Annotated in this window: 109 protein-coding genes (1 of these 109 running past the window's edge); 36 read left to right on the top strand and 73 right to left on the bottom strand. The window is 31.9% G+C overall.

Translation table 11 applies throughout. The annotated features are described in order from the left end of the window. The 3 genes in view from ACTT83_RS00730 to folE are tightly spaced (at most 2 nt apart) and all read right to left on the bottom strand, a layout consistent with a single transcriptional unit that may run on beyond the window. Positions 1-798 carry the 5' portion of a LysR family transcriptional regulator gene (locus ACTT83_RS00730; protein WP_440918336.1) on the bottom strand. Its footprint begins 96 nt before the window's first position, so the window shows 798 of its 894 coding nt (coding positions 1-798); it begins with the start codon at positions 796-798; the stop codon falls past the left edge of the window. Then, complete coding sequence (locus ACTT83_RS00725; RefSeq protein WP_440918335.1) at positions 798-1,799, bottom strand: MDR family oxidoreductase; 1,002 nt, start codon at positions 1,797-1,799, stop codon at positions 798-800. Before ACTT83_RS00725 ends, ACTT83_RS00730 begins: the two co-directional genes overlap by 1 nt. A gap of 2 nt (positions 1,800-1,801) precedes the next feature. Further along, complete coding sequence (gene folE, locus ACTT83_RS00720; RefSeq protein ID WP_440918334.1) at positions 1,802-2,416, bottom strand: GTP cyclohydrolase I FolE; 615 nt, start codon at positions 2,414-2,416, stop codon at positions 1,802-1,804. Positions 2,417-2,492: 76 nt separating this feature from the next. Here folE and hisI point away from each other — a divergent pair, with 76 nt between their 5' ends. Genes hisI through ACTT83_RS00705 form a run of 3 tightly spaced genes read left to right on the top strand, consistent with a single transcriptional unit; the run spans position 2,493 to position 3,972 of the window. Further along, positions 2,493-2,960, top strand: a complete 468-nt coding sequence (gene hisI / locus ACTT83_RS00715) for a phosphoribosyl-AMP cyclohydrolase (protein WP_440918333.1) — start codon at positions 2,493-2,495, stop codon at positions 2,958-2,960. Positions 2,961-2,963: 3 nt separating this feature from the next. Next, complete coding sequence (locus tag ACTT83_RS00710) at positions 2,964-3,605, top strand: putative 2OG-Fe(II) oxygenase (RefSeq protein WP_440918332.1); 642 nt, start codon at positions 2,964-2,966, stop codon at positions 3,603-3,605. Beyond that, complete coding sequence (locus ACTT83_RS00705) at positions 3,592-3,972, top strand: DUF2237 family protein (protein WP_440918331.1); 381 nt, start codon at positions 3,592-3,594, stop codon at positions 3,970-3,972. The genes ACTT83_RS00710 and ACTT83_RS00705 overlap by 14 nt, the downstream gene beginning before the upstream one ends. Here ACTT83_RS00705 and ACTT83_RS00700 read toward each other — a convergent pair whose 3' ends face one another. From ACTT83_RS00700 to ACTT83_RS00650, 11 genes are read right to left on the bottom strand one after another with little or no spacing between them, the layout of a single operon-like run. Further along, positions 3,973-5,610, bottom strand: a complete 1,638-nt coding sequence (locus ACTT83_RS00700; RefSeq protein ID WP_440918353.1) for an electron transfer flavoprotein-ubiquinone oxidoreductase — start codon at positions 5,608-5,610, stop codon at positions 3,973-3,975. 4 nt (positions 5,611-5,614) lie between these two features. Continuing rightward, complete coding sequence (locus tag ACTT83_RS00695) at positions 5,615-6,568, bottom strand: electron transfer flavoprotein subunit alpha/FixB family protein (protein WP_440918330.1); 954 nt, start codon at positions 6,566-6,568, stop codon at positions 5,615-5,617. Then, positions 6,568-7,317 carry an electron transfer flavoprotein subunit beta/FixA family protein gene (locus ACTT83_RS00690; RefSeq protein ID WP_440917234.1) on the bottom strand — a complete coding sequence of 250 codons (750 nt, stop codon included), beginning with the start codon at positions 7,315-7,317 and terminating at the stop codon, positions 6,568-6,570. Before ACTT83_RS00690 ends, ACTT83_RS00695 begins: the two co-directional genes overlap by 1 nt. After that, positions 7,317-9,749 (bottom strand): GcvT family protein, encoded by a 2,433-nt coding sequence (locus ACTT83_RS00685; protein ID WP_440918329.1) that lies wholly within the window; start codon positions 9,747-9,749, stop codon positions 7,317-7,319. Before ACTT83_RS00685 ends, ACTT83_RS00690 begins: the two co-directional genes overlap by 1 nt. Before the next feature lie 54 nt (positions 9,750-9,803). After that, complete coding sequence (locus tag ACTT83_RS00680; protein ID WP_440917232.1) at positions 9,804-10,277, bottom strand: hypothetical protein; 474 nt, start codon at positions 10,275-10,277, stop codon at positions 9,804-9,806. Beyond that, on the bottom strand, positions 10,249-10,818 hold the full coding sequence (locus ACTT83_RS00675; protein ID WP_440917231.1) for an NAD(P)H-dependent oxidoreductase: 570 nt from the start codon (positions 10,816-10,818) through the stop codon (positions 10,249-10,251). Before ACTT83_RS00675 ends, ACTT83_RS00680 begins: the two co-directional genes overlap by 29 nt. Next, entirely contained in the window at positions 10,819-11,253 is a 435-nt protein-coding gene (locus ACTT83_RS00670; RefSeq protein ID WP_440918328.1) for a CoA-binding protein, read from the bottom strand. Further along, positions 11,250-11,435, bottom strand: a complete 186-nt coding sequence (locus ACTT83_RS00665) for a hypothetical protein (RefSeq protein WP_440918327.1) — start codon at positions 11,433-11,435, stop codon at positions 11,250-11,252. Before ACTT83_RS00665 ends, ACTT83_RS00670 begins: the two co-directional genes overlap by 4 nt. Further along, on the bottom strand, positions 11,435-12,208 hold the full coding sequence (locus ACTT83_RS00660; RefSeq protein WP_440918326.1) for an enoyl-CoA hydratase: 774 nt from the start codon (positions 12,206-12,208) through the stop codon (positions 11,435-11,437). The genes ACTT83_RS00665 and ACTT83_RS00660 overlap by 1 nt, the downstream gene beginning before the upstream one ends. A gap of 8 nt (positions 12,209-12,216) precedes the next feature. Further along, positions 12,217-12,591, bottom strand: a complete 375-nt coding sequence (locus ACTT83_RS00655; protein ID WP_440916182.1) for a cytidyltransferase — start codon at positions 12,589-12,591, stop codon at positions 12,217-12,219. Further along, complete coding sequence (locus ACTT83_RS00650) at positions 12,572-12,997, bottom strand: AAA family ATPase (protein ID WP_440918325.1); 426 nt, start codon at positions 12,995-12,997, stop codon at positions 12,572-12,574. The genes ACTT83_RS00655 and ACTT83_RS00650 overlap by 20 nt, the downstream gene beginning before the upstream one ends. Before the next feature lie 99 nt (positions 12,998-13,096). Here ACTT83_RS00650 and ACTT83_RS00645 point away from each other — a divergent pair, with 99 nt between their 5' ends. The 3 genes from ACTT83_RS00645 to ACTT83_RS00635 all read left to right on the top strand — a co-directional run bounded on the left by ACTT83_RS00645 (position 13,097) and on the right by ACTT83_RS00635 (position 15,862). Next, the gene (locus tag ACTT83_RS00645; RefSeq protein WP_440918324.1) at positions 13,097-13,825 is read left to right on the top strand and encodes a methylenetetrahydrofolate reductase; all 729 of its coding nucleotides are present in this window, start codon (positions 13,097-13,099) and stop codon (positions 13,823-13,825) included. Next, on the top strand, positions 13,818-15,176 hold the full coding sequence (locus ACTT83_RS00640; RefSeq protein ID WP_440918323.1) for an aminomethyl transferase family protein: 1,359 nt from the start codon (positions 13,818-13,820) through the stop codon (positions 15,174-15,176). The genes ACTT83_RS00645 and ACTT83_RS00640 overlap by 8 nt, the downstream gene beginning before the upstream one ends. 143 nt (positions 15,177-15,319) lie before the next feature. Then, positions 15,320-15,862, top strand: coding sequence for a hypothetical protein (locus ACTT83_RS00635; protein WP_440916178.1), 543 nt, complete (start codon positions 15,320-15,322; stop codon positions 15,860-15,862). Here the strand turns inward: ACTT83_RS00635 and ACTT83_RS00630 are convergent. From ACTT83_RS00630 to ACTT83_RS00615, 4 genes are read right to left on the bottom strand one after another with little or no spacing between them, the layout of a single operon-like run. Beyond that, complete coding sequence (locus ACTT83_RS00630; RefSeq protein ID WP_440917222.1) at positions 15,859-16,017, bottom strand: hypothetical protein; 159 nt, start codon at positions 16,015-16,017, stop codon at positions 15,859-15,861. The two genes, ACTT83_RS00635 and ACTT83_RS00630, sit on opposite strands and share 4 nt — an antisense overlap. Continuing rightward, positions 16,010-16,621, bottom strand: a complete 612-nt coding sequence (locus ACTT83_RS00625) for a DUF3726 domain-containing protein (protein WP_440918322.1) — start codon at positions 16,619-16,621, stop codon at positions 16,010-16,012. Before ACTT83_RS00625 ends, ACTT83_RS00630 begins: the two co-directional genes overlap by 8 nt. 3 nt (positions 16,622-16,624) lie before the next feature. Next, positions 16,625-18,286 carry a hypothetical protein gene (locus ACTT83_RS00620; RefSeq protein ID WP_440918321.1) on the bottom strand — a complete coding sequence of 554 codons (1,662 nt, stop codon included), beginning with the start codon at positions 18,284-18,286 and terminating at the stop codon, positions 16,625-16,627. Positions 18,287-18,288: 2 nt separating this feature from the next. Next, positions 18,289-19,254 carry a membrane dipeptidase gene (locus ACTT83_RS00615; protein WP_440918320.1) on the bottom strand — a complete coding sequence of 322 codons (966 nt, stop codon included), beginning with the start codon at positions 19,252-19,254 and terminating at the stop codon, positions 18,289-18,291. Between the two features lie 101 nt (positions 19,255-19,355). Between ACTT83_RS00615 and purE the strand changes: the two genes are divergently transcribed. The 7 genes from purE to ACTT83_RS00580 all read left to right on the top strand — a co-directional run bounded on the left by purE (position 19,356) and on the right by ACTT83_RS00580 (position 23,823). After that, positions 19,356-19,847 (top strand): 5-(carboxyamino)imidazole ribonucleotide mutase, encoded by a 492-nt coding sequence (gene purE, locus ACTT83_RS00610; RefSeq protein WP_440918319.1) that lies wholly within the window; start codon positions 19,356-19,358, stop codon positions 19,845-19,847. Between the two features lie 3 nt (positions 19,848-19,850). Continuing rightward, positions 19,851-20,897, top strand: a complete 1,047-nt coding sequence (locus ACTT83_RS00605) for a 5-(carboxyamino)imidazole ribonucleotide synthase (RefSeq protein WP_440918318.1) — start codon at positions 19,851-19,853, stop codon at positions 20,895-20,897. Then, positions 20,898-21,365: a GNAT family N-acetyltransferase gene (locus tag ACTT83_RS00600; RefSeq protein ID WP_440918317.1), complete on the top strand. Its 468-nt coding sequence runs from the start codon at positions 20,898-20,900 to the stop codon at positions 21,363-21,365. Positions 21,366-21,482: 117 nt separating this feature from the next. Beyond that, positions 21,483-21,689 (top strand): cold-shock protein, encoded by a 207-nt coding sequence (locus tag ACTT83_RS00595; RefSeq protein ID WP_075519460.1) that lies wholly within the window; start codon positions 21,483-21,485, stop codon positions 21,687-21,689. Between the two features lie 106 nt (positions 21,690-21,795). Then, entirely contained in the window at positions 21,796-22,545 is a 750-nt protein-coding gene (locus ACTT83_RS00590; protein WP_440918316.1) for an aspartate/glutamate racemase family protein, read from the top strand. Further along, positions 22,545-22,955, top strand: coding sequence for a hypothetical protein (locus tag ACTT83_RS00585; RefSeq protein ID WP_440918315.1), 411 nt, complete (start codon positions 22,545-22,547; stop codon positions 22,953-22,955). Before ACTT83_RS00590 ends, ACTT83_RS00585 begins: the two co-directional genes overlap by 1 nt. Positions 22,956-22,974: 19 nt before the next feature. Then, positions 22,975-23,823, top strand: a complete 849-nt coding sequence (locus ACTT83_RS00580; RefSeq protein ID WP_440918314.1) for a DMT family transporter — start codon at positions 22,975-22,977, stop codon at positions 23,821-23,823. 3 nt (positions 23,824-23,826) lie between these two features. Here ACTT83_RS00580 and ACTT83_RS00575 read toward each other — a convergent pair whose 3' ends face one another. From ACTT83_RS00575 to ACTT83_RS00560, 4 genes are read right to left on the bottom strand one after another with little or no spacing between them, the layout of a single operon-like run. Continuing rightward, entirely contained in the window at positions 23,827-24,411 is a 585-nt protein-coding gene (locus tag ACTT83_RS00575; protein WP_440918313.1) for a sarcosine oxidase subunit gamma, read from the bottom strand. Then, positions 24,408-27,404 carry a sarcosine oxidase subunit alpha family protein gene (locus tag ACTT83_RS00570; protein WP_440918312.1) on the bottom strand — a complete coding sequence of 999 codons (2,997 nt, stop codon included), beginning with the start codon at positions 27,402-27,404 and terminating at the stop codon, positions 24,408-24,410. Before ACTT83_RS00570 ends, ACTT83_RS00575 begins: the two co-directional genes overlap by 4 nt. Beyond that, positions 27,404-27,670: a sarcosine oxidase subunit delta gene (locus ACTT83_RS00565; protein ID WP_440918311.1), complete on the bottom strand. Its 267-nt coding sequence runs from the start codon at positions 27,668-27,670 to the stop codon at positions 27,404-27,406. Before ACTT83_RS00565 ends, ACTT83_RS00570 begins: the two co-directional genes overlap by 1 nt. Then, entirely contained in the window at positions 27,671-28,927 is a 1,257-nt protein-coding gene (locus tag ACTT83_RS00560) for a sarcosine oxidase subunit beta family protein (RefSeq protein WP_440918310.1), read from the bottom strand. It abuts the gene before it with no gap. A 123-nt stretch (positions 28,928-29,050) separates the two neighbouring features. Between ACTT83_RS00560 and ACTT83_RS00555 the strand changes: the two genes are divergently transcribed. Then, positions 29,051-30,736 carry a formate--tetrahydrofolate ligase gene (locus tag ACTT83_RS00555; RefSeq protein ID WP_440918309.1) on the top strand — a complete coding sequence of 562 codons (1,686 nt, stop codon included), beginning with the start codon at positions 29,051-29,053 and terminating at the stop codon, positions 30,734-30,736. Here the strand turns inward: ACTT83_RS00555 and ACTT83_RS00550 are convergent. From ACTT83_RS00550 to ACTT83_RS00540, 3 genes are read right to left on the bottom strand one after another with little or no spacing between them, the layout of a single operon-like run. Next, positions 30,733-31,515: a glutamine amidotransferase-related protein gene (locus ACTT83_RS00550; protein ID WP_440918308.1), complete on the bottom strand. Its 783-nt coding sequence runs from the start codon at positions 31,513-31,515 to the stop codon at positions 30,733-30,735. The genes ACTT83_RS00555 and ACTT83_RS00550 overlap by 4 nt on opposite strands. Beyond that, positions 31,512-32,672, bottom strand: a complete 1,161-nt coding sequence (locus ACTT83_RS00545; protein ID WP_440918307.1) for an iron-containing alcohol dehydrogenase — start codon at positions 32,670-32,672, stop codon at positions 31,512-31,514. Before ACTT83_RS00545 ends, ACTT83_RS00550 begins: the two co-directional genes overlap by 4 nt. A gap of 6 nt (positions 32,673-32,678) precedes the next feature. Further along, positions 32,679-33,638 carry a glycerol-3-phosphate dehydrogenase gene (locus ACTT83_RS00540; protein WP_440918306.1) on the bottom strand — a complete coding sequence of 320 codons (960 nt, stop codon included), beginning with the start codon at positions 33,636-33,638 and terminating at the stop codon, positions 32,679-32,681. A gap of 152 nt (positions 33,639-33,790) precedes the next feature. Here ACTT83_RS00540 and ACTT83_RS00535 point away from each other — a divergent pair, with 152 nt between their 5' ends. Beyond that, positions 33,791-35,122 (top strand): NAD(P)-binding domain-containing protein, encoded by a 1,332-nt coding sequence (locus ACTT83_RS00535; RefSeq protein ID WP_440918305.1) that lies wholly within the window; start codon positions 33,791-33,793, stop codon positions 35,120-35,122. 7 nt (positions 35,123-35,129) lie between these two features. On the opposite strand, the gene ACTT83_RS00530 is transcribed toward ACTT83_RS00535, so the two are convergent. The 6 genes from ACTT83_RS00530 to ACTT83_RS00505 all read right to left on the bottom strand — a co-directional run bounded on the left by ACTT83_RS00530 (position 35,130) and on the right by ACTT83_RS00505 (position 40,820). After that, positions 35,130-37,283 (bottom strand): ABC transporter permease, encoded by a 2,154-nt coding sequence (locus tag ACTT83_RS00530; RefSeq protein WP_440918304.1) that lies wholly within the window; start codon positions 37,281-37,283, stop codon positions 35,130-35,132. A 2-nt stretch (positions 37,284-37,285) separates the two neighbouring features. Further along, a complete protein-coding gene (locus ACTT83_RS00525; protein ID WP_440918303.1) occupies positions 37,286-38,314 on the bottom strand; it encodes a quaternary amine ABC transporter ATP-binding protein in 1,029 nt (342 codons plus the stop codon). Between the two features lie 65 nt (positions 38,315-38,379). After that, entirely contained in the window at positions 38,380-38,931 is a 552-nt protein-coding gene (locus ACTT83_RS00520) for a hypothetical protein (RefSeq protein WP_440918302.1), read from the bottom strand. Next, positions 38,932-39,309 carry an MORN repeat-containing protein gene (locus ACTT83_RS00515; protein ID WP_440918301.1) on the bottom strand — a complete coding sequence of 126 codons (378 nt, stop codon included), beginning with the start codon at positions 39,307-39,309 and terminating at the stop codon, positions 38,932-38,934. 34 nt (positions 39,310-39,343) lie between these two features. Then, positions 39,344-39,805: a hypothetical protein gene (locus tag ACTT83_RS00510; RefSeq protein ID WP_440918300.1), complete on the bottom strand. Its 462-nt coding sequence runs from the start codon at positions 39,803-39,805 to the stop codon at positions 39,344-39,346. Positions 39,806-39,875: 70 nt separating this feature from the next. Further along, positions 39,876-40,820: an ABC transporter substrate-binding protein gene (locus ACTT83_RS00505; RefSeq protein WP_440918299.1), complete on the bottom strand. Its 945-nt coding sequence runs from the start codon at positions 40,818-40,820 to the stop codon at positions 39,876-39,878. 99 nt (positions 40,821-40,919) lie between these two features. Here ACTT83_RS00505 and ACTT83_RS00500 point away from each other — a divergent pair, with 99 nt between their 5' ends. The 13 genes from ACTT83_RS00500 to ACTT83_RS00440 all read left to right on the top strand — a co-directional run bounded on the left by ACTT83_RS00500 (position 40,920) and on the right by ACTT83_RS00440 (position 56,055). After that, positions 40,920-43,259: a DUF1989 domain-containing protein gene (locus ACTT83_RS00500; RefSeq protein WP_440918298.1), complete on the top strand. Its 2,340-nt coding sequence runs from the start codon at positions 40,920-40,922 to the stop codon at positions 43,257-43,259. Next, positions 43,259-43,609: a hypothetical protein gene (locus ACTT83_RS00495; RefSeq protein WP_440916151.1), complete on the top strand. Its 351-nt coding sequence runs from the start codon at positions 43,259-43,261 to the stop codon at positions 43,607-43,609. The genes ACTT83_RS00500 and ACTT83_RS00495 overlap by 1 nt, the downstream gene beginning before the upstream one ends. Positions 43,610-43,689: 80 nt before the next feature. Next, positions 43,690-45,015: an NAD(P)/FAD-dependent oxidoreductase gene (locus ACTT83_RS00490; RefSeq protein WP_440918352.1), complete on the top strand. Its 1,326-nt coding sequence runs from the start codon at positions 43,690-43,692 to the stop codon at positions 45,013-45,015. 69 nt (positions 45,016-45,084) lie between these two features. After that, positions 45,085-46,554: a glutamine synthetase family protein gene (locus tag ACTT83_RS00485; RefSeq protein ID WP_440916149.1), complete on the top strand. Its 1,470-nt coding sequence runs from the start codon at positions 45,085-45,087 to the stop codon at positions 46,552-46,554. Positions 46,555-46,576: 22 nt separating this feature from the next. Then, positions 46,577-47,521, top strand: coding sequence for a glutamine amidotransferase (locus tag ACTT83_RS00480; protein WP_440916148.1), 945 nt, complete (start codon positions 46,577-46,579; stop codon positions 47,519-47,521). Beyond that, positions 47,509-48,363: a GXGXG motif-containing protein gene (locus tag ACTT83_RS00475; RefSeq protein ID WP_440918297.1), complete on the top strand. Its 855-nt coding sequence runs from the start codon at positions 47,509-47,511 to the stop codon at positions 48,361-48,363. The genes ACTT83_RS00480 and ACTT83_RS00475 overlap by 13 nt, the downstream gene beginning before the upstream one ends. Then, complete coding sequence (locus tag ACTT83_RS00470; RefSeq protein ID WP_440917195.1) at positions 48,363-49,775, top strand: FMN-binding glutamate synthase family protein; 1,413 nt, start codon at positions 48,363-48,365, stop codon at positions 49,773-49,775. The genes ACTT83_RS00475 and ACTT83_RS00470 overlap by 1 nt, the downstream gene beginning before the upstream one ends. An 8-nt stretch (positions 49,776-49,783) precedes the next feature. Further along, positions 49,784-50,182 (top strand): hypothetical protein, encoded by a 399-nt coding sequence (locus ACTT83_RS00465; RefSeq protein WP_440918296.1) that lies wholly within the window; start codon positions 49,784-49,786, stop codon positions 50,180-50,182. A gap of 126 nt (positions 50,183-50,308) precedes the next feature. Continuing rightward, the gene (locus ACTT83_RS00460) at positions 50,309-51,709 is read left to right on the top strand and encodes an ammonium transporter (protein ID WP_440918295.1); all 1,401 of its coding nucleotides are present in this window, start codon (positions 50,309-50,311) and stop codon (positions 51,707-51,709) included. Between the two features lie 11 nt (positions 51,710-51,720). After that, a complete protein-coding gene (locus ACTT83_RS00455; protein WP_440918294.1) occupies positions 51,721-51,951 on the top strand; it encodes a hypothetical protein in 231 nt (76 codons plus the stop codon). Between the two features lie 235 nt (positions 51,952-52,186). Then, entirely contained in the window at positions 52,187-53,512 is a 1,326-nt protein-coding gene (gene glnT, locus ACTT83_RS00450; protein WP_440918293.1) for a type III glutamate--ammonia ligase, read from the top strand. 85 nt (positions 53,513-53,597) lie between these two features. Further along, a complete protein-coding gene (locus ACTT83_RS00445; protein ID WP_440918292.1) occupies positions 53,598-54,626 on the top strand; it encodes a diaminopropionate ammonia-lyase in 1,029 nt (342 codons plus the stop codon). Between the two features lie 7 nt (positions 54,627-54,633). Further along, positions 54,634-56,055 carry a cryptochrome/photolyase family protein gene (locus ACTT83_RS00440; protein WP_440918291.1) on the top strand — a complete coding sequence of 474 codons (1,422 nt, stop codon included), beginning with the start codon at positions 54,634-54,636 and terminating at the stop codon, positions 56,053-56,055. Here ACTT83_RS00440 and ACTT83_RS00435 read toward each other — a convergent pair. From ACTT83_RS00435 to ACTT83_RS00420, 4 genes are read right to left on the bottom strand one after another with little or no spacing between them, the layout of a single operon-like run. Further along, entirely contained in the window at positions 56,052-58,157 is a 2,106-nt protein-coding gene (locus ACTT83_RS00435) for a site-2 protease family protein (RefSeq protein ID WP_440918290.1), read from the bottom strand. The two genes, ACTT83_RS00440 and ACTT83_RS00435, sit on opposite strands and share 4 nt — an antisense overlap. Then, complete coding sequence (locus tag ACTT83_RS00430) at positions 58,154-59,491, bottom strand: efflux RND transporter periplasmic adaptor subunit (RefSeq protein ID WP_440918289.1); 1,338 nt, start codon at positions 59,489-59,491, stop codon at positions 58,154-58,156. Before ACTT83_RS00430 ends, ACTT83_RS00435 begins: the two co-directional genes overlap by 4 nt. Further along, positions 59,488-60,225 (bottom strand): efflux RND transporter periplasmic adaptor subunit, encoded by a 738-nt coding sequence (locus tag ACTT83_RS00425; RefSeq protein ID WP_440918288.1) that lies wholly within the window; start codon positions 60,223-60,225, stop codon positions 59,488-59,490. Before ACTT83_RS00425 ends, ACTT83_RS00430 begins: the two co-directional genes overlap by 4 nt. Before the next feature lie 21 nt (positions 60,226-60,246). Continuing rightward, complete coding sequence (locus tag ACTT83_RS00420; protein WP_440918287.1) at positions 60,247-68,460, bottom strand: VCBS domain-containing protein; 8,214 nt, start codon at positions 68,458-68,460, stop codon at positions 60,247-60,249. A 164-nt stretch (positions 68,461-68,624) separates the two neighbouring features. On the opposite strand from ACTT83_RS00420, the gene ACTT83_RS00415 reads away from it, so the two are divergent. Then, positions 68,625-71,156, top strand: coding sequence for a TolC family protein (locus ACTT83_RS00415; RefSeq protein ID WP_440918286.1), 2,532 nt, complete (start codon positions 68,625-68,627; stop codon positions 71,154-71,156). Between the two features lies 1 nt (position 71,157). Continuing rightward, positions 71,158-71,343 carry a hypothetical protein gene (locus ACTT83_RS00410; RefSeq protein WP_440916133.1) on the top strand — a complete coding sequence of 62 codons (186 nt, stop codon included), beginning with the start codon at positions 71,158-71,160 and terminating at the stop codon, positions 71,341-71,343. Between the two features lies 1 nt (position 71,344). Here ACTT83_RS00410 and ACTT83_RS00405 read toward each other — a convergent pair whose 3' ends face one another. From ACTT83_RS00405 to ACTT83_RS00370, 8 genes are read right to left on the bottom strand one after another with little or no spacing between them, the layout of a single operon-like run. Beyond that, positions 71,345-71,767 (bottom strand): secondary thiamine-phosphate synthase enzyme YjbQ, encoded by a 423-nt coding sequence (locus tag ACTT83_RS00405; RefSeq protein WP_440918285.1) that lies wholly within the window; start codon positions 71,765-71,767, stop codon positions 71,345-71,347. Between the two features lies 1 nt (position 71,768). Next, positions 71,769-72,821: a cell division protein ZapE gene (gene zapE / locus ACTT83_RS00400; protein WP_440918284.1), complete on the bottom strand. Its 1,053-nt coding sequence runs from the start codon at positions 72,819-72,821 to the stop codon at positions 71,769-71,771. Beyond that, complete coding sequence (locus ACTT83_RS00395; protein WP_440918283.1) at positions 72,821-73,252, bottom strand: hypothetical protein; 432 nt, start codon at positions 73,250-73,252, stop codon at positions 72,821-72,823. Before ACTT83_RS00395 ends, zapE begins: the two co-directional genes overlap by 1 nt. Positions 73,253-73,254: 2 nt before the next feature. Continuing rightward, positions 73,255-74,553, bottom strand: a complete 1,299-nt coding sequence (locus ACTT83_RS00390) for an outer membrane protein assembly factor BamB family protein (RefSeq protein WP_440918282.1) — start codon at positions 74,551-74,553, stop codon at positions 73,255-73,257. After that, the gene (locus tag ACTT83_RS00385; RefSeq protein WP_440918281.1) at positions 74,546-75,190 is read right to left on the bottom strand and encodes a hypothetical protein; all 645 of its coding nucleotides are present in this window, start codon (positions 75,188-75,190) and stop codon (positions 74,546-74,548) included. Before ACTT83_RS00385 ends, ACTT83_RS00390 begins: the two co-directional genes overlap by 8 nt. A gap of 2 nt (positions 75,191-75,192) precedes the next feature. Beyond that, on the bottom strand, positions 75,193-77,862 hold the full coding sequence (acnA, locus tag ACTT83_RS00380; RefSeq protein ID WP_440918280.1) for an aconitate hydratase AcnA: 2,670 nt from the start codon (positions 77,860-77,862) through the stop codon (positions 75,193-75,195). 4 nt (positions 77,863-77,866) lie between these two features. Further along, positions 77,867-78,457 (bottom strand): LysE family translocator, encoded by a 591-nt coding sequence (locus ACTT83_RS00375; RefSeq protein WP_440916126.1) that lies wholly within the window; start codon positions 78,455-78,457, stop codon positions 77,867-77,869. Between the two features lie 2 nt (positions 78,458-78,459). Then, positions 78,460-78,801 (bottom strand): tRNA-binding protein, encoded by a 342-nt coding sequence (locus ACTT83_RS00370; protein WP_440917182.1) that lies wholly within the window; start codon positions 78,799-78,801, stop codon positions 78,460-78,462. A gap of 29 nt (positions 78,802-78,830) precedes the next feature. Between ACTT83_RS00370 and argE the strand changes: the two genes are divergently transcribed. After that, positions 78,831-80,021, top strand: a complete 1,191-nt coding sequence (gene argE / locus ACTT83_RS00365) for an acetylornithine deacetylase (protein WP_440918279.1) — start codon at positions 78,831-78,833, stop codon at positions 80,019-80,021. Here argE and ACTT83_RS00360 read toward each other — a convergent pair. Together ACTT83_RS00360 and speB are read right to left on the bottom strand one after the other, a co-directional pair. Further along, positions 80,018-81,451 (bottom strand): aldehyde dehydrogenase family protein, encoded by a 1,434-nt coding sequence (locus ACTT83_RS00360; RefSeq protein ID WP_440917180.1) that lies wholly within the window; start codon positions 81,449-81,451, stop codon positions 80,018-80,020. The genes argE and ACTT83_RS00360 overlap by 4 nt on opposite strands. 20 nt (positions 81,452-81,471) lie before the next feature. After that, a complete protein-coding gene (gene speB, locus ACTT83_RS00355) occupies positions 81,472-82,431 on the bottom strand; it encodes an agmatinase (RefSeq protein WP_440918278.1) in 960 nt (319 codons plus the stop codon). A 53-nt stretch (positions 82,432-82,484) separates the two neighbouring features. Here speB and ACTT83_RS00350 point away from each other — a divergent pair, with 53 nt between their 5' ends. Both ACTT83_RS00350 and ACTT83_RS00345 read left to right on the top strand, forming a co-directional pair. Beyond that, a complete protein-coding gene (locus ACTT83_RS00350; protein WP_440918277.1) occupies positions 82,485-83,207 on the top strand; it encodes a putative zinc-binding metallopeptidase in 723 nt (240 codons plus the stop codon). Continuing rightward, on the top strand, positions 83,204-83,851 hold the full coding sequence (locus ACTT83_RS00345; RefSeq protein WP_440918276.1) for a peptidylprolyl isomerase: 648 nt from the start codon (positions 83,204-83,206) through the stop codon (positions 83,849-83,851). Before ACTT83_RS00350 ends, ACTT83_RS00345 begins: the two co-directional genes overlap by 4 nt. Here the strand turns inward: ACTT83_RS00345 and ACTT83_RS00340 are convergent. From ACTT83_RS00340 to ACTT83_RS00310, 7 genes are all read right to left on the bottom strand, one after another. Beyond that, positions 83,840-86,062 (bottom strand): 3-hydroxyacyl-CoA dehydrogenase NAD-binding domain-containing protein, encoded by a 2,223-nt coding sequence (locus ACTT83_RS00340; RefSeq protein WP_440918275.1) that lies wholly within the window; start codon positions 86,060-86,062, stop codon positions 83,840-83,842. The genes ACTT83_RS00345 and ACTT83_RS00340 overlap by 12 nt on opposite strands. A gap of 12 nt (positions 86,063-86,074) precedes the next feature. Next, entirely contained in the window at positions 86,075-86,929 is an 855-nt protein-coding gene (locus ACTT83_RS00335) for an ABC transporter permease (RefSeq protein ID WP_440916118.1), read from the bottom strand. Positions 86,930-86,933: 4 nt separating this feature from the next. Further along, positions 86,934-88,187, bottom strand: a complete 1,254-nt coding sequence (locus tag ACTT83_RS00330; RefSeq protein WP_440917176.1) for an ABC transporter permease subunit — start codon at positions 88,185-88,187, stop codon at positions 86,934-86,936. A gap of 70 nt (positions 88,188-88,257) precedes the next feature. Then, positions 88,258-89,385 carry an extracellular solute-binding protein gene (locus ACTT83_RS00325; protein ID WP_440918274.1) on the bottom strand — a complete coding sequence of 376 codons (1,128 nt, stop codon included), beginning with the start codon at positions 89,383-89,385 and terminating at the stop codon, positions 88,258-88,260. 100 nt (positions 89,386-89,485) lie between these two features. Next, positions 89,486-90,571, bottom strand: a complete 1,086-nt coding sequence (locus ACTT83_RS00320; protein ID WP_440918273.1) for an ABC transporter ATP-binding protein — start codon at positions 90,569-90,571, stop codon at positions 89,486-89,488. Positions 90,572-90,623: 52 nt separating this feature from the next. Then, positions 90,624-91,796 carry a M24 family metallopeptidase gene (locus ACTT83_RS00315; RefSeq protein ID WP_440918272.1) on the bottom strand — a complete coding sequence of 391 codons (1,173 nt, stop codon included), beginning with the start codon at positions 91,794-91,796 and terminating at the stop codon, positions 90,624-90,626. Further along, positions 91,793-92,542, bottom strand: a complete 750-nt coding sequence (locus ACTT83_RS00310; protein WP_440918271.1) for a maleate cis-trans isomerase family protein — start codon at positions 92,540-92,542, stop codon at positions 91,793-91,795. The genes ACTT83_RS00315 and ACTT83_RS00310 overlap by 4 nt, the downstream gene beginning before the upstream one ends. Before the next feature lie 137 nt (positions 92,543-92,679). Between ACTT83_RS00310 and ACTT83_RS00305 the strand changes: the two genes are divergently transcribed. Further along, positions 92,680-93,861: an ABC transporter substrate-binding protein gene (locus ACTT83_RS00305; RefSeq protein ID WP_440918270.1), complete on the top strand. Its 1,182-nt coding sequence runs from the start codon at positions 92,680-92,682 to the stop codon at positions 93,859-93,861. A gap of 124 nt (positions 93,862-93,985) precedes the next feature. Here ACTT83_RS00305 and ACTT83_RS00300 read toward each other — a convergent pair whose 3' ends face one another. The 14 genes from ACTT83_RS00300 to ACTT83_RS00235 form a co-directional block, all read right to left on the bottom strand. After that, entirely contained in the window at positions 93,986-95,317 is a 1,332-nt protein-coding gene (locus tag ACTT83_RS00300; protein WP_440918351.1) for a branched-chain amino acid ABC transporter permease, read from the bottom strand. Between the two features lie 35 nt (positions 95,318-95,352). Continuing rightward, the gene (locus ACTT83_RS00295) at positions 95,353-96,363 is read right to left on the bottom strand and encodes a branched-chain amino acid ABC transporter permease (protein ID WP_440918269.1); all 1,011 of its coding nucleotides are present in this window, start codon (positions 96,361-96,363) and stop codon (positions 95,353-95,355) included. Position 96,364: 1 nt separating this feature from the next. Continuing rightward, the gene (locus tag ACTT83_RS00290) at positions 96,365-97,072 is read right to left on the bottom strand and encodes an ABC transporter ATP-binding protein (protein ID WP_440916110.1); all 708 of its coding nucleotides are present in this window, start codon (positions 97,070-97,072) and stop codon (positions 96,365-96,367) included. 2 nt (positions 97,073-97,074) lie between these two features. After that, positions 97,075-97,860, bottom strand: coding sequence for an ABC transporter ATP-binding protein (locus ACTT83_RS00285; protein WP_440918268.1), 786 nt, complete (start codon positions 97,858-97,860; stop codon positions 97,075-97,077). Positions 97,861-97,863: 3 nt separating this feature from the next. After that, positions 97,864-98,631: a pyrroline-5-carboxylate reductase gene (locus ACTT83_RS00280; RefSeq protein WP_440918267.1), complete on the bottom strand. Its 768-nt coding sequence runs from the start codon at positions 98,629-98,631 to the stop codon at positions 97,864-97,866. A 26-nt stretch (positions 98,632-98,657) separates the two neighbouring features. Beyond that, positions 98,658-99,569: a glutarate dioxygenase GlaH gene (glaH, locus tag ACTT83_RS00275; RefSeq protein ID WP_440918350.1), complete on the bottom strand. Its 912-nt coding sequence runs from the start codon at positions 99,567-99,569 to the stop codon at positions 98,658-98,660. After that, a complete protein-coding gene (locus tag ACTT83_RS00270) occupies positions 99,569-99,892 on the bottom strand; it encodes an AzlD domain-containing protein (RefSeq protein ID WP_440918266.1) in 324 nt (107 codons plus the stop codon). The genes glaH and ACTT83_RS00270 overlap by 1 nt, the downstream gene beginning before the upstream one ends. Continuing rightward, positions 99,882-100,586, bottom strand: coding sequence for an AzlC family ABC transporter permease (locus tag ACTT83_RS00265; RefSeq protein WP_440918265.1), 705 nt, complete (start codon positions 100,584-100,586; stop codon positions 99,882-99,884). Before ACTT83_RS00265 ends, ACTT83_RS00270 begins: the two co-directional genes overlap by 11 nt. Next, a complete protein-coding gene (locus ACTT83_RS00260; protein WP_440918264.1) occupies positions 100,586-101,371 on the bottom strand; it encodes an ABC transporter ATP-binding protein in 786 nt (261 codons plus the stop codon). The genes ACTT83_RS00265 and ACTT83_RS00260 overlap by 1 nt, the downstream gene beginning before the upstream one ends. Then, on the bottom strand, positions 101,371-102,111 hold the full coding sequence (locus ACTT83_RS00255; RefSeq protein WP_440918263.1) for an ABC transporter ATP-binding protein: 741 nt from the start codon (positions 102,109-102,111) through the stop codon (positions 101,371-101,373). Before ACTT83_RS00255 ends, ACTT83_RS00260 begins: the two co-directional genes overlap by 1 nt. Further along, entirely contained in the window at positions 102,108-103,157 is a 1,050-nt protein-coding gene (locus ACTT83_RS00250) for a branched-chain amino acid ABC transporter permease (RefSeq protein ID WP_440918262.1), read from the bottom strand. Before ACTT83_RS00250 ends, ACTT83_RS00255 begins: the two co-directional genes overlap by 4 nt. Then, entirely contained in the window at positions 103,157-104,050 is an 894-nt protein-coding gene (locus ACTT83_RS00245) for a branched-chain amino acid ABC transporter permease (protein WP_440918261.1), read from the bottom strand. Before ACTT83_RS00245 ends, ACTT83_RS00250 begins: the two co-directional genes overlap by 1 nt. Before the next feature lie 57 nt (positions 104,051-104,107). Then, complete coding sequence (locus ACTT83_RS00240) at positions 104,108-105,346, bottom strand: amino acid ABC transporter substrate-binding protein (RefSeq protein ID WP_440917160.1); 1,239 nt, start codon at positions 105,344-105,346, stop codon at positions 104,108-104,110. 90 nt (positions 105,347-105,436) lie between these two features. Beyond that, positions 105,437-106,051, bottom strand: coding sequence for a LysE family translocator (locus tag ACTT83_RS00235; RefSeq protein WP_440918260.1), 615 nt, complete (start codon positions 106,049-106,051; stop codon positions 105,437-105,439). 119 nt (positions 106,052-106,170) lie between these two features. Here ACTT83_RS00235 and ACTT83_RS00230 point away from each other — a divergent pair, with 119 nt between their 5' ends. After that, entirely contained in the window at positions 106,171-106,467 is a 297-nt protein-coding gene (locus tag ACTT83_RS00230; RefSeq protein ID WP_440918259.1) for a TIGR03643 family protein, read from the top strand. Between the two features lie 3 nt (positions 106,468-106,470). Next, positions 106,471-106,725, top strand: a complete 255-nt coding sequence (gene grxC / locus ACTT83_RS00225; protein ID WP_440918258.1) for a glutaredoxin 3 — start codon at positions 106,471-106,473, stop codon at positions 106,723-106,725. Between the two features lie 19 nt (positions 106,726-106,744). Here the strand turns inward: grxC and ACTT83_RS00220 are convergent, their stop codons facing one another. From ACTT83_RS00220 to ACTT83_RS00190, 7 genes are all read right to left on the bottom strand, one after another. Beyond that, positions 106,745-108,979, bottom strand: coding sequence for an autotransporter domain-containing protein (locus ACTT83_RS00220; RefSeq protein WP_440918257.1), 2,235 nt, complete (start codon positions 108,977-108,979; stop codon positions 106,745-106,747). Between the two features lie 51 nt (positions 108,980-109,030). Beyond that, positions 109,031-109,255 carry a hypothetical protein gene (locus ACTT83_RS00215; RefSeq protein WP_440918256.1) on the bottom strand — a complete coding sequence of 75 codons (225 nt, stop codon included), beginning with the start codon at positions 109,253-109,255 and terminating at the stop codon, positions 109,031-109,033. Between the two features lie 129 nt (positions 109,256-109,384). Continuing rightward, a complete protein-coding gene (locus tag ACTT83_RS00210) occupies positions 109,385-111,379 on the bottom strand; it encodes a CHASE2 domain-containing protein (protein ID WP_440918255.1) in 1,995 nt (664 codons plus the stop codon). Positions 111,380-111,494: 115 nt separating this feature from the next. After that, on the bottom strand, positions 111,495-112,748 hold the full coding sequence (locus ACTT83_RS00205) for a FecR family protein (protein ID WP_440918254.1): 1,254 nt from the start codon (positions 112,746-112,748) through the stop codon (positions 111,495-111,497). A 97-nt stretch (positions 112,749-112,845) separates the two neighbouring features. Further along, positions 112,846-114,150 carry a hypothetical protein gene (locus tag ACTT83_RS00200; RefSeq protein WP_440918253.1) on the bottom strand — a complete coding sequence of 435 codons (1,305 nt, stop codon included), beginning with the start codon at positions 114,148-114,150 and terminating at the stop codon, positions 112,846-112,848. A 145-nt stretch (positions 114,151-114,295) separates the two neighbouring features. Further along, positions 114,296-114,736, bottom strand: a complete 441-nt coding sequence (locus tag ACTT83_RS00195) for a type IV pilin protein (protein ID WP_440918252.1) — start codon at positions 114,734-114,736, stop codon at positions 114,296-114,298. Positions 114,737-114,753: 17 nt separating this feature from the next. Continuing rightward, positions 114,754-115,284 carry a pilin gene (locus ACTT83_RS00190; protein ID WP_440918251.1) on the bottom strand — a complete coding sequence of 177 codons (531 nt, stop codon included), beginning with the start codon at positions 115,282-115,284 and terminating at the stop codon, positions 114,754-114,756. Positions 115,285-115,343 lie beyond the last annotated feature (59 nt).

Below are 115,343 nucleotides of genomic sequence, written 5' to 3'. Positions count from 1 at the left end.
AGCTTCAGTAATTGGTCCTTCTGATTTTGGAAGGACTTTAATTATATTTCTTGAATTACTGACAAGATATTCTGGTAATGCAGCTAAACCAACACCAGCTTCTACTGCTAAAAGCAGTCCCATTACGCTATTAACCTTCATAATCGGCTTTCGCTTTTTACCATCATGCATTCCTAATTTTAGCGCCCAATCTGGATTATAAACTGGTGATGGTGCCCCTTTTCCAAAAGATATAAATTTATGTTTATTTAAATCACCCAGGGTCTTAGGCATACCATTTTTCTCCAAGTACTTATTTGAACCATATATAAAGTACTTAAGATCAATCAATTTTTTTTGAATATAATTTAGTTGTTTTGGTCTTCTCATAAAAATACCAATATCAGCTTGTCTGGTACTCAAATCTAACTCTTTGTCCTCAAAGATAAGCTCTATTTCTACTTCAGGGTTTAGACGCATAAATTCTTCAATTCTTGGTGTTAACCAATGTGTACCGAAACTTCTAACTGTTGTAATTGTTAATTTACCAGTAGGTTTATTTTTTTGATCACCTAGAGAGGTTTCAACTTCTTTTAATTTACTAATAACTTCATGAGCAGTCTTAAATACATATTCTCCATTTTCTGTAAGTGTGAGCCCTCTTGCATGTCTTTCAAATAACTGAACTTTTAGATCCTGTTCTAAAGATTGAATTTGTCTACTAATTGCAGATTGACTAAGATTTAAATTTACAGTGGCATTAGTAAAACTTCCTGCCTCCGCTACTGCATGAAAAATCTTAAGTTTGTCCCAATCCATTATTTATTTAAATCAACCAAAACTCTCCCGGAAATTTCACCCTTTAATATTTTAGGATAAGTTTCAATTAACTCCTCTAAGCTAACTGTTTGAACTGATTTTTCTATTAAATTAAAGTCAATTAATTTTGCTGCTTCACCCCAAATAAATTCTCTTCTTTTGATACTGCAATTAGCAGAGTCCATTCCCCAAAGTTTTATTCCTCGTAACATAAATGGAATAACATTAGTGTTAAGCTCATTGGTACTAGCATTACCACAAACTGCTATAATCCCATTTGAATTTGTTTGAACTATTGCATTTGCTAAAATTTTTCCACCGACAGTATCAACTACCCCATCCCATAAACCCTTATCTATAAGCTTAGGATCTTTATCAAATTCACTACGATTTATAACATTTTTAGCACCTAACGATTTAAGATAATCTGCTTTTGAGTCTTTGCCTGATACAGCTGTTACATTGTATCCCATTTTATTTAATATCATTACCGCAATACTTCCTACTCCTCCTGATGCTCCAGTAACTAAAACATCATTTACTTTTGCACCAAGTAATATTTCTTCTCTTGCTTTAATTGCAAATGCAGCCATCAAAGAAGTAAAGCCCGCAGTTCCTAAAATCATTGCTTGCTTACTTGTTAGGTCATCCGGTTTCTTTACTAAAAAATCACCATTGACTTTAGCCATTTGTGAATAACCACCATAAAAGATTTCTCCAACTCTAAACCCAGTTAAAATTACTTGATCACCTGACTTAAACTTTGAATTTTCACTTTCAACGACAGTTCCTGAAAAATCAATTCCAGGTATGTGAGGAAATTCTTTTACTAATCTTCCGCCATTTTTTAAAATCATTCCGTCTTTAAAATTTAGATCTGAATAATCTACTTTGATGGTTACATCACCATGTTTTAAAAAACTTTTATCTACTGATTTTACTTCTCTAATAAAGTTGTCACCTTCTTGATTTAAAACTAATGCTTTAAATTGATCAGACACTTTTAATCTTTTGAATTGCTAATTAACCTTAAATATCTATTTTGATAACTTAGATCTTCTTTGAATTGACCTAAATAATAATTTGTAACTGTTGTTGCTTGTTCTTTTTTAATTCCTCTCATAGTCATACACTGATGAGTTGAGTCTATTGTCACTGCTACTCCTTTGGCATCCAGTGCCCCCATTAGTGTATTCGCAATTTGCATGGTTAATCTTTCCTGAGTTTGCAATCTTTTTGAGAAAACCTCAACAACTCTTGCCAATTTACTTAATCCAACAACTCTTTCATTAGGGATATAAGCTACGTGCGCTTTACCTATAATAGGTGCCATGTGATGCTCACAATGACTTTGAACAGAAATATTCTTTTGAATAACCATGTCATCATACCCATCGACATCACCAAATGTTTTATCTAAAACCTGGATAGGATCTTCTTTATAACCCTTGAAATACTCTTTGAATGCTTTAACCACTCTTTTCGGTGTTTCCAATAATCCTTCTCGATTTGGATCTTCACCCATCCAAGCTAAAATAGTTTTAAAAGCTTCTTCAGCTTCCTTATCAGAAATCTTTTTAGAATTTTGATTATTATCTATATCTTTAACTAATTTCATGGTGGGTTTTATACCTATAAATGCGTATTTTTAAAATATTTAATATATCTAGATATGTGCTACATAATCACCGAATATGTTCAAAAAAAGAGAAAATGTGCTGGAAATTGAAGAGGGGAATCTACTTTCTCCTAAATTTGATAATGATGGATTAATCCCTGTTATTACAATGTGTTCTCAAACAAAAGAAATTTTAATGCATGGGTATATGAATGTTGAAGCATTAAAAAAAACTATCGAAACAAAAGAAGCTCATTATTACAGCAGATCAAGAAAAGCTATCTGGCATAAAGGTAAAACAAGTGGTTTTGTTCAAAAAGTAACTGAGATCAAAATTGACGATGACCAAGATTCAATTTGGTTAACTGTTGACATCGGTGATGGTGCTAGCTGTCATGTAGGTTATCGATCTTGTTTTTATAGATCTATTCCGCTTGGACCTATTGAAAATGGACGAGAAGTAGAAATGAAATTTACTGAAAAAGAAAAAAAATTTGACCCTGAAAAAGTTTATAAGGGTCAACCGAACCCGACTAAGATTTAGATAATGGAAAAAAATGAAATTAAAATTTTAAAATTATTTGGTCCATCAGTGATGGTTGCCAAAATACCTAATAGTACACTTGATGCATTAAACAACTATATAGATGTAGTTGTCGAAGATAAAAAAAAATCATCTGATCTTGATTATGGTAATCAATTAGTTGGTGATGTTACTCAAGAATTCAAATTAGATCGGGAAATAATTGAAAAAAGTGGATGGGGGAAATTTCTTGCTGGATGTGTTAACAAATGGGTAGAAGTAGAATTAAAAAAGAAAATCACTAAATTTGAGCTGATGACCACTTGGATAGTAAGACAATTTGAAAATGAATATAATCCAACTCATTGGCATAGTGGTCATATATCTGGTGCAGGTTTTTTAAAAGTTCCTTCAACTTTTGGTAAACACTATCAAGAAAAAACCAAAACTTATCAAGGTGGTCAGCTTCAACTCATTAATGGAACAAGGCATTTTTTATCTCCATCAACTTTTTCTATAACCCCTAAAGTAGGAGATTTTTATTTTTTTCCAAACTATTTAATGCACACAGTCTTTCCATTTAAGAATACTAAAGAGGAAAGAAGATCAATATCATTCAATGCAAAAATTGATGATAATATCTATAATATTTATGGTGGAAGATAAAGTTCAAAAAAATGTTCTTGGCGAAACTTTGGAAGAATGTTCTTTAGATCCTTTAACGGGTTGGTATCGAGATGGCTGTTGTAATACTGATGAAAATGATCATGGTTTACACACAGTTTGTGCAAAAGTTACAACGGAATTTTTAGAGTGGTGTAAAGAAGCTGGAAATGATTTAATTACCCCACACCCTGAATTTGGATTTCCCGGCTTAAAAGATGGTGATGGATGGTGTGTTTGTGCCACTTGGTATGCTCGTGCAGTAGAAGCTGGTAAAGGTTGTCCAATATTTTTAAAGAGCACTCATGAAAACACACTTAAAATTTTACCAATCGAAACTTTAAAGAAATTTGCAATAGATCTATCTTAATTACATATTACCATACTTAGGTCCACCACCACCTTCTGGGGTAACCCAAGTAATATTTTGTGATGGCTCTTTAATATCACAAGTTTTACAATGAATACAATTTTGAGAATTAATCACAAACTTTTGGACATTGTTTTCATTTTGAACCTCATAAACTCCAACTGGACAATATCTTTGAGCAGGTTCATCAAATTTTTCTAACGTATAACTAATTGGCAAATTTGGATCTTTCAATTTCAAATGCACCGGTTGATTATCAGCGTGATTTGTACCCGTTAAATATACCGAGCTTGTTTTATCAAAAGTTATGATATTATCAGGTTTTGGGTATTCAATTTTAGGCATTTCATTTGCTGGCTTAAGTGTTTCGTGATCAGCATGTTTATGTTTTAAGGTAAAAGGCATTCTGCCTCTGAATAAAATTTGATCTATTCCTGTAAAAATAATACCCAAAATAAGTCCCCAGCTAAAACTTGGTTTGACATTTCTAGCCTTATAAAGCTCGTCATAAACCCAGCTATTTTTAAACTTTTCCTCAAAGATCGACAAATCTTTTTTCAATTTAAAATGTTCATCAATAGTTTCAGCAGCTATCATTCCACTTTTCATAGCTGTATGCGAACCTTTTATTTTAGGCATATTTAGCGTACCCGCATCACATCCAACAAGTAATGCTCCAGGCATAAACATTTTCGGTAAACTTTGAAAACCACCTTCAATTAAAGCTCGCGCTCCATAAGAAATTCTTTTTCCACCTTCAATAATTTTTTTAATTGCTGGATGAGTTTTAAATCTTTGAAATTCATCAAAAGGAGATAAGTGAGGATTTTTATAATCTAATCCAATGACATAACCCAAAAAAACTTGTTTGTTCTCAGCGTGATAAATAAAACTTCCACCATAAGTGTTTTTATCTAATGGCCAACCAGCCGTGTGCATGACCATCCCTTCTTCATGATTTTTTTCATCTATTTCCCAAATTTCTTTAAAACCAATTCCATATTGTTGAGGATCTTTTCCTTTATCTAATTCAAACTTGTTAATTAATTGTTTACCCAAATGACCCCTACAACCTTCTGCAAAAACAGTTACTTTACCAATAAGATCAATACCAGGCTCATAACTATCTTTTTTGTTTCCATCTTTATCTAAACCCATATCTTGAGTTGCAACTCCTTTAACAGAACCATCATTATCATATAATATTTCACTTGCTGGAAATCCTGGAAAAATTTCAACACCAAGTGACTCAGCTTGTTCTGCAAGCCATCTGCATAAGTTTGCAAGGCTTATAATATAATTTTTATGATTTTTTTGAACCTCTGGAAGCAACCAAGTTGGCCAGCTCAATGATTTATTTTTTCCTAAAAATAAAAATTTTTCTTTAGTGACTTTGGTTTTGATGGGTGGGTCTAATTCTTTCCAACCAGGAATTAATTCATCTAAAGCTCTTGTTTCAAAAACATTTCCACTCAAAATATGTGCACCTATTTCAGATGCTTTCTCTAACAAACAAATATTTAGTTCTGAATTTAATTGTTTTAATCTAATAGCTGTGGCCAGTCCTGATGGACCCCCACCTACAATAACTACATCATATTCCATTGTCTCTCTGGACATACTCAATTTTTTACAGATTATATTATTTTTGTATAGTGTTTAATTTGTTCAATTCCTCTAAGAACTGGGGAACTGCTTCAAAAAGATCAGCTTCAAGTCCATAATCTGCGACACTAAAAATTGGCGCTTCACCATCTTTATTGATCGCCACAATCACTTTACTTTCCTTCATGCCAGCTAAATGTTGAATAGCACCTGAGATACCAACAGCGATATATAAATCAGGGACAACAACCTTTCCGGTTTGACCAACTTGATGATCATTACTTATATATCCTGCATCAACTGCGGCTCTTGAGGCTCCGATAGCTGCATTTAATTTATCAGCTAAAGAGGTAATTAATTTAAAGTTATCACCACTCTGCATTCCTCTTCCACCAGAAACAACAACTCTTGCTGTACCAAGTTCAGGTCTATCAGATTTGACTTCTTCTCTTTTAATAAATTTTGTTTTTGCAAATTCTTCACCAGGATCTGCTTTTTCTATAGGAGCTGATCCACCTGAGCTTTCACATGGATCAAAAGATGTGGGTCTAATAGTTACACATTTTTTTGCATCCTTACTTTTAACTGTTGCAAAAGCGTTTCCTGCATAAATTGGTCTTAAGAAGGTATCAGGCGCTATTACTTTAATAATATCACTTATTTGAGATGTATCTAAAGCAGCAGCAATTCTTGGCATTAAATTTTTGCCAAAAGTATTCGCTGAACTGATTATATGTGAATAATTTTCAGCTAATTTTACAATTACTGGCGCAAAATTTTCAGCAACAAAATTTTCATAGTGAGCAGCTTCAACTTGGATGACTTTTTTGATTAATGGTAATTCTGAAAGCGCTTTTGCAGCTTCATCACAATTATGTCCAATAATAACTGCATGTACATCATTATCAATTTGAGAAGCAGCTGTACTTGCATTAAGTGTAAATGGCTTTAACTCTTTGTTATTATGTTCTGCAATTAATAAAACCGACATTATATTACTTTAGCTTCATTTTTTAATTTTTGAACCAACTCAGCAACACTTGAAACTTTTATTCCAGCTTTTCTCTTTGGTGGCTCTTCAACTTTAACTTGCTCGATTCTAGGAGTTATATCTACTCCTAAATCTGACGCATTTAATTGCTCAATAGGTTTTTTCTTTGCTTTCATTATATTTGGTAATGAGGCATACCTTGGTTCGTTTAATCTTAAATCACAAGTTACTATTGCTGGAACATTAATTTCAATCGTTTCTAAACCTTCATCTATTTCTCTAGTAACTTCTAATTTACCATCTTTGATTTCAATTTTAGATGCAAAAGTTGCTTGAGGCCAATTTAAAAGTGCACTTAACATTTGACCTGTTTGATTACAATCATCATCAATTGCTTGTTTGCCCATAAAAACTAAATCTGGTTTTTCTTTTTCAACAATTTTTTGTAACAATTTTGAAACTGCAAGTGGTTCAATTATACCCTCAGTCTTAACAAGTATTCCTCTATCTGCCCCAACTGCTAAAGCTTTACGAACAGTTTCTTGAGCTTTCTCTTCACCAATACTTACTGCAACGACTTCTGTTGCTTTACCAGCTTCTTTAATTTTTACGGCTTCTTCGATTGCGTTATCATCAGGTGGATTAGTAGACATTTTAACATTGTCAGTTACAACACCTGTGTTGTCTTCTTTAACTCTGATTTGAACGTTGTAATCAATAACTCTTTTTACTGCGACTAAAATTTTCATTAAGCTCTCAATAATTTATTTTCAGCGTCATAAGGACTTTCATCTAATATTGTAGCTTCATACATCTTGCCTAAAATATCAACCTTAAGTTTCTCCCCTACATTAGCCAAGTCTGGTTTTACCATTGCTAATGCAATCGACTTATCTAATCTAAATCCATATTCACCACCTGTAGCTCTTCCAACAACTTTGTCATCTTTATAAATTGGATTATTTCCTAATACATCTGAGTCAGTTGTATTATGAACTTCGAGAGTAACTAATTTATTATCAAAACCTTTTTCTCTCCACTTGTTTAATGCTTCGAGACCTATAAAGTTTCCTTTGTTGGGATGTACAAACCTATCTAAACCAGACTCATATGGTGAATATTCTATTGATAATTCTGTTCCAACTAATTTATAAGATTTCTCAATTCTCAAACTATTCATTGCTCTTATTCCAAAAGGCTTCAATCCTAAATCTTTTCCAGCTTCCATTAATTTATCAAAAATATGATTTTGATACTCAATTGGATGATGTAATTCCCAACCCAGTTCTCCAACAAAGTTTACTCGCATTGCATTTACTGGAGCATAACCAACATTAACATTTTTAGCTGTTAACCATTTAAAGTTTTCATTGGAAAAATCATCTGTAGAAACTTTTTGCATTAATTGTCTTGCTTTTGGTCCAGCTACAACAAGTACCCCTGTACTATTAGTTAAATCTTCAAATATCACTGATCCATCAGTTGGCATCCATTTTTGAATCCAATCGTGATCTAATCTTAAATTTGCACCTGCTGAAACAAGGTAATAGCTGTTTTCGGCCTCTTTCATGATTGTAAATTCTGAATGAACTCCACCTTTTGTATTAAGTGCATGACATAAATTTATTCTGCCAATTTTTTTTGGAAGTTTATTTGCAACTAAATAATCTAAAAATTCCTCAGCTTTATGACCTTTAATTCGACATTTTGCAAATGCCGTCATATCTAATAGACCAACATTTTCTTTTACATTCTGACACTCTTTTTTAATTGCATCAAACCATTTTGATCTTCTAAATGACCAATCATCTTTTTGTTCCATACCATCCGTTGCAAAAAAATTGGGTCTCTCCCAACCAAACTTTTGACCAAACACAGCACCTAAATCTTTCATTCTTTCATAACATGGGGACGTTCTTAATGGTCTTGCAGCTGGTCTTTCCTCATCAGGATAATGAACAATAAAAACATGGCTATAAGCTTCTTCGTTTTTTGCTTTTAAATAAGATTTGGTTGCGTAATTTCCGTAACGTCTAGGTTCAACACCAAGCATATCAATTGTTGGTTCTCCATCAACAATCCACTCTGCTAGTTGCCAACCTGCACCACCAGCAGCTGTAATACCAAAACTATGCCCCTCATTAATCCAAAAATTTTTCAATCCCCAAGCTGGACCAACTATTGGATTGCCGTCAGGCGTATAACAAATTGCTCCATTATAAACTTTTTTAACTCCAACTTCGCCAAAAGCAGGAACTCTATGAATAGCGCCTTCAATATGAGGTGCTAATCTATCTAAATCTTCTTGGAACAATTCGTATTCAGAATCTTTTGAGGGTCCTTCAACATAACAAGCTGGAGCACCATCTTCATAAGGACCTAAAATTAATCCTCCTGCTTCTTCTCTCATATACCATCTGCTATCACTATCTCTTAAGACACCCATCTCAGGTAATCCTGCTTTTTTTCTTTTTTGAATTTCTGGATGAGGTTCTGTCACGATATATTGATGTTCAACAGGTATTACTGGAATATCTAATCCAACCATTTCACCTGTTTGACGTGCAAAATTTCCTGAGCAAGAAATAACATGCTCACATTCAATTGAACCTTTATCAGTTTCAACTACCCAACCACTTTTTGTTTGTCGGATTGCTGTAACAGCAGTATTTCTATAAATCTCCGCTCCTCTATTTCTAGCACCTGCGGCTAAAGCTTGAGTTAAATCAGCTGGCTGAATGTATCCATCCTCAGGATGTTGAATAGCCCCGATTAAATCATCGGTATGACATAAAGGCCAAATTTCTTTTACTTGTTGTGGTGTTAAAAATTTTACATCAACACCAATTGTTTTAGCAACACCAGCATACTGATGATATTCATCCATTCTATCTTTTGTACTTGCTAAACGAATATTTGAAACTACACTAAAGCCAACATTTTTTCCTGTCTCTTCTTCCAATGTTTTATAAAGATTTACTGCATACTTATGTAATTGACCAACTGAGTAACTCATATTAAAAAGTGGAAGTAATCCTGCTGCATGCCAAGTTGATCCAGATGTAAGTTCTTTTCTCTCAACTAAAACAACATCAGACCAGCCTTTTTTTGCTAAATGATAAAGAGCACTTACTCCAACGACACCACCACCAACTACAACAACTTTAGTTTTTGATTTCATTAAGCGATTCCTACTAAATTTTTATTCATAACGAAACAAAATTGTCATTTTTAATCATATGGAGCTCCCTAATGGTATCGGGCTGGAGACCATGGTTGTGAGCCAACAGTCTTTTAGTGGACCATCTGTTTCATACTTTTCAACTTGCCAGTTAAACTTATGATAAATTTTATCTTTATCTAAAAGGATCACCTCAAATTGAGCCCAATTTTCACCACTTCCAAGCTTTGTTATGGTGTGACTTAAGTGATTGATCATCATTTGATAAGAGTCTCCTTTAATCATTCTTTTAAATTTATCTAAAGGTCCAGTAACTTTTTTATTGTTAGGATGGGCAAAGTTCCAAGTCTGCTCTATGCCACTATCCTTATAGATAAGGTCATTATTTTGAAGTCCTGATAATTGAATTTCTATAACTCTGTCAGGTTTAATATCACTATTAGGTTTTAGTAAATCTGCTTTTGAAATTGATACTGAAATTAAAAAAATTAAAAAAGTACTAGATATTGTTTGCAGTTTTTTTAACATCTTCTAAGAATTTTTTTCTTTTTTTATCGCCAACGAAAGGTACAGCAAAGTATCTTCGATATATAACATCCGTTATGCCGCATATATTAAATACTCCCCGTCTCAGTCTTTTTGTTGGCATATTAAGAAAAAAAGTTCGAACAGCAAACTGTGGAGATCCGTAAGTGCAAAATACAACTGCTTTTTTTCCTTTTAAATTTCCTAAAGGATATCCGTAATTTCCAAACAATTTTTTAAATCTAAATGCCCATGGTGGTGCAAGAACTTTATCTATCCATCCTTCAACAATAGCTGGCATTCTAAAATTCCATATTGGAGCGATTAAGACTATTACATCAGAATTTTCTATTCTTTTTCTGTGATTTAATACATCCTCATTAGGTTCCTCTCCTGAGAAAACTGGATCAAATTTCTCCTTATATAAATCAACAACATCTGTAGAGTGACCATTGTTGTTAACTGTTTCTACAAAAGTATCTCTTATAGATGCATTAAAAGATTTGTCATTGTAGTGACCATAAACAATAAAAATTTTTTTCATTTAATCTTGGAGAACAGGGAATGCTTGTCTCACTTTTAAAAAATGTTTCTGATATTCCATTTTAGTGCATCTATTCTCGATATATTCAATTTTTTTTTGTTCAACCAATTTTTTTGCTTCCAGATTTTTGATACCAAGCTGCAACCACAAAACTTTTGCTTTAATATTAATTGTATCTCTAGCGATATCTAAAGCTTCTTTTGAAGGTCTAAATACATTTACTATATCAACTTTATCTTTAATATCGGTAATTTTACCACACACGTCTACTCCTAAAATTTTTTGACCTTCAGCTTTAGGATTTACAGGGTAAACTTTAAAACCATATTTCAGCATATATTTCATGACAATAGTTGATGCTTTTGTAGGATCATTGCTCACTCCAACCATTGCAATCTTTTTATATTTTGAAAGGATTTCTTTTATATCATTCATTGTTTATTTTGGATTTTTTGCTTACAGAACTCTTTGGCTTCTTCAACTGTCATAGGGGTATCTAACTTTTTACTCCCAGCAATACATGCTTCAATTGCTTTATTTTGATTATGGCCTCTAAAGTTATATATAATAATTATTCCAATTATTAAAAAAAAAATAAGTAAAATATTTTTTTTCATTATTTATTTTTCCATTTAGGTTTTCTTTTTTCTAAAAAAGCTGAAATCCCTTCTTTGGCATCCAAAGCCATCATATTTATCGTCATCATTTTGCTTGTATGAGCGTACGCTTTTCTAAGAGGCATCTCTAATTGTTTATAAAATGTTCGTTTACCAATTTTAATTGTTAGATTTGATTTAGATGCAATCTTTTTTGCAATCTTTAAAACCTCATTATTAAATTTAGATTTTGAAAAACAATCATTTATTAAACCAATTTCTTTTGCAAAATTTGCTTTAATTGGCTCGCCTGTAAGTAACATTTTCATCATTGGTTTTTTATTAATCTTTCTACTCACAGCAACCATTGGCGTACTACAAAATAATCCAATATTTACGCCAGGAGTTGCAAATAATGCATCTTTAGTACTATAAGCTAAATCACAACTAGCAACTAACTGACAACCAGCAGCATAGGCTGCTCCATGCACTTTGGCGATAACAGGTTTATTACCCTCTACTATTTGAAGCATTAACTTAGAACAAAGATTAAATAACTTTTGATATTTGTTTCTTACCTTTAAACTTTTTACTTCTTTAAGATTATGACCTGCACTAAAACCTTTTCCAGCACCCTCTATAATGATTACTTTTGTTTTTTTGTCTTGATCAAGTTTTTTTAGGACTTTAATTAGATCATTTAAAGTTTTAAAAGATAATGAATTATATGTTTTAGGATCATTAATTAGAACTATAGATATACCGCTGGATAAGTTCTTCACTAATATATTCATCAAAAATTCTATTTGAGTTTGCCTTCTTCTCTCATTTTGGCTCTTATCTTAGTTGCCGATATTTTTTGTATTTCCTCTGACAATACTATCTCTTCAATTTTGTAACCAACCCCTCTACCATAACAAATATTTGTAATATTAGGGACTAACATAATTTTAAAACGACCTTCAAACTCTGGATTAAGTCTATCTTCTATATTTTTTTTAACAGTATCAAAATCGAAAGGATTATCATCTACTCCTTGTACATCTCTTATTTGAATACAAACTTGTCCAGTTTTTTTGATAATTTCTTTAAATAAGGTGTAATGACCATCGTGAAATGGTTGCCATCTTCCTAACATTTGTGCTGTTGGCTTTTTATTATCCCACTGATATGTCATTTTTTATGTCTTTATATATTTTTGGTGCCCAATTTTTAGCATCTTGTGTGGTAACATGAAAGTTATACTTGTCCGGTTTGACAAACATCTTATTAGTATCATCAAACCTGCCCTCTTTTATAGTATCAACCCAAATAACATAATCTGAAGGAAATAAGCTTCTGGCCTCTGGTGTTGGGCAGATAAAATCTGCAACAACATAGTTATTATCTTTTCGAAGTTTTAAAGCAAAATCAGCCATTCTTTTTGCCTGTCTTTTTCTTCCTTCTTGAGAAAAATCCCAATCATTTGCCTCTTTTCTTACTTCATCTGCGTTAAGCCTTTTTGCATTTAATAATGGTGCAAGCTCATTGGCTAAAGTTGTTTTTCCAGAGCCTGGTAGACCCATTATTAATATAATTTTCATTAATTTATTTTGTTTGATTATAAGGCATTAAATAGATTGAGATTATATTACACGATTAATTTCTTTGACAGCATTTTCAAAAAATATAATCATCATTAGATGAATTTTTCTTTAGAAATTGGGCCGCAGACAGATCTGGATACTGTTCCAGCTGTAAAAGATATTTATATCACTATGCTACCTGGGGGAGATTATAAAGAAACAGCTCACCAAGCAGTTGAGTTAGTAAAGAAAGGTTTTAATCCAGTCCCGCATTTTCCTGCGAGATCTATGCAGGATGAAAAACAGCTAAAAGATTATGTTTCGAGATGTAAAGATGGTGGCGTCAAACAAGTTTTAGTTATAGGAGGAGGGAGAGAGCCGATGGGAAAATTCGATAGCTCTTTTCAACTTTTGGAGACTGGTTATTTTGAGAAGATGACGATAGGAATTGCTGGACACCCTGAGGGGAGTCCTGATATATCCGACTCAGATTTAGAAAAAGCTATGAAAGATAAAAAGCCTTACGCTGATTATATTGTAACTCAATGGTTACTTGACCCTCAGCCAATTATAGACTTTATTTCTAAACAAAGCGTACCAGTGCATGTGGGAATTACTGGGCCTCTAAAAATATCTAGCTTAATAAAGTTTGCTAATATAGTTGGTGCAAAAAATTCCTTAAATTTTCTTAAATCTAATTTTAGTAAGGCGTTAGATTTATTAAAACCTAAAGACCCTAATGATTTAATTGGGAAAATTAAATCGCATACTGATTTTTTCCACATTTATACATTCGGCGGCTTGAAGGAAACTAACAAGTGGTTGAAGGAGAATAGTTATGTCTAAAGAATTTGACTATACTAATTTAAAGCATGTTACTTCTGTAGATCAATCAGATCGAAAAGTACCATATAACTTAAGACAAAGTGGACCAACAAAAGTTGAAATGTTAATTTCAACAAGAGTAAGAAAATCACCTTATTGGCATTTATCTATGCAAGCGGGTTGTTGGAGAGCAACAGTTTATAATCGAATTTATCATCCAAGAGGTTATGTAAAACCAGAAGATGGTGGAGCGATGGTTGAATATGATGCAATTGTTAATCATGTGACTATGTGGAATGTTGCAGTTGAAAGACAAATTCAAGTTAAGGGTCCAGATGCAGAAAAATTTGTTGATTATGTGATTACAAGAGATGCAACAAAAATTTCACCAATGAGAGCAAGGTATGTAATTTTATGTAACGCTTATGGTGGGGTTTTAAATGATCCAATTCTTTTAAGAATTTCAAAGGATGAGTTTTGGTTTTCATTATCAGACTCTGATATTGGTTTGTACTTGCAAGGTGTTAACGCAGATGGAAGATTTAATTGCACTATTGAAGAAATCGACGCTTGTCCTGTTCAAATACAAGGTCCAAAGTCAAAAGCTCTAATGAAAGATTTGTTAGGTGATCAAGTTGATTTAGAAAATATGCCGTTTTATGGTTTAGCTGAAGTTAAAGTTGCTGGGCGAAGTTGTGTGATTTCTCAATCAGGTTTTTCTGGAGAAGCTGGTTATGAGATTTATTTAAGAGATGCAACTTTATATGCTGATGACATGTGGAATGCTGTGCTTGAGGTTGGAAAAAAGCACCAGCTAATGGTTATTGCACCTGCTCACCACAGAAGAATTCAAGCTGGTATTTTATCTTGGGGTCAAGATATGGATCAACAACATAATCCTTATCAATGTAACTTAGGCTACCAGGTTTCTTTATCAGGAAAAGGTGAATGGAACAAAACTTCTGATTACGTTGGTAAAGCTGCTCTAGAAAAAATGGGTAAAGAACTTAGGGATGGTAAGAAACCATACGCACTTCAATTAGTTGGATTAGAGTTAGGTGGAAAACCTATTGATGATTATGCGCCAGATTTTTGGCTAATATCAAATAATAGTGGTGGAGATCCAGTTGGTTTCATTACTTCACCATGGTGGCATCCTGAAAAGAAAACAAACATTGCAATGGGATATGTTCCTTTTGATGGGACATTAAATGCAAATGGATTTCCAAAAGGTAAGGTTGGAACTAAATATAAAGTTCATTTACCAGAAAAATACAGTGATACTCCGGGTAAGCCTGTAGATGCGGTTATAGTCGATATTCCATTTAAAGAATCTTTCAACGCTAATACAAGAGAAGTTTCAAAAGGTTAATCTGATTTATGGGGGAGTTTACTCCCCCTTCATCTAAAATGACAAAAGGTTTCTTAATAGTAATTTGCATTCTTATAGCTATTGCTTTAATAATATTCCCATTAATCGTCTCTTACAAAGAGCAAAAAAATAAAAAAAAATAAATGTTCGGTGAATTTCTAAGTATTATTTTAAAATCTATCAAACTAGATAAAACACTTTATTCCGATAGTAAAAATTTTGGTGAAGCCTCAGTTTATTTTGCGGGTATTATTATGATTTTAGATGGCATAGCTGGTGCCGTTGCTGCAAACACAGTTTTTAAAACAGCTGTCGCAATGTCCGGCGTAACTGCGATATTAACTTGGTTTGTCTGGGCAATATTAATCTTTGTTATTGGGGTTAAACTATTTCCTGATAAAAATAGTAAAATTCCATTTAAAAAAGTATTAACAGCAGTTGGTTTCGCTCACGCACCTGGTCTGTTAAGATTTTTTGCTGTTACACCAGAATTGATGATACCTATAATTTTTCTTACGCAATTTTGGATTTTTGCAGGATTAATTATTTCGACGCGACAAGTTCTTAATCTTAAATCAAATTTAAAATCATTTGGAATTGTCTTTATGTCATTTTTGATTATTGTCTTTTTATCTATTTCTTTCGTGATCAGTCGAATGAACGCCTTACCGATCAATCATATTTAGATTGGAAAAATTGTCTTAGAAACTCTGCAAGACTTGCAAATTTTAAAACCAGTTAAAATTAAGTTTTGAGTAACACTTTCATGCTGTTCTTTACATTCATCACAAATATCATCTAAATCCTTTAAATTTTTTTCTATTTCTTTATCTTCAGTCATTATCAGTTAAACCAGCTCCCGCTGCACCTTCTTTTAAACTATCAGTTTCCTCTACAAATGTATCCTCTGCGAGTTTGTAGAGATTTTTCCAATCTTGATCTGAAAAGTTATCTTCATTGTTTAAAAAACTTATTTCTACTTTTTTTGCTAAAATTGGCATCTCTTTATCCCAAATATTAGATGAGATGCTCAAATTAAAATTCAATAAAAATTTACAATCATCAAATGAAATTAATAATTTTTTTCCAATAATTTCTGAAGCTCTGCTCAAAAAAGATAAAATCAGCAATGGATAAGCAAGATTCTCAACTGAGCACTTTTTTAAAGTCTCGATATTTTTTACTTGATCAATAAAATTAACACCTAACATAATTGGACAAAAAGATGATCCATTTGATTTGTTAATCATACTGATTAGTTTTACCTCTTCAAAATTTTCTTTTTTTTTATTTTGATAGTATTGATTAAGATGTTTGATCGCTGGAAAACCAAATAATTCAGAGAGTCTTATAGATTTCCCAACTTCCTCTGCTATACCCCACGAATAACCGGCAGCTCGACTTGCCCTCTTAGCTGTAGTTTCTATCTCACTTAAGGATTTCATAGTTTAAGAGTGAGTTTTATAAACCCATTGCTCATCATAATCTTTTAACTCATTTGGGAGTGGTGCACCTTGAAACATGCATATCCTCAACCACTTGTCAGATCTTGGATCAAACTTTAAAGCCCCAAAAAAAGATAACTTTAATCGCAACATGTCAATTGGAACTAATTTTTCTCCAATAGTATTATCTTGTATTTCCGAATATGGAAATTTTTCAATAATAAAGGCTCTTCTGACAACATGTCTTAAATCAGAATTATCAATTAAAAATTCATTAATCTTTAAATTATCTTTTAAAGGTAATAATCTTTCATATAGTTTTTTTATATCTCTAGCTATTGCCAAAGGTTGCTCTAAATCTGCACCTTTTTCCTCAAAACGATTAGCTAATCTTGGCTCTTCTTTATTTTTTGAAATGAACCAAAATTTCTGATTGCTCCCTTCTGTATTAAAATTAATCTTTAAAATGTCAGAATATTTATTTTCTAAAATCTTTTTCAAATCTCCGACATTACGTTCAGTTGGAATATTAAAGTATTTTTCTTCTTCAGAGCTCATTTGTGCGACCAATGGCTGAACTATATTACCAAATGGCTCCATCATAATTGAAACAACATATTCTATGCACTCCTCACAAGTTTCTTTCTCTAGCCAGAGATAAATTTCATTAAATGGATAATCTTTTTGAAAATTAAATTTGTTTTCTAAGAAACTGATGAATTTTTTGATATCTTTTAGCAAAAGTTTAATTTTTTTGAGTTGATATTCACTCTCTGTATTCCAGCTAGTAATATTTTTAAGAGATCTTTTCAGACAATCTTTAAATAATTCTCTATCTTGTGTTTTAACAATTTTAATTTCTCTTATTTTTTTTAGTGCAATTTCTCTACTAAGTATCCAATTATTTAATAAGGTTGGATGATTAACGATAAATGGGGCCATTCCTAATCCAGTTGAATTTCCTATACCCAAATTTCTACAAATTTTAGGATCTAATCTAACAGCTAAATTAGGATTTTTATTTTTTGCAACATGATTAACTTGATCAAACGTAAATTGTCTAACTAAATAAACTAACATCATCTCTAATCTGAATGGACCGTTAATTTCCTCTCTATTTTTAATTCTAAATCGATCTGCTAAACCAAACTTACCTGATCCATAAACTGCAGTCGTCCTGTATAAATATCCAACTTTTTCAAGTAGCTCTAAATCAGGTTGGTTTCCGTTACTTAAACTTTCAACAACATGATCAAATACCCTAACAGATTTATTTGCTCTAGATAATGTTAGCTCTTTGTAAGACAACCTACCAACTTCCTGTTTTGGAACTTCATTTCTTAATCTGTCAATGTCTCCTTTTAAAGGTATTCCATCATATAATGTAAAAGCCGCATCCCACTTAGTTGCTATTACTCTATCTGATCTTTCATCATCATTAATTTTGTTCGCATAACAGATTAAAGAATAAACCCTATCTTTTTTTTTAAATGAGTATACAGCTGTGCCATAACCCTCTTGGTCTAAATTAAACAAGTCTCTATTATATTGCCAATCTTTAAATTCGCTTAAAAAACTTCGTAAAAAAGATAATCTTGATTGATGAAAGGAACCAAGTCTTGATAACTTCATTATGATGTTTGGATCTCTTAATTCTATATTCATATTTAGATAGTTTTATAAAAGTTATACCAATTGTTACCTAGTATTCCATTAGTCTCAGTCTCTGAAAAACCAACCTTTTTTAAACCTACTTCTAAGTTTTTAAAACCTCTTGCATCCTCAAACCAATTAGGCTGTTTAGGAAAACCTGGTTTATTTTTAGAGCCTTCTCCATAATTTCTATTTTTAGACCAGGTTCCATTTCTCATCCATTCAACAACCTCATCAGGTTGATTTAAACAAAGATCTGATCCTATACCAATATTATTAATATCCATTATTTCTGCTGTTTTCGCCACCATTTCACAAAAGCTTTCTAGAGAACAATTTGTATTGTCCTTAAGATGATGCGGGTATAAAGATAAACCTAATATTCCTCCGCTCTCACTTAAAGTTTTTAGTAAATCAGAAGACTTATTTCTTTTAGCCGCGTGCCAAAAAGATGGGTTTGCATGAGTAATTGCTATTGGTTTTTCACTAAACTCAATTGCATCGAAAGTACTTTTTTCTGCTGAATGGGACATATCCACTACAATACCCACTCTATTCATTTCCCGGATAACTTCCCTTCCAAAATTAGTTACCCCACTATCGTTTTTCTCATAACAACCTGTCGCTAATAATGATTGATTGTTGTAAGTGAGTTGCATAAATCTACATCCAAGACTATGAACTTTTTCAACTAAATTGATATCATCTTCTATTGGAGAGCAATTTTGAAAACCAAAAAAAATTGCAGTTTTATTCTCATTATTTGCTTTTTCAATATCCTTGAAACTTTGACCTAAAAAAATTAAATCTGAATTTTCTTTTAACAAAGTTTGCCACTTTTTAATTTCATTTTGTAATTCATCGAAGTCTTCATGATAGACTATTGTAACATGAACTGCATCTAGACCAGCCTCACGATTAATCTCAAAAACTTTTCTTGACCATTTACAATATTGTAGGTTATCAATTTTAAATTTCATTTTGGTTAATTTTGAATAACCATATCAAGTTGTTTTTTAAATACTATTTATTTTATTGAAATTTTAATCTAATTTTGAAATAAATATTCTGCAAATAAATCATGAAAAAGAATAAAAATCTCAAAGTTGTAATCGTCATGGGAAGTCAGTCAGACTTCAAAACTATGAAATTATCCGCAAATATACTAAAAAAAATGGGTGTTCGATTTGAAACTAAAATTATATCTGCCCACCGAACTCCAAAAAGAATGTATGAATTTGCAGAGAGCGCATCAAAAAATAATATTGGAGTAATCATTGCTGGTGCTGGTGGATCAGCACATTTACCTGGCATGATTTCAGCCATAACCTCAATTCCAGTTTTAGGCGTTCCGGTTGAAAGTAAAAAACTTAAAGGACTTGATAGTTTATTATCAATAGCACAAATGCCAAAAGGAATACCTGTTGGAACTCTTGCAATCGGAGAAGATGGTGCCATAAATGCTGCTTTATTGGCTGCAGCTATAATTGCAAACAGCAATCCTGCTGTAAAAAAGAAATTAAATAATTGGCGTTCATCACAAACTAGATCAGTAAAAAAAAATCCAAAATAAAAGATGTCAATAAAAAATTTGGGTATTATTGGTGGTGGTCAGCTAGGAAGCTTATTAGCTGTCGCAGCTAAGAAGTTAAATATTAATACCATAATCTATTGTGATGATGTTGATGCTCCGGCACAAAATTTTTGTAACAAATTTATTCATGGCAGATACGATGACAAAGTCAAAATGCAAGAATTCATAAAAGAAATTGATGTAATTACTTATGAATTTGAAAATATACCTTATGAAACTCTTAATGAAATGAACAAGTTAAAACCAGTTTTACCAAAGCCATCTGTAAATAAATTAATTCAACATCGAATTGCTGAAAAAGATTTTGTCAACAAACTCAATATAAGAACCACTAGATACGCATCAATAGAAAATAAATCTGATATGGAGCCATTAGGAGATTTCTTACCTGGGATTTTAAAAACTACTACAATGGGTTATGATGGCAAAGGTCAATACCCAATTCAAAAAATTGAAGACATCAATAACCTGAATATTGATTTTTCAAAAGGTTATATACTGGAAAAATTAGTAAAACTTAAAAAAGAGATATCAGTTATTATTACTAGATTTGGGAACAATAGTTATGAAATATATGAGCCGATAGAAAATACTCATGAAGATCAAATATTGAAACATTCAGTAATACCGGCAGAAATTAGTAAAAAAATATTTGAAGAATCTAAAGATTGGTCAATCCGGATCGCAGAAGAATTAAAATATATAGGAACGCTTTGCGTTGAATTTTTCCTTGATAAAAATGAAAATCTTTATGTTAATGAAATAGCTCCTCGAGTTCACAATTCTGGCCATTTAACAATTAATGCTTTTAATATTAGTCAATTTGAAAATCATGTTAGAGCTGTCTGTTCGTTAGAAAAAATTCCACTCAAAAAAATATCTAATGCAAAAATGGTGAACCTAATAGGAAATCAAATCAGACCATATAGAGAAAACTTTAAATTAAATGAAAATGAATTTTTCTTTGATTATCAAAAAAAAGAGATAAAAGATAAAAGAAAAATGGGCCACATAACAACTTTAATATAAATGCTTAAATCTATTGAGGGAAATTTTGATAACCCAGAGGTCAATAAACTTCTGACAAAACATTTTATAGAACTAAGAGCTGCATCTCCCGAGGGTAGTGCTCATGTTCTAGATATACCGGGGTTAAAAGTTTCATCAATTAAATTCTGGAGCCTTTGGGAAAATGATAAAATATTTGGTTGTGGGGCATTAAAGTTCTTAGACAAAGATCATGGTGAATTTAAATCAATTAGAATACATGATGATTTTAGAAATCAAGGTAATGGTATTAAAGTCATCAAACATCTGATTGATGAAGCTAAGAAATTAAAAATTAAAAGAATTAGTTTAGAGACTGGTGCTGGAAAATTTTTTGATCCAGCGAGAAAATTATTTAAAAAATGTGATTTTATACCTTGCAAACCCTTTGCTCATTATAAAGAAGATGTTAATTCTATCTATTTAACTAAGCTAATTGACCACGAATGATAAAAAAAGGTCTATTTTGTACTAAATTTGTTGACAAAACCCTAATATTTATAAACAAAGCCAACATTACTTAATTATAAGTAATAAATTAATATAACAATAAGTAAGAAGAAAAATATGAGTCTACAAGGAAAAGTAAAATGGTTCAATCCAACTAAAGGTTTTGGTTTTATTGAACGTGACGACAAAGAAAAAGATGTGTTTGTACATGTTTCAGCTGTAAGAGATGCTGGTATGAACGGTTTAGATGAGGGTCAAGCTTTGACTTTCGATGTTGAAGATGGTCCTAAAGGTCCTTCAGCAGTTAACTTAAAAACTGCATAATTTTCACATAAATTAATTGGCTATAAATTTAATTTTTTTTAATTAAGAACTAATTTATTTTTATAGCCAATGAACTATTCTACAAACAAAATTTAGAAAATAATTTATGATTGGCATATTAGGTGGAATGGGTACCCAGGCAGGTTTGGATTTTTGTAATAAGCTGGCAATTTTATATAGAGGTAAGATCGATCAAGATTACCCTTTGTTTATGCTTTATAACAAATCGAATATTCCTGGTAGACCTGAGTCGATTGGTATCCATACTGGTAAACTATCAAATAAAATAAGTAATAAAAAAACTAAACAAAAATATTTATCTGTTTTAAAAAGTTTAATTTATGGTTGTAATCTTTTAAAAAAAAGTAATTGTAAATTTATAGTCATACCCTGTAACACAGCTCATTATTGGTATGATGACTTAAAAAAAAGAATTAACTTACCGATAGTAAATATGCCTAGGGAAGTTTTTTTGCATGCTAAAAAAAAATGTAGAAAAAATTCCTCGATTGGTTTGCTTGCTACAGAAGGAACTTTAAAAACAGGTGTTTATAATAAGTTTTTTGATAAAGATTATAATCTAGTTTTTCCAAATAATTCTATTCAAATTAAATCAGTAAACAAAGCTATCAGGTTTGTGAAAATGGGAAAAGTGAAACTTGCGAGCAAAGCTATTAAGCCAGCAATTAATTATTTAATCAAAAAAAAATGTAAAAAAATTATTCTTGGTTGTACAGAGCTCCCTATCGCTATTTTTGCCTATAAACCATTTAAGACAATTAAATCATCGAAAATATTTTTAGACCCAAATTTGATTTTAGCTAACGCTGCTATGAGGAAATATCAAAATAGATAATGCCATCTAAAGAAAAACCTTATGTGTTACTCGTTGCAGAAGCAATTTATTCAAAAGTTTGTGAGATTAAGAAAAAAAATCCTGAGCTGACAACAATCAACGCAATTGAAAACTTTATTGGAACAACAACCTACAATGATATAAGTAGTGGAAAATTCCATGATGAACTAATTGAAAAGGTATCAAAAAAGAAGGTGCCTGAAGAAACTCTAAGATTACTTCATATTCAAAAAGATTTATCAGTTAAGCAGCTAATTCAATATCCAGAATTATATTATGCAAAGAGCCATTATCCTCTTGAAATTTCTCAAAGAGCTTTCGATCATTTATGGAGAATGTGTGAAAGTTATGAATTATGGTGTAAAGAGACAAAACAAAAGAAATTAATAATACTTAATATTGTAGATTAAATAATTTATAAGACCTGAAATGGTCAGAATATTTCCACTCATATTTGTTTTACTTTGGTCTTCTGCATTTATTACAACAAAACCAATTATTGATAATAGTGATCCTTTCGCAGCTTTAGCCTTCAGATTTTTTTTTGTCGCTGTGGGTTTTTTATTATTTTCCATTTACCTTAAACAATCAATATTGATTAAAAAAAGATATCTGATTGAGTCAATGTTCAGTGGTATCTTGTTTCATGGGTTATATTTAGGAGGAGTTTTTTATTCAATTTCAATTGGGATGCCAACAAGTTTAGCTGCTCTAATCGTAACACTTCAACCAATTTTAACTAATATTTTGAGCGGACCGCTTTTAAATGAAAAAGTTACATTACAGCAATGGGTAGGTGTTTTATTAGGATTTGTTGGCGCCTCTTTAGTACTAGGAATAGATGTTGGCTCAGGTATTCCTCTACTAGGTTTGATTGCAACTTTAATTGCATTGTTATCTATAACTTTTTCTACCATTTGGCAGAAAAAATTGAGTAATAACTTACCATTATCTGTTAGTAATTTTTATCAAGCGTTGGGCGGTTGTTTATTTCATGTATTAATAATTATTTTTTTTGTAGAGCCCTACATCTATTTTACAAAAACATTTATTATAGCAATGAGTCATCAAATTTTTCTTGTTTCCTTTGGTGCATTTACAATACTGATGTTTTTAATAAAAAAAAATTCAGCTAGTAAAACGGTTTCTGTTTTTTTTCTAATACCAGCAACCTCTGCAATTATGGCTTGGCTTTTTTTAAATGAAACTCTTACGAATATAGATGTTGTTGGTTTTTTAATAGCGTCGGTGGGTGTTTATATTGCAACAAGAAATTAATAACTAATTACTTTGATAACCAAATTCTAACGAGCCATCTGTTATAGAATGATGCAAAGACTCTCCAAAGCTTCTTAATCCAAAAATTCTTACTTTTTTTGGATTTTTAGAAATAAAATCAATCGTAATTGATATTCCGTTATAAATCGAATTGGTACAATCACCCTCATTAAATTTATCAATATTTATAGGACATCCCTTTTTTAAAACTTCATTAACAAGATCACCTTGAATTTCAATTATTGTTCTTGAATGCGATAAATCAGTAATTGCAAAATTACTTTCATCAAATTGTTTTCCATCTTTTAAAAGTAAATCTATTTTAGAAGATATAACTATCCAATTCTTTGGTCCCATCCATAAAATTCTAGTATCTGAATTTGAAGAGGATTTTAAAGTCGAAGGTAATTTTAGGTCATCAACTTTTATATTTGAAATATCTGAACTTGAATTTTTATATTGAACTATTTGGAATATTAAAACATTCTTCAATTCTGAAATCTTTAATAAGTCTTTCTCATTTTTATTTTCAAAATCACCAAATTTTCCATTTTGATGCACATTATTTAGAGAAGAAATTTGCTTCACGATCTTACTCTCTTTCCTTCATGGTCTACATAATGTGAGGACATAACCTCAACCTCAATAGAAGTGTTTTTTAGTGGAGAAACCGCGAAAAGCTTTTTTCCTATCATATTTTTTCCATCTTTTAATATTGCAAGAGAAAAAGGATTATTGTTCTCCACACTCCAACAAGATGAAGAAACGTGACCAAGTTTAGGATTTGGTAGTTTTGCATTTTTATTTTCTACTAAATGAGATCCCTCTGGAATACTTGATTTCCTGTCCAATGGGACTAAACCAACAATTTTTTGTCTATCCGTTTTATTAAATGCTTCTTTAGCTAAAGATCTCTTTCCAATAAAATCTTTTTTCTTTGATACTAAACCTTCTAACGAAACATCATAAGGAATGGTTCTTCCATCAAGTTCTGGTCCAGCTACATGACCCATTTCTATTCTTAGTGTCGATAATGCTTCTGTACCATAAGGTTGGATATTAAATTCTTCACCAATATCAATTATTTTTTCCCACATAAACAATCCAAAATCAGACTCAACGTTTATTTCGTAAGCAAGTTCACCTGAAAAGGAAATTCTAAAAATTCTTGCTTTAACGCCAAATAAATCTCCCTCTACATATCCCATAAAAGGAAGTGCCTCATTGCTAACATCTATTTTAGGAAAAAGCTTTGCTAACAAATCTCTTGATTTTGGTCCTGCAATCGCCGCACCAGCCCATTGTTCGGTTGTTGAAACGACATTAACATTTAATTCTGGCCAAACAATTTGCAGGTAATATTCCAAATGCGATAATACGTTTGCAGCCTGTGCAGTAGTGGTTGTCATATGATAGTGATTTTCTGAAATTCTGGTTGTTGTCCCATCATCCATTACAATTCCATCTTCCCTAAGCATTACTCCATATCGTGCTTTACCTACTGGAAGTTTTAACCATGCGTTTGTGTAAACTCTATTTAAAAACTCTGCAGCGTCTGGACCTTTAATATCAATTTTCCCTAAAGTTGTTACATCACAAACACCTACGTGTTCTCGAACATTTTTTGCTTCTCTTTTTGATGCCTCAAATAAATTTTCATTTCCTCTTTTGTAATATCTTGGTCTTTTCCAAGCACCGGCATCTACCCACACTGCATTATTTTTTTCATGCCAATGATGCATTGGTGTTTTTCTTGTAGGCATATATTCTTTTCCTACCTCTCGTCCAACTATTGTACCAATAGTAACTGGTGTAAAAGGGGGTCTAAAGGTAGTATGACCTACTTGAGGAACAATTTTTTTTTCAACATTCGCAACCAATTGTAATCCGTTTAAATTACTCGTTCTTCCTTGATCCGTTGCCATTCCCAGTGTTGTATATCTCTTAACATGTTCGATTGATCTATACCCTTCCCGTAAAGCAACCTCTATATCGGAAACAGCTACATCATTTTGAAAATCTACAAATCTTTTATAATTTTTACCTTTGGGAAGTGGAGAACACCAAAATTTATCATGAGTGCTATATTTTCGTTCATTCGTATTTGGAATTTGTATTTTTTCATCTTTTTTAGTTATGTTTTTAGAAACTTCTGACCCGGTATTAAAACTGTATTTTAAAGTATCTTGTAATGTAAATGTTCCATTAGCAGCACCTAAAGAATGTTCATTTTGTTTTGATTTGTCAGGTACAAAAGCATCTATTGTGTCGTTAAATTTTAGTTTATTGCCTGATTGAGATGCTAAATGAACAGTTGGTGTCCAAAATCCAGATACACAAATAGAGTCGCAATCTATCTGTTCTGTATTTTCAAAATCTATCTTATCTTTATTTAATTTCCCAATTGTTGCTGATTTTACTTTTTTATATCCATGAGCAACTATCACTGCATAAGAAAACTTGATCTTTATATCTAAATCTTTGGCTTCGTTAATTAACTCAGAGTTTTGATCCTCTCTAGTATCTAAAACTATTGGATCGACACCATTCTTTTTAAACTCAATAGCTGTTTCATAACCACTATCGTTATTAGTGAAAATAATTGGTTTTCTACCAATTAGAACACCATAAACTTTCATATATTCTTTTGCAGCAGCCGAGAGAAAAACTCCAGGTGTATCATTATTTCCAAAAACAATAGGTCTTTCAATAGATCCCGTTGATAGCAATACTTCTTTAGCTCTTATATACCAAAGTCTTTGTCTTGGTGTGTACTTAGTTTTTTTTTCTAAATGATCTCCCGTTCTTTCAAACATTACCATCATGTTATGATCATAGTATCCAAAAACTTGAGATCTATTTTTAACAATAACATTAGGCATCTCTTTTAATTCAGATATAATTTTTTCTGACCAATCTTTTCCAGATAAATTATCTATCGTGACGTCATCTGTTAAAAGCGTCCCTCCATATCTAGGTTTATCCTCTGCTAATATTACTTTCGCTCCGTTTTTGGCAGCTGCATAAGCACTTGCTAAACCAGCGGGTCCAGAGCCAGTAACTAATAAATCACAATATTCATATTTATGCTCATATCTCTCTTTATCTTTTTCTAGAGAAGCAATTCCTAATCCTGCTGCTTTTCGAATAAAAGGCTCATACACTCTGTACCAAAAACTTTTAGGCCACATGAAAGTTTTGTAGTAAAAACCAGCAGGGAAAAAACGATTTAAGAAATTATTTATTGCACCAATATCAAAATTTACTGATGGCCAACAATTTTGGCTAGTTGCTGATAAACCGTTTACTAATTCTATTTCAGTTGCGTTAATATTTGGTTCAGAGCAACCGTTAATCTCCACTTGCATTTTTGCATTTGGTTCATCAACTCCTGCACCAAAAAACCCTCTTGGACGATGATATTTAAAGCTTCTTCCAATTAAATGTATGCCATTGGCTAGTAGTGCTGAAGCCAGCGTATCACCCTCATACCCAATATATTTTTTTCCATTAAATTTAAATTCAATAGGTTTGTCTCTATTAATTAAGCCACCAGTGTTTAATCTAAAATTTTGTGACATCAAAATTCTTCCTCTGGTTTAAAAGTTCTAAAAATTTCGTGAGTAGTTGTATCTCTCTCAACTTTAAACCATTGTCTGCAACCAGCAATATGATGCCACAATTCAATATGTTTTCCTCTTGGGCTTTTTCTTAGATATAAAAAATTATCCCATTCTTCATCACTTATTTCTTGATTAAGTTTTGGTCTAGTAATTGTTCCATCACCTCCATAGGCAAATTCTTTTTGAGACCTGTCCCCACAATAAGGACACTTAATATTTAACATTTATGAAATCCAAGTTTTTGTTCCAAGGCCTTTCTCATCTAATAAGTAACCTTTAGAAAATCTATTTAAACTAAATCCCTCATTTAATTCATGAACTCTATCTTGTGCGATTGTATGTGCAAATGTCCAACCAGAAGATGGAACAGATTTAAAGCCTCCATAACACCAACCACAATTTAAATATAATCCATCGATATGAGTTTTATCAATAATTGGTGAACCGTCCATTGACATATCCATAATCCCTCCCCAAGTCCTTAACATTTTCAAACGACTTAAGAATGGAAATAAAGCAACACCTCCGGTTAAGACATGTTGTATTGTTGGAAGATTGCCTTTTTGTGCATAACTATTATATCCATCAAGATCTCCACCCATAACCATCTCACCTTTATCTGATTGACTAATATAAAAATGTCCAGCACCAAAGGTTACCACTCCATCTAAAACTGGTTTCACTGGCTCAGAAACACAAGCTTGTAATAAATGAGTTTCTATAGGGAGTGTCATATTAAGTTTTTCTGCTAAAACATTCGTACTACCAGCTACACACAATCCTATTTTTTTTGATTTAATATCTCCTCTAGATGTTCTCAAACCTGTTATTTTTCCTGCCTCAATATCAAAGCCTGTTACCTCACAATTTTGAATTATATCGACACCCATTGAGTCAGCTTGTCTAGCATAACCCCATGCGACCGCATCATGTCTTGCTGTCCCAGCACTTGGTTGTGCTAAGCCTCCAAAAATTGGATACCTAACATCTTCAGAAAAATCAGCCATAGGTATAATCTTTTTAACTTCTTCCCTATTTAGTAAAACAGCATCTATTCCATTTAATCTCATAGAGTTTCCTCGACGAGCATAAGCATTCATTTGTGCATCTGAATGAGCTAAATTTATTATTCCTCTTGGTGAAAACATGACATTAAAATTTAATTCCTGACTCATGTTTCTCCACAGGTTCATTCCAAATTCATTGAACCTAGCATTATCATCATACATAAAATTTGATCTGATAATTGTGGTGTTTCTTCCAATATTTCCTCCGCCAATCCATCCTTTTTCAATAACTGCCACATTAGTTATTTGATGCTCTTTAGCTAAATAGTAAGCAGTAGCTAACCCGTGGCCACCCCCACCAATAATTACAACATCATATTCTTTTTTAGGGGTAGGATCTTTCCATGCCAAATCCCATTTTTCATGATTAGAAAAAGCATTCTTGATTAGGCTAAATACTGAATATTTTTGCATGATTAAATTTTATAATAATGAATATAAATAGTTCCTATTTTTTTTATATATAATTTTTAGATATTTCCAAAGCTCTTAAAAAGAGATACTAATCGAGCAGTTTTTGTATATTTAAAGAATTTTATGAGTGAAATAAAATCAGACATTCAAATTGCAAGAGAAGCTAAAATGCAACCAATCAAAGACATTTTAGCAAAAATAAATGTTCCTGATGAAAGTTCTGCCTTTAGCCCCATGGGGCGTCACATCGCAAAAATTAATTTAGAATACCTTGATAGTCTCAAGAATAAAAAAGAGGGAAAATTAATTTTAGTGACTGCCATAACTCCTACTCCAGCAGGGGAAGGAAAGACCACAACTTCTGTAGGTCTCAATGATGGTCTTAATAAAATTGGAAAAAAATCTATCGTCTGTTTAAGAGAACCAAGTTTAGGTCCATCTTTTGGTATGAAAGGTGGAGCTGCTGGTGGTGGCTATGCTCAAGTTGTTCCTATGGAACAAATTAATCTTCATTTCACAGGTGACTTTCATGCAATTACATCTGCACATAATCTTTTATCTGCATTGATAGACAATCATATCTATTGGGGGAATAAACTTAATATAGATGTAAGGAGAATTGTTTGGAAAAGAGTTTTAGATATGAATGATAGAGCGTTAAGATCAATTAATATTAATCTTGGTGGTGTCGCTAATGGATTCCCGAGGGAAGATGGTTTTGATATTACAGTTGCTTCAGAAATAATGGCTATCTTTTGCTTGGCTAATAATTTGGAAGATTTAGAAAATAGAATTGGAAACATTACTGTTGCTTACACAAGAGAGAAAAAACCAATATATGCTAAAGATTTAAAAGCACAGGGACCTATGACTGTTTTGTTGAAAGAAGCTATAAGACCAAACATAACTCAAACATTAGAAAATAATCCTGCAATAATTCATGGCGGACCTTTTGCTAATATTGCACATGGTTGTAATTCTGTGATTGCGACTAAAGCTGGACTTAAATTAGCTGACTATGTAGTAACTGAAGCTGGGTTTGGTGCAGATCTTGGTGCTGAAAAATTTTTAGATATTAAATGTAGAAAATCTGATTTAAAACCAAGTTGTGTGGTTATTGTTGCTACAATTAGAGCATTAAAAATGCATGGTGGTGTAGCCAAAGATGATCTTAAAAATGAAAACGTTGAGGCACTAAAAAAAGGTTTAGTCAACCTTGAAAGGCATGTTGAAAATGTAAAAAAATTTGGTCTTCCTGTAGCTATAGCTGTAAATCATTTTGTAAAAGATACTGACGATGAGGTAAAAACTTTAGTTGATTATTGTAATAAATTAGGAATAAAGGCAAGTCTTTGTACCCACTGGTCAAATGGAGGAGAAGGTACAAAAGAATTAGCTTCACATGTTGCTGATTTATGTGAAAAAAATGAAAATAAATTTAAATTTTTATACGAAAGTAAGACACCATTGTTTAAAAAAATTGAAACAATAGCAAAAGAAATTTACAGAGCCAATGAAGTTATTGTGGATACAAAAATTAGAGATCAACTTAAAAGTTTTGAAGAAGCAGGTTATGGAGAATTACCAATTTGTGTAGCTAAAACTCAGTATAGTTTTTCAACTGATCCTAATCTCAAAGGTGCACCTACAGGTCACTCATTACCAATTAGAGAAATAAGGCTTTCCTCAGGAGCTGAATTTATAGTTGTTGTCTGTGGAGCAATAATGACAATGCCTGGATTACCAAGGGTACCAGCAGCAGACTCTATTAAACTTAATAAAAAAGGTGAAATCGAAGGTTTATTTTAATTTAATTCGTTAAGCCAATTTTTAAGCTCTAACATTCTTTTTTCTTTATCTGAAACTGAAATTTCTTTTTTGATATAAGCAATGTGTTTTTGAACTTCACTGTCATCTTTAAATACTTTTCTACTCTCAATTAATCTCTCTTTTCTAAACTCAATAAGATTAATCATTTTTTCATAAGTTATTTCTGGGTGGTATTGTAGCCCCCAAATTTTTGTCTTATTAACCTCAAAATATAAACCTTGAACTTTATTAATCTTATTCGAGGCTAAACAAATTCCTTTATCAGGTATTTTTACCACTTCATCAAAATTGAATGCTGGGGAATTAAATTTTTTATCTTTATTTTTATAAAGAGGATGTTTGACTCCATTTTTGTTTATCTCTATTTCATTTGCTATACCAATATGTGAACTATCAGCCTTTTTGACTTGGCCACCTGCTGCTGTGACTGCAACTTGCATGCCCCAACAAATTGCCAAAATTTTCCCTACTTTATTTTGACAATTTTTCATGAATTCAATTTGCCTTCTAATTTCTGGAGTATCATTATAAATATTTAAACTACTTCCACCCCAAATAAGACCATCATACTGCTCGAGTTGATTTGATATTAATTGAATATTTTGATCTGAAGAGGGGTTAACAACATCAAATGAAAGTTCATCAGTAAAATGGCTTAAGCTGTCCTTTAAGCTTTCTGTATGTGTTTGAATACCATTTTGTGAAAAGCTCTCATTTTCTTCTCTTAAATTTCCCTCTACAATTAATATTTTTTTCATTCAAACAATTCTCCTGAAATGCTATGCTGATACATCAGTTTAAGATCCTCTTGATTGATTTTTTTTGGATTACCACTAGTAGATGGATCTTCTAAAGCCATTAGAGATAATTTATTTAAATCTAGTTTGGAACAATCCATAATGTCAGATAGTTTATGAGGGATCGCTAAATCTTTTCTTAAATTCAAAATCCACGATAAAAAACTTTCAAAATTTTTATCTAAATCTAAATAATCACAAATTGAGATAATTTTTTTTTCTATAATAGATTTATTAAAAGTTAATACATACGGCATAAAAATTGCATTACTCAATCCATGATGAATATTATATTGAGCATTAACAGGATGGCTCAATGAATGAATTGCACCTAATCCTTTTTGAAAAGCTGTTGAACCCATTGACGAAGCTGCCAAAAGATTTTGTCTAGCCTCAATATTTTTTCCATCTTGGTATGCAACAACAAGTGAATTTTTAATTAGTTTCATTCCCTCCAAAGCAATACCATCTGCCATAGGATGAAAGCTTGGTGCACAATATGCCTCAATATTGTGAGCTAAGGCATCCATCCCTGTTGCAGCAGTTAACCTTGGCGAAAGCTCAATAGTCAATTTTGGGTCAAGAATAACAATTGAGGGTAAAATTTTTGGATGAAAAATAATTTTTTTAACACCCGTTTTTTTATTAATGATTGCAGATGCTCGACCAGTTTCAGATCCTGTTCCTGCAGTAGTCGGAATTGCAATTATTGGAAAAATATTTTTATCATTAGCTCTTTTCCAATAATCTCCAACATCCTCAAAATCCCAAATAGGTCTACTTTGACCTGACATAAAAGCTATAGCTTTCCCAACATCAATGGCACTTCCTCCGCCAATCGTAATTACACCATCACAATCATTCTGTTTAAATTGTTTCACACCCTCATCGACATTCTCACCAAATGGATTTCCTGTAAAATTTGAAAATAATATTAATTTTTTTAACTTTTTTTTAATTTCACTAATTACCTCCTTAATAAATGGAAGATTTACTAAATCTTTGTCGGTAACAAATAATGGGTTGTTAACCTTTAAATTATGACAAGCTTCTCCTAAATCTTTAACCCTATCTTTGCCTACCCAAACTGTTGTTGGATAATTCCAATTAGATTTCATATTTTTTTAAGTGACTGTAAGTTTTCTATTATTCAATATTGCTTTAAATAAACTAATCATTAAAGGAATTTTTTTCTTATTAATTTTTCTCATAACATATGGGGCAATTTCTCTAACTAACTGTTCTCCTTCAACAGTGTCATTAGGCATAAATCTTTTTTTTGCATTTTTAAATGTATATCCTTTTCCTAAGTAACTGCCCATTTTACTATTTCTACCACCCGCAGCGCTAACATATAAATCACCCACACCAGCAAGCCCGAGTGTACTAGTTTCTTTTCCTTTAAAATATTTTGTCAAATATTTCATTTCATTGATTGATCTTTGAAATAAACTTGATGACGTATTTAGACTTTGACCAGCACCTATAATCATTGCATATATATTTTTAATTGCTGAACAGACTTCAACACCAATAATATCTTTTGAGAATTCATTTAAATAATATTTTGTAGAAATTCTTTTTCCTATTTTTTTTGCAAAATTTATATTTTTATTTGCAATTATTACACTTGTTTGATGTTTTCTCGCTAATTCTTTTGCTAAGCATGGACCTTTTAAAACAGAAATATTTTTTATCCCAGAAACTTTTTGAAGTTTTTCAGAAATAGTAAAAATTTTCTTACTCCTAGATATATATTTTAACCCTTTAGTGAGAACCAGCAAAGGTGTATTAATATTATTTTTCTTCAACTCCTTACCAATAAAGTCTATTCCAGGTAAACTTAAAGCAATTACAATTAAATCAAATTTTTCTTTTAATAAATCACCAGAATATTTTCGAAATTTAATTTTTTTTGGCAAATTCATTTTTAATGCAGAATGGTATTTTCTTTTTGAGGATAACTCTTTTATGAATTTTTTTGAGTAAGGCTCAGTAATTACAACATCATTCTTATTTTCCAGGCAGGGAATTGTGAAAGCAGATCCCATGGCCCCTCCTCCAATTATTAAAAATTTTTTCATATTGATTTAAATTCAAAAATATTAATTAAACGAAAATTTAAAATGCAACACATACGTGAAAATTTTTTATGTCAATTTTCATATTAAGTCATTATTTTATTTTAAATTTTAATATTTTGTTAGTAAAATAGTCTTAATTTTTATTAAATCTTATGAGTAAAGTAGCTATTATCGGTGCAGGTCCATGTGGCTTATCAATGTTAAGAGCATTTGAGCAAGCAGAAAAAAAAGGTGAAAAAATTCCTGAAGTGATTTGTTTTGAAAAACAAGAAGATTGGGGTGGTCTCTGGAATTATAGTTGGCGAACAGGTTCTGATCAGTATGGAGATCCAGTTCCAAATAGTATGTATAGATATCTTTGGTCTAATGGGCCCAAGGAATGTTTAGAGTTTGCTGACTATTCTTTTGATAAACATTTTGGCAAAGCAATTCCGTCATTTCCTCCAAGGGAAGTACTATACGACTATATAGTTGGAAGAGCTATAAGTGGAAATTTTAAAAATAAAGTTAAATTTAATACAAGGGTCATCAATACAATCTTTAAAAATGAAAAATTTGAAATTAGCTATCAAGACAAAGTAAAAGATAAAATTTTAAAAGAAAATTTCGATTTTGTAATTGTCTCAACTGGTCATTTTTCTGTTCCATTTATTCCTGAATATGATGGAATGAAATCATTCCCAGGAAGAATTATGCACTCCCACGACTTTAGAGACGCAGAAGAGTTTAGAGGTAAAAATATTGTAGTATTAGGCAGTAGTTATTCAGCTGAAGATATTGCTCTTCAATGTAATAAGTACGGAGCAAAAAGTGTAACTATTGGATATAGACATAACCCAATGGGATTCAAATGGCCTAAAGGCATGAAAGAAGTCCATTACCTAGATAGACTAGATGGTAAGAAAGCTATTTTTAAAGATGGCACTGAACAAGAAACTGACGTTATAATTTTATGCACAGGATACTTGCACCATTTTCCATTTTTAGAGGAAAACTTACAATTGAAGACAAGAAATAGACTCTATCCACCTAAATTATACAAAGGTGTAGTCTGGCAAGATAATCATAAACTAATGTATCTTGGCATGCAGGATCAATTTCATACATTTAATATGTTTGATTGCCAAGCTTGGTATGCTCGTGATGTAGTTATGGGTAAAATAAAAATGCCTGATAGTAAAGAAATTGAAAATGACATAAACAAATGGGTTGCAATGGAGGAAAAACTTGAAAATCCTGATCAAATGATTGATTTTCAAACAGAGTACACAAAGGAGCTACATGAAATGTCTGATTATCCTAGAATTGATTTTGAATTAATAAGAAAACATTTTAAAGAATGGGAACATCATAAAGTTGAAGACATATCAACTTATAGAGACAAATCTTTCTCATCACCGGTAACAGGATCTGTTGCACCAGTTCACCACACACCTTGGGCAAAAGCAATGGATGATACTTTAAAAACTTTTTTGAATAAATAACTAAGTTTTAATCAATACCCAGGTGTTTTTTTCTTTTTTCAACCCATGATCTAATCAGGTTATCAAATATAAGAGCTATAAAAGCTACACAAATACCAAGTGTTAACCCAATCCCAGCACCTTTTTTATCTGATAGTGCTTTTAATATATATTGTCCTAAATCTTCAGTACCAATGAAAGCTCCAATAATTACCATGAATAAAGCAAATACAATTGTTTGATTTATACCAAGCATCATGTGAGGAAAAGCTAAAGGAAATTCTATCTTTGTTAATCTTTGAAATTTATTAACACCAGACATGGTTGCAGCATCGTGTAAACCAGCAGGAACACTTCTCAATCCCTCAATGGTGTATCTAGTAGCAGGGATTGTTGCATAAACTATAACAGCTATTAAAACAGATGTATCCGTAATACCAAATAACATCATCACTGGAATTAGATAAACAAATGATGGAAATGTTTGAAAAATATCACATACTCCTAACATGAAATTAGCAGAGCGTTTATTTTGAAAACATAATGTTCCAACTGTAAATCCAATAGTACAAGATACAATTACTCCAAATGTTGCCATATAAGTCGTTACTAAAGCCCTATCCCACCAAGGACTTAAGGCAATAAATAGTGTCAATCCACAAACAACTAAAGCTGAACGAATTCCACCAATTAGATATCCTGCACCAACAACCAAAACTATAGTTGCTACAGCTGGCATCCTTAAATATAAAGCCCTCATTGGTTGAAGCACCTCTTGAATGAGCCATGTATTAAATGCTTTAATATAAACAAAAAAAGTATCAAAAATCCAATCAACCCCTTTATTCCAAAAATCAGCAGTTGATATTCCTTTATTATGTGGAACTTCAAATAGATAATTAAAACTACCTTTAAATAAAAAGGTTCCAATGTAAGCCAGTACTATTCCAACAATTACTGTTGCTGCAAAAAATAAGATATTTTTATTTCTTTGAAAGAATGTCAGATTACCAAAATAATCTGTTTGTTTATTAGCCCAAGCTAATGACATTTTATCTAATAAAATCGCAATTAAGCTAATACACAAGCCTGCTTCTAGTGCTAATCCTATATTTAACTGATTTAGCGCCAATAGCAGATTAAATCCTAAACCTTTTGCACCAATAAAAGCTGAAATTACTGCCATGGAAAAACACACCATAATGACTTGGTTAACACCAATTAAAATGTCTCTTCTTGCAGTTGGAATTAAAACTTTAAACATTAATTGCCAATTATTACATCCACTCATTCTACCAGCTTCAATTACTTCTGGAGGTACTGCTCTTAAGCCTAATATGGTTAGTAATATCATTGGTGGTATAGCTACAACCATGGTGATTATTACTGCAGCATGATCACCAACTCCAAAAAGAACTAAAGCAGGAACCAATACCGCATATTGCGGCATAGTCTGCATCACCAATAATATTGGATAAAGAGCTTTCTCGACACGTTTACTTTTAAATGCTGCTATTCCTAAGCCTAACCCAAAAATAAACGACAAGGGTGCTGCGACTAGTATAAATGAAAGAGTTTGCATAGATGGTTTCCATTGACCAAATATTGAAATATAAATCATCGTTAAACCAGCAAACAATGCTAGACCTTTCCCGCTGACTTTATATGAAAGGATTGCTGCACCTGCTGCTACAATAGTCCATGGTAATCCTGGAAGTTCAGCCCAAGGATTTTTATCGATCCAATCCCAACTACTAAATGCCACTATAGTTTCAAGACCACCTAATAAAACCTCTCTTATTAACTGTATTAAGAAAGTCATAAACGCTGTTAAATTTCTACTTATTTGTAAAACTATAGGACGACTTTTAAACTCTTGTGTATCTTCATTCCAAACCTCAATTGGCATCCATTCATTCATTAAAAAAAATAAAGAGTCGTTTATCCAAATAGGTAGCCAGCCTAGTAATGGAGGTAACCGCCAAAACACATCAAAGGCATAATATCTTACCTCTTTCCCTAAAAACACATAACTACTCTGATTTGGATCTTTTACAAATTCTGCTTGGCCACGGATAAATTTATATGTTTCTGGAACTTCAATAGCAAAACATAAAGCAAAAAAAACGATTAATAAAAATAACCATTGAAATGTTTTGGGGTATCTTTTTAAAAATTCCATAATTAATTATTATTTTTTCTTCCTCCAAAAACTGTATTAATAATTTTAGTTGGGTTTATAGAGCCCACAATTTCATTTTCACCATTAATCACAGCTACCACTTTTTCTTGAGTAAGAATTTTTTCTGCAACATTTTCGATTATTTCATCCTTTGAAACTTTTAAATCACCTAAATCATTTTTAGATGCATCCATTACATCTTCAATTAATAAAACTTTTTCTCTTGGGACCTCTTCTGTAAACTTACGTACGTACTCTGTGGCTGGATTTAAAACAATATTAGCAGGAGTATCTAATTGTTCAATTATACCATCTTTCATAATTGCAATACGATCAGCAAGTTTTAAAGCTTCATCAAAATCATGAGTTATAAACATAATTGTTTTTTGTAATTTTTCTTGAAGTCTTAAAAATTCATCTTGCATTTCTTTTCTTATTAAAGGATCTAAAGCTGAAAATGGTTCATCTAAAAACCAAATATCTGGTTCGACTGCTAGAGATCTAGCGATTCCAACTCGTTGTTGCTGTCCTCCAGATAATTCTCTTGGAAAATAGTTTTCTCTTCCATCAAGTCCAACTAGCTTGACCATATCCATTGCCTTACTAATACTGTCCTCAGTTTTGACACCTTTAATCTGAAGTGGAAAAGCGATGTTCTCCACAACTGTTTTATGAGGCAGTAAAGCAAAGCTTTGGAAGACCATACCCATTTTATTTCTTCTTAGCTCAATAAGCTCTTTATTGTTTAGTTGTAATAGATCTTGTCCTTCAATGAAAATTTTACCACCTGTTGCATCTGTTAATCTAGATATACATCTTAATAATGTTGATTTACCTGAACCAGATAAACCCATAACAACTAACATCTCACCTTTTGAGACTTCAAATGATGCATTGTTTACACCTACGATACATCCATTTTTTTGAAAAGTTTTGGCATCAACATTTCCATTTGACTCTTGAAGCATTTTTTTGGCATTTGATCCAAAAATTTTGTAGACATTTTCACATTTGATTACTGTCTCAGCCATAAATCTCAATTAAGTTATATGAAAATAAGGTAAAATTAAATCCATAATATTGTAACCATTTCCCCTTAAAAATTTTTAATAAAATAAACTCTAGTATCAATTCCAGTACTTAAGAAACTTAGGGCTTCACCACTAACAGTTATCGACTCATTTACTCCTACATTGTTTCCACTTACTGTAAAACCTGCAAAACACTTATTTTTTGTGCCATCCCATTTTACAAACGTCTCATCAATTTTATTTCCGTTAATTGTATAAATTTCATGAGCTCTAAAATTTAAAAAATTTGCACCCATTATCGCACGTTGTGGGATCAACTTTGTTGCCTTACAAACCTGTTCATATACTTCATCACTTAGTTTAAAATGATCAGTGCCATCAAATGTAACTAATATGCCAGAAGGAAGTTTTGAAATAAGTTCACTTAGTTTTTTCTCTTGAGCAATTCTTTCCTCCTCAAGTTTCATTTTTCTAACCAATTCATCACCTCCACCAAACATAATATTTAAAACGAAAAAAGACGATATGACTATTAGGATAATAATTACTAACCCACCAAATTGTTTAGTGAATTCAGGTAAATTTTTAATCTTATCTAAGTTACTTTCTTTTGACATTTAATCTTGTAATTTACCATTTTTCCAAATTCCAGATTTCACTGATCCATCAGTCCAAGTAAAAGTTCCTTTACCATTCATAAATCCTTTAGCCCATTCACCTTCATAGGTTGACCCATCGGGAAAAGTCAAAATACCATTTCCACTCCATTCACTATTCTTGAATTCGCCTTTGTAAATATATCCATTTGGCCAAGTCTCAACACCTTGACCATTTTTTTTTGTACCTACCCACTCTCCTTCGTAAGTTGTTTTGTCAGTGTAAACCCACTTACCGAAACCATTTTCACAATTACCCTCCTTACATCCGGTGCTTCTAGCTATAGCAACCGATGAAATTAAGAAACTTAAAATTATGGTGAGAAAAAATTTTTTCATCAGCATAGTTTACACAAAAACAATTAAAAAAAAATTAGACTTTTTTGTCATTTTTAGTGCAAGAATAAATAGAAATATATTTCTCAGAATTTTCACTTTTTATATTTTTGGTAATTTCGTGAATCAATTCCCCTGTTTTCCTAGTAATAATACCTGACTCAGAATAATTTTTTTCTTTATCGATAGATTTAAATAAAACCACATCTTTATTTACAACTTTTACATTTAATGATGCAGACTCAGAAAGAAATAATGATAATCCTGTTATTAAAAGAGTTTGTGGTTTTTTTGATTGAATTTTAAATTTGTCTAAATCCTTTTCTTTTAAATCTTTTGCCAGAAAAGTTTGATAATTATATTCAGAATTTTTAATGATTTTTTTTTCTAGTGAACACTTGAATTCAAGATTAATGTCTTCATTAATATTTATATCTTTTGCTAAAACTCCATTAAAAAAAAAGAAATTAACAAATATAAAAAGTAATATTTTGATCATAAATTTCATCTAAAAAAAAATCTCCCCCAACGTTGTTGGGAGAGATTTAAAGATTTAATAGCTCTTAACCTTATTTAGTAAAAGCTTGCCAAACTTTCTTATTGTCTGCTAACCATTTTTTAGCTGCATCCTCATGAGTCATTTTGTCAACGTCAACTAAAGCTGCCATTGCACCAATTTGACTTGTTGAGAACGAAAGTTTTTTAAATGCCGCTGCTGCTTTTGGATGAGTTTTTGGAAAGTCAGCATTAACTGCTTTTTTCAAATAACCATCTGGCGAACCACATTTTCCATCACCACCATCTTCTGGTCTACAACCAGCTGTGTATGGAGGAAAGTCGATAAATGTAAAACCAGCACCATCAGTAAAGTTTGGTGTCCAGTTAAAGATGATTGTTCCTCTTCCTTCTTTTTCAGCTGCAGCTAACTCTGCCCATAAAGCATCTGCACTTCCAGCAAATTTAACCCACCAAAGATCACCTAAACCTAAAGCGTCAACTCTTTGTGGAATTAAATCACCATGCCATGTTTGTGGACCTTCCAACATTCTTCCTTTTCCATTTGGAGAGTCAGGTGTTGTAAAGTTTTTTGCACAATCTGGATTTTTTAATGCTGTCCAATCTGGTAAACCAGGGCATAATCCTTTTTCAGCAACCCAATTAGGATAACCCATATCCTCTAGAGTTCTTGCCTCATGATCTCCCCAATCTAACAAACCACCTTTATCCAAAGCAGTTGTGAATGATTTACCAAAAGCAGATTCCCATACCTCGTGAGATATAGTTACATCACCAATTCTAATTGACTCGTATACTGCTTGAGAGTCAGCATTAACGTATTTTACGTTGTTACCCATACTTTCGAACATTCCACCAATAACATAGGCCATTACAATTTGACTTGACCAGTTATGTGTCGGAATAACGATGGGTTTTTTACTATCTGCATTTGCTATACCAGCAAAACTTACCGCTGAGATTATTATTGCAGATACAAATGATATTATTTTTCGCATTTATTCCCCTTTCTTAATATTAAGTGTGAATAGTATGTGCCTAAGTAAAATGATAGTCAACTAATAGATATTTATATAATATAATAATAGATATAAAAAATGTCGCTGACTACATTAGATATAAAAGAACCTGGTCTAAATATACTACCACCTGGAGTTGAAAGACACGTTGTAAACGCTGGTGGGCTAACTGGTTTACAAATTTTTCCAGATGACGAAATAGAGATCATTAATGATGAAGGAAATCAGGTTTGTGAAATAATTTGTTTCGACAAAGATGGAAAATCTGAACTCGCAATTTTGAATTTGAAAGAAAATAGTAACAAAAGTTTTATTAAAGAGATTTTAAAAAAAAAGGATGAAAGTTCTTTAGCTACAAATTTTCAACTAAAAAAAAGAAATCTAGATTTAAATAAATCGCATTCTTCAATTTTATTTGATGAAAAAACACCTAGCGGTGAAAAGATTAAATTAAAATCTAAAGATAAGTGCTATGTTATTTTCTCTGCACCACAAAATGACATGTTGGTAAGTGAACAAAATCCATCTGGTGATTTAATATTATTTGTAAAAAGAGCTAAAATTATGAATGATAAAGAATTATCAATAATTCCTGACCCCGTGTTTGAGCCACATTACGAAAAAAATATTGATAGACAAACTGCTATTTCCTTTCAGGTTAAAGAAGGTGATTATATCCAAATTATTAGTCCAGCAGGTAGACAATGCTCTGACTTTGTTGCATTTGATACAAGAAAACTTGATAAAAAAATTGAAAAAGGACTTGATTGGCAGACCACACGAACTTTCATGGGTAATACTTTTCCTGGGCCAGGATTGTTCTCAAAATTTTATGACACAGATCACGAACCTTTAGTTGAAGTGATTAGAGATACAGTTGGGAAACATGATACATTTAATTTAGCTTGCACATCAAAATATTATGAAGATGCAGGTTATTTTGGTCATCCAAATTGTTCGGATAATCTTAATAATGCAATGGCCGCATATGGAGTTGAAAAACAAAAAGGTTGGCAAGCCATCAATTTATTTTTTAACACCTCAGCAACTGGTTTAAATTCTGTCATTTCTGATGAATCATTTGCAAGACCTGGAGATTATGTAATGTTTAGAGCATTAAAAGATTTAACTATTGGAACGACAGCATGTCCAAGTGATATTGATGCATGTAATTCATGGAATCCCACAGATATTTTTGTTAGAACCTATGACAAAAAAAAAGAATTTTCAAAATCATTTGCTTTTAGAATGAAAACAGACTCTGAAAAAAAACTTACTAGAAATTCTGGGTTTTATGAAAGAACATCAAAATTAACTAGAAATTTTATTGATGCTAGAGGTTTTTGGCTTCCAAATGATTACACAAAACATGGTGTGGTAGAAGAATATAATGCGTGCAGAGAGAATGCTGTTTTAATCGATTTATCGTCATTGAGAAAATTTGAAATTATAGGTCCAGATGCTGAAGAATTAATGAATTATACTTTAACTAGAAATATTAAAAAACTTTCTGTTGGACAAATTGTTTATTCAGCAATGTGCTATGAAAACGGGATGATGTTCGATGATGGCACTTTATTTAGATTAAGTGAAACTGGATTTAGATGGATTTGCGGAGACGAGTATGCAGGAGAGTGGCTGAAAGAAGTTGCTCAAAAGAAAAAGTTCAAAGTAAATATAAAAAACTCAACAGATCAAATTAGCAATGTTTCCATTCAAGGGCCAAAAAGCAGAGAAATTTTAAAAAAAATGATTTTTACACCTCCAACACAGCCTGCAATCGATGAGTTAGAATGGTTTAGGTTTTCAATTTGCAGAGTTGAAGAACTCCAAGGAATACCATTAATTGTCTCTAGAACTGGTTACACCGGTGAACTTGGTTATGAAATATGGTGCCATCCAAAAGATGCACCAAAAGTATGGGATAAACTTATGGAGTATGGCAAAGATGATAATTTAATACCTGCTGGATTTGCCGCTTTAGATAAATTGAGAATTGAAGCAGGTTTAATTTTGTTTGGAAACGAATTTGATGGTCAACAGGATCCGTTTGAAGCTGGAATTGGTTTTGCAGTCCCTCTCAAATCAAAGGAAGAAGATTTTATTGGTAAAAGTGTTTTGAAAGAAAGAAAAGCTAATCCACAAAAAAAACTTGTTGGTCTTGAGTTAATTGGTAAAGAACCTTCAGGTCATGGTGACTGTGTACATGTTGGCAGATCTCAAGTAGGTGTAATTACAAGTGGTTGTTTATCTACTACTCTCAATAAAAATATAGCTTTATGTAGAATTGATAATCAATATTCTGAAATAGGCACTGAGGTAGAGGTGGGTAAAATTGATGGTCATCAAAAAAGAATTTCTGCCAAAGTAGTTGCTTTCCCACACTTCGATCCTAAGAAAACTAGAGTTAGATCTTAATGCCCAAAACAGCAAAAGATTTACTAGAATTTTGGGAAGATCAGATGAAACTTTCCCACATGTCTAGTAACTATTTTTTTAGAAAATCACCTTCTCATTATCATATGATGCTTTTAGTTATGCACGCTTATAAGTATAAAGAGGACTTAACAGTTGAAGAATTAAAGACAAAATTGTTTAAAACTTCACGTCCTAAATCAGCTTTGATGATTAATGAGGCATGTGAAAAAGGTTTTTTTTTCTTAGAAAAAACTTCTGGAGACCAGCGAAAAAAGCACATAAAGCCAAGTGTATCTTTTATTGAAGAGTTTAATAAATACATTGAAACCCTTAAACATCTAAGCTTTTAAAGCTTCGTTATTTTTACTTATATTTTTTATATATATAAAAAATTATATATTTACGTCGCATGAAAAATAAAGATGTGAGTATGTCATTACCGACAAAAGCAAAAGTAGTAATTATCGGTGGGGGGATCCACGGATTAAGTACTGCTTGGAAACTATCCGAGACGTATAAAAATCCAGGAGATATTGTTGTTTTAGAAAAGAAAGATACTGCGGCAGGTGCGAGCGGCATAGCTTGTGGTGTTGTTAGAAATAATTATTTTCAACCAGCAATGAGAGAATTAATGGCCCATTCAGTTTCAGTTTGGGAGAGTGATCCAAAAGCATTTAAATATAATCCAGTTGGTTATTTACAAATATCACCTGAAGTTATGCATGAGGATGTCGCCAGTATTTATGAACAACAAAAAGCAATTGGTTATGAGTCTGAATTTATAGAAGGTGAGAAAGATTGCATGAATTATATGAAGGGTATCTTTGATGATTGGCAAGCTCAAGGAATCACATCTATTCTTCATGAAAAAAAAGGTGGATATGCTTTTAATAAGGATTCAATTAAAGCACTTGAAAATAAGTCTACCTCAAATGGTGTTCAAGTGATGAAAGGTGTTAGAGTTACTGGTTTTAAAAGAGGTAGTAATAGTAAAGCTGTAACTGGAGTAGAAACAGACAAAGGGACAATTGATTGTGAACAAGTCGTAATTGGTGCGGGACCTTGGGCAAGAGATTTTTGGAATATGTTAGAACTGCCCAAAACTGCTAACATTAAAGGTAAAGATGGTAGGATGCATGTTACTGATATGTGGACTTACTGGATGCTTCAAGAGGGTGTTATTGGGGTAGAACCAGATTTCTTAAAAACAAATGATGGTAAACAACCGCCTGTGGTTCATGTCGACTCTACTGCGCCATTGTATTCAGATAAAACAAAAAAATTAATTACAGATAAAATTTGGGGAATTTATTATAAGCCTGATATTGAAGGGTTAGGTGTTCAAGGAGGAACCTCTCCTTACATTGTTAAAAAACATTTTGATAAAGTTAATGTTGATCCATATGGGATCGAGTCACCAGAGTATCAAACAACTGATGCTTTTAGTGAAATGTGGTGCTCAGCTTTAGCTCATTGTCAAAAAAGATTTGAGGGGAAATCAGACCTGTATAGAAAGGGTCCTTCAGGTGGACTTGGATGTATGACCCCTGACTCTTTTCCGATCTTCGATAGATTTTTTGAAAATGTTTATATGATTGCTGATGCTAACCATGGATACAAAATGATTGGTGTTGGTGAATTGGTGGCAAAAGAAATTCTTGGTACTGAAAGTGATTTATTAAAACCATTTAGATTCAACCGTTACGAGAAGGGAGAATTGCACCCTACTTCGAACAGTCCATTTCCTTGGAGCTAAACTTCAAGCCTAGACACTAATAAATTTTTCAGTTACGCTTGAATAAATTTATAATTCATTGAGGGGAAAATGACGGATCTAGAAAAACACGTAAACCGACCAGGTAGAGATAAGCAAGTCAAAAAAGTCAGAGAAAAAATAAACGAATTAGGAATAACCTATATTTATTATCAATTTATTTCTGTAACAGGAAGAGTGGTTGGAAAAGGAATACCCGCTGATCATTGGGAAAGAACAGCTGAAAAAGGGTTCCAATTAGTTTACGGAGCAACTGCGAACTTATTTTTAGATCGACACAACAACTATATTGGTTATGGACCAGAGGCAATGGAATTGGTTGGAATTCCTGACCCTGAAACTTTTTGTCAGTTACCGTGGGATAAAAGAGTTGGAAGAGTTTTTGTAACTTGTTTTAGAAACAGAGAAGAAAGAAATAATCCTGGAGGTCATTTAACTTCTGATTGCAGAGGAAATTTAAGAATTTTCATGGATGAATTTCAAAAGAAACATGGTTTAGAACTAAGAGTAGGAACTGAGCCGGAAATGATGTGGTTGACTAAAAATGATGATGGAACTCCAACTGGTAAAGGATTTTCAAAACCATTTTGTTATCACATAGACCAATTTGAGTCATTAAGACCTGTATTTATGAAGGTGATAGAATATGCAAAAGCAATGGGTCTAGATATGATTCAGGGTGATCACGAAGATGCACCTGGTCAATTAGAATTGAACTGGACATATGATAACGTTTTAAGAAATGCAGATAGACTATCAACTTACAGACAAATATGTGCTCAAGTTGCAAGAGAACATAATCTAATTGCATGTTTTATGACAAAACCATTTATGGGAGTTTCGGCAAGTGGGTGTCATACTAATATGTCTTTATGGAAAGGTGGAAAAATCAAAACGAATAAGCTTGGACACAAATCTTTACCAGGTGTTGAAGAAGTTTTTGGTTATGTAGAAGGTGGAACAAACACTTTTATGCCGGATACTAAGGATATGCAGTTACCTGGAAAAATTGGATTACAATCAATAGCAGGTATTATGGAACATTTACCAGCCTTAACAGCATTAGGATCTTCAACAGTAAATTCATATAGAAGATTGTGGGATCAAGGTTTCTGGGCTCCTGTTTATGCTGACTGGGGTTACCAAAATAGAACTTGTGGATTGAGAGTATCAGCACCGGGAAGATTTGAATACAGATCGGTTGACTCAATGCATAATCCATATTTACTAGGTGCAGCCTTACTAAAAGCTTGTGATCATGGAATTAGTAAAAAGATGCAACCCGCAGCTCCAGAGTCTAGAAATATTTATGAAGCTCAAAAGGCAGGTAAAGATGTTAAGAAACTTCCTTTGAGTTTGGGTGAAGCTTTAGAAAGATTATCAGAAGATGAAATTATTAAATCTGCAATGCCTGATGAGATGTATAAAGTTTTCCATTGGTATAAAAATGATGAGTGGGAAAGATTTTTAGGTGCAACAACTCAATGGGATTTAGATACTTATTTAGATTGTTTACCATAATAGATACAGAGAGAAAAAATATATGTGCGGAATAGCAGGATTAATTCATAGAGGAAAATCATCCAACGTTGGTCATGAACTTCAAGGAATGTTGCAAGCCTTAAAGCATCGAGGAGAAGACTCAACCGGTTATGCGTTGTATGGTGATACAGATGGCAAAAATTTCATCATGAGATTTAAAGTTGGTGAAAACGTTGGTGAGGGAAGTACGTCAGTTGCTGAAGATGTATCTGTATACGATGAAAGAAAGAAAATTGTTGATAGTTATCTTGCAGAAATGGGTGCAAAAATAATCAAGGAGGAAAGAATACTCCCTTACTCATTAAGATATGAAATTGAATACAATAAAAAAGATTTATTAGAATTCTCACAAAAAATAGAAAGCATTCCTGGTGTTGAAATTTTATCTATGGGTAAATCATTAGAAGTAATCAAAGATCTAGGGAATGCCAAAATGGTTTGCGATAGATATAACTTAGATAAACTTGTTGGTACTCATGCAATTGGACATGCAAGAATGGCTACTGAGTCAGGTGTAGATATCAAATCTGCCCACCCTTTTTGGGGATATCCTTTTAGTGATGTGTCCGTTGTTCACAATGGTCAACTAACGAATTATTGGAATAATAGAAGAGCTTTAGAAAATAAGGGAATGAGATTTATGTCAGAATGTGACTCTGAATTAATTGCAGTTTACCTTGCTGAAAAAATGAGAGATGGGGCTTCATTAGAAGAAGGAATGAAAGAGTCGTTAACAGGTCTCGATGGTGTATTTACTTATTTTGTTGCTACAAAAGATTCTTTAGGAATGGCTAAAGATACAATGGCCGCAAAACCTTTAGTTCTATATGAGTCTGATGATTTAGTAGCAATGGGTTCAGAGGAGATAGCTATAAGATCAATTTTACCACAAGAAATTGATACTTATGATCCATTCGATGGAGAGGTTAAAGTATGGCAAATTTAAAAAACGTGACCAAAAAAACTAAAGCCCAGGCAATGGGAATGCACTCAGAAGTTTTAACTGGAAGAACTCAACAGAAATTTTTTAATCCAGATGAAGCAGAAAATTTTTTTTACTTTGGAACTTATGATGTCGATTTTAATAAAAGAACAGATCTTGATGTAAAAAATATGACGGCGGCTGAAGCTAATAAAGAACTCGATAATTTAATGAGCCAGGGCTATGGAACAATTGTCATCAAAAATCCTCAAGGAAAACACAGTCTAGGTGTTGGAATTTTAAATAAATTGAATTTAATTTTTGAAGGCAGTTTAGGATACTTTGGTATGGGCTCTAGCGATGGTCCGATTGTAAGAATCAATGGAAGAGTTGGTTGGTCATGTGCAGAGAATCTAATGGCTGGAAAAGTTGTAATTGAAAAAAATGCAGGTTCTTGTTTTGGAGCTGCTATTAGAGGTGGTGATTTAATCTGCAAAGGTAGTGTCGGTGCAAGAACTGGGATCGATATGAAAGGTGGAACTATCATTATTGGTGGTGACGCTGGTGCATTTACTGGGTTTATGATGCAAAGAGGAAGAATAATCATATTGGGAGATGTAGGCATAAATTTAGGTGATTCGATGTATGATGGGACAATTTTCGTAGGTGGAGAAATTGGGTCATATGGTAGTGATGCAGTAGATTCAGAGTTGACGCAAAGCGATCAAGATTGGTTAAAAAGAAAACTTAGAGTTGCTGAAATTGGTGAAAACTTTGATGTAAGTAAAATGAAAAAAATTGTAGCTGGTAAAAAACTTTGGAATTACGACAACTTAGAACCTGCTGAGAAAAAAGGAGCAATTTAATGGCTAAGAAAAAAAAGAAAAAAAACGGAAAATCAAATGGTAACGTTGGTGGTAAAGCTGATGTTCACGTAAGCAGCAACGGATCAAGAAACAAAAGTTTACTTGGTCACAACGCTATATTTACCCCGGAGGTAATTGATGACATCCATATTAAATCTCAGTTAGGAAGATACAGAATGCGTGGAATGGCATTAATGAAAAAAATTCCTACATTTGATGATCTAGTTTTCTTACCAGGAACTTTAACTAGGTTTGTGATCGAAGGTTACAGAGAAAAGTGTGAAACCAAAACTGTAATTGGTCCAAGATGTGAGAACCCAATTGAATTAGATATACCAGTTTATATTACTGGTATGAGTTTTGGTGCTTTATCCTATGAAGCTAAAACAGCACTTGCTCGAGGTGCAACAATGGCCGGAAGTGCCACTTGTTCCGGTGAAGGTGGAATGATCCCTGATGAAAGAAGATATTCTGAAAAGTGGTTTTATCAATGTATTCAATCTAGATACGGATTTAACCCACATCATGCACAATTAGCAGATGGAATTGAAGTATTTATTGGACAAGGTCAAAAAGTTGGTATGGGAGGACACTTGATGGGTCAGAAAGTTACTGACCAAGTAGCTGAAATGAGATCATTACCATCAGGAATTGATCAAAGATCTCCTGCAAGACACCCAGATTGGTTAGGTCCTGACGACTTAGCATTAAAGGTTGAAGAATTAAGACAACTAACAAAAAATAAAGTGCCAATTCAATTAAAATTAGGTGCATCAAAAGTTTATGATGATGTTCGTATGGCTGCAAAATGTGATCCAGACTCTATTTACTTAGATGGTATGGAAGGATCAACAGGTGCAGGTCCACACATTGCTGCTGCAAATACAGGTATTCCTGGTATCGCAGCTATAAGAGAAGCAAGAAGAGCTTTAGACGATGTAGGTAAAACTGGAAAAGTTACATTAATTTATGCTGGTGGTGTAAGAGATGGTGCAGATATGGCAAAAGCTTTAGCATTAGGTGCTGATGCAATTGCGATTGGTACTGGTTCGATGATCGCATTAAATTGTAATAAAGACATTCCTGAAGCTGATTTTGAAAAGGAAATGGGTGTTAAAGCAGGTGAATGTTATCACTGCCATACAGGAAGATGTCCTGTGGGTGTTGCTACTCAAGATCCAAAATTAAGAGCGAGATTAAATCCTGATGATGCTGCATTGAGAGTTTATAATTATCTTCATTCAATGACACTTGAAGCTCAATTGTTAGCTAGAGCGTGCGGTAAAACGAATATACATTCACTAGAACCTGAGGATTTAGCGGCGTTAACATCTGAAGCTTCTGCATTAGCTAAAGTTCCATTAGCTGGAACTAACTATACAGTTGGTGTTGATAACTTCCATAAGATCTAGATTTAAATATGGCAAAGAAAAAAAATAAAAAAAAAGAAGCCTCTAGTCAGCTAGGTACAAAAAAAGAAACTGCTAGAGAAAAAATGATTGGTCAGTCGATTGGTTATCGATATGACGTAAATCTTTTACCAGATTATAAAAAAATCACTCCTTTTTTAAAAAAATACATTGAAGCAATGGGATGGGATGATCTTAACTGGTTAGAGGATGTGCACATGGGTTATGAGGAAGGTAAACCAGCAGTGTTTTGTAGGAATGCAAATGGATGGGTAACAATTCCAAAATCAATAAAGCTACCAAATAACCAACAAGACAGAGACATGATTGCAAGAGAATTACTAGTTAAATTTCAAATGTCACCAAAACATCCTCTTGTTGATTTAAAAAAAGCTTACCTAAAATTTTAAGTTCTCAATCTTAAGTTGATTTTTTTTTTAAACCTTACACATATGTAAGGTTTTTAAGCTCTGTTTCATTTGTAACATATCTTAAAATTTAATAGGCTTTTGAAAAAACTAATATGGAGAGAGAATATGACTGATCAGTTAGGTGCTCTTACTACTATATTTACAGAATTTTACTACTGGATAACAGTAGTGCTGATGTTTTTAATTCACGTCGGTTTCTGTATGTATGAAGTCGGAGCTTCTCGATACAAACACCATCAACATACTCTTATGAAAAACACGATGCTGATACCTCTAGTAACAGTAACTTGGTTTTTATTTGGTTGGTGGATTTACTGGGCTTTCCCAACAGGACCTGGGATAGCACCTTCAATAATGAACGAAAGTACAGCTTTAATCACTGATGATAGTTTGTTTAGTGCAAAATTTCAGGTGGCAACAAGTAGTATAATGGCAGTGAACCTTGGAGATCACATCAATGGTGTTTTCTGGGCAGCTTTTTTATTATTTTCTTGGACTGCTGCATCTATCGTTTCAGGAGCGATTATTGAAAGAATAACCACTTTTGCTTTTGGTATTTTAGCAATAGCAATTGGCTCGGTTTTCTGGACAATCGATGCTGCTTGGGGATGGCATTTTGATGGTTGGATGCTTAAAATTTTAGGATACCACGATGCATATGCATCAGGAGTAATTCATGCAATTGCGGGTGGATTTGCTCTTGGAGTTCTAATGGTTTTAGGACCTAGAATTGGAAAATTCTCATCAAGTGGTGAACCAAGAAATATAGGACCAAGAAATCCTTGGCTAGTAACAATTGGATTATTTCTGATTTATACTGGTTTCTGGGGATTCTATGCGGCATGTAATATACCGATATTTGATCTTGGACCTGAGTATGGTATGGAAGGTATTTCATACTGGACAGCTACAAACATATATGTAACTCCAACGACACTAAGTGGTATTACTTTTAATTTCTTGATGTCGTTATCAGGAGGTTTATTAGCTGGATATTGGATTGCTAAAGGCGATCCTTTCTGGACCTACTCTAGTGGACTAGCAGGTATCATATGTGCTTCGGCTGGAAATGATTTATATCATCCAATACAATCAATGATCATAGGTATGATCGGTGTTGTTATTTCGTACAAACTTCATTATTGGGTTGAGCGTAAGTTCAAAATTGATGATGCAGTAGGTGCAGTAGCAGTTCATGGTTATGCAGGATTTATTGGTTTAGTTATATGTGGTTTTGTTCTAAATGGTTATCCATCATCTGGTTATAGTGTTGGAGCTATGTGGGACGGAACAACTTATGCTTCAATAAATCCTCTAGGAATGTTCTTAGGAGCAATAATAATGTTTTTTGTTCTTGGACTAATTCCAGGCTACATCATAGCTAAAGTTTTACACGGAATGGGTAAACTTAGAATTCCGCGTGAAGTTGAAATAGCCGGACTAGACTATGAAATAATGGAGACTGCTAAGTCAGATGAAAAAGCAGTCGCGACCGCAACCAGGTAAAGGAGGAAAATATGGCAACAGTTACAAACTGGATTGATCACCTAAATAAACCTGCAGATCAAGTTGCAGGTGCTATTTATCCTGGTGCTGGATCTAGTGAAGGCTTATTGGTAATACTTGCTATTATCGTATGGGTTGGTTGGCACGTCTTAACTTCAAAATCTGAAAGTGAGGAACTTGAAAGATTAGCGAGGAAAAGACATGGTGCAAACGACCATAAAAGCAATATTACTGATTGGTAATATAAAGTAAAATTTGGGCGCTACATTTATTTGTAGCGCCCTTTTTTATCAAAAAATCATAATGTCTGACGAAAATAACAATGAAGAACTGAGACCGAGAAAGATGCGAGGTGTAGCTTTTCCAAAAGCTAAATACGGGGTTATACTTGCAATAATAATTATTATAGTTGTAAATTTGGTTTATTATAAAGAAACAATTTTTTCTTTTTTTTAAATAACTATGTTACCCTAATCTATGACAAAAAATTTGTTTAAAATTGCTAAACAAAAAAAAATAAAATATTTTTTAATAAGTTTTGTAGATCTATTTGGAGTTTTAAGATCAAAATTAGTTCCAGCTAATGCAATAAAAGAAATGCAAACAGCGGGTGCAGGTTTTGCTGGTTTTGCTGCATGGCTTGATATGACACCAGCAGACTCTGATATGTTTGGTATTCCTGACCCAGATAGTTTAATTCAATTACCTTGGAATAAAGAAGTTGGTTGGTTGGCATCAGATCTTTGGATGAATGGAAAACCTGTTGAAGCTTCACCTAGAGTAATGCTCAAGAAACAAATTAAAGAACTTGCAAAACGTGGTTTAACGATGAAATCTGGTGTGGAGTGTGAATATTTTTTAATTTCAGAGGACGGAAAATCCATTGCAGATCCAAGAGATACACAATCAAAACCTTGTTATGATCAATCTGCATTAATGAGAAGATATGAGCTTATAAAAGAAATTTGTGATTGCATGATAAAAATGGGATGGGGTCCTTATCAAAACGATCACGAGGATGCTAATGGCCAATTCGAAATGAATTGGGATTATTCAGATTGTTTAACAACAGCTGATAGACATACTTTTTTTAAGTATATGGTAAAAACAATTGCTGAAAAACACGGACTGAGAGCAACATTTATGCCTAAACCTTTTCAAAATTTAACAGGCAATGGTTGTCATGCGCATATTTCTGTTTGGCAAGGTAAAAAAAATAAATTTTTAGATCCAAAAGATAAACTGGGTCTTAGTAAAATGGCTTATAATTTTTTAGGAGGAGTAATCAAGAATGCGTCATCGTTATCAGCTTTCTTTAATCCTACAATCAATAGCTATAGAAGAATAAATGCCCCACCAACAAAATCAGGGGCATCATGGTCTCCAAGTAGTATTTCTTACACAGGAAATAATAGAACTCACATGATAAGAATTCCTGATCCTGGTAGGTTTGAATTGAGATTAATGGATGGGTCTGCTAATCCATATTTATTACAAGCTGGTGTTTTGGCTGCCGGATTACATGGTTTAAAAAATAAGATTAATCCAGGAAAACCTTTGCATTGTAATATGTATACGGACTATAAAAAATATCCTAACCTTCCAAAACTTCCAAATGAATTGAGGCAATCACTAGCACAATTAAAAAATAATAAGGAAATGAATAAAAGTTTTGGTAAAGATACGATTAACAGCTTTGTAAAGCTAAGAAGTTCAGAGATTAAAGAATTTAATAGGAAAGAAAAATTTAATAAGTCAAAGCCCGTAACTAAATGGGAAATTCAAAATACTTTAGATTGCTAAAGTGAATTGGAAGCTAACGAAATTTTTAATTAATGACAATTTTAAATTCAAAAGAAATTATGTCCTTAAATATTTACCTTCAATTATGCTTTCCAATGCTTTTAATTCAATTTCTAGATGGAGAAGCTATAGAGCTACTCCTCTTTTAAGACTTAATAAACTTCAAAAAAATTTAAAACTCAATAATATTTTTTACAAAGATGAATCTAAAAGGTTTCATTTAAAATCCTTCAAAGCCCTTGGTGGCGCTTATGCGGTAGAAAAAATATCTAAAGGAAAAAAAAATATTACAATTTCCTCTGCAACTGCAGGTAATCATGGTAGATCGGTTGCGTGGGGTGCGCAAAGATTAAAATTAAGATGTAAAATATTTGTAAGCCAATATGTGAGTGAAACAAGAGTAGGTGAAATTAAAAAATTTGGTGCTGAAGTAATAAGAGTTAAGGGGGATTATGAAAACTCCCTAAGAGAATGTCAAAAACAATCAAAAAAAAATAATTGGAAAATTGTCCAAGATGTATCAACAAAAAATTATAAATATGTTCCTCAACTTACTATGGCTGGATATTCAATCATGATTAAAGAAATCTCCAAACAAACTAATCATTATATAACTCATATATTTCTACAAGCAGGTGTTGGAGGATTAGCTGCAGGCGTAGTAGCTGGTGTTGCAAAATATTTTAAAAGAATACCTAAAATTATAATCGTCGAACCTGATCAAGCTGATTGTGTGCTTCAAAGTATTAAAAGCAATAAACTAAAAAAGATTAGAATTAAAAAAGAGAGCATTATGGGTGGGATGTCGTGTAATGAGATGTCTTTGGTGCCATGGCAAATATTAAAAAGCGCCAGCGATTGTTGTGTATCGATCTCAGATAAAAATATTGCAAAAACTATAGCTGGGCTAAAAGATAAAAAGTTTAGCAAGACTTCTATTACAGGTGGTGAATGTGCAGCTCCAGGTGTTATCGCTTTGATAGGAATATGTAACAATATTAGAGCTAAAAAATTCCTTAATCTTAATGAAAGCTCAAATATTCTAGTCATAGGATGCGAAGGAAATGCAGATGTAAAACTTTACAAACAACTGCTATCTAAAGGTAGAAAATAGAATTTCTATGACAAAAAACGCCATTACATGGATCAGAGAAGATTTTAGAATTGAGCATAACCCTGCTCTTGCTTATGCTACACAAAATCATGAAAAAGTAGCTGCCTTATATATCTATAACAAAGCAGATTTTGATAATAAAAGAGAAGCACAAAAATGGTGGCTTTCAAAATCTTTGGAAGTATTCCAGTCAGAATTATCGAAATATAAAATCAATCTTCAGATATTAGAAGGTGATGAATTAGAGGTTTTTTCTAAAATTAAAAAAAAAGATGATGTTTCAATATATTGGAACAAAATTTATGAGCCTGATGTAATTGCTAAAGGAAAAAAAATCAGAGATATTTTTATTAAAAATGAAATCGAATTTAAGTATTTTAAAGGAAATATTTTAAATGAATTTCAAGAAGTAACTAAAAATGATGGAACTCCTTTTAAAGTGTTTACCCCTTTTTGGAGAAATGCTGAGCAAAAATTTTTAGGCTTGCCTCCAAGCAAAAATTACGTTGTTAAGAAAAAAACTAAAACATTCTCTATGTTTAAAAATTCTATTGAGCCAACAAAAATTCTACCAAAAAAAAACTGGTATAAAAAATTTGAAAGTTATTGGAATGTATCTGAAAACGACTCAAAAAAGATTTTAAATAACTTAATTGCAAATAAAATAAAAGATTACGGAACTGCAAGAGACTACCCATCCATTGAAGGAACATCAAAATTATCACCCTACATAAAACATGGACAAATTCATGTAAATACAATTTGGAATAAGTGTAAAGAGATGAAATCGAAGGGGATGGGATATAGAAAATATATTAATGAATTGGGATGGAGAGAATTTTCACATAGCTTAATAAATTATTTCCCAGAATTTTTAAAAGGAAATTACAGAAAAGAATTTGATAAGTTTCCTTGGGTAAAGAATGAAAAATTTTTAAAGGCTTGGAAGTCTGGAATGACAGGTTATCCAATAGTTGATGCCGGAATGAGAGAACTTTATGAAACTGGATGGATGCATAATAGAATAAGAATGGTGGTTGGATCTTTTCTGGTTAAACATTTGAGAATTAATTGGACTGAGGGAGAAAAACATTTTCGAAACTGCTTACTTGATTTTAATAAAGCTAATAATGTTGCCCAATGGCAATGGGTAGCAGGTTGTGGAGCGGATGCAGCACCATATTTCAGAATATTCAATCCAATTCTTCAAGGAGAAAAATTTGATAAAGAAGGAAAATATGTAAAAAAATGGATACCTGAATTAAGTAAAGTCCCACAAAAATTTATTCACAAACCTTGGGAAATGGAAACGAAATATCAAGAGGCAATAAACACTATCATTGGGAAAAATTATCCGAAACCAATTGTCATCCATGAAGAAGCAAGAGCTGCTGCTCTTAAAGCTTTTCAAAGTTTAAAAAAAAACTAGAAACCACTTTCTCTTACAAAAAGTGAAAATACATTTTTTAATAATTTTATAAATGGACTATATCTATTACCATCAATATGCACATAACCTGGTACCTCCCATTCGATTAAATCATTTTTATCAATTGTGGAAAAAGTAACCTGATAATGAGCAGTCATTGGTCTATTTTCATATTCTGCATTTGTGGAATTTCTTGTAGCTATGGGTCCATCAAATTGTGAAGATAAAGATAAATATGGAAGAATAGAAATTGCAGATCTATCTATATTCTTGGAAATTAATTTTACTCTTGAATGCTCTCCGTTAGATGGGATGAAAATTGCGTATTCGTTAATTTTAAATCGATCAATTTCTCCTTCAGTTAAATACCCTATAACTGAACCAGGTCCATATTTACTTACGCCTCCAAGAGAATCTAAATTACTGACCCATTGATTTACAGATAAGTTAGAAAAATCTTTTATTTTTCCGTTTACAGGAGATTTAAGTAATAATTTAGATTTTGTTTTACTCAAACCATCTAATTCATTTTGAAGAAATATTAATTGTTGTTGAAGTATCATATATTCACTGAGGTTATTGGCTAGCTTGCTCAGTCTATTGATTTTAGTTTTTGTAAGTTTTATTTTTCTTCTAACTTTATTGATTTCTAAATCCAAGTCAGGTGATGATAATTCAATTAATTTCTGTCCCTTTTTAACCTCTTGGTTCTTTGATACAAAAATTTCTTTTACTTTAGCGGGATATGGTGAATAAATTTTTGTATATTGTTCAGAAACATAGACTGCAGGAATTTTAATCGATGATTTCCATGGAAAAAACAAGATCACCAGTAAAACAAATAAAATTGAAAAAAGTCTTTTGGTTTTATAATTTAATTTAATTTCTGATTTAAGATTGTACCAGTTTTTAGTTTCGGTGAATATAGGTCTTAAAATGAACCAGTAAATCTCTATTACAAATAAGATAATACCTAAAGTTTTAAATGCTAAATGATAAACTAGCAACGCTATCCCTAAAAATATAAAAAAACGATAAACCCAAGTTAACCACGCGTAAGAAATGAAAGTCCATCGTCTTGAAGGATTTAAATCTTCAGGTGGTGGATGATTAAAACCAAATAAAATTTCTCTTAATTGCCATCGTGCAAGAGCAAATGATCTAGGCTGTAAGTTCTCAGCTTTTAGCCAATCAGAAAAAACATAATAGCCATCAAATCTCATAAAAGGACTGACATTGATTGCCAAAGATGAAATCCAACTGGTCGTAGCGATAAAAAAAGCAACACTTTTTAAACCACCATCTGGAAGGATAGCCCATAAAAAAGTTGAGATTAATGCAAGATGAAGTTCAGTTAAAATTCCTGCAAAATTGATTAATAATCTATCTTTGTGATCTCTTAGTCTCCAAGCATCAGAGGTATCCGTATATAAAAATGGAAAAAAAACGAGAAAAGCTATCCCGATCGAAGATACTCGACAACCAAAGTATTTTGAGACAAATGCATGACCCAGTTCATGTAAAGATTTTACAAAAACCAATGTTACTAAATAAAGCATAAGTCCTTTGAAAGAAAAAAAATATAAAAATGTATTTTTAAAACTTTCAATTTGTTGAATTACAAGACAGATACCTAAGAAACCTAATAGATAAATTAAATTTCTAACTTTTTTTGATCCAAGTATTTTTGCATATCGTAGTGTCCTACCAAGCCATTCATCAGGTTTTACTAAAGGTATTTTAAAAAAAAGATAACCATGAATTAAAAAAAGTAACCAATTTTTTTTTTGAGCATTTTTTTGCTTAAGTAAAATATTATCAAATTGACCTCGAGGCTGAATAATTAGATTATTAAATTGTAAGAAATCAATAAATTTTTTTATTTCATCACTATCTGCCTCAATACCATCACGATTAATTTTTTTTTCAAAAACTTTAATATCTTCCCCACCACTCCAGTTTTTGATTAATTTAAAAGCTGTAAGTCCAAGAGTAAAATATTTGTTTCTTAAAGCATCATACAATAACCAAGCAGGAGAGCCATCTTCTCTACTGTTTCCTCTGAGTATTTCTAAATCTTCTCTTAAATATGGAACGATCATATGCCGATTAATTGTCGAATAAATGTAATGGGTTTTCTAAATAAATAATAAAATAAAATAGTTCTGTTTCCGTAAACCTTAGCTGTTCCTCGTAAACCTATTCGTGGGGTATCCTTATTACCCTCAAAACTTGATATTAATTTATAAGAAAGAACCTCTTCGGGCGAGAGTTCTGGCTCATAAGTAGATCGTAAAATCTTACCTTTGTAAGAACTCATAGGATTTATATCTAAAAAAATATTGGTATCAGCATTTTCATTGATAACGATTGAGTCTTTTACTGGTAGCCATATGAGAAATTCAATTTTCGCAGGATCTGCAATAGTTAATATTTTTTCACCCACTGACACGGGTTTACCTTGCCAATCAGATTTTCTGTCCACAATAACTACACCTTTTTTTTCAGCATATATTTTTGAATTTTTTAGTTTTCTCTCTGCAGAACTTAACTCTACTCTTCTTAAATCAACTTGTGCCATAAGTTCTGCCAATCTTGATTTTTGTTCATTATCGGTAAAAGACGATTGCCTTGTTCTTAAAAGTTCTTTTTCAGAAACCTGCAGTGATTGTTTTGCAAGATTAAATTCATTTAATAAATCAATATCCTCTAATAAAACCAATAACTCACCAGGTTTTGTTTGATCATTATTATTAGCAACAATTTTTTTGACCACTCCATCAAATGGTGATGTAATTAAAAAAGGATTTTTTGCTACCACCTCAACTGGAGCAGTACTGGTCATTCGAACCGGGAAAAGAAATATCAATATAATTACTGAAATTGTAATCCAACGTTTTTTTCCAGTAAAATTTTTTTTGAAAAAATCTCTAATTGAATAATTAATTAAAAATGTATTGTAAGCATGACCATACGTTCTTGATAAATGTGATATTAATTCATTTTCATTCTCAGAAAAAATTTCATTTCGAGCTAATAAAAGAAATCCTTGCAGACCTCTTTGAGGTGAAAAAATTGGTATACGCAGTAAATATTGAGGAATATTTTTTGGTTTTTGCTTTTTTATTTTTTTTGAAAATTTATCTAAATCAACTTGCTCTATCTCTTTGAGATTTTGATTTGATTTATGATTAACAATACTCTCAACGAAGGTAATTAATGGTGCAGTTCTATCAACTGAAGCAATATCTGACACTGCTTCTACATGATATTTATCTGTCGGACTTTTGAGTAATAAAAATGAGGTTGTATAATCAATTATTTCTCTAGTTTCATTTACAACAAGAAAACTTAATTCATCTTTACTTTTTGCTTCTCTAGTTTTTTTTTCTAGACTTATTAATCTTGCAATTTTAATATTTTTATCTTGGCTCAAAATTTAACAATCCCACTCATTCCTGGAATTAAACTCTCATATTTTTCATTGAACTGAGCTTTTAATTCAATTGTTTGACTAGCAGCATCAACTGCAGCACCTAAACTAATTATTTTTGCATTCAACTCATCTCCTGTCTCATCAATAATGATTTTAACATCATGACCTTTTTTTAGCCAACTTAGCCATTTACTTGGAACAACGACTGCTGCTTCTAAAAGCCCGTCCCCTACAATATCCATTAATGGTTGTCGTTGTTCTATGCTGGTAAAAACATTGGTGTAAACATCCATTACTCTTCCATCATAGGGGGCAATGATATTGCATCTTTCGACATTAAGTTTAGCAATAGTTAATTCTGCTTCAGCTTTTTTAAGAGCTGATTCTGATAATTGATATTGTAATTCTCCAATTGACCTCATATCTAAAAGTTCTTTATCATTTTTAAGTTGAACTTGTGCACTTTTGTGATCTGCTTTAATTACTTCTAATTGTGCATTGTAAAGTTTGCAGTCAAAGCTAATCAAGGTATCGCCTTTTTTAAATGCATCTCCCATTAAAAAATTTATTTTTTCAACTCTCGCCGCTATTTCGCTAGAAATTGAAACTTTTTCAGTGGCAGTAACTAAAGTTCTTGCTTCTCTAATTTCTTCCTCTGTAGTAGCAGTGTCATGGTTGTCTGCTTTAGCGACATTGATGAATAAAAACAAAATTATAAAAATTAGTTTTTTCATTATTAAAATATAGGATATTTCTTATAATCTATCTATTAATTGAGAACCATAATCGTCCCATTCAGAATATTCTTTGGATAATTGGGATGACAACGAGACAAATTTAGTTTCATTTTCTATAATATTTTTAGTTTCTTGAGCATTTTCATTTACAAAATCTAATTTGATATCTTTAACTGATAACTCACCATTAGGATTTTCTACTATAACTTTTAAGTCTATAGATTGTACATTTTCTGGTGGTGTTGCAGTGACTTTCCCTGTTTTTGGATCATATATAATCCACTCAGGAAGTTGTTGTCCATTATCTAAAACCACTTTAAGATTTTGCCAAGGTAGCTCAACCTCGAAATTTTCTTTTTCAGCTTTAGCCTCTAAATTTAAAAATTCATTTGGCTCTATTGTTTTTAATAACTCATCAATATCTTCAATTTCATTTATTACCTCTGTCTTAGTTTTATCAATTTTTCCTTGTTCATTAATAGAGTTCAGTTTTACAGATCCATCATTTTTAACTTCTAATTTATTTGCTCTTTCTATCTTTCTAGATTGTTTTAATATTTCTTTATCTTCAGCAATTTTTTTTGAATCGATTACTACAGTTACTTGCTTCTTATTATTATCTTCATCAACAGCAATAATTTTAAACTCCACCATTTTCATACCTTTAGGAATATCGGTCTTTGTTTTTCCTGTTTTTGGATTGATCTTAATCCAATCTGGCAAGGTACTTCCATCTTTCATTTCACCATAGTACTTTTGAACCTCTTTACCCTCATCATTAAATACTTTAAATTTTACTTTGAGTGCTTTATCTGAATGTTTTGCAATAATTTTATCAACATAGATATCCAAACCTTTATCTTTCAGTTCTAAAGAATTTGATTCTGCAACTAAGTCTACGAGTTTTAAGCCTTGGTTAAATTCAGCACTTTTAGCTAATTTAGATTTGGGTATCTTTAATTCTTTTCGTTCAAGTCTTTTTTCTCTTTTTAATTTTTTTAATTGTCTATCTTCTTCTCGTTTTTGTCTTTTTTCTTCTCTTTTTTCTTTCTTAGGTTTTTTTACTTCGTCAGGATTTGGTTCATTTTTAGCATCGCCATCGATACCTGTTATTGTAAAAGTTATTGTTCCAATATCTATTGCTTTTGAACCAGCATTTGTCTCATCATCCATGACTTTATAAGAAAAAACATCAGTTGCAGTTTCACCCGCTCTTAAAGCAATTGTCGCTGCATTGCCTGTTACACTATAAGTGTAAGCACCTCCACTATTGATTGTTAAGTCACCATACGTACCTGATACAGCACTACCCACATTTGAATTTGCCAATGTTGATCCTTCAGCACCTGCACCAACTCCTCTAACCCCTAAAGCTGATGAAGCATCATCACTGTCTGTATCATTTGTTAAAACATTTCCTGTTGCATCATCATCACCTGCTGTGATACTACCTGTATCATTAACAGCAACTGGTGCAGCGTTTACTGAAATTGTAATTGTATGGGTGTTGTCCCCAACGACTGTGCCATCATAAGCTTTATAAGTAAAACTATCATCAGACTCAGAGTTTGCATCTGGAGTATATCTTAATTTGGTAATATCAGTTATTATGTCATTAACCGATTGTGCTACATAACTTCCACTACTTAATTTTGTTAATGTACCCGAAGATGGTAAAGATTTAATTTTTATACCAACACTATTATCATCATCATCTGCATCAGAATAATTAGTAAAATCAGAGTCAGCAAAATCTTTTCTAATATTTAATGAAGTTCTAGCTCCGTGGGTAGCGTCAGTATTATTTTCATTAATATAAACTGTTTCGTTTCCAGCTGTTGGTTTATCATTTACACCTGTAATTGTAATTATTAAGGTTGCTGTATCAGTATCAGTTCCGTCTGAAATTGTATAAGTAAAACTATCTGTTACAGTATCACCGGCGTCTAAATCATCAGCAGCACTTTGATCGGCTACATAGGTATAAGTTCCATCAGCTCCTACAGTTAAAGTACCATAAGTACCAACTATAGTAGTACCACTTGAATTGTATGAACTTCCTCCAGCAACTGCAGAATTTGATCCCCCAGTCACAGCAATTTGAGTAACCGTTATAGAGGCGCTATCATCAGCATCACTATCATCTGCCATTAACAAACTTGATCCAGAGCTTTGAGTAACTGTTGCATCTTCATTAACACTATCAGTATCATTTACAGCAACTGGAGGATCATTTACTCCTGTAACTGTAATTGTTAAAGTTGCTGTACTAGTTTGTGCTCCATCAGAAAGAGTATAAGTAAAGACATCTGTGACATTATCATTTAAATCTAAATCATCAGCAGCACTTTGATCAGCTACATAAGTATAAGTTCCATCAGCACCAACAGTTAAAGTTCCATAAGTACCAGTTACAGAAGTTCCATTACTATTATAAGAGCTATGTAATGCAACGCTAGAGGACGAACCACCATTTGGTTGAATTGCAGTCACGGTTAATGTGTCATGATCATCAACATCTGTATCATCAGCAACAAGGAGGCTTGAGCCTGAACTTTGTGTTATTGTAGCATCTTCATTAACGCTATCAGTGTCATTTACTCCTGTTGGAGAGTCGTTTACCCCTACAATGGTAATTACTATTTTTCCAATATCAGTATTGGTACCATCAGATACAGTGTAATTAAAAGAATCTGTTACAACATCACCTGCATCTAAATCTTCTGCAGCTGATTGGTTTGCTGCATAACTATAGGATCCATTGGCATTTAAAGTTAACTGACCATAAGTTCCTGTCAAAGCAGAACCAACAGAACTTGCAGCAGTTCCACTGCCTTCAGTTGCTCCTGTTCTATATGAAGTTACTGTTAAACTATCGCTATTTGCATCCGTATCATCTCCCAGAATATCACCATCATGCTCTCCAGAAACATTTGCTACTAAATTATATGGACTAACTAAAGTGTATGTTTCAATTGTATCTTGCGCAAAATCAGCATTGAACATTTTTGTTCCATCGTGATTAAAAGCTATCCCAGCTGGATCTGGATTACTATAAGCAACAGTATATGCACCTTTGTAAGTGTGTCCTCCGTCAATATCAAATGCTGTTGTTAGTTCATATTCGACAATCTGATCATTCCCATTAATTGCTATAAATAATCTTGTCCCGTCATGATTAAATGACATTCCTTGTTGATGATTTGGGTCACCAGGATCTGAAATATCAAGACTGCTTGCAGAACCTTTTGTAGATGGATCATAAGCTGTACTTAAAGTATATTCTAAAACTGTATCATCAGCCGTAGTGCCGTCACCATGCAAAATGTACATCTTAGTTCCATCATTGTTAAACATAATGTCTCTTGGATTATCACTACCTGTGTCAGTATTATATGCTGAAATATAATCATTAGTGGCATGAACATTTGCTAGACTATACGCAGTACCTAATGACCAAGCATGCACTTCGTCTCTTTGATTTCCCACCATATAAATTTTTGTACCATCATTATTAAATGCAATACCCTGCGGAAAAATATCCTTTCCACTTACATCTAAAACATTACCACTTTCATGAGTTGCCGAAGTTGGATCAAAGGCTGTACTTAAAGTGTATTCGTTTATTTCATCACCTGCAGGACCTGTAATAAACATTTTTGTACCATCAGGATTAAAAATAACATCTGTTACAGTAGACTCTTCATTACTTACATCTTCTGCAGTTCCTCTTGAAACAGGGGTAACATCATTAGCACTAGCTCCATCACTAACTGATAAAGTTGCATTCTCATTAATAGTTCCTGTGTTGTCTGCTGCAACTGGTGGAGAGTTTACAGTTATAGTAAGTGTACCAGTATCGGTCGCTGCTCCATCTGAAAGAGTATAAGTAAAAACATCTGTACCTCCACTTGAACCAGCAATATATTGATAAGTTCCATCTGCACCAATTCTTAAAGTACCATAACTACCTGTTACAGATGTGTAGCCTGAATTATAAGAAGTCAGTTGTGTCACTGCAGTTGCACTTCCACCAGCAGTAGTTGCTGTAATACTAGATACACTTAAAGATGCACTAGCATCAACGTCAGTGTCGCCATGTAAAAGGTCCGATGTACCATCTGTGACTGTAAGGGTATTACTTGCACCAATAGAGCCAGTTTCATCATCTGCAACTGGACTATCATTGATACCTATCACTGTAATTTCAATTACGGCTATATCGGTTACTGTTCCGTCTGAAACTGTATAATTAAAACTATCAGTTACCACATCTCCAGAGTCCAGAGCATCAGCAGCATCTTGATTTGCCACATAAGTATATGAGCCATTTGAATTAAGTGTTAACTGACCATAAGTTCCTGTTAATGCTGCACCGACTGTTCCAGCAGTTCCATTTCCCTCACTTGATCCTGTTCTAACTGCAGTAACTGTTAAAGTATCACTATCAGCATCTGTATCATCACCTAAAACATCCCCATCATGTTCATCTTTTACATTAATAAGGTTATAAGGGCTGGTCAGGTTATATTCATGAACATCATCACTATTATAACCCATCATAAACATTTTAGTTCCCATTTTATTGAATAAAAGACTGAAAGGTTCACTATCAACTTGAGATCCATCAGGGGCATATCTTATATTATATTCACCAACATAAGTTCCTGTTGATACATCGTATGCAGTTGATAATTTGTATTCTGTAATATCTTTACCTTGACCTCCCACAACAAACATTCTTGTTCCATCAATATTGAATTCTATATCTCTAGGCGAAGTCTCTTTTGCATATACATTTAAACGATTAGAATCTGAACGAGATGCTGTTGAAAGATCATATGCGGTCGAAAGATGAATTTCCTCAATGTTACCCCCATTAAAACCTGCTACAAATAATTTTGTTCCATCATTGTTAAATCTAATTCCACATGGCCTAGTATCTCCAGCAGCAAATTCTACTACACTACCAGTTTGAGTGCTAACATCATAAGCAGTTCCCAGGGTATATTGAAAAACTTTTCCAGCACCGAGACCACCAGTTACATATAATTTTGTTCCATCATTATTAAAAGTTAAACCGAATGGTTCAGTTGTTTGGCCACTTACATCTAACTTTTGAGCATCCCCCTGATAGGTTGCAGTTGAAACATCATAAGCAGTGGACAAGTGATATTCTTTTATCGCATCACCATCATTTCCTCCATGAAACATTCTTGTACCATCATTATTAAAAGCTAAGCCCGCAGAATTATCTTCACCTGAAACAGCTGACATATCAAATATGTCATTTGCATCATAGGTTATTGCTGCAGTTGTAATACTATTTGCACTAGCTCCATCACTAACTGTAAGAGTACCATCCTCATTTACAATCCCTGTGTTATCTGCTGCTACAGGAGCAGAATTAACGGTTATGGTTAATGTTGCAGTAGTTGTTGCAGTACCATCGTATAATGTATAGGTAAATACATCAGTACCTCCACTTGAACCAGCAATATATTGATAAGTTCCATCTGCACCAATTCTTAAAGTACCAAAACTACCTGTTACAGAAGTATAACCCGAACTATAAGTAGTTCCAGGATTGACATCAGTTGCGCTACCACCAGCAGTAGTTGCTGTAATACTAGATACACTTAAAGATGCATGAGCATCTACATCAGTGTCATTATTTAAAACATCTGAACTTCCATCAGTTACAGTCAAAGTTTGGCTAGCTGCAACACTATTAGTATCGTTATTAGCAACTGGATTATCATTAATACCTATTATAGTTATAGTAATAACTGCTATGTCTGTTCCTCCATTTCCATCTGAAACAGTATAATTAAAACTTTCGGAAACCACATCGCCTGGGTCTAAAGCATCAGCCGCAGCAGTGTTAGCTGCATAAGTGTAAGAACCATTGGCAGCTAAAGTTAACTGACCATATGTACCTGTTAGTACTGAGCCAGCTGATACTTCTGTTCCACTTCCCTCTACTGATCCCAATCTGACTAATGTAACTGACAAATCATCACCATTGGCATCAGTGTCATAAGCGTCTGTATCAGAGGTGTCAATTACATCTCCTGTATATACACCTGAATAGGTACATAAACTAAATGGAGAAGTAAGCGCATACTCATTTACTTCATCTCCGTGATTTCCTACAATAAACATCTTAGATCCATCATTATTAAATGCTATTCCAGATGGATTTACCTCTTGATCACTCACTCCAAGAAAACATACATGGCTTGCTGTTGAAATATCAAAACCAGTAGTTAATTTATATTCATCTACTCCATTACCACGTGTTCCAATTATGAACATTCTAGTACCATCGGTGTTAAATTCTATACCAAATGGCTCATCATCATAAGCAGCAACACTTAAAGTTCGTACAAAAGATACTGTGGATGAAAGATCAAAACCTACTGAAAGTGAATATTCATGTATTGAATCACTACCAGTACCTGTCATGAACATTTTTGTACCATCGTTATTAAAATCAAGACCAAATGGACCACTATCCTGACTAGAGACGCTGTAAGTAGTCTCAGGTGTAGTACCATTTGCAGTTGTTGTAATATCAAAAGCTGTATTTAGTAAAAATTCTTTTACTCCAAAACTGCTTAGGGTAAACATTTTTTTTCCATCGTTACTAAACTTTACACTCATGGCATCACCGCCAAAAGCAAATCTGTCTCTATAAGATGCTGTAGATACATCGAAGGCGGTAGTGAGTGTATACTCGTTTATGTCATCACCAGCAGTTCCTGTGACATACATTTTTGTACCATCATGATTAAAAGTTATACCCCTTGGAGCTGTATCTTCACCCGAAACATCTTTTGGACTTGTATCGTGTACTACTGCAGATACATTTGACGGATTATCCCCATCGTCAACTGTTAAAGTTGAATTTTCATTTACAGTTCCAGAGTCATTTCGAGCAACTGGAGCAACATTACCTTGAGCAGCTGTGATGACACGAATGTAATCACCTTTGTCACCATTCTTGGCTCCTAATCTTAATGTTTTTTTATCAGAACCAATCGATACCCAGTCCCCTGCGGTTGTAGAGCTAGTGGTATCACTATGATAAAATTGAAAATCTTCAAATTTTCTATCATTATAACCACTATTCCCATGCGTTGGATACGTTGCTCCTGATTTAGAAATATTATTTTTAGTTTCGGTATTAGAATTTTGCGTAAAGATACCATAGATCTCATATTCAAAAACTATTTGACCAATTTTATCCACTCTGTCAGCTGTCGTATGATCATCATTTAAAAAAACTAAATAAGAGTTTACTGGTAAAGTTGTAGTATCATGAGCTACAGATGTTTGACCATCATCAGTATAATCTAGTAATAGTGAGCCCGCATTATTCACATTCTCACTTTCAAGAGTAACAACAAAATCAAATCCACTCGTTGAACGTTGTCCGCTTGAATTTTGTGCTCTCGCTCTAAAATCTGTTGCACTTGGCTTTTCTTCTACAAATGAGTTGATACTTGTAATACCATTTTGTAATAATGAGTGATCATACTCAACAACTTTGACATTTTGAGTTTCAACTACACCAATTTTTTTCTCTAATTCCCAATCACCACCTTTACCAGTGACATCATCTGATGCTGCAATATCAGCTTTAGTAATTTCTGAAATTTTACTGATTAAAGCTTTACCACCTTCAGTGCTTGCAACATTACATCCATAAAATAAAATATCTCCATCCTCTGTTAAAGATTGACCTATCGATCTCAACGTTTGGTTGTATGATTGAATGGTGTCATTTGAAAGTGTTGAATTACCGAATAAAATTTTTCCAGCACTACCATGACCAATTATGTGTAATGAGGAAATTTCCTGATCATTTTTAAGAACTTTATCAATCTTTTTAAAACCATCCTCACTAGATTGAATAAGATAAACTTCCGTATCTTTATTAAAGGCATTAATTAAAGTTTGATAATCTTGTACTTGAGAATCTATAAATACAACTTGTTTTCGATCATTTCTTTTTTGATCTCTAGCTAATTGATCAAATGGAAGTTTTTGAGAATTATCATCAATTTTATGCTCTGAAAATTTTGATATTTTTTGAGTATTTTTATTTAATAATTTATCTTTACTTCTTTCATCTATTACATCTAGTGCCGTAGAAGCTCCAGCACCATCAAGCATGATTCTTTGCTCTAATGCTTCAATGAATATTTTTTTTTTATTATTCTTCATTCAAATAAATTATAAGTCATATAAGTCTAATCAAAAACACCTTGCTTCAAAAAGCACCTAATTAAATGTCAAAAAATACTTAAATTTAGCATCATAAAACTTAAAAACCCAAATTGAACATATATTGATTTCAATTTAAAGTATATATTATTAACAATTCTAAAATGTTAAATAAAACACTAATTTCGTTACTCGCCTTTTTAATCATATTATCATCATGTGCGCGTACACCAAAAGAAATTAGTTTAAACGACTCTCAAGAAAGAGTTGATCAAGATATTTTAAAAATTGAACAAATCAAAAAACAAAATCAAACTTGGGAAGAAAATATTAAAATTGATCTTTATACAGCCATAGCCCTCGCTATTAAAAATAACAGAGAATTAAAAATTAAACAATTAGAAACAGGGATCGCTTATAGACAATTAGATAAAGTTGAATTTGAAATGTTGCCAGCAATAGCTGCCAATGCTGGTTATTCAGGTAGCGAAAGATACAACGCAAGTGCGAGTGCAACCGTGCCGAATACTGATTTAGCAGGAGCCATTGGAACTTCTTTTTCAACTTCAAGAGAAAGAGATGTTAATAGTCAAGACATTGGTTTTACCTGGAATGCTTTAGACTTTGGTTTATCATTTATAAGGGCGGGTCAAGAAGCCAATCGATATTTGATCACTGAAGAAATGGAAAGAAAGGCTGAACATAATATTGTAAGAGATGTGATTAAAGCATATTGGAATACAATTTCAGCGGATAAATTAATCAAAAAATACGATCCTTTATTAGTTGAAGTTGATAAAGCTTTAAATGACTCACAAAAAATTGAAGAATTATTATTAACAAAACCGATGGATGCACTATTATATCAAAAAGAATTATTAGATATTCAACGAGCTCTTCAATCTCAAAAAGAAATATTTATTGATGCAAGAATTCAACTTGCAGGGTTAATGGGGCTATTGCCAAATCAAAAATTTACAATAGTTCCAACAGATGATCCTCTTACTATTTTAAACATGGATTTAGATGGAATGGAAAAATATGCTTTAATTAATAGGCCCGAACTTAGAAAGAGTCATTATGATGAAAAAATATCTATTCAAGAAACAAAAGCAAGTATGTCTGCTTTATTACCAGGTTTAAATTTTAATGCAGCTTGGACACATTCATCTAATGATCATTTAATGAATAAAACAAATCTTGAATATGGATCTGTTATGGGTGCCAATTTGTTAAATGTGTTTATGTATCCAAAGGTAAAAAGAATTAATGAAACTAATACAGAAGTAATTAGAGAAAAAAGATTAGCTTTATCCATGGCAGTATTATCACAAGTTCATCTAGCAAATATTGATTATTCTTTAGCTCTTGAGGAGTACGATACTGCAGAGAGATATTATCAAGTTTCAAAAAAAATCACAGAACAAATTAAGAATGCTCAAAAAATTGCAAGATTTGGAAATTTAGAACTCATAAGAGAGCAGGCAAGTTTATTGGTAGCAGAACTAAGGTATGATATCGCTTATTCTAAGTTGCAACACGCAATTGGAAAAATTTATACCTCAGTTGGTCTTGATATTACAAGAGAAAATGTAAAAAATATAAATTTCAAAGATTATGCGTCTATCATCAAAAATAATTTTAAAAATTCTGGTAAAAGATATTATGCTAAAATAAGAAAACCCATTAAAAATCAAAATCCTATTGTTAAAAAAAATAGTGAAGGTAGAACGAGCCAGTTTTCGTTTTCTGAAAAAACTTTTGATTTAGAAGGTGAAGGTAGAACGATATATGATGCTTTATTAAGTAATAACAAACCGTTGCCAAGCTGGATCACATTTTTACCTTCACAAAAAACATTTTTAGTAAATAATTTAGACAAAGATAATACAGAGGAACTAGAGATAAAAGTCATTGCCAAAAACATAAATACTAGAATTGAAGATAAGTTTACTTTAATGGTTGATCCTGAACTAAGGGCTACCAGGTTAGAAAACGAGAAAAAGCTTAAAGAACAAAGAAAATTGGCTAAAAAAAGAAAACAAGAAGAGATTGAAAGACTTAAAGCTGAAAAAATCTTAGAGGAGAAAAAAGCAAAAGAGGAAGCAGCTTTATTAGCAAGACAAGAAGCGGAAGAAACTCTTAAACAAGAAAAAGAAAAAATATTATTAGAAAAAAAACAAGAAGAAGAATTATTAGCTAAGCAGAGAGCTGAGGAACAAAAGATCATAGAGCAACAAAAAGCAGACGAATTGCTAGCTGAACAAAAAAAATTGGCAGAAGAACAAAAAAGAAAAGAATTATTAGCTAAACAAAAAGCAGAAGAATTAAGAATTGAACAAACAGAAAAAATGAAAGAACTTTTAATGGCTCAAAGAAAACAAATATATTTGCAACTTCCAGAAAATGCTACACAGGTTCAATTTGTAAATACTAATACAAATAAGAGTAATTTGAGTGAGAATTTAATTAATGAATTAAAAAATATAGAAACTAAAATAAACGATGTGATGCTTAATTTAGATTTAGATAAGAGATTAGATCTAACAAAAAAAATCGTCCAAGACATTTTTAAGTCAAGTACTACTACAAAGGAAATAGATCCAAAATATGAAACTTTAAATCTACAAATAGTTAATCAAAGAAAATTGCTTGAAGAATTGTTGGAGTATTCAAATAAATATACAAATTATTAAAATGCCAAAATCAAATACCAAAGCTTTAAGTTTTAAAAGAACACTTAATCTTAATTCTAGTTCAAATCAAATCAATGGAAATATATTTATTAAAAGAAAAACTATAACTTTAAAAAATCCAAAATCTATTAAAGTCAAAGTTGGAAAAAAAATTACTGGAAAAATTTCTTTAAAAAAAGATAAATAATTTAGATCTCACCGATAAAGTGATGAATTATTGTTCTTTGTTGAGGATTTAATCTATGCTCAAATAAATATATACCTTGCCAAGTACCTAGTAGTAGTTCTTTATTTTTAACACTTAATGAAATTTGATTATTAGTTAGAGCAGACTTAATGTGTGCTGGCATATCATCTTTTCCTTCAGTGGTATGAATATATAACTTGTTATCCATTGGAGCTAATTTATCAAAATAATTGATTAAATCAGTCTGCACATCTGGGTCAGCATTTTCTTGAACAATAATGGAGGCACTCGTATGCTGAATACTTAAATTTAAAATTCCATTTTTAAAGTTATTTTTTTCAATCCAATTTAATGTTTGATTGGTAAATTCATACAATTGTTGACCATTGGTATTTATTTTGAGATTATAAAATTCTTGTTTCATATTAATAATTTTTTGATGTTAACTCAAATAAACGACTAATTGTACGTTTAAATGGTTTTTCTAAAGACCTAGAACTCGACAAATTTTCTAAACTTTGTTCAGCCGTTACCGCTATTGCTCTATCTTTATCATAAATTACATCAATGAGGGTTATGAACCTTTGTTGTTGATTTGAGTTGATATCATTAAATTTCGGTACATTTTCAATTATTATAAATTCAGAGCTTTCAGCAATTTTTAAATAATCTTCACCTCCTAGGTTTTGATTGCACAGTTCATCAAAATGAAACTTTGAAATCCCCTCATAAAAATTTTTTATTTCAAAATTCCTACCTTTAATATTCAAAACTTTAGATGATAATTTTTTATTTTTGGTAATTATTCTAGAAAACTTATTTATCTTAAAATTAGTTTCTTGGTTCAAAGGATAAAAATATCTTTGTTTTTCGTTTTCTTTGCTTTTTCTATAATCATCATCAATGATCAATTCATGTTCTATTGATTTTTCCTGCATTATTTGAATAAAGGGTTTAAATTGGTCTCTTTGTAGCCCATCTTTATAAAGTTCTGATATTTTTGTATTTGAAGTCACAATAACCTTTATATTTTGATTAAATATTTCCTGAAATAGTTTGCCTAATATCATAGCATCGACAATGTTGGTAACTTGAAATTCATCAAAAAAAATGAGTGAAAATTTAGATTTTAAATCTTTAACAAATACGGCAATTATATTTTCATCATTTTTATCTTTATGATCATGAACAAAATCATGAAAGTTTAGCATAAATTCATTAAAGTGAAGACGTTGTTTTTTTTGATTAATTAGATTGAAAAAAAAATCTAAAATCATAGTTTTCCCAACACCCACACCACCATAAAGATAAAAACCTTTTTTTGAGGATTGTTTGGAAAAAAAATTCAACAAAACACTCTTAAAATTTTCTTTGTAATAATTGTCTAATTGTTGAACTAATTTAATTTGATTTGGATTTAACTCGAGATTTTGAGTATTACAATGAGTTTTAAATTTTTCCTCAAGATTGAAAGGCATTAATTTTTTTTACTTTTAAAATCAATTCCGTATTCAGATCTTGGTCCTTTCCTTAGTCCAAAAGGACCAGATATAAATAATGTTAAAGGCTTCGTTCCAGGTTTTAAGTCTACTCTATGTAAATTATTTGCAGATCTAAATCCTATATAACCAGGCGGTCGCCAGAATTTTCCCGTGCTTAATGTCTCCCAATATCCTCCTCTAAGTATAATGGTGATATATGGAAATGTATGATTATGAACTCCTTCACCATGATCATCCGCTAACATTTCATGAATTAGAATATTAAACGGAAACCATTTTGGTCTATTTCTAAAGATAAGATAATATCTATTCATCCATGGTTTAGCCTCATGATATTTAGGATGTGAGGGACCCCTATCTAAAATAACTTTTTTTCTTCCTATTTTTTCTAAAAATTTTAAAAACATAACTAATTATATTGGGTTATTGAGCCATTTTTAACAATAAATAAATTTTCATTGTATATTAAAGGTTTTGATATTGAATCTCGACCAACTTTTTCAATTTTTAAAATATTTCCAGCGCTTAAACTTAAAACAATTAAATTTCCATCAGAATTTGTAAGATAAAGATTATTTCCACCTATAGTAAATCCTGTTGGTTTGATTCTTTTTCTTTTTTTTAAATTAAAATTTTTATAAATATCATTAATTCTAATAATATTTCCTTCATTCTTTTGAATTGTAAAAAGATAGCCATTTTCAGACACAGTAAAAATGAAATTGCCAATTATAATTGGTGTAAGAACAGAACTAATTTCACTCATCCAATTCGTGGTCCCTGATTTTAAATCCACAGAGTAAAATTGATTTTTATTATTAGAAAAATAAATTGAGTTTCCATCACTAACTAGTTTTGAGAAATTAAAAGCATAGATTTCATTCATAATACTGCTTGTTTGTGTTGGTAGCTGCCATTGAATTAAACCAGATGAAATATCAACTGCAGTTATATCGCCAAGAGAATTATTATATATCACTAAATTATCTTTTATTAACATTGAGAATTTTGAATTAGAAACAGTAAAAGAATCTTCAGTTTTTACATTCCAGCACTCTCTACCATCCTTTATATAAAAACATCTTAAAATATTTTTAAAATCAACTACAAAAAATTTGTCCTTAAAAATTTTGATTTCTGAATTAAATGGATATTCACTTTTTTTTGACCAAATTAAATTTCCAGTTTTTAGATTAATACTTGAAATTTTTGCAATACTATCTGCAACTAACAAGTTTTTTCCTGTCATTGCAAATGATAAAATGGGATTAATTTTCTTTTCTGCTTTTGAATAAAAGTTATTTTTCCAAACAACCTTTTTATTATCATCAAACTTAACAATAGTTCCTTTCTTTTCAAAGACTATTACGCCATTATTCAAAATCAGTGGCTCAAAATTAAATTGATTTAAATTTTCTAGTTTTGAAAATTTATAATGATTAATTTTATTGATCTGGCCATTATATTTTGATGAACCAAAATTATTAAGTGGATCAAAAATTTTATTATTTTGCTTAATTTTTGATAGGTCTAATTTTAATAAAGGATTAAATTCTGTTGAAATTATCTCTTTTTCGGCAAGAATTTTTTTAGATACCTTGCTTTCATTTTCAATTTTTTCTTTTTTATTCCATATTTTTGAATTTTCATTCAAAGAGCAATTCGATAAAAAAATTGAAAATATTAATATTACAAATACTTTATTCACTCAAATCTCTGTTAAGTCTTTTTTGTGTTTCTTTGAGTATATCCAAATTAGCGTTTTCTAAAGTAATTATTTGAGTGAAAAATTCTTTGGATTTTTGCATTTCACCCTTAGAGTAAAAATATTCTGCTATCAAATATAAAGCATGAGACTTCCAAACACTTTTAGAATTAATTATTGGATTTAAAATTTCTAAAATTTGGCTTTCGTTGATTGTATCGGCATTATAAAGAGCTTTTTTATAAATGATAAGATACTTAATTTCACTATCCAATGAAGTTTTATTAATCAATATATCAAACAAGCTATTGATTTTATTTTTATCACTCACTAGCTCATTATCTATTAAGTAATATAAAGCCAGTGGAGAATAAGTTGGATCTTTATTTTCTACTATCTCTTGCATCGTTGATACTATCCCAGAGTTCTCTCCATTCTTATGTTTAATGATTGAACTATTATATTTATCTGAAATTTTAATTTTATTTTTATCTTGATAGATTTGATATGAATAAAAACCGAGCAGAATTAATATCAAAAAGATTAAACAAGATATGAGTAGTTTTTTATTTTTTGTAAAAAAATCTTTTATTCTCTGATTTCTGGTATTGCTATTAATGATTGCTATATCTTCATCCATAATTAAATCATATTTCGAAGAACGTATTGTAATATGCCTCCATTTTTATAATACTCTAGCTCATTTTTAGTATCTATTCTACAAAGTGCTTGGATCGTTTTAATCTCACCCGAAGCATACTTAATTTCTACTTTAACTTTATCTGAGGGATTAATTCCATTTTCAAGATTGATTATACTTATCAATTCTGAGCCAATTAATTTTAAGTTTTTCCTATCAATATTATCAATAAATTGTAATGGTAAAATACCCATTCCAATTAAGTTAGATCTATGAATTCTCTCAAAACTTTCAGCAATTACAGTCTTTACTCCTAAAAGTTTGGTTCCTTTCGCTGCCCAATCTCTTGACGAGCCAGTTCCGTATTCTTTTCCACCTATAACAACTAAATCTGTTCCTCTTTTTTTGTATTCAACAACTGCATCATAAATTGGCATGACTTTTTTTTCTGGGTAAAGCGTTGTAAATCCACCTTCTGTACCAGGTGCCATCTCATTTCTAATTCTGATATTAGCAAATGTTCCTCTCATCATTACTTCGTGATTTCCTCTTCTGGCACCATAAGAATTATAATCTTTAGGTAAAATTTGATGTTTCATAAAATATTCTCCTGTAGGGCTTTCTTTTTGAATGTTACCTGCGGGAGAGATATGATCTGTTGTTACCATATCCCCTAAAATTAATAATGGACGAGCATCATGAATTTTTTTAAAACCCTCTGGTTGATCTGGAAGGTTTTCAAAAAAAGGCGGTTTTTTTACATATGTAGAATTTTCTTCCCACTTATAAATACTACTTTTTTCTGTTTTAATTTGTTGCCATTGTTTTGGTCCCTCAGAAACATTTGAATACCTTTTTACAAACATTTCTGGATTTAAAGATGATTTTAACACATCTTCAATTTCTTTATTAGATGGCCAAATATCCTTCATAAAAATATCTTTGCCATCTTTATCTTTGCCGAAACTATCTTTATACAAATCAAAATTCATATGACCGGCAAGAGCATAAGCAACAACTAATGGGGGTGAAGCAAGATAATTTGCTTTTATATGTGGAGAAATCCTACCCTCAAAATTTCTATTACCAGACAATACTGAAACCGCATAAATATTTTCTTTTTGAATAGAGTGAACAATCTCATCTGCTAATGGACCTGAATTTCCAATACATGTAGTGCAACCATAACCCACCAAATGAAAACCAAGTTTATCTAAATAAGTATTTAATCCTGCTTTCTCCAAATAATCTGTAACAACTTGTGAGCCCGGTGCTAATGAAGTTTTAACCCAAGGTTTTACCTCCAATCCTAACTCTACTGCTTTCTTGGCTAAAAGCCCTGCTCCGATTAAAACATTTGGATTAGAAGTGTTTGTGCAAGATGTAATTGCTGCAATTAAAATAGATCCATCTTTAATTGAATATTCTTTATCTTTAACTTCTGAAACTGAAAAATCTTTTTTACCAGTTACTTCAGAAAAACTTTTCTTAAAACTAGTTGAGGCATCAGTTAATAAAACTTTATCTTGTGGTCTTTTTGGTCCTGAAATAGTAGGAACAATAGTTGTCATATCTAAAGTTAAAGTGTCAGTAAAATCAATATCTTTACTAGACCACAAACCCTGAGCTTTAGCATATTCCTCAACTATTTTTACTGTCATTTCATCTCTACCAGAAAATTTTAAATACTTTAAGGTTTCTTCATCTATTGGAAAGAATCCACAAGTTGCTCCATACTCTGGAGCCATATTTGCAATTGTTGCACGATCCGCTAAAGTTAAATTCTTCAAACCATCACCATAAAATTCTACAAACTTTCCAACTACACCTTTGTCTCTTAACATTTTAACAACTGTTAAAACTAAGTCTGTTGCAGTGGTACCTTCTGGCATTTTGTTTTTTACTTCAAAACCTATTACTTCAGGAATAAGCATTGAAATAGGCTGACCTAACATACCCGCTTCAGCTTCAATACCACCCACTCCCCATCCTAAAACTGAAAGTCCATTAACCATGGTAGTATGACTATCGGTTCCTACTAATGTGTCTGGAAAAAGATAATTTTGTCCTTCAAACTCCTCACTCCATACTACTTTGGATAAGTATTCTAAATTTACCTGATGACAAATTCCAGTTCCAGGAGGAACTATTCTAAAGTTATTGAACGCTTGCTGACCCCATTTTAAAAAAGAATATCTTTCTCCATTCCTATTAAATTCAATTTCAACATTTTTATCAAATGAGTCTGCTTTCGCAGACTGATCAACTTGGACTGAATGATCAATAACAAGATCTACTGCAGAAAGTGGATTAATTGTATTAGGATCTTTATTTTTTTTTTTCACAGCTTCTCTCATGGCTGCCAAATCAGCTACTGCAGGAATTCCAGTGTAATCTTGTAGTAATACTCTTGCGGGTCGATAAGCAATTTCTGTTTTTGATTTTTTTGTTTTTAGCCAATTTTTAATTGCCTCAATTTGATTTTTTGTAACCGATATATCATCCTCATATCTTAACAAATTTTCTAACAAAACTTTTAGGGATTTTGGTAATTTAGAAATACCCTCCAAACCATTTTCTTCTGCTTTCTTTAATGAATAAAATTTAAATTTTTTATTATTTATTTCTATATCAGAAAGAGTTTTATAAGAGTTAATTTTACCTGGTTTCATATTTTTATATATAAAATGTAATTATGCTTAATAAAAGAAGCCCTGACATAACATAATTAAAGTACTTAATAAATTTATCATTTGTCGCAAATTTCCTTAAAAATTTACCAACAAACGTCCACAAAGTAATACTTGTGACAGAAAATAGAAAAGCAAGAGCAACTATTTGAGTCGCATAACTTATATAATTAACACCTAACTCAACATAAGTAGAGACAACAATAATTGCAACAGTGACACCTTTGGGATTTAAATATTGAAATAAAAAGGTTTCAATAAATTTTACAGGGTTTTCCTTTTGGGTTTCATTTGAAGAGGTTGAAAACGCAATCTTATAGGCCAGATATATTAAAAATAAAGTCCCAAGATATCTAATGACTATTTGAATGATGGGAAATAATTTAAAAACATTAATTAAACCTATCGATAAAAACAAAACTAATGAGGTGAATCCTAAAGTCACACCAAGAATATGAGGGATTGTTTTTTTTATCCCAAAATTAAATCCAGAGTAAGATGCGACTACATTATTTGGACCCGGCGTATAAGCTGTGACAAACCAAAATAAAGAAATTGATAATATTTCAGGATGCATACTTAGGCTATTGGAAGACCATTTTCTGATTGTTGAGATGGATGAACGAGAATCACTTTGCCTTCTTTATCTATTGAGCCTAAAATCAAAACTTGAGACACCACTCCAGCAATATTTTTTTCAGGAAAATTACAAACTCCGATTACTTGTTTGCCTTTTAAATTTTCCTCATTGTAATAATGAGTAATTTGCGCTGAAGATTGTTTAATTCCTATCTCTTTTCCAAAATCTACCTCAACTACTAAAGATGGTTTTCTTGCTTTCTCATTTTTTTTTACAGAAATTACTGTCCCTACTCGTATGTCAACTTTATCAAATATATCATATGTTATTTGTTCTTTCATAAATTCAGTATATATATTAGTTATTATTCATGAGTACAGAAATTAATATTGAAAAATTATATGAAAATTGCATCAAAATTTTGACTGATTTAATCGGTTTCAAAACAATTTCTGGAGATGATAATAGTAATTTAATTAATTATTGTGAAGAGTACCTTCAAAAATTAGGTGCAACTTCATTTAAAACTTTTGATGAAGAAAAAAAACGAGTCAATCTTTTTGCAACATTCAAGGCGAAAAAAACAAACGGTATAAAACCAATTATTTTATCTGGTCACACTGATACTGTTCCAGTTTCAAAAAGTTGGAGCACTGATCCTTTTAAAGCCACAATCAAAGATGATAAACTTTATGGCAGAGGTGCATGTGATATGAAAGGTTTTATTGCATGTGTTTTAGCTTATGCGCCAATTTATTCAAAAGTGGAATTAAACAGAGATATCCATTTTTCATTCACATTTGATGAAGAAACTGCTTGTCTTGGAGCACCCATATTAATTGAGGAGTTAAAAAAAAGAAAAATTCAAGACGGCATATGCATAATTGGGGAACCAACTAAAATGAAAATTATAGATGCTCACAAAGGTTGTTATGAATATACAACTTATTTTGAAGGTTTAGCTGGTCATAGTTCAATGCCACATAAAGGTGTTAGTGCTGTTGAGTTTGCTTCACGTTACGCAAACAAACTCATTGAATTAAGACAGGACTTAAAAAAAAGAGCTCCTAAAGATTCGATATTTGATCCACCCTTTTCAACTTTGCAAGTAGGAGGAATATTTGGTGGCATAGCACACAATGTGATAGCTGATAAATGTTATATTGAATGGGAGACTAGACCGGTAGTGAAAGAAGATGGAATTTTTTTAAATCAAGAAATAGACAAGTATGCTTATGAAATTTTATTACCAGAAATGAGGAAAGTATTTCCAAATTCAAAAATAACAAAAAAAATAATTGGTGAAGTAACTGGATTTGATCGTGTTAAAAACTCAGAAGCATGTGAGTTGGTTTCAAGTTTAACTGGGGACAATTCACGAGAAGTTGTTTCTTTTGGCACTGAGGCTGGGTTGTTTCAGGAAATTGGGATGAGCACTGTTGTCTGTGGTCCTGGTTCTATCGAGCAGGCTCACAAAGTTGATGAATTTATTGAATTAAATGAAATTAAAAAATGTTTAAAATTTTTAGATGGTCTTAAAAAAAAATCTTCTTTAAATTAATTCCAGCCACCAACAGCTTTCACTTCTAAAAATTCCTCAAGACCATGTTCACCAGCTTCTCTACCAATTCCAGAATGTTTAAAACCTCCAAATGGTGCATCTACAGCAATGCCAGCTCCATTTACGTCTACCATTCCTGATCTCAACTTTCTTGCAACTCTTTTAACTTTTTCTTTGTCTTGCGTTTGAATGTAATTAGTCAATCCATAAGGAGTATCATTAGCAATCTTAATTGCTTCTTCTTCATTTTCAAAAGGCATTACTGATAACACTGGACCAAAAATTTCTGTTCTTGCAACTTCCATATCATTTTTTACATCAACAAAAACTGTTGGTTTGACAAAGTATCCTTTTTCAAATCCTTCCGGTTTACCAGCGCCTCCTGCAACTAATTTTGCACCCTCATCTATACCCTTTTTAATTAAAGTTTGAATTTTGTTGTATTGGGTTTCAGAAATAACAGGACCAATATGCTCTCCTTCCTTCTTTGGATCACCAACCTCAAAATTTTCAGTATATTTTTTTAATCTTTCTACAGCTTCATTATACATTGATTTTTCAACAAGCATTCTAGTTGGAGCATTACACGACTGACCAGAATTCCTGAAACATCTTAAAGCTCCTCTTTCAATAGCATCAGGATCAGCATCTTTAAAAATTATATTTGCTCCCTTTCCACCTAATTCTAGACTTACTCTTTTAAAATCTTTAGCTGCATTTTGAGAAATTAATGCTCCAGCTCGAGTAGAGCCTGTAAATGAAATCATGTTGACGTCAGGATGACTTGTTAGAGCATTACCAGTAGTTTCGCCATCTCCATTTACTAAATTAAATACTCCTGCAGGAAATTTTGTTTCATCAATTAACTCTGCTAGAATCATTGATGATAAAGGAGCAAGTTCAGATGGTTTTAAAATCATAGTACAACCAGAGGCTAAAGCTGGTGCAACTTTAAGACAAACTTGATTCATTGGCCAATTCCAAGGTGTAATCAAAGCACACACTCCTTTTGGCTCATAAATTAATCTTTGATTAGGAGCATGTTCACCAAGAGGTTTTTCAAATTCAAAATTTTTTAAATATCTAATAAATGATTTTAGATGTGCTGCACCTGTACCAGCTTGTAGTTTTGTTGCAAAGTCTTTGGGAGCTCCCATTTCTGTAGTAATAGCTGCAGCAATATCTGCCCATCTTTTCTTATAATTTTCGTACAATTTTTCTAATAATCTTATTCTTTCCTCTTTAGGGGAAAATGCCCAAGTGCTATAAGCTTTTTTTGCTGAACTAACTGCATAATCAATATCTTCTTTATTACCTAAAGAAATAACCGCACAATTTTCCTCTGTAGCAGGATTAATTACTTTTATTTCTTGATTACTTTTCGGGACAACCCATTTTCCATCAATGTAAAAATTTTTTTTATTTTCCATACCACACTCCTAACCTTTCCTTATTTTTTTGCAAACAAATTAGTAAGTTCATAAACAATTGTTGCTGCAGCTAAAGATGTTACCTCCGCATGATCATATGCTGGGGATACTTCAACTACATCTGCTGAGATTAAATTCATTCCTGACAAACCACGAATTACATTAACCATTTCTCTTGAAGTCATTCCTGCAATTTCTGGTGTACCTGTTCCTGGGGCAAAAGCTGGGTCTAAAACATCTATATCGATTGATAAGTATAATGGATTATCGCCAACTCTTTTTTTAATTCTTTCAGCTATTTTATTAGTTCCCTCTGTTTGAAATTCATCACAATGAATTATTTTAAATCCAAAACTTTCATCATTTTTAATATCATCTCTACTATACAAAGGTCCTCTAATACCTACATGCATAGAGGCATCATCTAAAAATAAATTCTCTTCTCTTGCACGTCTAAATGGAGTTCCGTGCGTATAAGGTGCCCCAAAATAAGTATCCCATGTGTCTAAATGAGCATCAAAATGAACTAAAGCAACTGGGCCTTTATTAATTTTGTTAACTGCTTTTAATAAAGGAAATGCAATTGTATGGTCACCCCCTAAACTAATTATGCCTCCAGTTTTTTTCAGTAAATCTGTAGCACCTTCTTCAATTTGTTTGATCGCTTCATCAATATTAAAAGGATTACACGTAATATCTCCAGCATCAGCAACTTGTTGTACTTTAAATGGTTCTACATCATAACTTGGATGATAATTTGTTCTTAAGTGTCTTGAAGCTTGTCTAATGCTTTGAGGACCAAACCTTGCCCCTGGTCTATAACTTGTGCCCGCATCAAAAGGAATACCAACTATTGCAACATCACAATATTCAACATCTCTCAATTCTGGTAATCGTGCAAAAGTCGAGGGTCCAGCAAATCGTGGTACTTTGGTTCCACTTACTGGTTGGATTGGTTCCTTGGTACTTTTTTTTTTCATCATAAAACTCTATCACATTCTCACAATTTGGAATATCTTCAATAATACTTATTATGAAATTATTTAAGTTCATTTTATTATATTTATTTTTAATTTCTTCTGTGCAGGCAGATACGATTTATCAATTGATTAAGATCCCAAATCTTGAAATTTATAATATTAAAACTTCCAATAGTCTTAGATATCTTTACGCTAAACAACCCTTTACGATTGGGGTAGATAACAATATTAATTGTTTTAAATCATCAAAACAAGATTTAGATCAAAAGTACGAAATTATAGAAAGAAATTTAAAAAGATATTCTCGAAGTTTTTTAAAAAAAATAAATTTAAAATATATTGTTCTTTGTGAAGATTTATCAATTTCAGGAATTAATACTGCTGGAATACCTGACAATGTAATGAAAACTCTTATTATTGATATTAAATTTAATAATAAATATTTTGAAAGAGTATTACATCATGAAGTCTTTCATATAATCAATGATAGTTTTAAGGAAATTTTTAATGAAAAAACTTGGTCAAGTTTCAATTCAGATAGCTTTAATTATGCAAAATGTTCTACTTGCACAAAAAAAATAGGTCTTGATACTTATTCTAAAACTTATGGTTTTATTACTGAATATTCAAAATCAACCGCTTCTGAAGATATGGCAGAAGTTTTTTCTCATTTAATGCATGGGAATTTGCCAAAACAAATTGATCCTATTCTTCAAAAAAAGATAGATTTTATCAAATCAGGGTTGCTTAAAATTGATCAAAATTTCGATTTATGATTAAAAAAATTAAAGCTTCAAGGTCAGAAAAGATAATATTTTTTTTCTTAATATCTCTAGCTATTTTTTCTCTAAGTTCTTTTTTTTTAATAAAGAATAAATGCTTATTTGTTAAGAATTATAATCCAGAAAAACTTTCTTTTGATAAGCCAAATAATATCGCAATTTTAAATGTTGAATGTGGAAATGTAATAATTGAATTATATCCAAATATTTCTCCAAATTCAGTTGAAAGATTTAAAACATTGGTGAAATCTAAGGCTTACAACGATGTTGCATTTCATAGAGTGATTAAAGACAGCCTTGTACAGGCAGGTGATTTGGAATTTGGTAAAAAAGGAAATATTGATTATGGAAAAATCGGAACAGGACAATCAGGATTAGGAACCATAAACTCAGAAGTAGATGTCCCATTTAACTATGAAAGAGGAAGTGTAGGTCTTGCAAGAACACAAAAATATAATACTGAAGATAGTCAATTTTTCATCACACTCAAAGATGAGCCATTATATGAGAGTGAATATACACCGATTGGGAAAGTGATTTATGGGATAGAAGCACTAGAAAAAATAAAATATCAAAATAAATCTGAGTATGTTCTAAGACCTGACTTTATAAATTCTATTAAGATGTTAGTTGACTAAAGGTTTACCAGTAGCCAAGGTGTGTTTAATCCTGTCTTGAGTATTTTGAGTTTCAATTAATCTCATAAAAGCATCTAACTCTAATTTAAATAAATCATCTTCTGTCAACACTTTATCCATAGTCGTGTCTCCACCACTTAAGACGAAAGCTAATTCTTTTGCAACCTCTACCCCATGATCTAAAATTATTTTATCATTATAGAGTTTTTCTAAAATTTTATGCATTTTTCCAATAACTGCTTTACCAGGTAAGTTAAACTTAAGTTCGTTAGGTGCTTTAAAATCTTTGTTTTCATCTAAGATTTTTTTTGAAACTTCTAATAAACTATTTCTATTCATAATTTTTTTATTTTCAGGCAGTAAGTATTTCAATGGCTCAGCTTCAACAGGTGATGTTGCTGTTTTTCCATAGCCAATGATATCAAAAACTTTTAATGGTGCATAATTTGGATCTTTTTTTGCCTGTTCTGTATCTAACCATCTAGCTAACATTTCTTTACAACCTCCACCAGCTGGAATTAGACCTACGATAGTTTCTACTAGGCCAATTACAATATTTGTATGAGAGGCAACAAAATTACTTTGTACTAAAACTTCAAATCCACCTCCTAAAGTAAGTCCTGATGGTGCAGATATGACTGGGTGTTTAGAATACTTAAGATGTTTACATGTTTCTTGGAAATATTTAATAAATTTCTCAATTGATTTAAAATCATTTTTGTCAGCGAATTCCATTGTATAAGTTAAATTTACCCCAGCAGAAAATTGCATGCTTTCATTAATTATAATCAAAGGCTTGTCGGTTGCTTTCTTTAATGCATCCATTGAGTCGTAATCTAATGCATTAGCTTTGGTGGTAAATTCAACTATATTATAATCATTGTATCTATAAATAGATGCTGAACTATTTCCATCAATACTCGTTGCTGTTTTCTTAACCTTACCCAGAGTTTCTATTGATGTATATTTTTGCCTTTCACCATAAAAATTTTCATTTTTTGTTTTACTTAAATTTTCTAAAAAATTATTGCCCTTAAAATTTTCAACTTTTTCGAAAAAGTTCTTAACACCTATTTCCTCTAGCATTTCAAAGGGTCCTTTAGCCCAGTTAAACCCTAATCTCATAGCCTCATCAATATCATTAAATTCTTTTGTTATTTCAGGAACTAATGATGAAGCATATTTAATAATCTTTTCTAATACTGACCAAGCATATTCTCCATATTTATCATTCCTATTAATTAGACCTTTAAGGTCAACTTTGTCAGATTTTATGTCAATTTTTTTGCTTAGAGAATAATCTCCAGTTTGTAGATCGATAGCTTCCATTACTTTGCCACTATCAGTTTTCTTCATTCTGTAGAAACCACCTTTACCTTTTCTACCTGTATATCCAGTTTCAATTAATTTTTTTACTAAAGGAATTTCTTTTGCAACCTCATGAAATTCATCTGTTTCAGGTAACTCTTTGATAAAACTTTTCAAAACATCAGCCATAAGATCAATGCCAATTAAATCATAAAGCCCAAAAACACCTGTTTTTGGAATACCCATTGGCCTGCCAAATATTGCATCCGCTTCCTCTACAGAAAGTTTCATTTTAAATGCTTCAGTCATTGCTATTTGCATAGCGTAAACACCAACTCTGTTACCTAAAAAACCTGGAGTGTCGTTACAAACAATGGCTCCTTTTCCAAGCTCAAGTTCACAAAATTCTTTTAATTGATTTATTTTATTTAGGTCATTGTCTTCATTTTTAACAATTTCCAAAAGACCCATATATCTGACAGGATTAAAAAAATGAGTTATACAAAAATCTTTTTTTTGTTCTTTATTTAAATTTTGAGATAAAACTTTAATAGGTATTGAAGAAGTGTTGGAGGAAACAATCGCGCCATCTTTTCTACTTTTAAAAATTTTTTCATAAATTTGATGTTTGATATCAATTCTCTCCACAACTGCCTCAACAACCCAATCAGCTTGTTCAACTACTGAGAAGTCATCTTCAATATTACCAACTTTAATATTTTTAATTTTAGATTTATCAATTAATAAAGGTGGTCTAGATTTGTGAATTCTTTCTCTGGCATTTTCACTTATTTCAGTTTTTAAATCTAAAAGAGTTACAGGTATATTGGCATTACACAAATGAGCTGCTATTCCACTGCCCATTGTTCCAGACCCTATCACTACTACATTCTTTATCTTCATGAAATTATTTTTCTAACGATTAATACCTCTGAGTCTTTCAGATCTTCTTCGTAAAAGCTCAGCAGTCACTAATATTAATGTTGATAATATAATTAGACAAGTCGCAACAGCTAATATTGTTGGACTTAATTGCTCTCGTAAACCGGTCCACATTTGAATTGGGATCGTCGTATTTTCTAATCCTGCCAAAAATAAAACTACTACAACTTCATCAAACGAAGTTACAAATGCAAATAACCCACCTGAAATTACTCCAGGTAAAATTAATGGTAAGGTAATTTTCATAAAAGTATTTACTGGATCACTTCCCAAGCTTGCAGCTGCTCTTGTTACACTATGATCAAACCCCGACAAAGTAGCGGTGACTGTTATTACAACAAAAGGTGTTCCTAATATAATATGAGCTAATACTATTCCTGTATGAGTTGCTGCTAAACCCGCTTTTGCCATAAAGAAAAATATTGCAACACCAGAAATAATTAATGGAACAATCATTGGTGAAATTAACACTGCCATTATTAATCCTTTATAAGGCATATGTCTGCTGCTCAATCCTAAAGCCGCAACTGTCCCAAGTATTACTGATCCTATTGTTGCAAAAATTGCAATGATAAAACTATTCTTAGCTGCTAATCCCCATGGATTTTTTGTTCCATAAATCATATCCTTATACCATCTTAAAGAAAACGCATCAGGATCTAGACGTTTCATTCCATCAGAAAAACTCAAAAATTCTTCTGCATTAAATGATAATGGAAAAATTACAAATAAAGGTGCAATTAAAAAAAAGAAAACAGCACCACAAATTGTAAGATAAATATAATGCCAAATTCTATAATGTGGTTCAGTATATTTTGGTAAAGCCATTTGATTATCCTAATTTAATATTATCAATTCCAACTAGTTTGTTATAAAGCCAATAAATTACCAGTACTCCACTCAACAACATTAATCCCATGGCTGATGCAAAGCTCCAATCAAGAGTGCTTTTCATGTGGAAAGCAATTTGGTTACTTATTAAAGTCCCAGATGCTCCACCAACTAAGGCTGGGGTGATGTAATAACCTATCGCTAAAATAAATACTAATAAACAGCCTGCACCTATTCCTGGGATTGTTAATGGGAAATAAACTTTCCAAAATGCTACAAAAGGCGTTCCGCCTAACGATTTTCCAGCTCTCATTAAGCTAGGTGAGATAGTTTTCATTACACTGTATAGCGGAAGCACCATAAATGGCAGCAATATTTGTGTCATAGCAACGTAACTTCCTGTTTTGTTATACATCATCTCAGGTCTATTATCGTCAGCTACTAATCCTATTCCAACAAAGAAATCATTTACAATACCTTGTTGTTGTAACAAAATCATCCAGCTGGCAGTTCTTACAAGTAATGAAGTCCAAAACGGAAGCAGCACACAGATCATTAATAAGTTACTATATTTCATTGGCAGAGTAGCTAACAAATGGGCTATTGGATAAGCCATCAAAAAACAAAAGACAGTCACAAAGAATGCAATCTCCAGAGTTCTTAACCATAATACTCTGTGAATTCTCCTATCTTCTTCAACGCTTACTATTTTCCCTTCCTCATTTACATACATATCCATTCCTTTTAAATATTTTTGACCTGTAAATTCAGGGGCTCTTCTTTGGATTGCTCTCCAGTACTCAACATCAGCCCATCTTTTGTGTACTGCCATTATTTGTTCTTTATAGTTTCCCTCTTCAAATTTTTTAGATGCTCTTCTTAATTTTTTAATAATACTTTTAAATCCATTTTTAGTGTAATTTAATTGAGTAGATAGTTTACCTTCTCGTTTATCTTCAACTAGTTTTATAAAGTCCTCATGAAATGCTGCAAAAACTTCCTCATCTGGCAACTCTTGACCATCCCAGTTTTCCATTGCTTTAAATGTTTTGGGTAACATTTGTGTTACCATTTTATCATCAACACTTCTGAACAACATGTCACCTATTGGAAAAACATAAGTGATAATTAAAAAAAATAATAAAGGAGCAACTAGCAAGAAAGCTTTGATCTTATTCTTTTTTTCCGCTTTTTTTAGACTAACCTCTAAGGGTATTCCGTCTGTAGTTAAGATTTGTTTTGTTTCTGAGCTCATAAATAAAAAGGGCGGTTATAAATAACCGCCCTTAAATTATAATATATAATTTAGTTCTTTAAAACTTAAATTATAGACCAGCTTTCATAGCTTCCCATTTTTCACCAAGCTCTGTTCCGTTATCAGCCCAGAAAATTGGATCTACTAGGAAGTAGTTTTTAGTGTTAGCCGGTGCAGTTGGCATTTGTGGTACCATGTTAGTCTTACCATCTTTATACCAAGGCTCACCTTTTTCCATAATACCAATTGAAGATTTTCTCCAAGGGGCATATGCGATGTATTTAGCACTTCCTGCTAACATTTCAGAACTAGTCATCATAGCTAAAGCTTTTTTAGCCATACCATTAGCATCGTTTGGTCCACCTTTAACTTGTACGAAATATTCGTAGTCAAGACCTTGGCCGTCCCAAACTTGTTTGATTGGTGCACCTTCTCCAATTTCTGCATTGAAGAATCTACCATTCCAACCAGTAGCCATTACTACTTCACCTGATACTAACAGTTCTGGTGGTTGAGCACCTGCAGACCAAAATACACATCCACCTTTTGGATCTGTACATAATTCTTTGATCTTGTTCATTGCTCTTTCAACACCTTTTTCTGTTTCTAAAGCTTTGTAGATTTTTGCTCCGCCTTTACCTGGCTTGATACCATCTGCAGCTAAAGCGATCTCTAAATTAGTTAAAGCGCTTTTGTAGATAGCTCTTTTTCCAGGGAATTTCTTTGTGTTAAAGAAATCTTTGATAGTCTTTGGAGTACCTTTAACGTTTTCAGTGTTATAAGCGTAGTTCCAAGAATATAAAATATTTCCTACAGCACATTTACTTGGCATTGCAGTAAAGAAATCTTTACTTGCAGGAGTTCCATCTGGAGCTGGTGGGAAGTCTTTGTCAAAATCAAATTCAACAAATAATCCTTCATCACATCCAGTAATAGTATCCATTGCAAACACGTCCATTATATCCCACGTGATTTTACCAGCTTCTTTTTGTGCTTTAATCTCAGATAATCCACCAGAATAGTCAACCCAGGCAATATTTATGCCAAGTTTTTTAGCTGTAGGATCACCATAACCTAACTTTTGAGACTCAGTATAAGCCCCACCCCATGACACTGCAGTTACTGTTGTTGCAAATGCTGAAGTAGTTAGTGAAAGTACAAAAGAAATAGCTAGTAATACTTTACTTAGTTTTTTCATTTTTCCTCCGTTTAAACGTTTTTTATAAAAATCAATTACAACAAGATCGATAATAAGAGTCAACAGCCCATTTTAGTTAATTTAGCAATATATTGGTGGTCTAAGAAGGATCTAACGCTCTAGCATCTTCACTGTTCCAACCTATCTTGATATCTTTGCCAAGCTTGATATCCAAATTGGCTGAACTATTAGGAACCTTTAAGATAAATTGATTGTTGCCTAAAAGATTTATTCTAACTCTTGTATGATCTCCGTGATATATTACTTCTTCGATCTTTCCAGAATGTATATTGTCCATTTGATCACTTGGATTAATTAATGCTCTTTCAGGTCTTAAAGAAATCTTAGTTTTCTCACCTTTACCTTTTACAGAAATAGGATTTGCAAGTATATCTGTGTTAGCTATTTTAACCTTACACTTACCACCTGAAATATCTGAAACCTCACCCACAAAAGTATTATTTTCTCCAATAAATTCAGCAACAAAAGAATTTACAGGTTTTTCATAAAGCTCATCCGGACTTGAAAGCTGCTGAACTTTTCCATCATTAAAAACAGCAATACGATTTGACATGGTTAATGCTTCACTTTGATCATGGGTTACGTAAACAACAGTTACACCAATGTTTTCATGTATATGTTTAATTTCATATTGCATACTCTCTCTTAAATTTTTATCTAAAGCTCCCAGAGGTTCGTCCATTAAAACTAGTTGGGGGTCAAATACTAATGATCTTGCCACAGCCACCCTTTGCTGTTGACCACCTGATAATTGCCCTGGCATCCTTGATGCAAAACCTTGAAGTGAAACCATTGATAATGCCTTATCAATTTTTTTATCTGCCTCATCTTTTGGAATTTTTCTAACTCTTAATGGAAAGGCAAGGTTCTCATAAACTGTCATATGAGGAAATAGCGCATAATTCTGGAACACCATTCCAATACCTCTTTTATGTGGAGGTATACTTGAGATAGCCTTACCATCCAAATATATTTCACCATTTGTCGGTGTTTCAAATCCTGCCAGCATCATTAAGCAAGTTGTCTTTCCAGAACCTGAGGGTCCTAACATAGTTACAAACTCACCTTCTTCAATATCTAATTGAAGATCCTTAACAACTAAAACTTTACCGTCATAGCTTTTATCTACTTTATCGAATTTGACGAAATCTTTTTTAAGAGCCATAATTTTAATCAACTTTTAAACATTTGTAAGAATAAATTTCAACCTTTAATAACTAGCTTTTAACGTGAAGTTCTTTAGACATATTACAAAATAATTCTGCTCCTTGATCTGTAACTCTAATTGCTTCTGATGCTTCAACACCCCATTCACCAAATTGCATAACTGCTATCATGTGAAAACAAATATTAGGCTCCAAAATTGTCATATCGCCTTTATAAATATTTAAAGTATGTTCTCCCCAATCTGGTGGATAGCCAATTCCAATTGAATAACCTGTCCTAGATTTTTTTTCTATTCCATATTTATCTAATATTTTCCAAAATGCTTGGGCAACGTGATCTACAGTATTTCCAGGTTTCGTTGCATCAATTCCTGCTTGAAGTGCCTCAATTGTTTTCTTCATCGTATCAATTTTAAGTTGATCAGGTTTTCCAAGTAAAATGGTTCTGGCCATCGGCGCATGATAACGTTTATACACTCCAGAAAGTTCAATAATTGTAGCCTCACCATCAATAAATTTATCTTGTGTTGCTGTTAAATGTGAAGCAGATGTTCCTTTTCCGGTAGGAAGTAATGTTGCAATACTTGCATATTCTCCACCAAATTCAGGTGTTCCATAAAACAAAGCTTTTTGAATTTCACCAACAGCATCACATTGTCTAACCCCAGGACTTATCACTTCGTAAGCTTTTTTCATCCCCACTTCCGAAATTTTTGCGGCAGATTTCATAAAATTTATTTCAGTATTTGATTTTACCAAACGAGCCCAATTAACTAATCTTTCAGAGTCTTTGATATTTGCATCTGGTAAACCATCTCTAATTTTCTGATAACAGAATGCCGTAAAATAATGAGCATCCATCTCTAAACCAATAGAAAGCTTATCCCATTTTTTATTCTTTATTATCTCTACTAAATAATCATAAGGATGTTTAGGCCAAGTGTGAATGTAGTGTTCATCATATACGATTATATTCTCCTTCTTTAAATATGTCTTAAGATAAGCTCCCCCTGCATCTTGATCTCTAACAAAACATAAAGGTTCATCAGCATTGACATGAACTATTGTACATTGAGCATAATAAAAAGACCAAGCATCATAACCTGTTAAGTAATTTATATTATTTGTATCGTGAGAAATTAATAATTCGATGCCTTTATCTTGCATCATTTTTTGAACTTTTTTTAATCTATTGCTATATTCTTCTTTTGTAAAAAGACTCATTGATCTAAATTAAATAATTTTCCAAAGCCTTGAATATCTTTATTCATTCCAATACTTTCTAATGTATCCCAAATTAATGATTGATTGCTTGTAATGACAGGCTTACCTAATTTTTTCTCTAATTTTTCGATTATATTTAAAACTGGTAAAGCTGTACATGAAATAAATAGGGCATCAGCATTTTTGATTTCAATTTGTGATAAAGTTTTAAATAAAAAATTTTGATCTACTTTTCCGATGTCGTAGTCGGCTGCAATATCTAGATAAGTATTTGCAACGATGTCAAAACCTTGACTTGAAAAATAATCTATAACCTCATCATTTAATTTTTTACTATAAGGAGTAAATATTGCTATTTTTTTAATATTTAACTTTTTTAATGCTTTAATAGCTGCGGTACTGGGCGTTGTAATTTTTGCTTTTGGTTTCGCTTCTTTGACTTTTCTTTCTATAGTATCATGTCCAACAGCTATAGTTCCAGAAGTACATCCATATACGACACAATCTATGTTTTCATCTGGTAAAATATTTTTTGTAACATCCGTAACTTTTTCAGACATTTTAATTAAATTTTCTTTTGATAAAGGATTGTAACATTCAATTCTATTTACAAAAAAATCTATATTTCTATCTTTGATTATTTTGATAAAATCTTTTTCAATTATAAAATCTGTGGCTAAGGCAATTAATCCTATTCTAGGATTATAATTTTTTATAAATTGTGGTTGAATTTTATTAGACTTCATTAAAATCGTTTAAAATCTTTAATAATCAGTCTAGTTGAAATAAACACATTATAAAATAAGATAATTTGGCGGTTGAAAATCTATATAAATAGGATTTAATTTAGTCTTTATAAATTGTTAACAAATAGAGGAATATAATGAGAAAATTAATTATTGCTGCATTTATATTTGTATCAAGTTTTACAACAAATGTTTTTGCAGAAGTAAAAATGGGAATAATTTTAGGATTCACTGGTCCTATAGAATCTCTTACACCTGCTATGGCTGCATCTGCAGAGCTTGCTTTTAAAGAAGCATCTGACTCAGGTTCATTATTAGGTGGAGAAAAAATTTCAGTAGTAAGAGCGGACTCAACTTGTGTTGACTCAGCAGCAGCAACAGCAGCAGCTGAGGGTGTTATTGCACAAGGTGTAGCTGCAATCATGGGTGCTGATTGTTCAGGTGTAACAGGTGCTATTGCATCAAATGTTGCTGTACCAAATGGTGTGGTAATGATTTCACCTTCTGCAACATCTCCAGGATTAACAACTTTAGATGATAAGGGGTATTTCTTTAGAACTGCTCCATCAGATGCTAGAGGTGGACAAATCCTTGCAGATATTACTAAAGATAGAAAAGTAAAAAGCGTCGCTATTACTTATACTAACAACGATTATGGTAAAGGTTTAGCTGATGTTTATAAAGCAGCAGTAGAAGCTCACGGAATAAAAGTGACTACAGTAAATGCTCATGAAGATGGAAAAGCAGATTACTCTTCTGAGGTAGCAACACTAGCTTCAGCAGGTGGTGATGCAGTAGCTGTTATTGGATATCTTGACCAAGGTGGAAAAGGTATTATTCAAGCTTCTTTAGACTCTGGTGCATTTGATAGATTTATTTTGTCAGATGGTATGATCGGTCAATCATTAGTTGATGCATTTGGAAAAGATTTAAGAAAATCTTTTGGTTCAATGCCGGGATCAACTGGAAAAGGTGCTGGAGTTTTTGCTGGCGTAGCAAAAGCTGCTGGTATTGATAGTTCCGGTCCATACACTGGTGAGTCATACGATGCAGCCGCTTTAATTGTTTTAGCAATGCAAGCAGGTAATTCAGCTGATAGAGCATCAATTGCAAAAAATGTGATGGATGTTGCAAACGGTCCTGGAACAAAAATTTATCCAGGTGAACTTAAAAAAGGTTTAGATTTATTAGCTAAAGGTAAAAAAGTTGACTACGAAGGTGCAACAGGTGTTACTTTTACTAGTGTCGGTGAAGCTGAAGGTTCTTTCTTAGAACAAGAAGTTAAAGGCGGAAAATTCAAAACTAAAAAACAAAGATAATTTATCTTAAAATTAAAACCCCTGACATTTTTATGTTGGGGGTTTTTTTTAAAAAAATAAATATTTATCAGCCATATATAAAGCCCAAGCAAAGGCTGCACCTAAAATTATATATTTCATCTTTTTATTTTATTTCTATTTTTTCTGGAAGTATACCTTTTGGTCTATATCTCATAATCAATAACAGGCCTATTCCCATCATTAAAAATCTAAAATATGGAACACTTTCAATTAAATGAACTTTTAAGAAATGAGTGTCAGCTAGACCAGCTGTTGTTAAATTAACTAAATATAATCCAATAGGTGCTGACTCAATCCATAAAAACCAAACCACAAAGCCTCCTAGAATTGCACCAAAATTATTACCGCTACCACCCACTATGACCATCACCCAAATTAAAAAAGTATAACGCATAGGTCTGTAGCTGCCTGGTGTAAATAATCCATCTTGGGTTACTAACATGGCACCAGCTATCCCAACTATAGCTGAACCTAAAACAAAAATTAGCAAATGTTGTTTCACCACATTTTTGCCCATTGCATTTGCTGCCTCTTCATTGTCTCTAATAGCTCTCATCATTCTACCCCATGGAGAATACAGAGCTTTTTGAGTTAAAATTAATAGAATGATAACAACAATTAAAAACAAACCTGAATAAAAAAGTTTTACAAAAATTGATGATCCTTCAATGACAAATTGATTTAGAGCAGCTTGTCTCTCAGTTGAATCTGTAATTAAATTCAATTGACTTAAATTAAATTTTTCTACTAAATTTATAAACCAATCTGTTTGTTGTAAATTTACCTCATAAGGTGCAGGGCGCTTCAATCCAATAACATTTTTTACACCTCTGGTGAGCCAATCTTCATGTTTAATTATTGCAATAACAATTTCTGATATTAATAAAGTGGCTATTGCCAAATAATCTGCCCTTAAACCCAAGGCAACTTTACCAATTACAAATGCTAACCCACCAGCAAACAGAGCACCAACGATCCAAGAAAAAATAATTGGAAGACCAAATCCGCCGAGAAATCCTGTTTTTGCTGGATCTACTTCCTCTATTGCCTCAATCCCAGGTTCAGATACAAATCTAATGATTATTATTCCTGCAATTATAATACTTGCAATAATATAGGTTCTAACTTTTGATTTTTCATATTTTTTTAGTACGTATCTAACAGCTAATACCATTCCTATTATTAGTAAAAGACTTAATAGAATATTAGATCCACCTGCGCTCCATGCTTCTTGAACGGGATCAACAGAGATTAAAACTGCAGCTAAACCACCAAGAGCAGTATAGCCCATTATACCAAAGTTAATAAGACCAGCATAACCCCATTGAATATTAGCGCCCATTGTCATGACCGCTGAAATCAAACAAAGGTTGAAGATTGATAAAGCTATATTCCAAGATTGAAAAATTCCAACAAGAAAAATTAATCCCATCATTATAGTATAAGCTGCAATTACATTTAAATTTTTTCTCACAATATTTTTCCTTTGAAAATTCCAGATGGTCGGTAAAGCAGTACAATGACAAGAATTGAAAATGATACTGCAAATTTATAATCTGTTGATAGTAATTGTACTAAAGTATTTGGCTCTAAACTTTCAGGCAATAGATACATGAAAAATTTTTTATATGCATAAGTTAAAAGAATTTCAGAAAATGCGATTACATATCCACCTAAAAATGCACCAAAAGGATTTCCTATACCGCCAACAATAGCTGCAGCAAAAATTGGGAGCATATTATTGAAATAAGTAAATGGTTTAAAACTTTTATCTAAACCATATAATGCTCCACCAATTGTAGCTAAAACTCCCGCTATTATCCATGTAATCATAACAATCTTTTTTGGATCTATTCCAGACAACAATGCAAGATCTTCATTATCAGAATAAGCCCTCATACTTTTTCCTGTTTTTGTTTTATTTAAAAACCAAAAAAGAGTTGAAACTAAAATTAATGTTACAACAATTGTAATTACTTGAGTGGATTTGATTGCGAGGCCTTCGTTAAGACCTGTTATTTCTTTGAACTCGCCAGCTTTAATCAAGAATTTTTCACCATCAAAAAATCTTCTATCAGAAGGGCCAATGATTATTCGAACAACGGCTTGGGTAACGAACATTACTCCAATACTCACCATTGCTAATTGAACAGGGGGGCTTTTACTTACTCTATAATATTTAAAAACAAATTTATCTGTCAAAAGCATATAACCAACCATAAATATAATAGCAAAAGGAATCGCGATGAGAGCAGTTGGTAAAATGCCTAAGCTTATTCCTAAAGATTGAAAATACCATGTAAACAAAATTGTAACCATGGTTCCAAAAGACATCATATCTCCTGTAGCAAAGTTTGCGAACCTTAAGATCCCATATATCAATGTTACAAAAATTGCACCCAAAGCTAATTGAGATCCATAGGCTAATGCTGGTACAAAAATATAATTTAATAAAAGTACAATCGCGTTTATATAATCCATATCAACCGCCTAAAAATGAACTCCTTACTCTTGGATCATTTAGTAATTCTTTTCCTGATCCTGAATAACGATTTTCTCCTGTGACTAACACATAACCTCTGTCTGAAATACTTAGTGCTTGTTTGGCATTTTGTTCCACCATAAGTATTGCAACATTTGTACGTTTAACTTTTACAATGTGATCAAACAATTCATCCATTACAATTGGTGAAACTCCTGCGGTTGGTTCATCTAACATTAAAACTGATGGTTTGATCATTAGTGCCCTACCTAGTGCAACCTGTTGTCTTTGCCCTCCTGATAATTCACCAACTAATTGATTTCTTTTTTCACTTAATATTGGAAACAATTCATAGATCTCATTGATTACTGAATTATAACTCTCATCAATTAAGAAGGCTCCCATTTCTAAATTTTCCTCAACAGTCATTCCTGCAAAAACATTTTTCGTTTGAGGTACAAATGAAATTCCTGACTTAACTCTATCTTGTGGAGACAATTGTGTGATATCTTTACCATCAATTATTACTGAACCAGATTTTAAATTTAACAAACCTAACATTGCTTTCATTGCAGTCGATTTTCCCGCACCATTAGGACCTAAGATTGAAACAATCTCTCCTTTGTCGACATTCACTGAACACGAATTAATAATGTCTGGACCATTTCCGTATCCACCAGTCATCTTATTTCCTTCAAAAAATGCCATTATCAATTATCCTTAATTTTTGATCCCCTGCCCAAATAACTTTCAATTACTTTTTCGTCTTTTTTTGCATCTTCCACTGAACCTTCAAATAATACTGATCCTTCAGCCATTACAATCACAGGATCACATAATCTTCCTATGAAATCCATATCATGTTCAATCATACAAAATGTATATCCCTTTTCTTTATTAAGTTTTTCAATCGCTGTGCCAAGGTCTTTCAGTAGTGTTCTATTCACACCTGCACCCACTTCATCTAATAGAACTAACTTTGCATCTACCATCATTGTTCGACCAAGCTCCAATAATTTTTTTTGACCACCAGATAAATTTCCTGCTAGCTCATTTCTTAGATGTCCTAAATTTAAAAACTCTATAACTTCAATGGCTTTTTGCTTAATAATATTTTCTTCTTTCATGATTAATGAGGGTTTAAATATTGCATTTATCAATTGTTCACCTGACTGATTACCAGGAACCATCATTAAATTTTCTAAAACTGATAAATTTGTAAATTCATGTGCAATTTGAAAAGTTCTAAGTAAACCTTTTGAAAATAATTCATATGCCGGTACATCAGTTATATTTTCGTGGTTAAACATGACACTACCAGCTGAACATTTTAGATTTCCAGCTATCAAATTAAATAAGGTAGTTTTTCCTGATCCATTAGGACCGATTATTCCAGTTATAGTTCCCTTCTTCACTTTAAGTGAACAATCTGATACCGCTGCTAATCCACCAAAATATTTTGATAGATTGTTTATCTCTAAAATATTTTCTGACATCAATTATTTGTTAAGTCTTTTGTAAATTCTATTTAGTGCATTTACTACAGATTTATAAGCCCCTCTTTTACTCATTTCTCTTAAACCTTGTTCGTTTAAACCTTTTGGAGTTTGAGACTCTTTAACTAAATGTCTTAAATCTTTTTTTGAATTTACAACTGCATCTTCAGATAAGGCCAAAAATAAAGTTGTTATATATTTCTGTGCATCAGATCTTTTAATACCTTTTTTTATCAACCAAGTACTCATCACATTTAATATTTCATAATAAGATGCCATCATCCCTGACGTTGACCAAAAATTAATTGATAATTTTTCATTTTTAATTTCAATAGTAGATCCAATTTTATTAAAAAAATTTTTAACTTTTTTATTAGGTGGACAGATGGGTACTGGTCCTTTTTTAAGAGAAATTGGCGGAAGTGGAATTGCCCTTACTAAGTCAGCTTTGACTTTTATCATTTTTTGAAGTTCTGAAAGATTTATAGTTGAGATAAAACTTATAATTATTTGACTAGATCTAAATCTTAAATTTTTAATAATTTTCTGACCAACCGTAGGTGTGACCGCCAAAAAAATCCAATCACAATTATCAACAATTTTTTGATTATCCTTTTCAATAAATATCTTTTTAAACTTTTTTTTTAATCCTTTTGCAATAAGACTATTTCGTGATGAAATAAATATCTTTTTATAATTAATTTTTGAAGAACATATTCCAGATATAACTGATGATGCTATTTTTCCAGTTCCTATAAAACCTAATTTCATAAATATCTTATAGTGATTAATTTATATTAATTAATAAAAAAAGAACCTCTAATTCGCAACAACTCTCTACTTAAATCTTTATGTTCTTTAAAGGCTTTTCTGCCATGAAGCCAAAAATAATTATTTGCTACAACAGATGATCCTACCGGAAGTTTAGTTATAACCTTCTTATTACTTTCCTCTAGACTATCAGATAATTTTTGTAAAAAAGTACCTTGTTTCATATTTTTAGGTTCAGGAAATTGATCAATGTATGAAATTTGAGGTCTTCCATCTTTATCAGATGAAAATACTGGATGTTCAACTTTATAATCAATATTTTTACTTTTCGGAGAACCCCAAAGAAAATCTTCTTTTCCGACAGGATCATTAAATAATTCATCACAATGTTCCCAATCATCGAGATGAAGCATGGCAGTTTCTCCACCCTCGACATTTTTTTCCTCTATTTTTGACATTAACAACCAGTCAGTTTTTTCTTTTACATAGGTCCCATCAGTATGTAGATCCATATTTTTGTAAGCCTTTCTTAAATAAGAGTCACTTTTATCCTCATGCTTAACATGAAATCTAGCATAGTATTTACCAGCCATTGCATCATGATTAGGGTTCCCAATAAGATGCGCGACAGCAGTGGAAAGCTTTACTAAAAAACTATCATCAATTTTAGATATTAAATTTTTAGGTTTAATAATAAAACAACCAGTTTTTCTATCTCTAATAATTTTATTAATTAATTTAGATAATTCGTTATTACTTAAATCATCTAAACTTTTTGCGATAGTAAATCTGGTAAACGGTTTATATTCTAATGCAGTAATATCAAACTTGTTAAAAGGAAAGATAAGTTTATTTAAAATTTCATCTCCTATGTCTATGTTAATTATTCTTGGAGATTGCTTATTTTCATAAATTTCAAATCCATCAATTTTTTCAATCATAAGTAACTACTAAAAAATGTAAGTATGATAGCAGAGAAAATTGTTGGGTAAACTAAATTTTTTTTAGTGATAAAAAAAAGCCCAATTGATAAAATTATTACAATTAGTCTTACTAAATAATCTATCTCAGATAATAATCCTGACGGAAAAATTACAATCCTAGCTATTAATGCTGCCAACGTCGAGTATGCCAAACAATTAAACCATCTAAATATTTTGGAAGTTTCTTTGATATTTTCTGAACTTACAACACCTAAAAATCTAGACAAAAATGTCGCTAAAGAAGTAATTAAGATGACTAAAAAAATATTAACTGTCATTAATTTCTCCAATAAAAAATGCAACTGTTCCAGCCACAAAACCACCAAATAAGATACACCACTCCGGAGAGATAAAATAAAAAGCTGGACCTAAAATTGCACCAAGAATGATTGATAAACTAATTTTAATAGTTCTCATCGCTCCGACCATCATACAAGTAAAATAAATTGGATTAATTATTGCTAACCCAATTAACATATCTCTATTTAAAAAGTCTGATGCAATATAACCAATAAATGTAGAGAAAATTGCTACCGACCAGGTTGCTGTACCAATACCAATCCAAAAATCTATCCTTGCTTCTTTTTTTATTTGTTCATAATTATCTTTCATTATCAACCACGATGAGACGGCAATAAAGTGACATGATAAATAATATTTCCATTTAGGTTGTGTTTGGTGCATCAACAAAGGCATTAAGGAAACTGTCATTGGATACAATCTTGCATTTACTAACCAAACAGCAATGAAGATATTTATTAATGATGATCCAATTATAAGTGACTCTGCCATCACTAATGAACCAGGTAAGGCATAAGTTAAAAAAGTTGAAAAAAGGCTTTCTTGAATCGTAAAACCAATATTTTTTAAAAGAGCTCCAATCGCTATAAAGCTAGCACCCAAGGCTATAGCTGGACTTCCAACACCTTTGATAGATGCAAATCCTTTCAAAAAATATTTTGAATCAATCATTAACCGCCCAGGAATAGGCGTCCAACATCAGGATTATTTAAGAGTTCATCTCCCTTACCTGCTATTGCAGTTTGTCCTGATACTAAAACATAACCAATATCAGCAAACTCTAGACCTTTCTTTGCATTTTGCTCAACAAGGATAATTGTTTTTTTTTCATTTTGTTGAAGGTCTCTTAAAATTTCAAATACCATTTCAATATATCTTGGCTCTAATCCAATCGAAGGTTCATCAACTAATAAAACTGATGGTTTCATAACAAGCGCTCTTGAAATTTCCAATAATCTTCTTTCACCACCAGACAAAACTTTTGCAGGTTGATTTCTTCTATTTCTTAATCTTTCATACTTCTCAAGAATTCTTTCAGCTTCTTGAAATGATTCCTCTGTTTTATCTTTGATAAATCCACCCATTAAAAGGTTTTCCTCAACTGTCATATCAGGAAAAACAGAATTATCTTGTAAAATATATGCAATACCAACTGATTTTAATTTTTCAGCTGGTGATAAATTGGTTATTTCTTTTCCATCAATTTCTATTTTCCCAGAAAAAATATTTGTAAATCCATAAATTGAATGAAGAATAGTTGATTTACCAGCACCATTTGGACCTATTAAACAAAGTGATTGGGCCTTGTTAACATAAAGATCAAAATTATGTAAAATTTCCATTTTCCCATAACCAGCATTCATATTTTTAATTGTAAGATGAATGTCATTAGGTGAAAGTTTTTTCAAATCTTCTGCTTGAGGAGCCTTTCCTAATACTTCATATTGATTAGACATTATTGCGCCCCCAGGTATGCATCGATTACTCTTTTATCATTTTTAATCTCATCTGGTGTTCCATTAGCCAACATTTTGCCATGAGCTAAACAATAAATGCTTTCTGCTAATTGCATAATAACTCTCATATTATGTTCAATAACTAAAAGAGTAATCCCAAAATCTTGATTTACCTTTATTAACCTGTCTATAATTCCATTAATTAGTGTTGGGTTAATACCTGCCGTTGGCTCATCTAATAAAAGCATTTCTGGTTCATTCATCAAAGCCATTGCCAACTCAAGTAATTTTTGCTGACCAAAAGATAAGTCGCCAGCTCTTAATTTTCTTTTTTGGTAAAGTCCTACAAAATTTAAAAGATTTTCTGCTTTTTCTGTTAGATCCTGAGGAATTTTTGAGAATATCTTTAATATACTTTCATCACTTCCTTTGTGACTGATCAGCATATTATCTACACAATTTAATTTTCCATAAATTCTTGTTTGTTGAAAAGTTCTTAATAAACCAAGTTTAGCAATTACAGGAACTGGTAATTCAGATACTTCTTTACCATTAAATTTTATTGAACCTTGGTCTATTGGATATGTTCCAACTATTGAGTTAAATAAAGTTGTTTTTCCTGAACCATTTGGACCAATTAGTCCAAATATTTTTCCCTTTTCTACTGACATTGAAATGTCAACATTAGCCCTAACACCGCCAAAAGATTTGCTTACATTATTTACTTCTAAAATACTCATTTCAGTTCTACCTGTGCTTTTCGATCTGCCTCATCAACAACTTCGCCAAATCGTTCAGGATATTTTTCTCTCAACCATCCCATAATTCCCTCTGGAAAATAAATGACAATGACAACTATCAAAACTCCTAAAGCAACATACTGCCACCCTAAAAAGAATGTCCAAAATCCTTCTTTGAAAATATGAAATACAGTAGCGCCAATCACAGGACCCCATAAAGTTCCCTTACCACCAAGGATCGCCATTAAAACCATAAATACACCCATCTCTCTTCCGTCAAAAGCAACATCAGTAGAGTCTATATAGCCAACAAGTCCGCCCATGATACCTCCAGCTAAACCGCAGAAAAATGCTGATACCATCCAACCAATTATTTTATATTTCATCGTTTCGATTCCCATTGCCTCAGCTTTATCCTCATTATCCCTGATCGCATTAAGAATTAATCTAAAACGAGTTGAGTAAATTGCTCTCACTGCTATGAAAGTAAGAACGAGCGCACCAAAACTTAGAAAATAAAAGAATTCCCCTCTTGCCTCTAAACCACCAACGTTTGGAAAAGGTGGTGTGGTAAAACCTTGACCTGCTCCAATAATCTCTATACCACCAGAAATTTCTCCTGCAGCAACTCCTAAACCTAAAGTACAAATTGCAAAGTAATGCCCTCTAAGTCCCAAGATGGCATATCCAATTAATCCCGCAACAATAGTTGGAACAACAGCGGCCACTACAAGTCCAGCTGCCATTCCTTGAAAAAATTGTGTAGGCGTATGCACAAAAGTTTTTTCTCCTCCACTTTCAGTCCACTCTGCTAAAGGAAAAAACATGCCAACTTGCACAGAAGCACACAAATACATTCCTAAACCATAGAATAAAATATTTCCAAATGTGTTATATCCCATCTCCCCACCTTGAATATTCCAAGTGGTAGCTAAAACAATCAATACACATAAAATAGATAATTGAACTTTAAATGCTGGAAATACAAAAGGTGCAGCAAGCCCAAATATTAAAATTGCAGCATATAATATGACATTTTTATTCATTATTTTAGATACTCTCTTTTTCTTGAAAGTTTAAATCTTCTATAAACGAGAATTAAAACTAATAGTAAAAACACTGAACCTATTCTAAATTCTGTACCTAATATATAATCAGCAAACTCTTCAAACACACCAAGGCCCATCCCTGACATTGCAACACCAGGTAAGTTGCCAAGTCCCGCAACAATAACAATCATGAATGATCTAATTGTATATGGTAATCCCATATAAGGATGAATTGTAAAAGTTATTGAAATTAGTGCTCCTGCAACACCACAAAGAGCAGCATTTAATCCAAAAGTTGCTGCATAAACTTTTTCTGTATCTACGCCTAAAATCTTTGCAGCTCTTGCGTTTTGAGCCGTTGCTCTGATTGCTCGACCAAGTTTTGATTTTTTCATATAAATTACTAAACCAATAGCAAAAACAATACTTACAAATGCCGAAAATATTTTTGAGTTTGGCAAAACTACTGCGCTATCAAATAAAAATGTTGTACCATAACCCGAATTTGCTAAGACAACATCTGCACCAAATGCAAAGTTCATTAGCTGCATAAAAAGAATACTTATGCCAAATGTAGCAAGAATTGAGATAAACAAGTCTCTATCAACAACTTTATTAATTACTAATTTATAAATTCCGACACCTACAAAATACATTATGATTGGGGACACAATTACCCCCCATGCTGGATGAATACCATAAAGATACATAAAGTATGCAATATAACCACCAAGAATAACTAAATCACCTTGTGCAATGTTTATGATATTCATCACTCCCCATTGCAAAGCCATACCATAAGCAATTAACGCAAATAAAATTCCAAGTAGTATCCCATCCAAGCAAGCTTGAACAGTTATCATCGGATACTGAAAAACCATGAAATCCATAATTTGCCTCTAAAAAAAATACCCCCTAGAGTTTAGGGGGTATTTTAAGATTTGTTATTATCTGTCAGACCACTTAGGAATTGGGTGAATCAATTTAGCTGATGCCCACTTCAGTGGAGCTACAACTTTATTTTCACATTTCCCAGCGCCATCGCACATTACTTGGAAAAGTACCATCGGCTTGTCAACATTTTGACCACCTGGTGCAAACTTAATATTTCCATAGAATGTTTGCATGTTCGTAGCTGCAAGAGCATCTCTTACTTTCTTTTGATCGAAAGAATTCGCTCTTTCAAAAGCATCCTTGAACACTAACAATGCAGCAGAAGACTCTGCTGATTGATATGGCGGATCATATCCAAACTCTTTTTGGAAGTCTGCCGCATACGTCATACCATCTTTAAAGAAGTTATCTTTATACGTTAGTGTTTTATGCCATTGAGAAGCACATAATGCATACTGAGAGTTTTTACCATGTTGTTTTGATAGTTTCGCAGCATCACAATGTGTCATTGCTAACATTGGAACATCAACTTTCATTTCAGCAATTTGTCTAATTGCAGTTAATGCACCTTTTGTGTGTCCTGATACCACAAGAACATCTGGCTTCATTTGTTTTACTTTAACTAATGTTGCAGCCATATCATTAAGCTCTTTTGGCAGCTTATCGTCGATTATAATTTCAGATCCAGTTTCTTTCGCTGCATCTAAAATACCTAACCTTACGTCTTGTGAAAAAGCATCTTGTTCAAATGCTTGCGCAATTCTTACACCTTTTCCACCATTCAGCTCAACTGCTGTTCTAATAGCTACATCAAGATATAAATTAGCTGGAGCTAAAACTGCAAATAGATATTTGTAACCTTTAGTAAACAAAGATCTAGACGCACCATTTGCTTCCACCATTGGCACACCATATTTTTCTGTAACAGGTGCAATCGCTTTTGTTAAACCTGAACTATAAGGCCCAAGCATAAACTCAACACCATCTTGTGAGATTAATCTTTCTGCTAATTGAGCTGCTCTTTTTGGGTTTGATTCATCATCATAATAAATGATTTCAAACTTATAAGTTTTTCCACCAACTTTAACACCACCCATGCTATTAATTCTGTCAACAGCCATGTTATAACCGTTTTGAGTATGAACACCATTAGATGAATATTTTCCAGTCAATGAAATAGCAGCACCTAAAACAATTTTATCACCAACTACTTTTGCAAACGAGACAACTGAAGTTGAAAGTAAAATTGCTACTGCAGAAATAAAACTCAAGATTATCTTGTTTATTTTCATTTTATTTCCTTCTGTTATTAATTAATTAATTCTTAATTAAATAAATAATTTTCAACTATTGCAAGGGGCAAAAACAACTTTAGATGTACTCTAATATTGTTGTGTCACAATAATAATTAACGCAATTATAACTAAAACACTCGCTGAGATTGTATTAATTGTTTTTGGATTTGCTTTGATCCATGTAATTAATTTTTGTGCTAGCAAAGCATAACCAATCAAAGAAACAAAATCTAAAACAATATAAGTTGTTATCAAAATAAAAAATTGAACAATATAATTGGTATTAAAGTCAATAAACTGGGGGAATATTAAAGGAAAAAACAACCAAGCCTTAGGACTTGTGCCAGCAACTAAAAAACCATCTTTATAAAAAGAAAAAGTACTTTTGGTACTAATTATTTTTGAATTTACATCTTTTGGTGAAGATTTGTACACATCGTAAGCTAAATATATTAAATAAATAACTCCTACCCACTTAAAAAAATTTAAAAAGTTTGGATTGTCAGACAAAAATGTCCCTATGACAAAAATTACTAAAGTTGCTTGAAATAAATTTGCAGTGACATCACCTAAAGCAGTCCAAACACAATTTTTAACACCATAATTCATTGAATAAGAAATAATAACCACCCGAGGAGTACCCGGTGTGATGAATAGAAAAATTATGATCTGTAAAAAAAGGATAAAATTTAGGGGGAGCATAAAAAAAAGATAGTCCTAAAAAACCGGGAGCTAAAGATGGCTAAGTAGGACTATCAAATCACAATATAACAGATCCTAAAAAAAATGCATTATCGATTTTTTTCAAATATAAAGGATTTATGAAAAAAAAAGGTCACAGGCCAATTACCCGCGTCAAAAATCCAGAGCCAAATCATGAAGATCCAGATTGGGTCATCTGGGCAGCATGGGCCGATAGGATCACTTTTGAGGATATCGAAAAAAAAACTGGTTACCGAGAATCTGATGTTATTAAGATAATGAGAAAATCACTCAAACCATCATCATTTAGATTGTGGAGGAAAAGAGTTCATCAAAAAAGTATCAAACACAGAAAAAAATTTGAATATTCAAGAAAACAAATTACTAGTAAAATAAAAAAAGGTGATTATTTATAACTTATGAAAAAAATTACAATTTATACTGGTCCAATGTGTAATTATTGTGAAGCAGCTAAAAGATTACTTACAAGAAATAATGCACCTTACGAAGAAATTGATGTTGCAAAAGTTGACGGTGCAAAAGATGAAATGATCCAAAAAGCAAATGGTAAAAGAACTATTCCTCAAATATTTTTTGATGACCAGCACATTGGTGGTTATGATGAAGTGAGAGCGCTGGAAAAAGAAAATAAACTTCAAGAACTTTTAAAATAATATTTGAAATTTGAAAATATTAAAAGGTACCAGAAACCTCTAAATTTGCACCATAGTCTGGGATTTTACTAAATAAACTATAATTAGAATTTAATTTTAAGTTAAAATTACCAAAGTTTTTTAAATAACTTATTTCAGTATTATTGTTATTCATTGGATCATAAATCACATCTAAATTTGCATTCTGAATTTGTTTTTTTCCTAACTTAAATAAAAAACTATCTGAGTAAGCACTATCGCTTAAACTTTGAAATCTTTCATAGTTTATTGCAAAGGTGTAACCATTTACATTCATATATTCAAAACCAATATTTCCTTTTATATTATGTAATGAATGTTTTTTTATAGTTTTTCTAACTAATTTATTGTCGTGATAATTCGTAAAAAAATGGTCAATATCTGGTGTTAAATCAAAAATATATTCTACAAAACCATTTCTACTTAAAGTTTTCTGATCTAAATATAAAATATTATCAAACTTCAAACCTCCTGAAATATTTCCAGTCTTAAATGTAAGTCTATCATGTAAATCAACACTATTTGTGGCAGAAGTACCAAAATCTGTATACTCAGAAAGTTGGGTGATACCTATCTCAAATTTACCAAAAGGAATTAAATCATAATTAGTATACTCATTTTCATTTTGATAAGTAAGTGAGGTAAAAATTTGTCTACCGTATCGCTCACCTGTAATTGTGCCCTTAACTAATTGATCAATACTTAAAAAACTTGCCCCAATTAAAGCATTTAAGTTTGATTTACCATCAAGAGGTAAACTACCATAGAGATTTAAAGTATAAGCTTGTGAGTCTAGTTTATTTCCAGCACCTGTATCAATTTTAACATCATCATTGCCATATCGAAAAGCTAAACCAAAAATTTTATTATTGATCAATTTGTCAGCACCAATCATTATACCTTTGGTTCTAATATCTTTTGGTTTAATGAAACCTTTTTCTCCTACTCTGCCAAATGAGATATCTCCATGAGACCAATGAGACCAGTTTCTCATATTCTTAAGAGGATTTTTATCTTTTAGTGATGCTTGGGTATATTCCAATGAATTAGTCAAATTGCTATTTAAGGAGTTTTCGAGTTTATTTTTCAATGAAGCTAAAATTGGGTTATTGATATTTAATTTAATGTTATGACTATTTAAATTTGTTTTTTCTTCATTTCTACGTAACCAATCAAATCTTTTGAAAATTGTATTTGAGTTTTGATAAATTACGTTTTTAGCTATCTCTACCTGTGCACTTATAGCAGAGGCGGTTTCATTTTCACAAAGAACAATTCCATAAGGACATGTTAAATCGTACTCGTAAATTATATCATCTCCATCATCATTGGCGTCTTCAGTTCCAATATAGGCCTTCATACCATTATTCCCAAATGTCCAACCATATGCTGAAACATTATTTCCATTTCCATCTATTTGATATTTATCAACATATGTTGCAGAACTTAGTTCAAATGGTGTAGATAATTTCCAAACAAAAATATGAGCGGCAGACCCAGTGCTGTTTTCAAGACCCTGACTTATATATAGTCTTGTACCATCATCATCAAAATAAAGATCCATTGTGAATGTGCCATTTCCAACTGTTGAGGTTGTATTTAGATTATATTCAAAAGTACCTGAACTTGGATCAAATGGTGTGGATAATTTTACTTGAGTTACATCAGTTGTCCCCTTAGTTCCATCATTAAGATACATTTTTGTTCCATCATTATTAAATGCAACTCCTTTAAGGTCATTAATCGCAGAACTATTATAAGCTGTTTTATAATTAAGACCATCATCAGGAATCAAAGTTGAAGCAGAAATTGAAGCTACATCATATGGACTTGTCAAATTATGAAATTGTGCGCTACCATTAGAATTAAATAAAAATAATTTTTTTCCGTCATTGCTAAATTTGATAGTTTTGTTACCATCGATATTACCTAAATTATCACCAAGACCAGTTGTGTTTACTATAGTCCTATTTGTGACATCCATGGTGCTAATGTCAAATGCAGTTGCTAAATCATAAATAAAAATTGCATTTCCATCAGTAGCCCCATCTCTTAAATGATCCATTACAAACATCTTTTTTCCATCAGGTGTTATAGCTATTGAAACAGTAGATGGTTCATCATCTTCACCATCTAAATTTGGATCTTTTAATTGTACAAAAACAGGCTCAACTATTCCAGCTTGAGCAATATTTAAACCATAAACAAAAAAAATTAAAAACCAAAAAAATTTCATTTCTAAATTTATTATTTTGAAAAATATTTTAATAAAAATTATTTTAGAAATCTATCTAAGAATACTAAGGGGATCGTAATAGCAACCGGTATGTTCTATAGTCTCAAAAAAGATTGCGTTAAGTTCAGAAGAGTGAACTGTGGGACAAATTCTTTCAGCTTGCAAATTATGTGTATATTCTTTTTTAACTTCATTAATTGCTAATGAGCTTGATAAGGAAGTAGATGCTTGGGCTAAACTTCCTGTGTGGGCTAGAGTTAAAGCAGGACTAATCATGGCAGAGTATTGAGCACAATTACTCAAGACGGGTATTAAAAATAGTATTAAAAAGATTCGTTTCACAAAAGTAATTTACATAAAATTGAAAAATTTTAAATAATCAATTTATTCAATTTGGGTTTCAAATTATTTCTTCTTTATCAGCTCTGTATTATTAATGTTTATTGCCATACAAGTGATGTCATCCCTTAACTTTTCTGCACCCCAGTTAAGCTCTTTTTCGATAGCCTCAACTATAGATTTAGGGGTGACCTGTGACATTTCGTTAATAATTTTTTGCACTCCTTCAGCTCCTAACTCTTCCCCATTTTTCATATAACCTTCGGTTACTCCATCGGTATAAACCACAAAAGTTTTATTTTTAAGATTAATAGTATTTGATTTCACCATTGACTCTGTAAAATATTTTATAATCCCGATGGGTGGCATTTCAGATTTGATATATTCATAATTTTTATTTTCATCAAAAGTTAGAATACTTTCATGACCTGCATTAATAAACACGAGTTCACCTGTTTTGATATTTAATTTACCAAAAACAGCAGTGACAAACATTCCTTTAAATTTTGCTTCAACTAATTCATTATTGACACCAAACACTACTTTTTCTAAAGGGAATTTTAAATTAGTAAGAGTTCTAAAGATTGAGGATGCTTTAGCCATATACATTCCCGCTTTTACTCCTTTGCCAGATACATCAGCTAAGGTAAAAAAATATTCTTCAGGAGTTGATCTTACAACATCAAAATAGTCTCCTGAAACGTCTCGTGCAGGCACGTTTTTTGCAAAAATAAAATTCTCAAATTTCGAAATATCAGGAAATAAGCTTTTTTGAACTCCAGCTGCTAGTTCACGTTCTTTTAAAAGTTTAGCCTCTTTTTGAAGATTGGCTAAAGCCATTTTATTTTCTTCTATAAACCTAAAATAAAGACCCGTTAAAAATGTTAGTGTCACAATAAAAATAGGGTAACTAAAATCTACTAACTCTGATCTAAATTTATAAATAGAAAAACCAATAATTATAATTACTAAAATATTCCCAAAGAATATGGATAAACTATATTTTGGTTTAATTTTTTGAGACAATACAAATGTAAGTAAAGCAATAATAATCGAAAATATTAATTCAAAAATATAAGTATTTGGATTTCGAACCAAATACGATTGATCAAGAATATTTTCAATAACATTTGCGTGAACTTCAACTCCGGGAATGGTTATGCCTAAAGGAGTTTTAACAAGATCAAAAAGACCTTGTGCTGATGCTCCTATTAAAACGTATTTATCTTTGAAGAAATCTGATTGAAATTTTCCGTCATAAACATCACTAGCTGATATAAATTGATCTTTATTTGATTTTTTATATTTAATCCAAATAATCCCATTTGGATCAGAGTCTACTTTGTAAGGTCTAGCACTAATTCTTTTAATACCAACTTCATTTAATTCTACATAAATATTTTTTTGTTTTGATCCAACTCTAACCATTTCTAGACCCATAGTTGGATAAATTTTTTTATCAAATTGTACAATTAAGGGTAATGATCGTATTATTCCATCTAATTGATCTAAAAAAGATATAGAGCCTAATCCCTTAACATTCTTTTCTAGTTTTTCTAAAGATCCAATGGAGTGTGGATATGAATATGTGAAATCCTTTGGATCACCACCTTTTGATAAAAATCTGGCTTTTGCTTTTCTATCATAATTTGTATGCGAAGGTACGTTACTTCCCAACACGGCAATTATTGATTTAGACTCTTTTAATTTTTCTGAAAAAATATCATCAGGACTTTGTAAGTTTTGAATATCAGCAACATCAGAGGGAATTAAACCATAAGACTTGATAATTGCCTCAGGCGATTGCTTATCTTTTTCAGTAAAAAAAATATCAAAACCTATGGCTTTGGGATTATGGATATTTAATTGGTCAAGAATTTTTGCAAAAACTCTTCTGTTCCATGGGAATTGTCCAAATTTACCTAAGCTTTGTTCATCAATATCAATAATAACTACATCACTATCTTTTTTTTCTACAAATACTTTTTGATACAAGTCAAAACTTAAATATGAAACAGACTTGATAAACGCAGGATTTAAAAATTTAAGAAAAATTAACAATGTAAGTAAAATTAAGAAAACAAAATAATTTAAATTTTTTTGTACAAAAGCTCTCACAAAATGAAATTATATCTAATTTAAGTAATGTAAATGAAAGTTATTAAGAACTAGCTAATTATTTCTTTTTTCTTCTTTTCTTTTTAGCTTTTTTCTTTTTAGCTGCTCTTTTCTTTTTAACGATCTTTCTTTTCTTAGCTACTTTTTTCTTAATTTTCTTTTTAGGTTTTTTCTTTTTAACTACTTTCTTTTTCTTCTTAACTTTTTTCTTAACTGCTTTCTTTTTCTTTTTAGCTGGTTTTTTCTTCACTGCTTTTTTCTTTTTAGTAGCTTTCTTTTTCACAGCTTTTTTCTTAGTGGCTTTTTTCTTGGTAGCTTTTTTCTTTTTACCCTCTTTTTTCTTAACTGCTTTTTTCTTTTTAGAACCTTTTTTAGTAGCTTTTTTCTTTTTACCTTTTTTCTTATCTACTTTTTTAGCTTTTTTCTTTTTATTTTTTTTCTTTTCTGCTTTAGCTTTTTTCTTCTTAGCTTTTTTCTTTTCAGCTCTCTCTTTTTTAATTGCTACTTTCTTCTCTTTATCTTTTTGAATATTTTCTTTAATTATTGATTTAATTTCCTCTTTTTCAAAACCCATAGACTTAAGCTCTTTTCTTAATTGCTTTTTCATTTCTTTTCTCTTACCTTTCTTTTCCTCTGGTGAGAGCTTAGCCACTCTTAGAGCTTTCATTTTTTTATTGAATTTCTTTAATTGATTTTTAGTAATTTTTTTTGCTTGTCCAGGTGCTTTGCCCTTAGTCATTGATGCCATGCTGTATGGATTGTCAAGCAAAGTTGAACCCAAGTTGTTTCCAACCAGAACTGCTCCTGGTCTCATTCCTAAAGTATTATTTTTTCCTGGACCAATTAATAAAGTATCTGTTTTACCTTTTGATACGATCGTTTGAAATTCTGTTCCTCGTGAACCAAGTGTTCCCTCTGGAACTTCAACAGTTAGACTGTCAGGATTTTTTTTACTAATTAAACCAGATATGACTTTTAAACTACCTTGTTTAACACTTGCAACTATTTTTCCATCATTTGTTGCAGGGTCAAATATAAAAGTATCCATTACAACTTCAGAGTCTTCACCTATTGTAAAAGTTGATTGGTCTAAAAGTAAAATTTGCGTACCTGATCCAGCACCCGCAACAATTGTTTCATTTAAATATATTTTATCACCAGCTTTTAATTCTCTTGTTTCAGTTTTAACAGTTCCTGAAATTGCACCTACAATTCCAACTAATTGTTTTTCAATAGTTAATTTTTCTTCAGCATTAACATTGGCGCTAAAGACTAAAATTACTCCTATAAGAACTGACAATATTTTTTTCATTTCATAAAAACTAACAAAATTTTGAAAAAAATAAACTTTAAAAACTCATATTGACCGGTAAAAAAAGCCCGTATTAGGTGAATTTTAAAAAAATTGATTAATTTAGCTTTAAGGCTTTGGAAAAACTCAAAGCAAAAGAATCGGCTAAATAGTCATAGTTCATTATATTTGCCTCAGAAAAAGTTTTTTCATAAGACAGGTTAATAAATAACGTTCTGTTAGGATCAATAAATGGAAAAATATCTCCAATTGCTTTTGTAATCATCAAGTCTGTTGTCGTTGCATGGTCAGATCTCAACTTTGTTGAATCTACAGTGGTGTCGGCAACTTTATAATCATTAAAACTAGTTGAGGCACTCCAAGCAATATATGCCCATGGAAATGCGAAATTTAAACCAATACCAAATTCATAAGTTTCGTAATCATTTCCAGCATCAACTTTTGCATCACTATCACTATAACCTAAACTTAGTGAACTAGAAATTATTGGAGTTATAATTAAATCATAACCAAAAGTATAACCATGCCCGATTGCATTAGTTTCATCTGCGGTTGTGTCTGATAAATTATGATTTGCTTTAGAGTCTGAGTAAGAATATCCATAACTAAATGAATGTCTTTCCCCAACTGTAAAAAATCCTCCTACTCCTAGCATCAATGAAAAACTATCCGCATCATGTTGTGCATCAGTTTTACTCATAATTATGTATGGACTTAAACTTTGATTACTCAAAGTGGTATCTAAACCAATCGTTAAACCATAACTTTGAAAGTCATCATCTGCTTCTTGATATTGATTAGATGTTGTATGACCAAAATTTAATAATAATGACGACTCTTCACCAACAGGTCTTGTTGCTGTTATTCCTATTGAAGCACTTTCAGTCCTATCGTGTTTTGGTGATGTAAAAGCTGCGATAGAACCTGAATCATATTTTAATCTTGTTTTAGAAACACTATTTACGTTATTAGAAAAAGTTGCACCAAAACCAACATCAGCTGTTAAATTCCACAAACTTGGTTCTCGATCTTTTAATTCTTCTTCAATTTCTTGTAATGTTTCTAAATCTTCTGCCGAAAGATCTCTTCTTAATTTCATATCTTCTATAATCGTGTTAGCTTTTTCTGGTGAGTCGACTTGGACCAAAACAGATAATAAATATAATTTGATTTCAACATTGTCTGGATAAAGCATATTCAATCTCTCAAGTGTTGAAATTGTTTGTTTAAAGTTACCAACTTTTCCTTGTTGTTGGGCGTACTTTAAATTTAAATCTAAGTTATTTGGATCTTGTAATATCTGCATGTAGGTAATGTTTTTTTCTGATGAAAATGCAGATGTTGAAATCAACAGAATTGTTGATATCAAAAATAATTTAAATCTTACGAAATACAAAAACATAAAAATGAAAAGATATTAAGTATATTGTTTTTTTCAATTAATTAATTTTAGAAATTATTCTTATTTTCCAATACTTATTAAAGTTAAATCATCAGATAACTTTTGATTTTGACTAAAACCAATATTAAACTATTGAATAAATTTATTAATTACATCCAGTCTTATCAACTTTACCACCACTGGCATCAACTCTTAATTTACAATTACCAGGACCTAATGCTACAGCTTCGAAAGTGCCATCATCTTTTATAAAAGAACAAAAATTAAATTGATTATTTGTATCAATGTAACCTGCTTTATTAAATAGCTCCGTTGATAATTTGTTAGTCGATGTTTTGTCCGGTGTGCATTCATCCTCTGCGGTGGAAGGTTGACAATAATTTTTTTTGCTCGAATAATAAGAATTGCAATCAGCGTAATGATCTGTTTGTGCTAAACCAATCTGCACTAAAACATTTTCAGCTGCTTTTATTCTTGTACCTTCTAAGTACCCATTGTAAGCAAGAGTACCAATGCTCGATAATATTCCGATGATTGCAACAACGACTAAGAGTTCAATTAAAGTAAATCCTGAACTCTTAGTCATTAAACTTTTAATATTTTTTATTCTAAAGCAACAGAGTCTACTAGTTCTTGTTCATCAGCAGCCCATTTTGTCGTAATTGTAAGTGTGTTCGCCGCATTCGTAATTACTGTTGCTCCAGTTCCAGCAGCTCCTCCTACAGCATAATTTATTGAAGTTGAAGTTTCCGATTTTCCATCTTTTGTTGTTGTTGTTGTTGTTGATGGTGTGTGAGGATTCTTATCAGGAAAAACTAAACCCACGTTATCTACTTGAACAAGTTTTTGAATTTGTGCACCTGCGGTTTGAGCTGTAACATAAGTTGCATAATCAGTACAACTCATTCCTCCCTGTCCATTATTGTTTTTTAATATTGTTCCACTCCCCAAACTACATTTTTTTGTCTCTGATGCTAATACTTTCACAACATTAGCATGGATGCTTTTTGAAGCATTTTTCTTTGCTGCACTTGTGTAACCATTGTAAGCAACAACACCAACTGCTGCCAGAATACCAATGATCGCAACTACAACCAATAATTCTATAAGCGTAAAACCTTTATTATTTTTCATTTTGTTCCTCTTTATTATTTTAATAATTTATTTTTATAAATTATTTTACATATGTAAAT

This window comes from Candidatus Pelagibacter sp. (genome assembly GCF_052049775.1).
Lineage (GTDB): Bacteria > Pseudomonadota > Alphaproteobacteria > Pelagibacterales > Pelagibacteraceae > Pelagibacter.
Note: the sequence above shows the minus strand (reverse complement) of the source record. Positions and strands in the feature narration are given on the sequence as shown.

Coding starts and splice junctions, on each gene's coding strand:
- folE (WP_440918334.1), bottom strand. CDS start 2,416: ATGAAATTAGTTAAAGATATAGATAATAATCAAAATTCTAAAAAGATT.
- hisI (WP_440918333.1), top strand. CDS start 2,493: ATGTTCAAAAAAAGAGAAAATGTGCTGGAAATTGAAGAGGGGAATCTA.
- ACTT83_RS00710 (WP_440918332.1), top strand. CDS start 2,964: ATGGAAAAAAATGAAATTAAAATTTTAAAATTATTTGGTCCATCAGTG.
- ACTT83_RS00705 (WP_440918331.1), top strand. CDS start 3,592: ATGGTGGAAGATAAAGTTCAAAAAAATGTTCTTGGCGAAACTTTGGAA.
- ACTT83_RS00695 (WP_440918330.1), bottom strand. CDS start 6,568: ATGTCGGTTTTATTAATTGCAGAACATAATAACAAAGAGTTAAAGCCA.
- ACTT83_RS00690 (WP_440917234.1), bottom strand. CDS start 7,317: ATGAAAATTTTAGTCGCAGTAAAAAGAGTTATTGATTACAACGTTCAA.
- ACTT83_RS00685 (WP_440918329.1), bottom strand. CDS start 9,749: ATGAAATCAAAAACTAAAGTTGTTGTAGTTGGTGGTGGTGTCGTTGGA.
- ACTT83_RS00680 (WP_440917232.1), bottom strand. CDS start 10,277: ATGTTAAAAAAACTGCAAACAATATCTAGTACTTTTTTAATTTTTTTA.
- ACTT83_RS00675 (WP_440917231.1), bottom strand. CDS start 10,818: ATGAAAAAAATTTTTATTGTTTATGGTCACTACAATGACAAATCTTTT.
- ACTT83_RS00670 (WP_440918328.1), bottom strand. CDS start 11,253: ATGAATGATATAAAAGAAATCCTTTCAAAATATAAAAAGATTGCAATG.
- ACTT83_RS00665 (WP_440918327.1), bottom strand. CDS start 11,435: ATGAAAAAAAATATTTTACTTATTTTTTTTTTAATAATTGGAATAATT.
- ACTT83_RS00660 (WP_440918326.1), bottom strand. CDS start 12,208: ATGAATATATTAGTGAAGAACTTATCCAGCGGTATATCTATAGTTCTA.
- ACTT83_RS00655 (WP_440916182.1), bottom strand. CDS start 12,591: ATGACATATCAGTGGGATAATAAAAAGCCAACAGCACAAATGTTAGGA.
- ACTT83_RS00650 (WP_440918325.1), bottom strand. CDS start 12,997: ATGAAAATTATATTAATAATGGGTCTACCAGGCTCTGGAAAAACAACT.
- ACTT83_RS00645 (WP_440918324.1), top strand. CDS start 13,097: ATGAATTTTTCTTTAGAAATTGGGCCGCAGACAGATCTGGATACTGTT.
- ACTT83_RS00640 (WP_440918323.1), top strand. CDS start 13,818: ATGTCTAAAGAATTTGACTATACTAATTTAAAGCATGTTACTTCTGTA.
- ACTT83_RS00635 (WP_440916178.1), top strand. CDS start 15,320: ATGTTCGGTGAATTTCTAAGTATTATTTTAAAATCTATCAAACTAGAT.
- ACTT83_RS00630 (WP_440917222.1), bottom strand. CDS start 16,017: ATGACTGAAGATAAAGAAATAGAAAAAAATTTAAAGGATTTAGATGAT.
- ACTT83_RS00625 (WP_440918322.1), bottom strand. CDS start 16,621: ATGAAATCCTTAAGTGAGATAGAAACTACAGCTAAGAGGGCAAGTCGA.
- ACTT83_RS00620 (WP_440918321.1), bottom strand. CDS start 18,286: ATGAATATAGAATTAAGAGATCCAAACATCATAATGAAGTTATCAAGA.
- ACTT83_RS00615 (WP_440918320.1), bottom strand. CDS start 19,254: ATGAAATTTAAAATTGATAACCTACAATATTGTAAATGGTCAAGAAAA.
- purE (WP_440918319.1), top strand. CDS start 19,356: ATGAAAAAGAATAAAAATCTCAAAGTTGTAATCGTCATGGGAAGTCAG.
- ACTT83_RS00605 (WP_440918318.1), top strand. CDS start 19,851: ATGTCAATAAAAAATTTGGGTATTATTGGTGGTGGTCAGCTAGGAAGC.
- ACTT83_RS00600 (WP_440918317.1), top strand. CDS start 20,898: ATGCTTAAATCTATTGAGGGAAATTTTGATAACCCAGAGGTCAATAAA.
- ACTT83_RS00595 (WP_075519460.1), top strand. CDS start 21,483: ATGAGTCTACAAGGAAAAGTAAAATGGTTCAATCCAACTAAAGGTTTT.
- ACTT83_RS00590 (WP_440918316.1), top strand. CDS start 21,796: ATGATTGGCATATTAGGTGGAATGGGTACCCAGGCAGGTTTGGATTTT.
- ACTT83_RS00585 (WP_440918315.1), top strand. CDS start 22,545: ATGCCATCTAAAGAAAAACCTTATGTGTTACTCGTTGCAGAAGCAATT.
- ACTT83_RS00580 (WP_440918314.1), top strand. CDS start 22,975: ATGGTCAGAATATTTCCACTCATATTTGTTTTACTTTGGTCTTCTGCA.
- ACTT83_RS00570 (WP_440918312.1), bottom strand. CDS start 27,404: ATGTCACAAAATTTTAGATTAAACACTGGTGGCTTAATTAATAGAGAC.
- ACTT83_RS00565 (WP_440918311.1), bottom strand. CDS start 27,670: ATGTTAAATATTAAGTGTCCTTATTGTGGGGACAGGTCTCAAAAAGAA.
- ACTT83_RS00560 (WP_440918310.1), bottom strand. CDS start 28,927: ATGCAAAAATATTCAGTATTTAGCCTAATCAAGAATGCTTTTTCTAAT.
- ACTT83_RS00555 (WP_440918309.1), top strand. CDS start 29,051: ATGAGTGAAATAAAATCAGACATTCAAATTGCAAGAGAAGCTAAAATG.
- ACTT83_RS00550 (WP_440918308.1), bottom strand. CDS start 31,515: ATGAAAAAAATATTAATTGTAGAGGGAAATTTAAGAGAAGAAAATGAG.
- ACTT83_RS00545 (WP_440918307.1), bottom strand. CDS start 32,672: ATGAAATCTAATTGGAATTATCCAACAACAGTTTGGGTAGGCAAAGAT.
- ACTT83_RS00540 (WP_440918306.1), bottom strand. CDS start 33,638: ATGAAAAAATTTTTAATAATTGGAGGAGGGGCCATGGGATCTGCTTTC.
- ACTT83_RS00535 (WP_440918305.1), top strand. CDS start 33,791: ATGAGTAAAGTAGCTATTATCGGTGCAGGTCCATGTGGCTTATCAATG.
- ACTT83_RS00530 (WP_440918304.1), bottom strand. CDS start 37,283: ATGGAATTTTTAAAAAGATACCCCAAAACATTTCAATGGTTATTTTTA.
- ACTT83_RS00525 (WP_440918303.1), bottom strand. CDS start 38,314: ATGGCTGAGACAGTAATCAAATGTGAAAATGTCTACAAAATTTTTGGA.
- ACTT83_RS00520 (WP_440918302.1), bottom strand. CDS start 38,931: ATGTCAAAAGAAAGTAACTTAGATAAGATTAAAAATTTACCTGAATTC.
- ACTT83_RS00515 (WP_440918301.1), bottom strand. CDS start 39,309: ATGAAAAAATTTTTTCTCACCATAATTTTAAGTTTCTTAATTTCATCG.
- ACTT83_RS00510 (WP_440918300.1), bottom strand. CDS start 39,805: ATGATCAAAATATTACTTTTTATATTTGTTAATTTCTTTTTTTTTAAT.
- ACTT83_RS00505 (WP_440918299.1), bottom strand. CDS start 40,820: ATGCGAAAAATAATATCATTTGTATCTGCAATAATAATCTCAGCGGTA.
- ACTT83_RS00500 (WP_440918298.1), top strand. CDS start 40,920: ATGTCGCTGACTACATTAGATATAAAAGAACCTGGTCTAAATATACTA.
- ACTT83_RS00495 (WP_440916151.1), top strand. CDS start 43,259: ATGCCCAAAACAGCAAAAGATTTACTAGAATTTTGGGAAGATCAGATG.
- ACTT83_RS00490 (WP_440918352.1), top strand. CDS start 43,690: ATGTCATTACCGACAAAAGCAAAAGTAGTAATTATCGGTGGGGGGATC.
- ACTT83_RS00485 (WP_440916149.1), top strand. CDS start 45,085: ATGACGGATCTAGAAAAACACGTAAACCGACCAGGTAGAGATAAGCAA.
- ACTT83_RS00480 (WP_440916148.1), top strand. CDS start 46,577: ATGTGCGGAATAGCAGGATTAATTCATAGAGGAAAATCATCCAACGTT.
- ACTT83_RS00475 (WP_440918297.1), top strand. CDS start 47,509: ATGGCAAATTTAAAAAACGTGACCAAAAAAACTAAAGCCCAGGCAATG.
- ACTT83_RS00470 (WP_440917195.1), top strand. CDS start 48,363: ATGGCTAAGAAAAAAAAGAAAAAAAACGGAAAATCAAATGGTAACGTT.
- ACTT83_RS00465 (WP_440918296.1), top strand. CDS start 49,784: ATGGCAAAGAAAAAAAATAAAAAAAAAGAAGCCTCTAGTCAGCTAGGT.
- ACTT83_RS00460 (WP_440918295.1), top strand. CDS start 50,309: ATGACTGATCAGTTAGGTGCTCTTACTACTATATTTACAGAATTTTAC.
- ACTT83_RS00455 (WP_440918294.1), top strand. CDS start 51,721: ATGGCAACAGTTACAAACTGGATTGATCACCTAAATAAACCTGCAGAT.
- glnT (WP_440918293.1), top strand. CDS start 52,187: ATGACAAAAAATTTGTTTAAAATTGCTAAACAAAAAAAAATAAAATAT.
- ACTT83_RS00445 (WP_440918292.1), top strand. CDS start 53,598: ATGCTTTCCAATGCTTTTAATTCAATTTCTAGATGGAGAAGCTATAGA.
- ACTT83_RS00440 (WP_440918291.1), top strand. CDS start 54,634: ATGACAAAAAACGCCATTACATGGATCAGAGAAGATTTTAGAATTGAG.
- ACTT83_RS00435 (WP_440918290.1), bottom strand. CDS start 58,157: ATGATCGTTCCATATTTAAGAGAAGATTTAGAAATACTCAGAGGAAAC.
- ACTT83_RS00425 (WP_440918288.1), bottom strand. CDS start 60,225: ATGAAAAAACTAATTTTTATAATTTTGTTTTTATTCATCAATGTCGCT.
- ACTT83_RS00420 (WP_440918287.1), bottom strand. CDS start 68,460: ATGAAGAATAATAAAAAAAAAATATTCATTGAAGCATTAGAGCAAAGA.
- ACTT83_RS00415 (WP_440918286.1), top strand. CDS start 68,625: ATGTTAAATAAAACACTAATTTCGTTACTCGCCTTTTTAATCATATTA.
- ACTT83_RS00410 (WP_440916133.1), top strand. CDS start 71,158: ATGCCAAAATCAAATACCAAAGCTTTAAGTTTTAAAAGAACACTTAAT.
- ACTT83_RS00405 (WP_440918285.1), bottom strand. CDS start 71,767: ATGAAACAAGAATTTTATAATCTCAAAATAAATACCAATGGTCAACAA.
- zapE (WP_440918284.1), bottom strand. CDS start 72,821: ATGCCTTTCAATCTTGAGGAAAAATTTAAAACTCATTGTAATACTCAA.
- ACTT83_RS00395 (WP_440918283.1), bottom strand. CDS start 73,252: ATGTTTTTAAAATTTTTAGAAAAAATAGGAAGAAAAAAAGTTATTTTA.
- ACTT83_RS00385 (WP_440918281.1), bottom strand. CDS start 75,190: ATGGATGAAGATATAGCAATCATTAATAGCAATACCAGAAATCAGAGA.
- acnA (WP_440918280.1), bottom strand. CDS start 77,862: ATGAAACCAGGTAAAATTAACTCTTATAAAACTCTTTCTGATATAGAA.
- ACTT83_RS00375 (WP_440916126.1), bottom strand. CDS start 78,457: ATGCATCCTGAAATATTATCAATTTCTTTATTTTGGTTTGTCACAGCT.
- ACTT83_RS00370 (WP_440917182.1), bottom strand. CDS start 78,801: ATGAAAGAACAAATAACATATGATATATTTGATAAAGTTGACATACGA.
- argE (WP_440918279.1), top strand. CDS start 78,831: ATGAGTACAGAAATTAATATTGAAAAATTATATGAAAATTGCATCAAA.
- ACTT83_RS00360 (WP_440917180.1), bottom strand. CDS start 81,451: ATGGAAAATAAAAAAAATTTTTACATTGATGGAAAATGGGTTGTCCCG.
- speB (WP_440918278.1), bottom strand. CDS start 82,431: ATGAAAAAAAAAAGTACCAAGGAACCAATCCAACCAGTAAGTGGAACC.
- ACTT83_RS00350 (WP_440918277.1), top strand. CDS start 82,485: ATGAAATTATTTAAGTTCATTTTATTATATTTATTTTTAATTTCTTCT.
- ACTT83_RS00345 (WP_440918276.1), top strand. CDS start 83,204: ATGATTAAAAAAATTAAAGCTTCAAGGTCAGAAAAGATAATATTTTTT.
- ACTT83_RS00340 (WP_440918275.1), bottom strand. CDS start 86,062: ATGAAGATAAAGAATGTAGTAGTGATAGGGTCTGGAACAATGGGCAGT.
- ACTT83_RS00335 (WP_440916118.1), bottom strand. CDS start 86,929: ATGGCTTTACCAAAATATACTGAACCACATTATAGAATTTGGCATTAT.
- ACTT83_RS00330 (WP_440917176.1), bottom strand. CDS start 88,187: ATGAGCTCAGAAACAAAACAAATCTTAACTACAGACGGAATACCCTTA.
- ACTT83_RS00325 (WP_440918274.1), bottom strand. CDS start 89,385: ATGAAAAAACTAAGTAAAGTATTACTAGCTATTTCTTTTGTACTTTCA.
- ACTT83_RS00320 (WP_440918273.1), bottom strand. CDS start 90,571: ATGGCTCTTAAAAAAGATTTCGTCAAATTCGATAAAGTAGATAAAAGC.
- ACTT83_RS00315 (WP_440918272.1), bottom strand. CDS start 91,796: ATGAGTCTTTTTACAAAAGAAGAATATAGCAATAGATTAAAAAAAGTT.
- ACTT83_RS00310 (WP_440918271.1), bottom strand. CDS start 92,542: ATGAAGTCTAATAAAATTCAACCACAATTTATAAAAAATTATAATCCT.
- ACTT83_RS00305 (WP_440918270.1), top strand. CDS start 92,680: ATGAGAAAATTAATTATTGCTGCATTTATATTTGTATCAAGTTTTACA.
- ACTT83_RS00300 (WP_440918351.1), bottom strand. CDS start 95,317: ATGATGGGATTAATTTTTCTTGTTGGAATTTTTCAATCTTGGAATATA.
- ACTT83_RS00295 (WP_440918269.1), bottom strand. CDS start 96,363: ATGGATTATATAAACGCGATTGTACTTTTATTAAATTATATTTTTGTA.
- ACTT83_RS00290 (WP_440916110.1), bottom strand. CDS start 97,072: ATGGCATTTTTTGAAGGAAATAAGATGACTGGTGGATACGGAAATGGT.
- ACTT83_RS00285 (WP_440918268.1), bottom strand. CDS start 97,860: ATGTCAGAAAATATTTTAGAGATAAACAATCTATCAAAATATTTTGGT.
- ACTT83_RS00280 (WP_440918267.1), bottom strand. CDS start 98,631: ATGAAATTAGGTTTTATAGGAACTGGAAAAATAGCATCATCAGTTATA.
- ACTT83_RS00270 (WP_440918266.1), bottom strand. CDS start 99,892: ATGACAGTTAATATTTTTTTAGTCATCTTAATTACTTCTTTAGCGACA.
- ACTT83_RS00265 (WP_440918265.1), bottom strand. CDS start 100,586: ATGATTGATTCAAAATATTTTTTGAAAGGATTTGCATCTATCAAAGGT.
- ACTT83_RS00260 (WP_440918264.1), bottom strand. CDS start 101,371: ATGTCTAATCAATATGAAGTATTAGGAAAGGCTCCTCAAGCAGAAGAT.
- ACTT83_RS00255 (WP_440918263.1), bottom strand. CDS start 102,111: ATGAGTATTTTAGAAGTAAATAATGTAAGCAAATCTTTTGGCGGTGTT.
- ACTT83_RS00250 (WP_440918262.1), bottom strand. CDS start 103,157: ATGAATAAAAATGTCATATTATATGCTGCAATTTTAATATTTGGGCTT.
- ACTT83_RS00245 (WP_440918261.1), bottom strand. CDS start 104,050: ATGGATTTCATGGTTTTTCAGTATCCGATGATAACTGTTCAAGCTTGC.
- ACTT83_RS00240 (WP_440917160.1), bottom strand. CDS start 105,346: ATGAAAATAAACAAGATAATCTTGAGTTTTATTTCTGCAGTAGCAATT.
- ACTT83_RS00235 (WP_440918260.1), bottom strand. CDS start 106,051: ATGCTCCCCCTAAATTTTATCCTTTTTTTACAGATCATAATTTTTCTA.
- ACTT83_RS00230 (WP_440918259.1), top strand. CDS start 106,171: ATGAAAAAAAAAGGTCACAGGCCAATTACCCGCGTCAAAAATCCAGAG.
- grxC (WP_440918258.1), top strand. CDS start 106,471: ATGAAAAAAATTACAATTTATACTGGTCCAATGTGTAATTATTGTGAA.
- ACTT83_RS00220 (WP_440918257.1), bottom strand. CDS start 108,979: ATGAAATTTTTTTGGTTTTTAATTTTTTTTGTTTATGGTTTAAATATT.
- ACTT83_RS00215 (WP_440918256.1), bottom strand. CDS start 109,255: ATGATTAGTCCTGCTTTAACTCTAGCCCACACAGGAAGTTTAGCCCAA.
- ACTT83_RS00205 (WP_440918254.1), bottom strand. CDS start 112,748: ATGAAAAAAATATTGTCAGTTCTTATAGGAGTAATTTTAGTCTTTAGC.
- ACTT83_RS00200 (WP_440918253.1), bottom strand. CDS start 114,150: ATGTTTTTGTATTTCGTAAGATTTAAATTATTTTTGATATCAACAATT.
- ACTT83_RS00195 (WP_440918252.1), bottom strand. CDS start 114,736: ATGACTAAGAGTTCAGGATTTACTTTAATTGAACTCTTAGTCGTTGTT.
- ACTT83_RS00190 (WP_440918251.1), bottom strand. CDS start 115,284: ATGAAAAATAATAAAGGTTTTACGCTTATAGAATTATTGGTTGTAGTT.